General features: G+C 69.5%; 107 protein-coding genes and 1 tRNA gene (1 of these 108 only partly in view). 54 read left to right on the top strand and 54 right to left on the bottom strand.

The features are described 5' to 3' along the window. Positions 1-155: 155 nt before the first annotated feature. Complete coding sequence (locus QNO11_RS10140; protein WP_257508394.1) at positions 156-1,466, top strand: O-acetylhomoserine aminocarboxypropyltransferase/cysteine synthase family protein; 1,311 nt, start codon at positions 156-158, stop codon at positions 1,464-1,466. A 65-nt stretch (positions 1,467-1,531) separates the two neighbouring features. Here QNO11_RS10140 and mmsB read toward each other — a convergent pair whose 3' ends face one another. From mmsB to QNO11_RS10165, 5 genes are all read right to left on the bottom strand, one after another. Next, on the bottom strand, positions 1,532-2,779 hold the full coding sequence (mmsB, locus tag QNO11_RS10145) for a multiple monosaccharide ABC transporter permease (protein WP_257508393.1): 1,248 nt from the start codon (positions 2,777-2,779) through the stop codon (positions 1,532-1,534). Positions 2,780-2,801: 22 nt separating this feature from the next. Beyond that, a complete protein-coding gene (gene mmsA / locus QNO11_RS10150; RefSeq protein WP_257508392.1) occupies positions 2,802-4,328 on the bottom strand; it encodes a multiple monosaccharide ABC transporter ATP-binding protein in 1,527 nt (508 codons plus the stop codon). 100 nt (positions 4,329-4,428) lie between these two features. Beyond that, positions 4,429-5,559: a multiple monosaccharide ABC transporter substrate-binding protein gene (chvE, locus tag QNO11_RS10155; RefSeq protein ID WP_285169147.1), complete on the bottom strand. Its 1,131-nt coding sequence runs from the start codon at positions 5,557-5,559 to the stop codon at positions 4,429-4,431. A 65-nt stretch (positions 5,560-5,624) separates the two neighbouring features. Next, entirely contained in the window at positions 5,625-6,359 is a 735-nt protein-coding gene (locus QNO11_RS10160) for an L-ribulose-5-phosphate 4-epimerase (RefSeq protein WP_285169945.1), read from the bottom strand. A gap of 142 nt (positions 6,360-6,501) precedes the next feature. Continuing rightward, positions 6,502-7,521, bottom strand: coding sequence for a LacI family DNA-binding transcriptional regulator (locus QNO11_RS10165; protein WP_257508391.1), 1,020 nt, complete (start codon positions 7,519-7,521; stop codon positions 6,502-6,504). A gap of 116 nt (positions 7,522-7,637) precedes the next feature. On the opposite strand from QNO11_RS10165, the gene QNO11_RS10170 reads away from it, so the two are divergent. The 3 genes from QNO11_RS10170 to QNO11_RS10180 are packed head-to-tail and all read left to right on the top strand — an operon-like array spanning position 7,638 to position 10,086. Beyond that, positions 7,638-8,180 carry a hypothetical protein gene (locus tag QNO11_RS10170; protein WP_257508390.1) on the top strand — a complete coding sequence of 181 codons (543 nt, stop codon included), beginning with the start codon at positions 7,638-7,640 and terminating at the stop codon, positions 8,178-8,180. Positions 8,181-8,233: 53 nt separating this feature from the next. Beyond that, positions 8,234-9,217, top strand: coding sequence for a Gfo/Idh/MocA family protein (locus tag QNO11_RS10175; RefSeq protein WP_257508389.1), 984 nt, complete (start codon positions 8,234-8,236; stop codon positions 9,215-9,217). 2 nt (positions 9,218-9,219) lie between these two features. Further along, positions 9,220-10,086, top strand: a complete 867-nt coding sequence (locus QNO11_RS10180; protein ID WP_257508388.1) for an NYN domain-containing protein — start codon at positions 9,220-9,222, stop codon at positions 10,084-10,086. Here QNO11_RS10180 and QNO11_RS10185 read toward each other — a convergent pair. Continuing rightward, positions 10,056-10,481, bottom strand: a complete 426-nt coding sequence (locus QNO11_RS10185) for a DoxX family protein (protein WP_257508387.1) — start codon at positions 10,479-10,481, stop codon at positions 10,056-10,058. The genes QNO11_RS10180 and QNO11_RS10185 overlap by 31 nt on opposite strands. 105 nt (positions 10,482-10,586) lie before the next feature. Here QNO11_RS10185 and QNO11_RS10190 point away from each other — a divergent pair, with 105 nt between their 5' ends. Beyond that, positions 10,587-11,846, top strand: a complete 1,260-nt coding sequence (locus tag QNO11_RS10190) for a DUF4921 family protein (RefSeq protein ID WP_306817254.1) — start codon at positions 10,587-10,589, stop codon at positions 11,844-11,846. Further along, the gene (locus QNO11_RS10195; protein WP_257508385.1) at positions 11,843-12,949 is read left to right on the top strand and encodes a class I SAM-dependent methyltransferase; all 1,107 of its coding nucleotides are present in this window, start codon (positions 11,843-11,845) and stop codon (positions 12,947-12,949) included. The genes QNO11_RS10190 and QNO11_RS10195 overlap by 4 nt, the downstream gene beginning before the upstream one ends. Before the next feature lie 153 nt (positions 12,950-13,102). On the opposite strand, the gene QNO11_RS10200 is transcribed toward QNO11_RS10195, so the two are convergent. The 9 genes from QNO11_RS10200 to QNO11_RS10240 all read right to left on the bottom strand — a co-directional run bounded on the left by QNO11_RS10200 (position 13,103) and on the right by QNO11_RS10240 (position 20,701). Beyond that, positions 13,103-13,882 (bottom strand): ABC transporter ATP-binding protein, encoded by a 780-nt coding sequence (locus QNO11_RS10200; RefSeq protein ID WP_257508384.1) that lies wholly within the window; start codon positions 13,880-13,882, stop codon positions 13,103-13,105. Further along, entirely contained in the window at positions 13,879-14,709 is an 831-nt protein-coding gene (locus QNO11_RS10205; protein ID WP_257508383.1) for an ATP-binding cassette domain-containing protein, read from the bottom strand. The genes QNO11_RS10200 and QNO11_RS10205 overlap by 4 nt, the downstream gene beginning before the upstream one ends. After that, positions 14,706-15,584, bottom strand: a complete 879-nt coding sequence (locus QNO11_RS10210; RefSeq protein ID WP_257508382.1) for an ABC transporter permease — start codon at positions 15,582-15,584, stop codon at positions 14,706-14,708. Before QNO11_RS10210 ends, QNO11_RS10205 begins: the two co-directional genes overlap by 4 nt. Further along, complete coding sequence (locus QNO11_RS10215) at positions 15,581-16,525, bottom strand: ABC transporter permease (RefSeq protein WP_374113803.1); 945 nt, start codon at positions 16,523-16,525, stop codon at positions 15,581-15,583. Before QNO11_RS10215 ends, QNO11_RS10210 begins: the two co-directional genes overlap by 4 nt. A gap of 36 nt (positions 16,526-16,561) precedes the next feature. Beyond that, on the bottom strand, positions 16,562-18,076 hold the full coding sequence (locus QNO11_RS10220) for an ABC transporter substrate-binding protein (protein WP_257508381.1): 1,515 nt from the start codon (positions 18,074-18,076) through the stop codon (positions 16,562-16,564). An 80-nt stretch (positions 18,077-18,156) separates the two neighbouring features. Then, the gene (locus QNO11_RS10225; RefSeq protein WP_257508380.1) at positions 18,157-18,909 is read right to left on the bottom strand and encodes a DUF1684 domain-containing protein; all 753 of its coding nucleotides are present in this window, start codon (positions 18,907-18,909) and stop codon (positions 18,157-18,159) included. A gap of 71 nt (positions 18,910-18,980) precedes the next feature. Further along, entirely contained in the window at positions 18,981-19,748 is a 768-nt protein-coding gene (locus tag QNO11_RS10230; protein ID WP_257508379.1) for an LLM class flavin-dependent oxidoreductase, read from the bottom strand. A 42-nt stretch (positions 19,749-19,790) separates the two neighbouring features. Continuing rightward, on the bottom strand, positions 19,791-20,249 hold the full coding sequence (locus QNO11_RS10235; RefSeq protein WP_257508378.1) for a DUF3817 domain-containing protein: 459 nt from the start codon (positions 20,247-20,249) through the stop codon (positions 19,791-19,793). 20 nt (positions 20,250-20,269) lie between these two features. Beyond that, on the bottom strand, positions 20,270-20,701 hold the full coding sequence (locus tag QNO11_RS10240) for a MarR family winged helix-turn-helix transcriptional regulator (protein WP_257508377.1): 432 nt from the start codon (positions 20,699-20,701) through the stop codon (positions 20,270-20,272). An 84-nt stretch (positions 20,702-20,785) separates the two neighbouring features. Between QNO11_RS10240 and QNO11_RS10245 the strand changes: the two genes are divergently transcribed. Then, positions 20,786-21,289 (top strand): hypothetical protein, encoded by a 504-nt coding sequence (locus QNO11_RS10245; protein WP_257508376.1) that lies wholly within the window; start codon positions 20,786-20,788, stop codon positions 21,287-21,289. Positions 21,290-21,497: 208 nt separating this feature from the next. On the opposite strand, the gene QNO11_RS10250 is transcribed toward QNO11_RS10245, so the two are convergent. Beyond that, a complete protein-coding gene (locus QNO11_RS10250) occupies positions 21,498-21,788 on the bottom strand; it encodes a DUF4287 domain-containing protein (RefSeq protein WP_257508375.1) in 291 nt (96 codons plus the stop codon). A 10-nt stretch (positions 21,789-21,798) separates the two neighbouring features. Next, complete coding sequence (locus QNO11_RS10255) at positions 21,799-22,173, bottom strand: cupin domain-containing protein (RefSeq protein WP_257508374.1); 375 nt, start codon at positions 22,171-22,173, stop codon at positions 21,799-21,801. A 172-nt stretch (positions 22,174-22,345) separates the two neighbouring features. On the opposite strand from QNO11_RS10255, the gene QNO11_RS10260 reads away from it, so the two are divergent. After that, a complete protein-coding gene (locus QNO11_RS10260; protein WP_257508373.1) occupies positions 22,346-22,717 on the top strand; it encodes a VOC family protein in 372 nt (123 codons plus the stop codon). 28 nt (positions 22,718-22,745) lie between these two features. Here QNO11_RS10260 and QNO11_RS10265 read toward each other — a convergent pair whose 3' ends face one another. Then, complete coding sequence (locus QNO11_RS10265) at positions 22,746-24,266, bottom strand: ATP-dependent DNA ligase (RefSeq protein ID WP_257508372.1); 1,521 nt, start codon at positions 24,264-24,266, stop codon at positions 22,746-22,748. Positions 24,267-24,632: 366 nt separating this feature from the next. Beyond that, positions 24,633-25,994, bottom strand: a complete 1,362-nt coding sequence (locus QNO11_RS10270) for a 3-phosphoshikimate 1-carboxyvinyltransferase (protein ID WP_285169161.1) — start codon at positions 25,992-25,994, stop codon at positions 24,633-24,635. 111 nt (positions 25,995-26,105) lie between these two features. Between QNO11_RS10270 and QNO11_RS10275 the strand changes: the two genes are divergently transcribed. Both QNO11_RS10275 and QNO11_RS10280 read left to right on the top strand, forming a co-directional pair. Then, a complete protein-coding gene (locus QNO11_RS10275) occupies positions 26,106-26,414 on the top strand; it encodes a transposase (RefSeq protein WP_257508370.1) in 309 nt (102 codons plus the stop codon). Further along, a complete protein-coding gene (locus QNO11_RS10280) occupies positions 26,411-26,719 on the top strand; it encodes a hypothetical protein (protein WP_257508369.1) in 309 nt (102 codons plus the stop codon). The genes QNO11_RS10275 and QNO11_RS10280 overlap by 4 nt, the downstream gene beginning before the upstream one ends. 188 nt (positions 26,720-26,907) lie before the next feature. Here QNO11_RS10280 and nrdF read toward each other — a convergent pair whose 3' ends face one another. Genes nrdF through nrdH form a run of 4 tightly spaced genes read right to left on the bottom strand, consistent with a single transcriptional unit; the run spans position 26,908 to position 30,792 of the window. After that, positions 26,908-27,882, bottom strand: a complete 975-nt coding sequence (nrdF, locus tag QNO11_RS10285) for a class 1b ribonucleoside-diphosphate reductase subunit beta (RefSeq protein ID WP_257508368.1) — start codon at positions 27,880-27,882, stop codon at positions 26,908-26,910. A gap of 51 nt (positions 27,883-27,933) precedes the next feature. Continuing rightward, the gene (gene nrdE / locus QNO11_RS10290) at positions 27,934-30,090 is read right to left on the bottom strand and encodes a class 1b ribonucleoside-diphosphate reductase subunit alpha (protein WP_257508367.1); all 2,157 of its coding nucleotides are present in this window, start codon (positions 30,088-30,090) and stop codon (positions 27,934-27,936) included. Further along, on the bottom strand, positions 30,072-30,506 hold the full coding sequence (gene nrdI / locus QNO11_RS10295; RefSeq protein WP_257508366.1) for a class Ib ribonucleoside-diphosphate reductase assembly flavoprotein NrdI: 435 nt from the start codon (positions 30,504-30,506) through the stop codon (positions 30,072-30,074). The genes nrdE and nrdI overlap by 19 nt, the downstream gene beginning before the upstream one ends. A gap of 52 nt (positions 30,507-30,558) precedes the next feature. Continuing rightward, positions 30,559-30,792 (bottom strand): glutaredoxin-like protein NrdH, encoded by a 234-nt coding sequence (nrdH, locus tag QNO11_RS10300; RefSeq protein WP_257508365.1) that lies wholly within the window; start codon positions 30,790-30,792, stop codon positions 30,559-30,561. Between the two features lie 342 nt (positions 30,793-31,134). Here nrdH and QNO11_RS10305 point away from each other — a divergent pair, with 342 nt between their 5' ends. After that, positions 31,135-32,340 carry an MFS transporter gene (locus QNO11_RS10305; RefSeq protein ID WP_257508364.1) on the top strand — a complete coding sequence of 402 codons (1,206 nt, stop codon included), beginning with the start codon at positions 31,135-31,137 and terminating at the stop codon, positions 32,338-32,340. Positions 32,341-32,346: 6 nt separating this feature from the next. On the opposite strand, the gene QNO11_RS10310 is transcribed toward QNO11_RS10305, so the two are convergent. Continuing rightward, positions 32,347-32,751 (bottom strand): pilus assembly protein CpaE, encoded by a 405-nt coding sequence (locus QNO11_RS10310; RefSeq protein WP_257508363.1) that lies wholly within the window; start codon positions 32,749-32,751, stop codon positions 32,347-32,349. Positions 32,752-32,814: 63 nt separating this feature from the next. Between QNO11_RS10310 and QNO11_RS10315 the strand changes: the two genes are divergently transcribed. The 6 genes from QNO11_RS10315 to QNO11_RS10340 all read left to right on the top strand — a co-directional run bounded on the left by QNO11_RS10315 (position 32,815) and on the right by QNO11_RS10340 (position 38,006). After that, a complete protein-coding gene (locus QNO11_RS10315; RefSeq protein ID WP_257508362.1) occupies positions 32,815-33,570 on the top strand; it encodes an alpha/beta fold hydrolase in 756 nt (251 codons plus the stop codon). Continuing rightward, positions 33,567-34,739: an acyl-CoA dehydrogenase family protein gene (locus QNO11_RS10320; RefSeq protein WP_257508361.1), complete on the top strand. Its 1,173-nt coding sequence runs from the start codon at positions 33,567-33,569 to the stop codon at positions 34,737-34,739. The genes QNO11_RS10315 and QNO11_RS10320 overlap by 4 nt, the downstream gene beginning before the upstream one ends. A gap of 21 nt (positions 34,740-34,760) precedes the next feature. Further along, entirely contained in the window at positions 34,761-36,032 is a 1,272-nt protein-coding gene (locus tag QNO11_RS10325) for a DUF445 domain-containing protein (RefSeq protein ID WP_257508360.1), read from the top strand. Positions 36,033-36,045: 13 nt separating this feature from the next. Beyond that, positions 36,046-36,396, top strand: coding sequence for a gamma-glutamylcyclotransferase (locus QNO11_RS10330; RefSeq protein ID WP_257508359.1), 351 nt, complete (start codon positions 36,046-36,048; stop codon positions 36,394-36,396). Next, complete coding sequence (locus QNO11_RS10335; RefSeq protein ID WP_257508358.1) at positions 36,393-36,860, top strand: SixA phosphatase family protein; 468 nt, start codon at positions 36,393-36,395, stop codon at positions 36,858-36,860. Before QNO11_RS10330 ends, QNO11_RS10335 begins: the two co-directional genes overlap by 4 nt. Positions 36,861-36,950: 90 nt before the next feature. After that, positions 36,951-38,006, top strand: a complete 1,056-nt coding sequence (locus QNO11_RS10340) for a 2,3-butanediol dehydrogenase (protein ID WP_257508357.1) — start codon at positions 36,951-36,953, stop codon at positions 38,004-38,006. Between the two features lie 8 nt (positions 38,007-38,014). On the opposite strand, the gene QNO11_RS10345 is transcribed toward QNO11_RS10340, so the two are convergent. Both QNO11_RS10345 and QNO11_RS10350 read right to left on the bottom strand, forming a co-directional pair. Then, positions 38,015-38,836: an SDR family NAD(P)-dependent oxidoreductase gene (locus QNO11_RS10345; protein WP_257508356.1), complete on the bottom strand. Its 822-nt coding sequence runs from the start codon at positions 38,834-38,836 to the stop codon at positions 38,015-38,017. Positions 38,837-38,845: 9 nt separating this feature from the next. Then, complete coding sequence (locus tag QNO11_RS10350; protein ID WP_257508355.1) at positions 38,846-39,322, bottom strand: YbaK/EbsC family protein; 477 nt, start codon at positions 39,320-39,322, stop codon at positions 38,846-38,848. Positions 39,323-39,345: 23 nt separating this feature from the next. Here QNO11_RS10350 and QNO11_RS10355 point away from each other — a divergent pair, with 23 nt between their 5' ends. Together QNO11_RS10355 and QNO11_RS10360 are read left to right on the top strand one after the other, a co-directional pair. Beyond that, the gene (locus QNO11_RS10355) at positions 39,346-39,480 is read left to right on the top strand and encodes a PNPOx family protein (RefSeq protein ID WP_257508354.1); all 135 of its coding nucleotides are present in this window, start codon (positions 39,346-39,348) and stop codon (positions 39,478-39,480) included. A gap of 45 nt (positions 39,481-39,525) precedes the next feature. Continuing rightward, a complete protein-coding gene (locus QNO11_RS10360) occupies positions 39,526-39,789 on the top strand; it encodes a hypothetical protein (protein WP_257508353.1) in 264 nt (87 codons plus the stop codon). Here QNO11_RS10360 and QNO11_RS10365 read toward each other — a convergent pair. Next, complete coding sequence (locus QNO11_RS10365) at positions 39,770-40,630, bottom strand: type IV toxin-antitoxin system AbiEi family antitoxin domain-containing protein (protein ID WP_257508352.1); 861 nt, start codon at positions 40,628-40,630, stop codon at positions 39,770-39,772. The two genes, QNO11_RS10360 and QNO11_RS10365, sit on opposite strands and share 20 nt — an antisense overlap. A gap of 483 nt (positions 40,631-41,113) precedes the next feature. Here QNO11_RS10365 and QNO11_RS10370 point away from each other — a divergent pair, with 483 nt between their 5' ends. Both QNO11_RS10370 and QNO11_RS10375 read left to right on the top strand, forming a co-directional pair. Next, a complete protein-coding gene (locus tag QNO11_RS10370; RefSeq protein WP_257508351.1) occupies positions 41,114-42,187 on the top strand; it encodes a Glu/Leu/Phe/Val dehydrogenase family protein in 1,074 nt (357 codons plus the stop codon). A 54-nt stretch (positions 42,188-42,241) separates the two neighbouring features. Continuing rightward, positions 42,242-42,964, top strand: a complete 723-nt coding sequence (locus QNO11_RS10375; RefSeq protein WP_257508350.1) for a VIT1/CCC1 transporter family protein — start codon at positions 42,242-42,244, stop codon at positions 42,962-42,964. A 35-nt stretch (positions 42,965-42,999) separates the two neighbouring features. Here the strand turns inward: QNO11_RS10375 and QNO11_RS10380 are convergent, their stop codons facing one another. Together QNO11_RS10380 and QNO11_RS10385 are read right to left on the bottom strand one after the other, a co-directional pair. Further along, positions 43,000-45,120: a beta-galactosidase gene (locus QNO11_RS10380; protein WP_257508349.1), complete on the bottom strand. Its 2,121-nt coding sequence runs from the start codon at positions 45,118-45,120 to the stop codon at positions 43,000-43,002. A 30-nt stretch (positions 45,121-45,150) separates the two neighbouring features. Next, the gene (locus QNO11_RS10385; RefSeq protein WP_257508348.1) at positions 45,151-46,014 is read right to left on the bottom strand and encodes an AraC family transcriptional regulator; all 864 of its coding nucleotides are present in this window, start codon (positions 46,012-46,014) and stop codon (positions 45,151-45,153) included. Positions 46,015-46,108: 94 nt separating this feature from the next. Here QNO11_RS10385 and QNO11_RS10390 point away from each other — a divergent pair, with 94 nt between their 5' ends. Both QNO11_RS10390 and QNO11_RS10395 read left to right on the top strand, forming a co-directional pair. Continuing rightward, complete coding sequence (locus QNO11_RS10390) at positions 46,109-49,366, top strand: DUF5107 domain-containing protein (RefSeq protein WP_257508347.1); 3,258 nt, start codon at positions 46,109-46,111, stop codon at positions 49,364-49,366. Continuing rightward, entirely contained in the window at positions 49,363-50,661 is a 1,299-nt protein-coding gene (locus QNO11_RS10395; protein ID WP_257508346.1) for a cellulase-like family protein, read from the top strand. Before QNO11_RS10390 ends, QNO11_RS10395 begins: the two co-directional genes overlap by 4 nt. Positions 50,662-50,836: 175 nt before the next feature. On the opposite strand, the gene QNO11_RS10400 is transcribed toward QNO11_RS10395, so the two are convergent. The 4 genes from QNO11_RS10400 to galU all read right to left on the bottom strand — a co-directional run bounded on the left by QNO11_RS10400 (position 50,837) and on the right by galU (position 53,598). Beyond that, a tRNA-Ala gene (locus tag QNO11_RS10400) sits at positions 50,837-50,912 on the bottom strand. Positions 50,913-50,990: 78 nt separating this feature from the next. Beyond that, a complete protein-coding gene (locus QNO11_RS10405; RefSeq protein ID WP_257508345.1) occupies positions 50,991-51,983 on the bottom strand; it encodes a large exoprotein in 993 nt (330 codons plus the stop codon). 83 nt (positions 51,984-52,066) lie between these two features. Then, the gene (locus QNO11_RS10410; RefSeq protein ID WP_257508344.1) at positions 52,067-52,693 is read right to left on the bottom strand and encodes a GNAT family N-acetyltransferase; all 627 of its coding nucleotides are present in this window, start codon (positions 52,691-52,693) and stop codon (positions 52,067-52,069) included. A gap of 20 nt (positions 52,694-52,713) precedes the next feature. Further along, complete coding sequence (galU, locus tag QNO11_RS10415) at positions 52,714-53,598, bottom strand: UTP--glucose-1-phosphate uridylyltransferase GalU (protein WP_257508343.1); 885 nt, start codon at positions 53,596-53,598, stop codon at positions 52,714-52,716. A gap of 67 nt (positions 53,599-53,665) precedes the next feature. Here galU and QNO11_RS10420 point away from each other — a divergent pair, with 67 nt between their 5' ends. Genes QNO11_RS10420 through mscL form a run of 3 tightly spaced genes read left to right on the top strand, consistent with a single transcriptional unit; the run spans position 53,666 to position 55,046 of the window. Further along, entirely contained in the window at positions 53,666-54,262 is a 597-nt protein-coding gene (locus tag QNO11_RS10420) for a 5-formyltetrahydrofolate cyclo-ligase (RefSeq protein WP_257508342.1), read from the top strand. A 19-nt stretch (positions 54,263-54,281) separates the two neighbouring features. Beyond that, a complete protein-coding gene (locus tag QNO11_RS10425) occupies positions 54,282-54,605 on the top strand; it encodes an FmdB family zinc ribbon protein (RefSeq protein WP_257508341.1) in 324 nt (107 codons plus the stop codon). A gap of 33 nt (positions 54,606-54,638) precedes the next feature. Beyond that, a complete protein-coding gene (gene mscL / locus QNO11_RS10430) occupies positions 54,639-55,046 on the top strand; it encodes a large conductance mechanosensitive channel protein MscL (protein WP_257508749.1) in 408 nt (135 codons plus the stop codon). A 196-nt stretch (positions 55,047-55,242) separates the two neighbouring features. Here mscL and QNO11_RS10435 read toward each other — a convergent pair whose 3' ends face one another. Continuing rightward, positions 55,243-58,980 (bottom strand): DEAD/DEAH box helicase, encoded by a 3,738-nt coding sequence (locus QNO11_RS10435; RefSeq protein ID WP_374113814.1) that lies wholly within the window; start codon positions 58,978-58,980, stop codon positions 55,243-55,245. Positions 58,981-59,147: 167 nt separating this feature from the next. Here QNO11_RS10435 and QNO11_RS10440 point away from each other — a divergent pair, with 167 nt between their 5' ends. After that, complete coding sequence (locus QNO11_RS10440; protein WP_257508339.1) at positions 59,148-59,657, top strand: methylated-DNA--[protein]-cysteine S-methyltransferase; 510 nt, start codon at positions 59,148-59,150, stop codon at positions 59,655-59,657. 62 nt (positions 59,658-59,719) lie between these two features. On the opposite strand, the gene QNO11_RS10445 is transcribed toward QNO11_RS10440, so the two are convergent. Further along, positions 59,720-61,336, bottom strand: coding sequence for a monocarboxylic acid transporter (locus tag QNO11_RS10445; RefSeq protein ID WP_257508338.1), 1,617 nt, complete (start codon positions 61,334-61,336; stop codon positions 59,720-59,722). Then, positions 61,333-61,683: a DUF485 domain-containing protein gene (locus tag QNO11_RS10450; RefSeq protein ID WP_257508337.1), complete on the bottom strand. Its 351-nt coding sequence runs from the start codon at positions 61,681-61,683 to the stop codon at positions 61,333-61,335. The genes QNO11_RS10445 and QNO11_RS10450 overlap by 4 nt, the downstream gene beginning before the upstream one ends. A 170-nt stretch (positions 61,684-61,853) precedes the next feature. Between QNO11_RS10450 and QNO11_RS10455 the strand changes: the two genes are divergently transcribed. The 4 genes from QNO11_RS10455 (at position 61,854) to QNO11_RS10470 (ending at position 64,566) form a co-directional block, all read left to right on the top strand. Next, positions 61,854-62,711, top strand: a complete 858-nt coding sequence (locus QNO11_RS10455; RefSeq protein WP_257508336.1) for a LuxR C-terminal-related transcriptional regulator — start codon at positions 61,854-61,856, stop codon at positions 62,709-62,711. Positions 62,712-62,780: 69 nt separating this feature from the next. Then, positions 62,781-63,131, top strand: a complete 351-nt coding sequence (locus QNO11_RS10460; RefSeq protein WP_257508335.1) for a histone-like nucleoid-structuring protein Lsr2 — start codon at positions 62,781-62,783, stop codon at positions 63,129-63,131. Between the two features lie 50 nt (positions 63,132-63,181). Continuing rightward, entirely contained in the window at positions 63,182-63,889 is a 708-nt protein-coding gene (locus tag QNO11_RS10465; RefSeq protein ID WP_257508334.1) for an alpha/beta fold hydrolase, read from the top strand. Beyond that, positions 63,886-64,566, top strand: coding sequence for an esterase/lipase family protein (locus tag QNO11_RS10470; RefSeq protein WP_257508333.1), 681 nt, complete (start codon positions 63,886-63,888; stop codon positions 64,564-64,566). Before QNO11_RS10465 ends, QNO11_RS10470 begins: the two co-directional genes overlap by 4 nt. Positions 64,567-64,597: 31 nt before the next feature. Here QNO11_RS10470 and zapE read toward each other — a convergent pair whose 3' ends face one another. Next, positions 64,598-65,599, bottom strand: a complete 1,002-nt coding sequence (zapE, locus tag QNO11_RS10475; RefSeq protein ID WP_257508332.1) for a cell division protein ZapE — start codon at positions 65,597-65,599, stop codon at positions 64,598-64,600. Between the two features lie 40 nt (positions 65,600-65,639). Between zapE and QNO11_RS10480 the strand changes: the two genes are divergently transcribed. Further along, the gene (locus QNO11_RS10480) at positions 65,640-66,227 is read left to right on the top strand and encodes a TetR/AcrR family transcriptional regulator (protein WP_257508331.1); all 588 of its coding nucleotides are present in this window, start codon (positions 65,640-65,642) and stop codon (positions 66,225-66,227) included. 183 nt (positions 66,228-66,410) lie between these two features. Then, positions 66,411-67,766: an HNH endonuclease signature motif containing protein gene (locus QNO11_RS10485; protein ID WP_257508330.1), complete on the top strand. Its 1,356-nt coding sequence runs from the start codon at positions 66,411-66,413 to the stop codon at positions 67,764-67,766. Here QNO11_RS10485 and QNO11_RS10490 read toward each other — a convergent pair. From QNO11_RS10490 to QNO11_RS10505, 4 genes are read right to left on the bottom strand one after another with little or no spacing between them, the layout of a single operon-like run. Continuing rightward, positions 67,763-69,421 (bottom strand): glycoside hydrolase family 13 protein, encoded by a 1,659-nt coding sequence (locus tag QNO11_RS10490; RefSeq protein ID WP_257508329.1) that lies wholly within the window; start codon positions 69,419-69,421, stop codon positions 67,763-67,765. The genes QNO11_RS10485 and QNO11_RS10490 overlap by 4 nt on opposite strands. Continuing rightward, positions 69,418-70,338, bottom strand: coding sequence for a carbohydrate ABC transporter permease (locus tag QNO11_RS10495; protein WP_374113802.1), 921 nt, complete (start codon positions 70,336-70,338; stop codon positions 69,418-69,420). The genes QNO11_RS10490 and QNO11_RS10495 overlap by 4 nt, the downstream gene beginning before the upstream one ends. Further along, the gene (locus QNO11_RS10500) at positions 70,338-71,276 is read right to left on the bottom strand and encodes a carbohydrate ABC transporter permease (RefSeq protein WP_257508328.1); all 939 of its coding nucleotides are present in this window, start codon (positions 71,274-71,276) and stop codon (positions 70,338-70,340) included. Before QNO11_RS10500 ends, QNO11_RS10495 begins: the two co-directional genes overlap by 1 nt. Before the next feature lie 27 nt (positions 71,277-71,303). Next, positions 71,304-72,563 carry an ABC transporter substrate-binding protein gene (locus QNO11_RS10505; protein ID WP_257508327.1) on the bottom strand — a complete coding sequence of 420 codons (1,260 nt, stop codon included), beginning with the start codon at positions 72,561-72,563 and terminating at the stop codon, positions 71,304-71,306. A gap of 74 nt (positions 72,564-72,637) precedes the next feature. On the opposite strand from QNO11_RS10505, the gene QNO11_RS10510 reads away from it, so the two are divergent. The 5 genes from QNO11_RS10510 to QNO11_RS10530 all read left to right on the top strand — a co-directional run bounded on the left by QNO11_RS10510 (position 72,638) and on the right by QNO11_RS10530 (position 78,839). Continuing rightward, complete coding sequence (locus tag QNO11_RS10510; RefSeq protein WP_257508326.1) at positions 72,638-73,726, top strand: LacI family DNA-binding transcriptional regulator; 1,089 nt, start codon at positions 72,638-72,640, stop codon at positions 73,724-73,726. A 118-nt stretch (positions 73,727-73,844) separates the two neighbouring features. Continuing rightward, positions 73,845-74,867 carry a 3-oxoacyl-ACP synthase III gene (locus QNO11_RS10515; protein ID WP_257508325.1) on the top strand — a complete coding sequence of 341 codons (1,023 nt, stop codon included), beginning with the start codon at positions 73,845-73,847 and terminating at the stop codon, positions 74,865-74,867. Further along, the gene (locus QNO11_RS10520; RefSeq protein WP_306817245.1) at positions 74,861-77,509 is read left to right on the top strand and encodes an alpha/beta fold hydrolase; all 2,649 of its coding nucleotides are present in this window, start codon (positions 74,861-74,863) and stop codon (positions 77,507-77,509) included. Before QNO11_RS10515 ends, QNO11_RS10520 begins: the two co-directional genes overlap by 7 nt. Beyond that, complete coding sequence (locus tag QNO11_RS10525) at positions 77,506-78,474, top strand: NAD-dependent epimerase/dehydratase family protein (RefSeq protein WP_257508324.1); 969 nt, start codon at positions 77,506-77,508, stop codon at positions 78,472-78,474. Before QNO11_RS10520 ends, QNO11_RS10525 begins: the two co-directional genes overlap by 4 nt. An 80-nt stretch (positions 78,475-78,554) precedes the next feature. Then, positions 78,555-78,839: a DUF4242 domain-containing protein gene (locus QNO11_RS10530; RefSeq protein ID WP_257508323.1), complete on the top strand. Its 285-nt coding sequence runs from the start codon at positions 78,555-78,557 to the stop codon at positions 78,837-78,839. Here the strand turns inward: QNO11_RS10530 and QNO11_RS10535 are convergent. Beyond that, on the bottom strand, positions 78,836-81,730 hold the full coding sequence (locus QNO11_RS10535; RefSeq protein ID WP_257508322.1) for a helix-turn-helix transcriptional regulator: 2,895 nt from the start codon (positions 81,728-81,730) through the stop codon (positions 78,836-78,838). The two genes, QNO11_RS10530 and QNO11_RS10535, sit on opposite strands and share 4 nt — an antisense overlap. Before the next feature lie 157 nt (positions 81,731-81,887). Here QNO11_RS10535 and QNO11_RS10540 point away from each other — a divergent pair, with 157 nt between their 5' ends. Beyond that, a complete protein-coding gene (locus tag QNO11_RS10540) occupies positions 81,888-82,589 on the top strand; it encodes a hypothetical protein (protein ID WP_257508321.1) in 702 nt (233 codons plus the stop codon). A 20-nt stretch (positions 82,590-82,609) separates the two neighbouring features. Here the strand turns inward: QNO11_RS10540 and QNO11_RS10545 are convergent, their stop codons facing one another. Both QNO11_RS10545 and QNO11_RS10550 read right to left on the bottom strand, forming a co-directional pair. Further along, complete coding sequence (locus QNO11_RS10545; RefSeq protein WP_257508320.1) at positions 82,610-84,460, bottom strand: glycoside hydrolase family 15 protein; 1,851 nt, start codon at positions 84,458-84,460, stop codon at positions 82,610-82,612. Between the two features lie 50 nt (positions 84,461-84,510). Beyond that, positions 84,511-85,926 carry an MFS transporter gene (locus QNO11_RS10550; protein WP_257508319.1) on the bottom strand — a complete coding sequence of 472 codons (1,416 nt, stop codon included), beginning with the start codon at positions 85,924-85,926 and terminating at the stop codon, positions 84,511-84,513. A gap of 26 nt (positions 85,927-85,952) precedes the next feature. Here QNO11_RS10550 and QNO11_RS16305 point away from each other — a divergent pair, with 26 nt between their 5' ends. The 3 genes from QNO11_RS16305 (at position 85,953) to QNO11_RS10565 (ending at position 90,531) form a co-directional block, all read left to right on the top strand. After that, on the top strand, positions 85,953-86,225 hold the full coding sequence (locus QNO11_RS16305) for a CGNR zinc finger domain-containing protein (RefSeq protein ID WP_374113801.1): 273 nt from the start codon (positions 85,953-85,955) through the stop codon (positions 86,223-86,225). Positions 86,226-86,642: 417 nt separating this feature from the next. Beyond that, positions 86,643-89,480 (top strand): hypothetical protein, encoded by a 2,838-nt coding sequence (locus QNO11_RS10560; RefSeq protein WP_257508318.1) that lies wholly within the window; start codon positions 86,643-86,645, stop codon positions 89,478-89,480. A gap of 4 nt (positions 89,481-89,484) precedes the next feature. Next, positions 89,485-90,531 carry a hypothetical protein gene (locus QNO11_RS10565; RefSeq protein ID WP_257508317.1) on the top strand — a complete coding sequence of 349 codons (1,047 nt, stop codon included), beginning with the start codon at positions 89,485-89,487 and terminating at the stop codon, positions 90,529-90,531. Positions 90,532-90,806: 275 nt separating this feature from the next. Here QNO11_RS10565 and QNO11_RS10570 read toward each other — a convergent pair whose 3' ends face one another. Genes QNO11_RS10570 through QNO11_RS10585 form a run of 4 tightly spaced genes read right to left on the bottom strand, consistent with a single transcriptional unit; the run spans position 90,807 to position 93,114 of the window. Continuing rightward, positions 90,807-91,502, bottom strand: a complete 696-nt coding sequence (locus QNO11_RS10570; RefSeq protein ID WP_257508316.1) for a hypothetical protein — start codon at positions 91,500-91,502, stop codon at positions 90,807-90,809. Between the two features lie 7 nt (positions 91,503-91,509). Next, positions 91,510-92,094 carry a small multidrug efflux protein gene (locus QNO11_RS10575; protein ID WP_257508315.1) on the bottom strand — a complete coding sequence of 195 codons (585 nt, stop codon included), beginning with the start codon at positions 92,092-92,094 and terminating at the stop codon, positions 91,510-91,512. Positions 92,095-92,145: 51 nt separating this feature from the next. Further along, positions 92,146-92,907, bottom strand: a complete 762-nt coding sequence (locus QNO11_RS10580; protein WP_257508314.1) for a helix-turn-helix domain-containing protein — start codon at positions 92,905-92,907, stop codon at positions 92,146-92,148. Positions 92,908-92,916: 9 nt separating this feature from the next. After that, complete coding sequence (locus tag QNO11_RS10585) at positions 92,917-93,114, bottom strand: hypothetical protein (protein WP_257508313.1); 198 nt, start codon at positions 93,112-93,114, stop codon at positions 92,917-92,919. A 159-nt stretch (positions 93,115-93,273) separates the two neighbouring features. Between QNO11_RS10585 and QNO11_RS10590 the strand changes: the two genes are divergently transcribed. The 7 genes from QNO11_RS10590 (at position 93,274) to QNO11_RS10620 (ending at position 100,752) form a co-directional block, all read left to right on the top strand. Further along, positions 93,274-96,027 (top strand): helix-turn-helix transcriptional regulator, encoded by a 2,754-nt coding sequence (locus QNO11_RS10590; RefSeq protein ID WP_257508312.1) that lies wholly within the window; start codon positions 93,274-93,276, stop codon positions 96,025-96,027. A gap of 359 nt (positions 96,028-96,386) precedes the next feature. Next, positions 96,387-96,968: a hypothetical protein gene (locus tag QNO11_RS10595; RefSeq protein ID WP_285169190.1), complete on the top strand. Its 582-nt coding sequence runs from the start codon at positions 96,387-96,389 to the stop codon at positions 96,966-96,968. Positions 96,969-97,318: 350 nt separating this feature from the next. Beyond that, a complete protein-coding gene (locus QNO11_RS10600; protein ID WP_257508310.1) occupies positions 97,319-97,990 on the top strand; it encodes an NAD(P)H-binding protein in 672 nt (223 codons plus the stop codon). A 124-nt stretch (positions 97,991-98,114) separates the two neighbouring features. Then, positions 98,115-99,029 carry an ABC transporter ATP-binding protein gene (locus QNO11_RS10605; RefSeq protein ID WP_257508309.1) on the top strand — a complete coding sequence of 305 codons (915 nt, stop codon included), beginning with the start codon at positions 98,115-98,117 and terminating at the stop codon, positions 99,027-99,029. Beyond that, positions 99,026-99,898, top strand: coding sequence for an ABC transporter permease subunit (locus QNO11_RS10610; RefSeq protein ID WP_257508308.1), 873 nt, complete (start codon positions 99,026-99,028; stop codon positions 99,896-99,898). Before QNO11_RS10605 ends, QNO11_RS10610 begins: the two co-directional genes overlap by 4 nt. Before the next feature lie 49 nt (positions 99,899-99,947). Continuing rightward, positions 99,948-100,364 carry a GNAT family N-acetyltransferase gene (locus QNO11_RS10615; protein ID WP_257508307.1) on the top strand — a complete coding sequence of 139 codons (417 nt, stop codon included), beginning with the start codon at positions 99,948-99,950 and terminating at the stop codon, positions 100,362-100,364. A 112-nt stretch (positions 100,365-100,476) separates the two neighbouring features. Next, positions 100,477-100,752, top strand: a complete 276-nt coding sequence (locus tag QNO11_RS10620; RefSeq protein WP_257508306.1) for a hypothetical protein — start codon at positions 100,477-100,479, stop codon at positions 100,750-100,752. A 131-nt stretch (positions 100,753-100,883) separates the two neighbouring features. Here QNO11_RS10620 and QNO11_RS10625 read toward each other — a convergent pair whose 3' ends face one another. Further along, the gene (locus QNO11_RS10625; RefSeq protein ID WP_257508305.1) at positions 100,884-101,555 is read right to left on the bottom strand and encodes a VOC family protein; all 672 of its coding nucleotides are present in this window, start codon (positions 101,553-101,555) and stop codon (positions 100,884-100,886) included. Between the two features lie 193 nt (positions 101,556-101,748). Between QNO11_RS10625 and QNO11_RS10630 the strand changes: the two genes are divergently transcribed. Then, positions 101,749-101,910: a helix-hairpin-helix domain-containing protein gene (locus QNO11_RS10630; protein WP_257508304.1), complete on the top strand. Its 162-nt coding sequence runs from the start codon at positions 101,749-101,751 to the stop codon at positions 101,908-101,910. 82 nt (positions 101,911-101,992) lie between these two features. On the opposite strand, the gene QNO11_RS10635 is transcribed toward QNO11_RS10630, so the two are convergent. Further along, positions 101,993-103,174, bottom strand: coding sequence for an MFS transporter (locus QNO11_RS10635; protein ID WP_257508303.1), 1,182 nt, complete (start codon positions 103,172-103,174; stop codon positions 101,993-101,995). A gap of 67 nt (positions 103,175-103,241) precedes the next feature. On the opposite strand from QNO11_RS10635, the gene QNO11_RS10640 reads away from it, so the two are divergent. The 4 genes from QNO11_RS10640 to QNO11_RS10655 all read left to right on the top strand — a co-directional run bounded on the left by QNO11_RS10640 (position 103,242) and on the right by QNO11_RS10655 (position 107,254). Next, complete coding sequence (locus QNO11_RS10640; protein ID WP_257508302.1) at positions 103,242-103,592, top strand: MDR/zinc-dependent alcohol dehydrogenase-like family protein; 351 nt, start codon at positions 103,242-103,244, stop codon at positions 103,590-103,592. A gap of 792 nt (positions 103,593-104,384) precedes the next feature. Continuing rightward, positions 104,385-105,059, top strand: coding sequence for a hypothetical protein (locus QNO11_RS10645; RefSeq protein WP_257508301.1), 675 nt, complete (start codon positions 104,385-104,387; stop codon positions 105,057-105,059). A gap of 157 nt (positions 105,060-105,216) precedes the next feature. Further along, the gene (locus QNO11_RS10650) at positions 105,217-106,656 is read left to right on the top strand and encodes an ADP-ribosylglycohydrolase family protein (protein WP_257508746.1); all 1,440 of its coding nucleotides are present in this window, start codon (positions 105,217-105,219) and stop codon (positions 106,654-106,656) included. A 13-nt stretch (positions 106,657-106,669) separates the two neighbouring features. Continuing rightward, positions 106,670-107,254, top strand: a complete 585-nt coding sequence (locus QNO11_RS10655) for a hypothetical protein (RefSeq protein ID WP_257508300.1) — start codon at positions 106,670-106,672, stop codon at positions 107,252-107,254. Positions 107,255-107,318: 64 nt separating this feature from the next. Here the strand turns inward: QNO11_RS10655 and QNO11_RS10660 are convergent, their stop codons facing one another. From QNO11_RS10660 to QNO11_RS10675, 4 genes are all read right to left on the bottom strand, one after another. Then, complete coding sequence (locus QNO11_RS10660) at positions 107,319-107,939, bottom strand: hypothetical protein (RefSeq protein WP_257508299.1); 621 nt, start codon at positions 107,937-107,939, stop codon at positions 107,319-107,321. 805 nt (positions 107,940-108,744) lie between these two features. Beyond that, positions 108,745-110,541, bottom strand: coding sequence for an alpha/beta hydrolase family protein (locus tag QNO11_RS10665; RefSeq protein ID WP_257508298.1), 1,797 nt, complete (start codon positions 110,539-110,541; stop codon positions 108,745-108,747). A 2-nt stretch (positions 110,542-110,543) separates the two neighbouring features. Continuing rightward, positions 110,544-112,346, bottom strand: a complete 1,803-nt coding sequence (drmB, locus tag QNO11_RS10670) for an MrfA Zn-binding domain-containing protein (protein ID WP_257508297.1) — start codon at positions 112,344-112,346, stop codon at positions 110,544-110,546. Next, positions 112,339-113,870: the final stretch of a helicase gene (locus tag QNO11_RS10675; RefSeq protein WP_257508296.1), read on the bottom strand. The gene runs 1,699 nt beyond the window's last position; only the last 1,532 of its 3,231 coding nucleotides appear in the window; its start codon lies off the right edge, out of view; its stop codon occupies positions 112,339-112,341. The genes drmB and QNO11_RS10675 overlap by 8 nt, the downstream gene beginning before the upstream one ends.

Genomic DNA, 113,870 nt, shown 5'->3' on the forward strand with positions numbered 1-113,870 from the left:
TGTGACGGGGGTAGGAGATTCCCCGCGGCATCCGTCCTTCCTTCGCCCCATCTCCTACGCTCATCACGGCCGCGCGCCGCGGGTGCCCCGGCGGATGCCGCAACAATGCGACACACGAACCCGGCTGCTCCGGCACCGGGCGGGATGATGGTGCCATGCCCGACGCTCCGTGTCCCTCGTTCGCGACCGCCCAGGTGCAGGCCGGATACGACCCGGCTGCCGTGCACCACGCGTCGGTGCCGCCGATCTACCAGACCAACGCCTACCAGTTCGCCTCGCTCGCCGAGGCGCGCGACCTGTTCGCACTGCGCCGCGAGGGCAACGTCTACAGCCGCACCGGCAACCCCACCGCCGCGGTGCTCGAGCAGCGCGTGGCGACTCTCGAGGGCGGTGTCGGTGCGGTGTCGGTCTCGTCCGGTCAGGCCGCCGTCGCGCTGGCGCTGCTGACCCTCGCCCGGCAGGGTGAGCACATCGTCGCGGCGCATCAGCTCTACGGCGGCACGATCTACCTGCTGGCGGACACGTTCGCCGACTGGGGCATCGAGGTGACCTTCGTCGACCAGGACGACCCCCAGGCCTGGCGCGACGCGGTGCGCCCGAGCACCCGCGCGTTCTTCGCCGAGACCGTCGCCAATCCCCTCGCCCAGGTGCTGGACGTGCGCACCGTCGCCGACATCGCGCACGACGCGGGCGTGCCACTGATCATCGACAACACCGTCGCCACCCCCTACCTGCAGCGACCCAAGGAGCACGGCGCCGACATCGTCGTGCACTCCGCGACGAAGTTCATCGGCGGGCACGGTGCGGCCCTCGGCGGTCTCGTCGTCGACCTCGGCACGTTCGATTTCACCGCGGATGCCGCGCGCTGGCCGCAGCTGAACACGCCCCTGGCCCGGGTGCCGGGTGCCGCACTCGTCGAGCAGTTCGGCGCCAAGGCCTACCTCACGCTGCTGCGCACGAAGTACTCGCAGGACCTCGGCCCGTCGCTGTCGGCGTTCAACGCGTTCCAGCTGCTGCAGGGGCTGGAGAGCCTCGACCTGCGGATGGCCCGGCACAGCTCGTCGGCGCAGACCGTCGCCGAAGCCCTCGACGCCCACCCCGCCGTCGCCCGCGTGCACCACCCGGGGCTGCCGGCGAGCCCCTGGCACGATGCCGCGAAGCGGTACCTGCCGCGAGGCGCGGCATCCGTCTTCTCCTTCGAGCTGCACCCCGGAACCGACGCAGACGACGACTTCGACCGCGCCGCGGCGCTCATCGACCGACTGCAGGTCGCCCACCTCGTGGCCAACATCGGCGACGCCCGCACGCTCATCGCCCACCCTGCCTCGATGACCCACAGTCACCTGAGCCCCGAGCAGCTGGCTGCCGGCGGCATCTCGTCGGCGACGATCCGCCTGTCGATCGGTCTGGAGGACCCCGTCGACATCGTGCGGGACCTCACCTCGGCGCTGGACGCGCTGCGCTGACACCAGGCACGCCGGAACGACGAAACGCGGCTCCCCTGCAGGGAGCCGCGTTTCGTCGGGTCGGGTCAGTTGCCGGAGCGGCGCTTGTTGTAGACGTCGAATGCGACGGCGAGCAACAGAACGAGGCCCTTCACGACCTGCTGCCACTCGGTGCCGATGCCCATGATCGACATGCCGTTGTTGAGCACACCGATGATGAGGCCACCGATGATCGCGCCGCCGATGGTGCCGACGCCGCCCTGCACCGCGGCACCGCCGATGAACGCCGCCGAGATCGCTTCGAGTTCGAAGCCGTCACCGGCCTTGGGGCCGGCGAGGTTCAGCCGGGCGGTGAAGATCAGTCCGGCCAGGGCCGCGAGCACGCCCATGTTGACGAACAGCAAGAAGTCCACACGACGCGTCTTGATGCCCGACAGCTCGGCGGCGTGGCGGTTGCCGCCGATCGCGTAGATGTGGCGGCCGAAGACGGTGCGGTTCATCACGATGCCGTAGACCAGCACGAGCACGGCGAGCACGATCAGGGTGACCGGGATGCCCTTGTACGACGCCAGCGCCCAGGTGAAGAACCCGATCGCGATGGCGACGGCGACGAGCTTGACCGTCATCCAGACGACCGACTCGACCTCCTGGCCGTACTTCAGGCGCCCGGCGCGGGTGCGCAGCTGCTGCACGACGAGGGCGACGATGGCCACGGCCCCGACGACGAGGGTGAAGATGTCGGGATCGGTCTCACCGAAGATGCCGCTGAGGAACCCGTTGCCGATAGCGCGGTACTCCGTGGGGAACGAGCCGATGTTCTGGTTGCCCAGGACCACCAGCGCGAGCCCGCGGAAGATGAGCATGCCGGCGAGGGTGACGATGAACGCGGGGATGCCGACGTAGGCGATCCAGAATCCCTGCCATGCCCCCACCGCCGCGCCGATCAGCAGCGACAGGATGATCGCGAGCCACCACGGGAGCTGCCAGTGCACCGCGAAGACGCCGGAGACGGCTCCGATGAACGCCGCCACCGACCCGACCGACAGGTCGATGTGACCGGCGATGATGACCATCACCATGCCGATCGCAAGGACGAGGATGTACCCGTTCTGCACGATCAGGTTGGAGATGTTCTGCGGGCGCAGCAGGATGCCGTCGGTCAGGATCGTGAACAGCACCACCACCGCGATGAGCGCGATGAAGATGCCGTTCTTGCCCAGGTCGGAAAGCACCGTCGCCAGCCATCGGGTGAACTTGTTGTCGGCCGGATTCACCAGCGCGCCTGCTGCCTGCGATTCGTTCGAGGTCGGTGGCGTCTGCGTTTGGTTGGACATGATCGTTGTCTCCTGCAGCCCGTCAGCGGGGCTTCTCCATGGTCATCAGCTTGAGGACGGATTCGGGTGTGGCGTGCTCGGCCTGCACCTCGCCGGTGATGCGCCCCTCGGAGAGGGCATACACGCGGTCGGCGATGCCGAGCAGCTCGGGCAGTTCGGAGGAGATCACGATGATCCCCTTACCGGACGCGGCGAGCTTGTTGATGATCGTGTAGATCTCGTACTTCGCGCCGACGTCGATGCCGCGGGTCGGCTCGTCGAGGATGAGCACGTCGGGGTCGGAGTAGATCCACTTCGACAGCACCACCTTCTGCTGATTGCCGCCGGAGAGCTTCCCGGTCTTGACCAGCACGTTCGGCGCCTTGATGTTCATGCTCTTGCGGTACTGGTTGGCCACGGCGAACTCTTCGTTGTCGTTGACCAGGCCCGCTTTCTCCAGCTTGTGCAGCGACGCCATGGAGATGTTCCGCTTGATGTCCTCAATGAGGTTCAGCCCGTACGTCTTGCGATCCTCGGTGGCATACGCGATGCCGTTGTCGATCGCCTCGGCCACGGTGCGCGTCTTGATCTCCTTGCCGCGCATGAAGACGCGGCCGGTGATGCGCGAGCCGTAGCGGCGGCCGAACAGGCTCATCGCGAACTCGGTGCGTCCCGCGCCCATGAGCCCGGCGATGCCGACGATCTCCCCCGCGCGCACCGTGAGCGAGACGTTGTCGACCATGACGCGGGTCGGGTCCTGCGGGTGGTGCGCCGTCCAGTCCTCCACGCGCAGCAGCTCCTCGCCGATCTGCGGCTCGTGGTCGGGGTACCGGTGCTCGAGGTCGCGGCCGACCATGTCGCGGATGATGCGGTCCTCGGTGACCTCGGACTTGGCGATCGTCTCGATCGACTTGCCGTCGCGCAGCACCGTGACGGTGTCGGCGACCTTTTTGATCTCGTTCAGCTTGTGGCTGATGATGATCGACGTGATCCCCTCGTCCTTGAGGTTGAGGATCAAATCCAGCAGGTGGTCGGAGTCCTCGTCGTTGAGCGCTGCGGTCGGCTCGTCGAGGATGAGCAGTTTCACTTCCTTCGACAGCGCCTTGGCGATTTCGACGAGCTGCTGCTTGCCGACGCCGATCTGATTGATCTTGGTCGTCGGGTTGTCCTTCAGACCCACGCGCCCCAGCAGCGTCGCGGCTTCGAAATTCGTCTTGTTCCAGTCGATGAGGCCGCCGGTCTTGCGCTCATTGTTGAGGAAGATGTTCTCGGCGATCGACAGGTAGGGGCTCAGCGCCAGCTCCTGATGGATGATCACGATGCCTTTGGCCTCGCTGTCGCTCAGGCTCTTGAACTGCACTTCTTCGCCGGCGTAGATGATCTCACCTTCGTACGTGCCGTGCGGATAGACCCCCGACAGCACCTTCATCAGCGTCGACTTGCCCGCGCCGTTCTCACCGCAGATCGCGTGCACTTCGCCGTTTTGCACACTGAAATTGACGTTAGCGAGCGCTTTGACTCCAGGGAACGTCTTGGTGATGCCGCGCATCTCCAGGATGTTGTTCGTCACGTTCTCCGACTTCCTCGAGGGGTGTGTGATCGGTGGCGACGACGGTGGTGGGGCGGGTGCCCCACCACCGTCGTCAATCGGTCGGTGGTGAGTCGGACCCTTACAGGCCGAGCTGCTCCGCCTTCCAGTAGCCGGTGTCGACCAGGGCCGACTCGACGTTGTCTGCGACGACCGGCACCGGGCCGAGCAGGTACGACGGCACAACCTTGACACCGTTCTCGTATGTCGTGGTGTCGTTGACCTCGGGCTCCTCGCCGTTCAGCAGCGCGACGGCCATCGCCGAGGCGACCTTCGCCAGCTCGCGCGTGTCCTTGAAGATCGTCGCGTGCTGCTCGCCGGAGAGGATCGCCTTGACCGAGTCGACCTCGGCGTCCTGGCCGGAGATGGTCGGCCACTCTTCGCCGACCGTGTAGCCGGCGTCGGTGAGGGCGCCGATGATGCCGCGCGAGATGCCGTCGTAGGGCGAGAGCACCGCGTCGACCTGCGAGCCGTCGGAGTAGTTCGCCGTGATCAGGTTCTCCATGCGGCTCTGCGCTTCTTCGCCGTCCCAGCGCAGCGTCGCGGCCTGCTCGATGTCGGTCTGGCCCGACTTGACGACCAGCGTCCCGTCCTCGATCAGCGGCTCGAACACGCTCATGGCACCCTCGAAGAAGAAGAAGGCGTTGTTGTCGTCCAGGGAGCCTGCAAACAGCTCGACGTTGAACGGACCGGCCGGCGCGCCGTCGGTCGGGTTGCCTTCCAGGTCGGTCAGGCCCAGTCCGTTGAGCACGGACCATGCCTGCTGCTGTCCGACGAGGAAGTTGTCGAACGTCGCGTAGTAGTCGACGTTCTCGGTGTCGCGGATGAGGCGGTCGTAGGCGATGACGGGGATGTCGCTGTCTGCCGCGTTCTGCAGCACCTCCGACAGCGTCGTGCCGTCGATCGAGGCGATGATCAGCGCCTCGGCGCCCTTGGTGATCATGTTCTCGATCTGCGAGACCTGGGTGGGGATGTCGTCCTCTGCGTACTGGAGGTCGACCTCGAAACCCTGCTCCTCGAGCGAAGCCTTCACGGCATCGCCGTCCTGGATCCAGCGCTCTGAGCTGCGGGTGGGCATTGCGACGCCGATCAGGCCGCCGTCGCCTTCTCCGCCTGCGTCACCGCCGCCGCCGCCGCCGCCCGAACATCCAGAGAGAATGAGGGCGCTTGCGGCGAACGTCGCTGCGGCGAAGAAGATCTTCTTGCTCTTCACTGTCGTTCCTTTCCAGTGGACTGCACTGTCTTGGTGTTTCGTTGTTGACCGTTTGCCCGGTAGGGCTACCGACGGTCGTCGGTGGTCTGGCCGTACACGTTCTGGTACCGGTCGTAGAGCCGGTCGATCGCATCCTGCGGGATCGGGGAAAGTTGCCCGCCCTGCCGGGCCAGATGCACGGTGCGGGCGACGTCTTCCACCATCACCGCGGCCTTGACCGCATCCCGCGCCGTCGCCCCGATCGTGAACGGGCCGTGACCCTGCATCAGCACCGCCCGCGACCGGTGCCCGGTGAGGGTGTCCACGATGCCCCGGCCGATGGAATCATCCCCGATGATCGCGAACGGACCCACCGGCACCTCCCCACCGAACTCATCCGCCATCGCCGTGATGACACACGGAATCGCCTCACCGCGCGCGGCCCACGCCGTGGCATACGGCGAATGCGTGTGCACCACCCCACCCACCGCCGGCATGTTCCGGTACACGAACGCATGCGCCGCGGTATCCGATGACGGTGACCGGTCACTGCCCGGCGTCCCCGCAACCACGGCGCCGTCCAGGTCGCACAGGATCATGTTCTCCGGACCCAGCTCGTCATACGACACCCCCGACGGCTTGATCACGAACAGATCCGCCCCCGGCACCCGCCCCGACACATTCCCACCCGTCCACACCACCAGCCCGTACCGCACCAACTCGGCGTGCAACGCCGCGACCTCCGCCCGCACCCGCGCGACGGCGACCTCGGTCTTGACGCCGGTGACGTAGCGCTGCTTGCGCTCGGCGTCACTGCCAATTGCCACGGGGGCTCCCTCGCCGGTTCAACGGTGTCCGATGTTGATCGCGACGGCCAATGTGACCGTTCACATTGGGACGACTATAGCGATGCCGCGCCGGTGCCTGTCAAGCAGTCGCGGGTCTCGGCTTGGTAACACCGCGTCAGACGCGAGCGCGCGCCATAGCAGACGCACGCACGACGAGTTCGGGCACCAGCGCGGCGTCCGCGGTCTGCACCGACCCCGCGCTCGCGCCCAGCAGCAGATCCACGCAGCGGCGGCCGAGTTCGGCGAAGTCCTGTCGCACCGTGGTCAACGGCGGCCAGAAATGTGCCGATTCCGGAATATCGTCGAATCCCACGATGCTGATGTCGCGCGGGACGTCGAGACCCTCGTCGCGGATGGCGTGGATGAGCCCGAGCGCCATCTGATCGTTGGAGGAGAAGATCGCGGTGAAATCGCGCACCCGCAGCAGCTCTCGGCCGGCGTAGTAGCCGAATTCGGCGCTCCAGTCGCCCAGGATCGGCGCGGTCGTGGGGATGTCGGCGTCGCTCATCTCCTCGAGGAACCCGCGCATGCGCGCTTCGGCCTCGATCCAGTCCTGCGGACCGGCGAGGTGGTAGATGTCACGGTGCCCCAGCTCGATGAGATGCCGGGTGGCCAGTCGGGCACCGCCGATCTGGTCGACCGAGAGGGTGTGCCCCGGGTCGAGATCAGTCGACTGCAGCGTGACGTAGGGGATGTCAATGCGCTGTGCGGCCAGCGCCCGGATCACCCGCACCTGCGGGGCGATGACGACGAGCCCCTCGATGGACTGGGCCATCAGGTGCGACAGCCCCGCCGGGATCGACAGCGGGTCGGATGCCTCGACGTTGGCCGTGGACACCCAGTAGCCCCGCGCGCGGGCGGCCGACTCGATCGCGGCGATGGACGAGGCAGGACCGTACTGCGAACTGGTGGCGGCGAGGATGCCGATCGTCTGTGAACGGCTGGTCACCAGGGCCCGCGCGGCCCGGTTCGGGCTGAACTGCAGATCGGCCATGACCGACAGCACGCGATCGCGGGTCTCGGGCCGGATGCTGGGGTGGTGATTGAGCACGCGGGACACGGTCTGGTGCGAGACACCCGACAGCCGGGCGACGTCACGGATGCTGGGGCGTCTGCCGCTCGCCTCGTCGGTCATCCCCGCCCGCCTCGCATGTGCACGTTCACATCAATCCGTCCCATTATGGGGGCTCACCCCGCGCGACGCGAGCATTCGCACGTGGGCACGACACACCCCCGGCCTAAACTTCCGGCATGTCGGATCTCGGACGCTTCCTGCCGCTGAGCCAGCGCAAGCCCGGTGACGAGTCGGCCGTCACCAGCGACCGCCGCGCCCAGACCGCCGACGTCATCGTCGCGGCGGCGGGCGTGATCGCCGCCGCACCGCCGCAGCAGGCGTCCACCCTCGCCCGTGACTTCCTCACCGAGGCGAGGCTGCGCGAGGATGCCACACCCGACGAACCGGGCCTTCTCGCCCTCGCCGCGCGGGTACGCGACGGCCGCCGCCGCGGCATCCGCTCACTGGCGCACACCGTCCGCGCCTACCTGCTGCTCACCGGCCGCACCGGCAGCGCGCCACATGTGCCGCCGCAGGTCACCGGCGCTGTCGCGCTCTACGCCGCAACGACAGCGCCGCTCCCGCGCCGCGCGGTCGTCGCCGGTCACACCGTGCGAGCCACCGACGACGGGTGGGAGTTCGGCCGCGGCCCCGTGCTCGAAGGCACCGGCATCCAGATCGCCGCGTTCCTGCTGGCCGTCTCGGAGGTGCCGCCCCGCACGCCGGGACGCAACACGTGAGAGATGCCACGCGTCGAGCCTGGCTGCGGGGCCGCGCCGGGTACGCTCGAAGGATGACCGGACTTCGCTGGGGGATCCTCGCCACGGGCGGCATCGCCCACGCTTTCACAAGTGACCTGCGCACCGCGGGTTTGACCGTCGCCGCCGTCGGCTCGCGCACCGCTGCGTCGGCGCAGCGCTTCGCCGACGAGTTCGCGATCCCTCGCGCGCACGGGTCGTACGAGGAGCTCGCCGCCGACCCCGACGTGGACATCGTCTACATCGCGACCCCGCACCCGGCCCACGCCGACAACGCCATCGCGATGCTCGAAGCGGGCAAGCACGTGCTCGTCGAGAAGCCGTTCACCCTCACCGCCGCCGAGGCCGCTGCCGTGCGCGACGTCGCCCGCCGCACCGGCCTGCTGGCGATGGAGGCGATGTGGACGCGCTACCTGCCGCACATGGTGCGCATCCGCGAGCTCATCGCCGGCGGCGCACTGGGCGAGGTGCGCACCGTCTTCGCCGACCACACGCAGAAGATCTCCACCGACCCGACGCACCGGCTCAACGCCATCGAACTGGGCGGCGGCGCGCTGCTGGATCTGGGGATCTATCCGATCTCGTTCGCCTGGGACGTCCTGGGCGCCCCGACGTCGGTGCGCGCGGTCGCGCGCCTGATCGACACCGGGGCGGATGCCGAGGTCGCCACGGTCATGACCCACGGCACCGGCGCCGTCTCGACCACCGTGTCGTCCTCGCGCGGCGCGGGGCCCAACACCGCCCACGTGGTCGGCACCGAGGCGCGCATCGACATCGACCGCACCTGGTACGCCCCCACCACCTTCCGCCTGACCGCCCCCGACGGCACCGTGCTCGAGGAGTACACCTCCGAGGTCGACGGGCGCGGGATGCAGTACCAGGCGCTTGCAGCCGAACGCCTCATCGCCGCCGGCCGAGTCGACAGCGACGAACTGCCCCTCGACGAGAGCGTCGCGATCATGGGCACCCTCGACGACATCCGCGCGCAGATCGGCGTGCACTACCCCCAGGAGGCATGAGCATGGCCGACCCTCAGCCGGCACGCGTCGCGGTCTATCTCGACTTCGACAACATCGTCATGAGCTGGTACGACCGGGTGCACGGCCGCAACGCGTACTCCCGGGACCGCCAGAAGATCGCCGCCGACGCCTCCGAGCCCGAAGTGGCCGGGCGCCTCGCCGCGGCGACCATCGACGTCGGCGCGATCATCGACTATGCGGCATCCTTCGGCACGCTCGTTCTCACCCGCGCCTACGCCGACTGGTCGATGCCGGTCAACGCCGAGTACCGCGCCCAGCTGGTCGCCCGCGCCGTCGATCTCGTGCAGCTGTTCCCCGCCGCCGCGTATGCGAAGAACGGCGCCGACATCCGCCTCGCAGTGGACGTCGTGGAGGACATGTTCCGCCTGCCCGACCTGACCCACGTGGTCATCGTCGGCGGCGACAGCGACTACGTGCCGCTCGCGCAGCGCTGCAAGCGCCTCGGCCGGGTCGTGGTGGGTGTGGGCGTGGCCGGATCCACCGCGAAGTCCCTCGCTGCCGCATGCGACCAGTTCGACTCCTACGACTCGCTCCCGGGCGTCTCCCGCCCGGACCCGACGGAGAAGAAGGACTCCACGCCGGCACGGTCCCGCGCGCGCAAGCGCGTGGTGGACCCGGCGACCGAGCTGCTCGAACGTGCGCTGCGCCTGGAGGGCGTGCGCACCGACGACGAGTGGGTCAACGCGTCGGCGGTCAAGGACCTCATGCGGCGCATGGACCCGTCGTTCAGCGAGAAGGAGCTCGGCCACAAGTCGTTCACCGACTTCCTGCGCGAGTACCCGGCCGTGGTCGAACTGCGCGAAGAGGGCAACACCCGTCAGGTGCGCTTCCACCCCGACGCGCGCTGACGCGACCCCGGGCAAGCGGGGGACGTCGACCACAGCGCCCAGGCGACCAGCAACGGCTGGAAGAACAGCCGCACGAGGCGCTTCTGGTCGGTGTCGAGCCCGAAGCCGTCACGGTGCTGGGTGTACTGGGCGATGTTGCCGGGGAAGACGGCGACGAAGAACGCCGCGAGGGCGGCGCCGATGCGGCGCCGTTCCTCGGGCAGCGCGATGAGCGCCGCCCCGAACGCGGCTTCGACGACCCCGGATGCCACGACCACGCCGTCCTTGTCGATGGGGACCGTCTCGGTGATCCAGTCGGGCACCTGGGCCTGGAACTCCCGGCGGGCCCAGAACAGGTGGCTCAGGCCGGCGAAGAGCATGAAGGCGGCCAGCAGCCAGCGCGCGACGGTTTTCATGGGGGGCAGTCAACTCCACCCCGGCGGGGGCGTCGACGGGTTGACAGGGCACGAGGTTAGGCTGATGGCGTGAGCGATGCCAGGCAACGCCCTCCCCTGCAGCGGATGCCGGACGGCACGGTCAAACAGGTCGGTCCGCTGACCGGTACTCGCGTGTGGACCGTCCCCGGCCGCGCCGGGCGGCCCCTGTTCACCCCGCGTGAGGACGTCGTGGAACTGGCCCCCGGCCAGGAACGACGACTGTGCGCGTTCTGCGAGGACCGGTACCTGGAGACCACGCCCGAGAAGGTGCGCCTGGTCTGGCCCGACTTCCAGCAGCTGCGGCGCATCCCGGCCCGGGAGCTGTCCGACACCGTCGCGGAGTTCCGCCGCTTCGGCAACCTGTTCGAGATCGTCTCGGCCGAGTACTGGCGCGAGAACCACGGGTTCCGCCAGCCCACGCAGGTCGTGCAGTGGGCGCAGGACTACCTGGCCGACCCCGTCGGACGGCAGCATCTGGAGTACCTCGCGGCGATCCGCGCGCGGGCCTCTGGCACGCCGCAGAGCCTGGAAGAGGCGGCGCTGGATCTGGTCGGCGGGTCGCACGACGTCATCGTGGCGCGCCGTCACGTCACCGACGGCGCGCGGACCGACGACGAACTGGCATCCTCGGGGCTGCTCACACCCGACGAGCACGCCGTCTACATCGCCTTCACGGTGCAGTCGCTGCAGGAGATCCTCCGGGCCCAGCCGAACGCCGCGTACGTCGCCGTCTTCCAGAACTGGCTTCGCGCCGCCGGCGCCTCGTTCGAGCATCTGCACAAGCAGCTGGTCGCGATCGACGAACCCGGCCCGCAGCTGGACCACGAGCTGCGGATGCTGTCGGCCGATCACGGCCTGTACCAGCACGCGATCGCCGACATGTCGGTGCAGGAAGGGCTCGTCGTGGCCGCGACCGACGGTGCCGTGGCGTTCGCCGGCGTCGGGCACCGGTACCCGGCGTTCGAGGTGTACTCCACCTCCCCCGCGAACCTCCCCCACGAGCACACGGGCGCCGAGGTGCGGGCGATGTCCGACCTGGTGCACGCGCTGCACGCCGCGACCGGGCCGCACGTGCCGACCAATGAGGAGTGGCACTACCGGCCGCCGGGGGCGCCGTGGCCCATGCCGTGGCGGGTCGTGCTGAAATGGCGCACCTCCAACCCGGCCGGGTTCGAGGGCGGCACCAAGATCTACGTCAACACGATCGACCCGTGGGAGCTGCGCCGACGCACCGTCGCGCAGCTGCAGCAGTTGCGCGACGCGGGCCGCATCGCCGACGGCATCCGCATCGGTGACGAATGCACCCCCGCGGACAGCCGCCTGCACTACGCCGAGGACGCATGATCGACCTCGATTCGCTGCGGCGTTGGCCGGACGTCGAGGATGCCGGTTTGGGGGCCGTCGACGCCGCCGACCGGCTGCTGCTGGACGAATCCGCCGCTGCGCGGGCTGCGGCCGGCGACGGTGAGCTCGTCGTCATCGGTGACGCGTACGGCGCGCTGGCGCTGGGTGCAGCCGACGCGGGCGCGACCGGCATCCGCGTTCACCAGGATGCCGTGACCGGGGAGCAGGCCCTCGCGGCCAACGCCGCCACGTTCGGACTCGCCGACCGGGTGCGGTCGCTGCCGCTGGAGGCCGAGTTGGTGCAGGACGCGCGCGTGGTGCTGCTGCGGCTGCCGCGGTCGCTCGCGGCACTGCGCGATACCGCCGGACTGGTCGCGGCGCACGCGCACCCCGACGTCGTGGTGTTCGCCGGCGGCCGCATCAAGCACATGTCGCTGGCGATGAACGACGTGCTGCGGGAGTACTTCACCCGGGTGGATATCACCCACGCACGGCAGAAGGCGCGGGTGCTGGTGGCACGCGGACCGCATGACGGCGCGGACCCGGTGCCCGCCCGCGAGCGGCACGACGGACTCGTGGTCTGCGCCTACGGCGGCGCGTTCGCCGGCGCCCGCATCGACATCGGCACGCGGCTGCTGCTGGCACACCTGCCGCAGGTGCTTCCCTCCGGAGGGCTCGTGGTGGACCTGGCCTGCGGCACCGGGGTCATTGCGGTGACGCTGGCGATGCGGCATCCGTCCCTGCAGGTGTACGCGTCCGACGCGTCGGCGGCCGCCGTGGCCTCAGCGCAGGCGACGGCGGATGCCAACGGCGTGAGGGAGCGGGTGAGGGTGGTCCGCGACGACGCGCTGTCGGCGCTGCCCGACGGGTCGGCGGCGTTCGTCGCGCTCAACCCGCCGTTCCACAGCGGCGCGGCCGTCACCGATGCCCTGGCCCCGCGGCTGTTCGCCGATGCCGCACGGGCGCTGCGCCCCGGCGGTGAGCTGTGGTGCGTGTGGAACTCGCCGCTGCGGTACCGCCCCGCGCTCGAGCGTCTCGTCGGACCCACCCGGCAGGTCGCCCGCGACGCGAAGTTCACCGTGACGGTCTCCACCCGCCGCTGACCCGCGCGCGTCCCGGCATCCGCCCCGCCCGCCCGCGCGACGCCCGCTCGCCCGCGCCACAACTTCGGAGAACGCCACAACTTCGGAGCCACAACCCCGATCTGCTCCGAAAACCCGCCGATCTCCGAAGAACCGGCACGCGGCCACCCGGGCTCAGACCGGCAGGCGCGGGACGGATGCCAGCAGGCGGCGGGTGTACGGATGCTCGGGTGCGGTGAGCAGGCGCTGGGTCGGCCCCTCCTCGACGATCCGGCCGGATTCCAGCACCGCCATCCGCTGGCACAGCGCCGACACGATCGTCAGGTCGTGGGAGACCAGCAGCATCCCGATCCCCTGCTCGCGCGCCAGGCGCTGGAACAGTTCGATCACGTGCATGCGCACCGAGGTGTCCAGCGCGCTCACCGGCTCGTCGGCGAGGATCAGCCGGGGCCGCGGCGCCAAGGCGCGTGCGATCGCGATGCGCTGCCGCTGGCCTCCCGAGAAGGCCTCGGGGTAGCGCTCGGCGGCATCCACCGGCAGATCCACCGCGGCCAGCAGCTCCGCCACCCGCGCGTCACGCGACTCCCGGTCGCCGGCAAGACGCAGCGACCGCAACGGTTCGGCGATCGACTCTCCCACCGTCATGCGGGGATCCAGCGACGAGAACGGGTCCTGGTACACCGGCTGCACCGCGCGGCGGAAGTCCCGCATCGTCGCCGCGGACCGCAGCTGCAGCGGCCGCCCGTCGAACAGCACGCGCCCGCCCGTCGGCGCCGCGAGCCCCAGCAGCAGCCGCAGCAGCGACGTCTTGCCCGCACCGGATTCGCCCACGAGGCCGAGGCTCTCCCCCGGCGCGAGCGCCACCGACACCTCGCGCAGCACGGGGGCATCGCGCCCGTACGCGAAGGTCACGTTCTCCGCCGCGAGGAGCGGCGTCTGCGCGGCATCCGTCATGCGCCCAGTCCTTCGCTCGCGCGCGGCAGGAAGTCGTCGAGCCGGCGGGATGCCGCGACGAGCTTTGCCGTGTAGGGGTCGGCCGGCGCGCCGAGGATCTGCGTCGTCTCCCCCAGCTCCACCTGCCGGCCGCCGCGCATCACCAGCACGCGGTCGGCGATGCCCGAGACGACGGGCAGGTCGTGGCTGATGAAGATCAGCGCCATGCCCCGTTCGGTGACTTCGCGCTGCAGCAGGTCCAGGATGCCGGCCTGCACCGTGACATCCAGCGCGGTGGTCGGCTCGTCGGCGATGAGCAGCTGAGGGCCCGCCGCCAGGGCCAGCGCGATCGCGACGCGCTGCCGCTGCCCGCCGGAGATCTCATGGATGTACGACCGCGCGATGCGCTCGGGGTCGCTCAGCTGCACGTCGGCGAGGGCGTCGAGCACGCCGCGGCGCAGCGCCTCGCCGCGCAGCCCGCCATGGTGGGCCAGCGGCCACGCCACCTGCTTGCCTACCCGCATCAGCGGATCCAGCGACGACAGCGGCTCCTGGAACACCGCGCTCATCGTCGCCCCGCGCACCTTGTCCAGCCGGCGCGACGGGGTGCCGATCACCTCCACCTCGCCGCCGGCGGTAGCAACGCGCACCGAGCCGCGCGCGACCAGCGGGTGCCCGAGCAGCCCCAGCACCGCCAGGGCCGTGAGCGACTTGCCCGAGCCCGACTCGCCGATGATCCCGAGGCGCTCCCCCGGTTGCAGCGCGACGTCCACGGCGTGTACGAGATCGACCGGGTCCGGCCCGTCGATGCGCACGCCGAGGCCCGCGACGCTCAGCAGGGCGCTCATCGGATGCTCCGGGAGGTCGGGTCGGCGACGTCCCGCAGGCCGTCGGCGAGCAGGTTCACCCCGATGATGAGGGCGACCAGCAGGATGCCGGGGAGGATCGCGGCGGTCGGGGCGACCAGCACCGTGCTCTGCGCTTCCTGCAGCATCCGCCCCCACGACGCGTTGGGCGGCGGCGACCCGAGCCCGAGGTACGACAGTGACGCCTCGGCACCCACGGCGCCGCCGAACTGCAGCGCGAGCGGCACGATGAGCGTGGGCCAGACGTTGCGCAGCACGTGCAGGCGGATGATGCCGAACACCCCGGTGCCGGACGTGCGCGCCGCGGTGACGTAGTCCATCGCCAGCACCCGGGTGGCGGTGATGCGGGTCAGCCGGGCGATGATCGCCGCGCCCGCCAGCCCGATCGCGAGGATCGCCGACTCCAGCGACGCGCCCCGCCAGGCCACGATGAGCATCGCCAGCAGCAGCGTCGGGAAGGCGATCGCGATGTCGAGCAGGCTCGAGATGGCATCGTCCACCCAGCGCCGGGCGATCGCGGCGGCGAGTCCCAGCGTGATCCCCACGATCGCGGCGATCGCGACCGAACCGAACCCCACCGCGAGGGCCAGACGCGCCCCGATCATCAGCTGCGTGAACAGGTCCCGGCCGAGGCGGTCGGTGCCGGCCCAGTGCTCCAGCGACGGCGGCTGCAGCCGGTCGCCGGTGGTGTCGTCGTACGCGAACGGCGTCCAGAACACCGAGACGAGGCCGATCACGGCGATCAGGCCGAACAGCGCGGCGCCGACGGCGAGGTTGACCGACCGGCGCACGCGGCGACGGGCGGCCGGGACGACGGATGCCGGCGTCGCCGCTTCGGGCAGGGTCGTCGCGGTCATGCCACGGCCTTGGTTCGCCGGTTGCCGGAGATGGAGTCCCGGAGCCGCGGGTCGATGATGCGCTGGAGCACGTCGGCGATGAACCCCAGCACCAGCACGAGGGCGGTGGAGAACAGCAGCACGCCCTGCACGCTCGGGAAATCCTGCTCCTTGATCCCCACCAGCAGCATGTCCCCCAGCCCCGGCAACGCGAACACGCGCTCGATGATGACCGCCCCGACGAAGGTCGTGGACAGCTGGATCGCGAGAATGGAGATCAGCGGCACGACGCCGTTGCGCACCCCGTGGCGCAACAGCGCGGTGGCGAAGCTCTGGCCGGCGGCACGCGCGGCGCGCAGGTACTGCTGTCCGAGGATGTCCAGCGTGGCGCTGCGGACGTAGCGGGCCAGGTCACTGCCGGCGACCAGCGCGATGGTCAGCACCGGCAGGGTCAGCGAATACAGCGCCGCCCCGGGGTCCTCCCAGTCGGTGCGGGGGAAGCCGCCGGCGGGGAAGATGCGCCAGCCCAGCGACAGCACCGCCACGAGCAGGATGCCGACCCAGAACACCGGCACGGCCCCGCCCAGCTGCGACGCGGCGGAGAACGCGGTGCCGTACCAGGTGCGCGACTTCCACGCGGCGAAGAAGCCGACCGGCACCGCGATCAGCACCGACAGCGTGAACGCCAGCAGCGTCAGCGGCAGGGTCACGTTCAGCCGCCGCAGGATCTCGTCACCGACGGACAGGTGGTTGGTGAACGACTGGCCGAGGTCGAACGACAGCAGCTGCCCGATGTAGGCGAAGTACTGCTCGTGGATCGGCCGGTCCACCCCGAGGCGCGCGGCGGCCGCGGCGATCTCGGCATCCGTCGCCCCGACCGAGATCAGCGCGAACACCGGATTTCCGAGTACCCGCAGCACGACGAACAGGATTGTCACCGCCAGCGCGAACGCCAGCAGCAACAATCCTGTTCGTCGAAGCAGGTACCGGGTGATTTGCTATGCCTTCGTGATGTCGTACACGTAGAACAGTGAGTTCAGTCCATTCTCCGGCACGCCGGTCACCCCTTCCGCCGCGATGCGCAGCTGCGGGTTGAGGTACAGCCACACGCTCGCGGCGTCGTCGGAGATCTGCTGGTTCGCCTGGGCGATCAGTTCGGTCTGCTCTTCGACCGAGGATGCCGCCTCCGACTGGGCCAGCCAGTTCTGCACGTCGGCGTTGTCGTAGCCCCAGTAGAAGTCGGGGTTGCCGTAGAAGTTGATGTCGCGGTCGTTGACGTGGCCCTGCAGGGTCGCCTCGAAGTCCTTGTCGGTGTAGACCTTCTGGTACCACTCGTCATCGGTGAGGATGTTGATCTCCACCGTCACGCCGACCTTCGCCAGCTCCGACTTGAGGAACTCCGCCACCGTGGAGTGCACTCCGGAGTCGGGGGTGTCAATGGTGAACGTGAACCCGTCGGCGTAGCCGGCATCCGCCAGCAGCTGTTCTGCCAACTGCACGTCGTAGGGGTTGTTGTCGGCGAGGTCCAGGTACCACGGCTCCGACGGCGGCACCATCGAGCCGATGAGCTCACCGCGGCCGTCCCAGATCGCGTCGAGCAGCTTCTCGCGGTCGATCGCGGAGTAGATCGCCTTGCGCACGTTGGCGTCGTCGAACGGCGCGAGCCGGTCGTTGAACGCGAGCAGCTCCTTCGTGGTGGAGGTGCCCTCGATGATCTCGAACCCGGCGGCTTCGAACTCGCCCAGGCTGTCGGGGTTGGACTGGCTGGTGACCAGATCCACGGCGCCGGTCAGCAGCGCGTTGTTCAGTGCGGTCGGGTCGGCGTAGTACTGGTAGACCACACCGCCGTTGGCGGGAGCCTCGCCCCAGTAGTCCTCGTTGACGTCGAGGGTGATCGAGTCGCCCTTGCGGTAGTCGGCGAGGGCGTAGGGGCCGGTGCCGTCGGAGGAGGTGGTGAGATCCCCGGCATCCTCGTTGACGATCCACACATAGCCGAGGTTGTAGGTGAAGCTGATCGACGGCTGCTTCAGCGTCACGGCGACGGTCTCGTCGTCGACGACGTCGATGTGGTCGATGACGCTCAGCTGGCTCTTGCGGGCGGCGATCGACTCCTCGCCCACGAAGCGCTCCAAGCTGTACTTCACGTCGTCGGCGGTGAGCTCTTCGCCGGAGTGGAACGCGGCGTCGGCGAGCGTGAACGTGTAGACCAGGCCGTCGTCGGACACCTCGGTCTCACTCGCCAGCAGCGGCTCGACCTCGGCGTCGTCGGTGATGCGGAACAGGCCCTCGTACACGTTGCCGGTGAACACCTCGGTCACACCCGACGAGCCGCCGAAGATCTGGTCGAGGTTGGTGGGCTCGTTCTGCGAGCCGACCACGATCTCCGCGGCGGCGGTGGCGTCGTCGCCGGAGGAGTCGGCAGACCCGCCCGACGCGCAGCCGGCCAGGACGAGCAGACCGGCGGATGCCGCGGCGGACGCGGCGAGGATTCGATTGGGGCGGCGTGAGGTCACGTCGGGTCCTTTGCTGTGAAGTAAAGCGGGTCGGCGGCCCGGGACGGCGCCGTGTTCAAGATGTTGGGGTGTCGCGGAGGTCAGAGGGTGAAGCCGTCGGCGAAGCGCACGCGCTTCTCGCCCGCGCGCAGCGCGAACGGCAGCCGGTTCTGCAGGGGCGGCAGCGGACAGTTCATCTGGTTCGAGAACCCGCAGGGCGGCACGGTGGCGCGGTTGAAGTCGATCGTGATCGGGATGCTGTCGCCCGGGCGCAGGGTGCCGCCGGAGGCGGGGTGGTCCAGCACCAGGAAGCGACCAGCACCGTAGGTCTCGGCCCCGTTGGTGCGGTCTCCGAACACCAGCTGCAGGCTGGCGGTGCCGCCGTAGACGGTGTCGAACGCGCTCAGGCGGTACTCGGTGCCGTCGACGGTGAACACGAGGTCCCCCGAGACGGGCAGGCCCCGCGTGGCACCGGCATCCCGGATGTGCTCGAAGGGCACGACCCGCTGCTGGTCGACCAGCTCGAAGCGGCCCTCGAGCACCCAGGCGGGGTCGTAGGGGTAGCGCTCGATGTCTTCGAACGCCAGGTTCGCCGGGGAGTCCTGACGCCAGATGCGATACGCCTCCTGGGGCAGGCCGGTCTCGACGTCGGTGCGCTGCAGGCGGGTGAACAGGGCGGATGCCGGGTGGCCCTCACGGGCGACGGCCTCATCGACGGGCGGCTCCCCCGGAGCGGACCAGTGCGTGAGCACGAGCGAGAGCGCCCCGTGTGGCGCGGTCACCGTCTTACGACGGGCGCGCACCCATTCGGCGTGGGTTTCGGGCTCGGTTGTGATCGTTTCAGTGCTCACCATGACAGGTAACCAAACGTGGTGACGGTTGAGAAATTCCGTTTCCGACTGTTTCGGTGTCGCCGATTGTGCAATCACGGCGTCAGGGTGCGTGCGACCTGCTCCGTGAATTCCCGGTAGGCCGCCGGATCGGCGGCGGGGACAATGGCACGCAGCACCACTTCGTCGACACCGCCGCGGTAGGCCGCGACGACCTCGCGCAGGTCGGCGGAGCTGTCGATCACCGTCTGCTCGGCGGCGAATCCGAGTCGCGCGAAGTTCGCCGCGTAGGCGGGGAACCCGCCGTACCGGGCGGTCTCCGCCGCGAGTGGCCCGTCCGCGTCCGGATGAAGCGACGTACGCACGTACAGCGCGACGTGCGCGTCGGGAGCGGCGGCGTGCGCGGCGCGGGCCTGCTCCGCCGCGGCCGCGGGTGTCAGCCAGCTCAGCAGCAACCCGTCCGCCGTCGTCGCGCCCAGCCGGCGCATGCGCGGGCCGAGAGCGCCCACCACGACCCGCGCCTGCGTCCCGGCGCGCAGCATCCGGGCAGCACCCGCCACGGCATCCAATGCACCCGTCCTCAGCTGACCGGACCCGATGCCCAGCACCAGCCGGTGCTGCGGGAGGGCGAGGCGATCGACCTCCCGCAGGATCTCCGCGGCAGGCCGCCGGTCGATCGGCAGCACGCCGGTCGCGAGCACGAGATTCTCGGATGCCGCGGCGGCGGCCGCGAGCACCTCGAGGGCGTCGGCGCCGGGGGTGTCGTTGACCCACAGTCCGTGGAAGCCGGCGCGCTCCAGGAGGGGTGCGAGTTCGGCCGCGACCCCCGGGCCTGCGGCGGCGGCGATGCCGATCGACAGCATGTCAGCTCCTTCTCTGGGGGGCGCGGTGCCCGCGTGGTGGGTTCAGCGTCCGGGCGGGCCGACGATCAGCAGCACCGTGAAGACCACGGCCACGCCCAGGGCGAGCGCGACGGCGAACAGCAGCGGATGCCGCAGCAGCGTGCGGAACAGCCGGTCGTGCCAGGTGCCATCGCGGGGGTCGGCCGTCTCGTCGGGGCGCCAGGCGCCCGCCAGACGCCCGGTGCGCTGCAGCCAGATCTCGGCGGGGATGGTGGCGTACGGGATCACGGCGGCGGCGATGGCGACCGTGGCCGGCCACGGCGACCAGCGGTTGTTCTTCGCGACGACGACGGCGGTCACCGCGTACGACAGGAAGACGAACCCGTGCACCCCTCCCCCGATCGACACGGCGATGTCCAGGTCCGCGGTGGCCCGCAGCACCAGCCCGGCGATCAGCAGTGTCCACGACACGGCCTCTGCGATCGCGAGAGTGCGGAAGAGAGCGAGTGGCGTGCGGAACATACCTTCAGCCTACCTGAAGGTTAGGCGGCCGGCGGCGCTTCACCGAAGGGCCGCTCGTGCAGTCCCTGCAGCGCGGCGGCCAGACCCGGAAGGGTCGCGGTGAAGGTGACGTCCAGGTCCGCCACGAGCGCCTCGGCGCTGTCGAGGGCGCGCTGGCCCTTCTTCGTCACGCGCAGGTCGGATGCCGCGCCGGCGTGAGCCGTGGCATCCGTCACCATCCCCGCACTGGCGAGGGCGCGCACGGCCGTGTGCGCGGTCTGCACCGTGATCTGGCTGCGGCGGGCCAGTTCACTGAAGGAGATGCCGGGCTCTGCGCCGACGTGGGCGAGCAATCCGTACTTGCGCGTCGTGAGTCCGACCGACTTCAGCGCAGCACCCAGCCGCGCATCCCAGATGGCAGACACCGTCAGCAGCGAGATGACAGGACTGAAAGGGGGGCGTTCAGCGTTCATCGCGATTCCTCCCTCGAATAGACCAATACTCCCGATGCTATCGACCTGGAGCGAGTGGGCTTGACGAGCGGCCATGATTGAGGAATGACTCGCCCCCTGAGCCCCGCCATCGCGGTTCTGACCGCAACCGCCCTCATTGTGCTGCCGCCGATCGCGCTGGTGTTCAAGCTCGGTTCGGCGGGCTGGGTCATGCTCGCACTCGTCATCACTGCACCGCTGTGGCTCATCGGCTATGGCGTGCAGATCGCCGCCGCCGTGAACGGGTACCTCACGCCGCGCGCCGTGTTGCGGGAGCGACCTGCCGCCCTGCGCGGACTGATCGCCGCCTGGGCGACGAGCATCGCCGTGGTGCTCGTCGGTCTGTTCCTCGTCGACGGTGGCGACACCGGCCCCGGAGGATCGACCTTCATGCTGTGGACCGGACAGGCCGGTGACCGCGCAGCATCCGAGCTGTCCTCCGGTGTCTCCTCGCTGGCAGCGTTCGTCTGGATCGCCGGGTGGCTCTGGCTCGTCGTGGAGTGGATCGCCGCGCTCGTCGCGCGCCGCCGGGCAACGCGCGCCGCGCGCGAGACCGCCGCGGTCGCCTGAGCGCGGCCCTCGGCCGTCGGTCCGCGCCCCGCGGTCGTCGGAATTCAGGCTGAGCGGCCCGCTCGGGCGGATTTCGGCCCCGCCGGCGCTCGTGAGCCTGAATTCCGACGCAGCCGCCGCCCTCGCATCTCTCCCGAGGGGCCGCTGGGTCACCGGGCAGCTGCTGCCCACCCACGGTGGTTTCTCGGCCTGGTTCTGATCCGCCGTGTCAGGGATGCGGGTTGGTCGCCGCTCCGTCGAGCCACAGCGTGTCGGTCGGGTCTGCGTGCGTGGCGCCGCTACCGACGTGCTTCGCACTGATCTGCGGCCCCTTCGTGATGACGTGGACCATCGCCATGGCGTGCCCCCGCCCGAGTCCGTAGTCATCGGCGAGCCACTGCACGATCGGACCGGCAGGGCTCGACGAATTGAAACCCTTCTCCCCTGCGATCTCCACCAGCTGGCGCGGGGTGAGCCCGGTCTTCTTCTCGACGGCGTCGAGGTAGGCCTGGAAAGACATGTGCACTCCTTCAGTCGGTCAGCGAGGGGATGTCGAGCGTGCCGCGGGAGTCCCACCACTCCTGGATGATCACCGGCGACGCGTGCATGCAGACGATCCGCAGCCGTGACGTGCCGCAGTTGACGAAGCGATGCCAGGTCCACAGCGGCGCGGTCACGGTGTCCCCCGCCGTCGCGCGCATGACGCGATCGCCGATCGTCACGTCGGCCTCGCCCTCCAGCACGATCCAGGTCTCGGTGTACGGATGTCGGTGCAGCTCCGGGCCCTGACCGGGGTCGTTGTCGACGAAGAAGTACGACAGGCCCGCGCCGTGCTCGCGCCCGACGAACCGCCGGGTGCGGCCGCTGCCGATCCGCAGCACCTCGGCGGGGATCGGTTTCAGCATCTCGTCCATCGTCCCTCCCGGTGCGTCGTCGCTGCTCCGAGGGTGGCATACACGGTCCCACGACCCAAGACCCGATCTGGCCACGCCCTCTCCAGGACAGCATGTGTCCGGATCCGCGCGTAGCGTGACCGGCACAGCGATCCCGACGGGATCCCAGGCTGAGGGGCACGCCATGGACTGGAAGATCGAGCTCATCTTCGTGCCGGTGACGGACGTCGACCGCGCGAAGGACTTCTACGTGAAGATCGGCTTCCACGCCGACCACGACCAGGTTCCATACGAGGGTCTGCGGTTCGTGCAGCTGACCCCGCCGGGGTCGGCGTGCTCGATCGCGTTCGGCACCGGGCTTGGCTCGCGTATGGAACCGGGCAGCCAGGACTCCATCCAGGTCGTCGTGGCGGATGCCGACGCGGCGCTGGCCCAGCTTCGCGCTGCCGGGGTCGAGGCCCGGGGTGTCGATGAGCAGGCGTGGGGACGATTCGTGACGTTCGACGACCCGGACGGGAACACCTGGACGCTGCAGCAGCTGCCGCCCCGGGACTGACCCCGGCGGCGCGCGAGACGCCGCCCGGCTACCGCAGCAGGCCACGCAAAGTCTGGATCGTGTCGGCATCCTCGGGGCGCTTGTCGTCGCGGTAGGCCTTGACGCGCGCGAAACGCAGCGCGATGCCTCCGGGGTACCGGGGCGAGCGTTGCACGCCGTCGATCGCGATCTCGACTACCGTGACCGGTTCGACCCACACCGTGTTCGGGGTGCGGTGGGTCGCGATCGTCGGGAAGTGCTCGGTCTGCCAGCGCAGCGTGGCATCCGTGAGACCTTTGAAGGTCTTGCCGACCATCACGAATCCCCCCGGCTCGCCGAACTCGCCGACGGGATCGATCGCACCGAGGTGGAGGTTCGAGAGCAGACCGGACCGGCGCCCCGACCCCTCCTCGACCGCGAGCACGACGAGATCGAACGTGTGCACGGGCTTGACCTTGATCCAGCTCGCCCCGCGGCGTCCGGCTGCATAGGTTGAATCGATCGCCTTGACGACGACCCCCTCGTGCCCGGCGGCGAGAGCATCGCGGCTGACCCGCTCGGCGACCTCGGGGTCGGATGTGATCACGCCCGGGATGCGGTGCGCCGGAGCGACGCGGGCGAGCTCATCCAGCCGCGCGCGCAGCGGCTCGTCGATCAGATCCCGCCCGTCGAGGTGCAGGACGTCGAAGAACCACGGATGCAGCACGAGTTCGCGAGCGAGCTCGGCGCCGAACCGCGACATCGTCTCCTGGAAGGGACGCGGCGCGTCGTCCTCATCGAGGGCGAGGGTCTCGCCGTCGAGCACCACGTCGCGCAACGGCATCGCCCGCACGATGTCGACGATCTCGGGCAGGCGATGGGTGATGTCGGCGAGGTTGCGGGTGAAGATGCGCACGTCGTCGCCGCTGCGGTGCACCTGGATGCGCGCGCCGTCGAGCTTGTACTCCACGGATGCCTCACCCACTGTCGCCAGCGCCTCCGCGGCCGTGGCGGCGGTGCTCGCGAGCATCGGCAGCACCGCGCGCCCCACGACCAGGCCGGTCGCTTCCAGCTCGGCCTCGTTGCAGTGAAGGGCGATGCGCGCCGTCTCGCCGAGGTCGCCCGACAGCATCGCCGCGCGCCGCACCGTGGCGAGGGGGCGCTCCGCGGCGGCGGCGATCGCCTCGGTGACGACGCCCTCGAGTGCGCCGGTGCGCACGTCCCCCAGCAGCGCGCCGCGCAGGAAGTCCTGCTCCCGCGCCGTCGCACGGCCGAGCAACCCGGTGAGCACCGAGGCGCGGCGTGCGGCCGAGCCCTGACCGGATGCCACAGCCAGCGCGTCGAGCGTGGCGTCGACGTCGGCGATCGTGAGGGTCGGTTCCGTCGCCGGCTCGCCCGCTGCGGAGGCCAGGCCGCGCCACCCGACGCCGATGCGTCCCTGGCGCGGCTTGCCCAGCATCAGACCGAGGGCCGGGGCGAGTTCATCCGCCTCGAGGCGCCGCAACAGGCCCGCGAGCGACTCGACCTTCGCCCGCCGGGAGCGCGTGGCCGCCACGGCTTCGGCGGTGTCGACGAGGTCGGTGAGCAGCATGCAGCAAGTCTGTCAGCGGCATCCGACGCTCATCGAGGGGCTTGCTGCACCTGCGCATGCGAAAACCGACGCGCTCAGGTGGCCGTTCGTGCCGCTTCCCCGCACCCCAAGCGACAACAACTGCCACCTGAAGCGACGCGTGAGCGCGACACCGAAAAGCCCCGGTCGACACCTCGTGAGGAGGGTCGACCGGGGCTCGGCGCGAAGCGATGAAAGGTGTGCGGCGTCACGCTAGTTGGCACGGATTCGATTCAGTTGGCTCAATGAGCGACTGGAACGAGCGCGCGGTGGCATGGATCGCCGCCTCGCGAGGTCTTGGGCCAGGAGGGCTGACGGTCGGCAAGCATGGCTTGACCCTGATGCCGGTCAGCCGTTCTTCTCCGCCCATCGGCCACGGGAACCGCGCACCAAGTGCTCCCACATCTTCGTGTACTCCGGCAGGTCTCCAGTCGCCGAACCGATGTCGTCGACGGTGACGCCGGGTACAGCAAGTCCGATCAGGGCTCCGGCGGTGGCGACGTGGTAGTCATGGTCGGCTCGCCACACCCCGCCGGTCAGTGGGCGGGGGACCACGCGGATACCGTCAGGTAGTACCTCCACCTCACCGCCGATGGCACGAAGATTGTCCACTAGTGCGTCGATGTGCGTGCTCTCGTTCCCGGTGCGGGGCTTCAGTCCGGTGAAAGTCGACGGCCCGTCCGCGAAGGCGGCGAGGGCGGCCAGGATGGGGGTGAGTTCACTGATCTCCGACACATCGACGCACGCGCGCCGGATGATGCGCTCGGCACCAGCGGTGACAGTCAAAGCTCCGCCCCGTCGGCGTGCGCGGGCTCCCATCAGCACCAGAATCTCGGCGAGCTGGGCAGCTGGCTGCGCGGAATGAGCGGGCCACCCTGGGACGGATACGCGACCGCCGGCTATCATCGCGGCGGCGACGAACGGTGCCGCAAGTGACAGATCGGGCTCAATGGTCGCGGTTCTGGCCCGTACCGGCCCCGCAGCAACGATCCACTCGGAAGGTGTCGGCTGGTCGACGAACACGCCGCGGCGGCGGAGTGCTTCGATCGTCATGTCGATGTCGGGGAGGCTTCCCAGCGGTTGGCCGACGTGGCGGAGCGTCAGACCGACGTCGAACCGCGGAGCTGCCAGCAGCAGCGTTTGGACAAGCTGGGATGAACGGTTGACGTCGAGCTCCACGTGGCCACCCCGTATGTGTCCGCGCCCGCGCACGGTCAGCGGCACAGTCCATCTGCCCGCGTCGTTGATGTCGCAACCGATGCTGCGTAGAACCGTGATCACCTCGCCCATCGGACGGCGCGACCTGCTCTCGGGAATTGTCACGGTCACACTGCCCGAGGCTCGGCTGGCCAGGCCGACAGCGATGGGGGCAACGAGGTCGGGCTGGCTGATGCTCAACACCGCATCGATGGCGAGCGTAGCGGGGGACTCGACGACCAGATCCGGGCCGAAAGGCCCAGTACCGGCGACCTCCCGGATATCCACGCCCACCCCGCGCAAGGTCTCGATCACGCCCGCCAAGTAGTCAGAATGCAACGGCCACATCAGCAGGCTTGGGCCCTCTGCGCTGGCAGCAAGAGCGATCTCGAGATAGGTCAGCGCCTGTGAGCCCGGCACAGCGACCACGTCATCGAAGTGCCCCGCGGCAGTGGGGGCCCTCCACTCAGCAGGAGAGGCGATGAACCTAGGAGGTAGCTGTACGTTTCCCATGTGGTGCACTCTAAGAGACGCCACCTAGTTGGCAAAGACCACGGGACTGCTGCACGGATAGGTGACATCTGGTCTGGCTTGCCCGAGGGGTGTGTGTGGAAGGATGTTGCTGTGCCCAAGCCGTACCCGAGCGAGTTCCGTGACGATGTGGTCCGTGTCGCCCGCAATCGCGAGCCCGGAGCGACGATCGAGCAGATCGCGAAAGACTTCGGTGTCCACCCGATGACGCTGCAGAAATGGATGCGTCACGCCGATATCGACGAGGGCGCCAAGCCCGGCCGGTCACGGATCGAGTCCGCCGAGCTCCGCGAGGCTCGCAAGCGGATCCGGCTGCTGGAGCAGGAGAACGAGGTGCTGCGGCGGGCGGCGGCGTATCTCTCCCAGGCGAACCTGCCGGGAAAAGGCTCTACCCGCTCGTGACAGAGCTCGCCGCCGACGGGATCCCCGTCGCGGTGACGTGCCGGGTTTTTAAGCTCTCCCGCCAGCCGTATTACCGATGGCTCGCGAGCCCTGTCACCGATTCCGAGGTGGTGGAGGCATATCGCGCCAACGCGCTGTTTGATGCGCACCGTGACGACCCGGAGTTCGGGCACCGGCTGCTCGCCGACGAGGCCCGCGTTGCCGACCAGCCGATGGCGGACCGCACCGCGTGGCGGATCGCGTCGGCCAACGGTTGGTGGAGCGCGTTCGCAAAACGGAAGGGGCTGCCCCCAAAATCCGCCTAGCTGAGACGGCCTGACCCACAAGAGAGGTGCGCGCGTGCCCCCTGCATGCCCGATCGAACGGCAGTTCCTGTCCATCTGAGTCCTCCTCTGTCTGTCGAGAGAAGGCACGAGAGAGGCCCGGACCCGCAGAATCCTGCGGGTCCGGGCCTCTCAGCTGCCCGTTACGGGCGGGGCATGATCCGGAACTTCTAGAAGTCCCAGTCCTCGTCTGCGGTGGCCTCGGCCTTGCCGATGACATAGGACGAACCCGACCCGCTGAAGAAGTCGTGGTTCTCGTCCGCGTTCGGGGACAGCGCCGACAGGATCGCGGGGTTCACGTTCGTCGTCGTGGCCGGGAACATCGCCTCGTAACCGAGGTTCATCAGCGCCTTGTTGGCGTTGTAGTGCAGGAACTTCTTGACGTCCTCGGTCAGGCCGACCGAGTCGTAGAGGTCCTGCGTGTACTGCACCTCGTTCTCGTAGAGCTCGTACATCAGCGAGAAGGTGTAGTCCTTGATCTCGTCGCGCTTGGCCTGGTCGACCCGCTCGAGCCCCTTCTGGAACTTGTAGCCGATGTAGTAGCCGTGCACGGCCTCGTCGCGGATGATGAGGCGGATGAGGTCGGCGGTGTTGGTCAGCTTCGCCCGCGACGACCAGTGCATCGGCAGGTAGAAGCCCGAGTAGAACAGGAAGCTCTCCAGCAGAGTGGATGCCACCTTGCGCTTGAGCGGCTCGTCGCCCCGGTAGTACTCCATGACGATCTGAGCCTTCTTCTGAAGGTTCGGGTTCTCCACGGACCAACGGAAGGCCTCGTCGATCTCCTTCGTCGAGCACAGCGTCGAGAAGATCGACGAGTAGCTCTTCGCGTGCACCGACTCCATGAACGCGATGTTCGTGTAGACGGCTTCCTCGTGCGGGGTGATCGCGTCGGGGATGAGCGAGACCGCACCGACGGTTCCCTGGATGGTGTCCAGCAGCGTCAGGCCGGTGAACACCCGCATCGTGAGCGTCTGCTCCTCGGGGGTGAGCGTGTTCCACGATTGGATGTCGTTGGACAGCGGCACCTTCTCGGGCAGCCAGAAGTTGTTCACCAGGCGATTCCAGACCTCGAGGTCCTTGTCGTCTTCGATGCGGTTCCAGTTGATGGCCTGGACGTGGTCCAGCAGCGGCAGTTTCTCGGTCATGTCGATGTCCTTCGTCGTTTCGTCTCGCTGCGTTCGCTCAGTGACCGCGGGTCACAGCATGCAGGAGACGCACTCGGCCATGTCCGTGCCCTCGAGGGCCAGCTGACGCAGACGGATGTAGTAGATGGTCTTGATGCCCTTGCGCCATGCGTAGATCTGGGCCTTGTTGATGTCACGCGTGGTGGCGGTGTCCTTGAAGAACAGCGTCAGCGACAGGCCCTGGTCCACGTGCTGCGTGGCGGCGGCATACGTGTCGATGACCTTCTCGTAGCCGATCTCGTACGCGTCCTGGTAGTACTCCAGGTTGTCGTTCGTCATGAACGGCGCCGGGTAGTAGACGCGGCCGAGCTTGCCTTCCTTGCGGATCTCGATCTTCGACGCGATCGGGTGGATCGAGCTCGTCGAGTTGTTGATGTACGAGATCGAGCCCGTCGGCGGCACGGCCTGCAGGTTCTGGTTGTAGATGCCGTGCTGTTGGATCAGCGCCTTCAGCTCGCGCCAGTCGTCCTGCGTCGGGATCGGGACGCCGGCGAACATCTCCTTGACCTTCTCGGTCTGCGGGACCCACTCCTGCTCGAGGTACTTGTCGAAGAACTCCCCCGACGCGTACGTGGAGTCGGCGAAGCCGTCGAAGGCCGTGCCTCGTTCGATCGCGAGCAGGTTCGACGCCCGGAGGGCGTGGAACAGCACCGTGTAGAAGTAGATGTTCGTGAAGTCCAGGCCCTCTTCGGAGCCGTAGTGGACGTGCTCCCGGGCGAGGTAGCCGTGCAGGTTCATCTGCCCGAGGCCGATCGCGTGGGAGCGGTCGTTGCCATCCTCGATCGAGCGCACGGAGCGGATGTGGCTCTGCTCGCTCACCGCGGTGAGGGCCCGGATGCTGGCCTCCACCGTCTTGGCGAGGTTGCCGCCGTCCATCGCCAGGGCGATGTTCATCGACCCGAGGTTGCAGGAGATGTCCTTGCCGATCTCCTTGTACGAGAGGTCCTCGTTGTAGGTGGTCGGGGTGTTGACCTGCAGGATCTCCGAGCACAGGTTGGACATGTTGATCCGACCCTTGATCGGGTTGGCCTTGTTCACCGTGTCCTCGAACATGATGTACGGGTAGCCCGACTCGAACTGGATCTCGGCGAGGGTCTGGAAGAACTCGCGCGCGTTGATCTTCGTCTTCTTGATGCGCTCGTCGTCGACCATCTCGCGGTACTTCTCGGTCACCGAGATGTCACCGAAGGGCACGCCGTAGACCTTCTCGACGTCGTACGGCGAGAACAGGTACATGTCCTCACCGTTCTTGGCCAGCTCGAACGTGATGTCGGGGATGACGACACCCAGCGACAGGGTCTTGATGCGGATCTTCTCGTCGGCGTTCTCACGCTTGGTGTCGAGGAAGCGCAGGATGTCGGGGTGGTGCGCCGACAGGTACACCGCGCCGGCGCCCTGACGCGCACCCAGCTGGTTGGCGTAGCTGAAGCTGTCTTCGAGCAGCTTCATGACGGGGATGATGCCGCTGGACTGGTTCTCGATCTGCTTGATCGGCGCACCCGCTTCGCGGATGTTCGACAGCAGCAGCGCCACGCCGCCGCCGCGCTTGGACAGCTGCAGTGCGGAGTTGATGCCGCGGGCGATCGACTCCATGTTGTCTTCGATGCGCAGCAGGAAGCAGGAGACCAGCTCGCCGCGCTGCGCCTTGCCGGTGTTGAGGAACGTCGGGGTCGCCGGCTGGAAGCGGCCGGAGATGATCTCGTCGACGTACTCGGTGGCGAGACGCTCGTCACCGTCGGCCAGGCCCAGCGCCGTCATCACGACGCGGTCCTCGAACCGCTCCAGGTAGCGCTTGCCGTCGAAGGTCTTCAGTGTGTAGCTGGTGTAGTACTTGAACGCGCCCAGGAAGGTCTCGAAGCGGAACTTCTTGCCGTAGGCGAAGTCGTTGAGCTGCTTGATGAACTCCATCGAGTACTTCGCCAGCACTGCCGGCTCGTAGTACTCCTTCTCGACGAGGTAGTCGAGCTTCTCCTCGAGGGAGTGGAAGAACACGGTGTTCTGGTTGACGTGCTGCAGGAAGAACTCCCGCGCCGCACGCTTGTCGGCGTCGAACTGGATCTTGCCGTCCGGGCCGTAGAGGTTGAGCATCGCGTTGAGGGAGTGATAATCCATGCCCTCGAATCGCGTGTCCATCTTGAAACCCTTGTCGGTCAGTGCTGCTTCCACCATCGCTCCAGTCCTTCGCCTATGCGATCGACGTCTTCCGGCGTGCCGAACAGTTCCAGCCGATACAAGTGCGGCACGTTGCACTTGCGGCTGATGATGTCTCCGGCGACGCAGAACGCCTCGCCGAAATTGGTATTGCCCGCGGAGATGACTCCGCGGATCAGGCGCCGGTTGTTCTCGTCGTTGAGAAACCGGATCACCTGCTTGGGTACGGCACCCTTCTCCTCGCCCCTGCCCTGACCGCCGCCGTACGTGGGCGTGACCAGGACGAAGGGCTCGTCGACCGCAGGGGCGGCGTCGGACGCGTGCAGGGGAATGCGCACGGCCGGCAGCCCGAGCTTCTCGATGAATCTCGCCGTGTTACCGGACAGGCTGGAGAAGTAGACCAGCAGCGGCGCGTGCGTCGCGGTTGCCTGCATGTCCACCCCCTCCGGTGACCGAGTCCGCGCCGAGGCGCGGGACATCGAGGCCTCAGGCCAGGCGCGTGGCGAGCTCGGCGATCTTGTCGGGACGGAAGCCCGACCAGTGGTCCTCGTCGGTGACGACGACCGGCGCCTGCAGGTAGCCCAGCGACTTGACGTGCTCGAGCGCCGCGGCGTCTTCGGAGACGTCCAGGACCTCGTATTCGATGCCCTTCGAGTCCAGTGCCCGGTAGGTCGCGTTGCACTGCACGCAGGAAGGCTTGGTGTAGACCGTGATCGCCATGTCGACGTGTTCCCCTCAAAAATCTTCGTTGTCCCCGGCATCTGCTCGCCGGGAGTCCAATACTACATATGGGTGCCGACGTTCAGAAGCACCACAAGGGATAGTAGTTACATCCGTGTAGTTTTCCACCGCTCTCCCCATGTACAACACAGGTTGTCCACCATTTCATCCACAGGACGCGAGATCGTCCGATGCCTGAAAAGGCGCTGAATCACGCGGCTCGCGCAGCCCGCGGCCAGATCCATCCACAGGCAGCACGCTAGAGGCACCCTCCGACATCCACATTCGGTGCGCATCGACCCCTCCGGCGTGTCGCGAGGCGTCGCGGTAGCGTTGACCCACGTGGCGGGATACCGGGATCTTCTGCGCACCCCAGGCGTGGGGCGCATCATGGCGGCGCAGCTGACGGCGCGCTTCCCCAACGGCATGACCAGCCTGGCGATCCTGCTGCATATCGAGCACGTCACCGGTTCCTACGGCGCTGCCGGCCTGGTGCTGGCCGCCACCTCGGTCGGCCAGGCCGTCGCCGGCCCGGTGACCAGCCGCTGGATGGGCGCCTGGGGCATGCGCAAGGTGCTGATCCTCACCACCATCATCTGCGCAGCGGCGATCTCCACGCTCGCTCTGGTCCCCATGCAGGTGCCCGGCTACATGGCCGTGGCCCTGCTCGCCGGCCTGTCCACACCCCCCGTGCAGCCGGCGGTGCGCACCATCTATCCCAAGATGGTCAACTCCCGCCAGCTCACACCGCTGTTCTCCCTCGACGCGTCGCTGCAGGAGATCATCTGGATCATCGCGCCGGTGCTCATCACCTTCATCGCCACGCAGGCGGGAACGGTGCCCGCGCTGGTGTGCATCGTCGTCATCCTGCTCGCCGGCTGCTCCTGGTTCATCGCCTCCCCCGAGCTCGGCCGGGTGCGCATCCCCCGCAGTCGCCGCCGGATCGGCAAGGTGCTGACCAAGCCGGCTGTGCTGCTGGCCACCGCCACCGGATTCCTCCTCATCGGCGCCACGGCAGCCGTGGAGGCCGGGGTCGTTGCCACCTTCGACCACGGCGGCCTCGAAGCCGGGCTCGTCCTGGCGGTGTTCTCGGTGGGCAGCCTCGCCGGCGGGCTCGGGTTCGGGCACATCCCCATCGGGCGCTGGGCGATGGCGCGCCGCTTCGCGATCGTCGCCGCAGGACTGGCGCTGACCATGGTGTCCCTGGACATCTGGTGGCTCGGCGGGTCGCTCCTCATCGCCGGCGTCGGCATCGCCCCGGCTTTGGCGGTCATGTTCGCGATGACCTCGGCGAGTGTGAAGTTCAGCGACACGGCCGAATCGTTCGGCTGGGTCGGCACCGGCCAGCTCATCGGCTCAGCCGCCGGCTCCGCCGTCGCCGGATTCCTCATCGACGGCATCGGCCCGCAGGGCGCGTTCATCGCCGGCGCCGCGTTCGCCGTCGCCGGCGTGCTGGTGTCGGTGCTGTTCGTGCGGGGCTTCCCAGACCTCCGCGGCAAGGACGCCAGCCCCATCCCCGACACCGAACCGGTGTCGATCGTCGCCTGACCGGCGTCAGGCGATGCGGCCGAGCAGGAACAGCACGGCCCGCGCGTAGGCGTCGGCGGGGGCCGGATGCCGGAACGTGTGGCGCGCCCCGGCGACCTCTATCTCCACCTGGAACGTGTCCGGCAGGCGGGTGAGCGCGCGGAAGGTCCCCCGCAGCATCTCCCGCAGCTGCGCCTCGGACGGCAACCACAGCGCATCCTCGAGCGCGACCGAATCCAGCGCCCACTCGGTCGTGCCGTTGAAGGCCAGCAGCGTCCCGGTGGGAAACATCCGCGGCTCGATCGTCATGTCGCTCACGGTGAAAACATCCGCGTCGAACTCCGGCTCGTCCAGCTGAAAGCGGTCACCGGACCGCGGACGCCAGACCAGCCCCGCCGCGCGCAACTCCCGTGCCAGGTCCGTCGAGATCACGACCCCATCATGCCCCGAGTCCGCACCGCGCCAGGCCGTCGCACGCAGTTCTAGGCTGGAAGCATGCCTGCCCCCGTCACCCTCCCCCGGTACGCGTGGGGCGATCCCGCCGCCTCCCGCCGCGCCCTGCTGATCCACGGCCTGGGCTCCAACGGGCCGCTGATGTGGCTGTACGGCACGGCGCTGGCCGATGCCGGCTGGCACGCGACCGCCGTCGACCTGCGCGGCCACGGCACCGCGCCGCGCGCGCTGGACTACTCCATCCCCGCCTACGCGGCGGACGTGACGGCGACGACGCCGGACCACGGCGGGCCGTGGGATCTCGTCATCGGCCACTCCCTCGGGGGTGCCGCGGCCACCGTCGCCGCCGCCGCCGCCCCCGACTGGACCAGGCGGCTGGTCCTCGTCGATCCCGGCATCCAACTTGCCGGCCGCGACCGCTCCATCGTGCGCAACAGCCAGGCGCGGGCGTTCGCCGATCCCACCGCGGCGGCAGTGCGTGCCGAACACCCCGACTGGCATCCGAACGACATCGAACTCAAGGCCCTCGCCGCCCGGCAGGCCAGCATCTGGGCGGTCGAGCAGACCAGCGAGCAGAACGCCGTCTGGGACGTCCGGGACTCGGCGGCCCGGCTGCGGGTGCCCACCCACATCATCGCCAGCGACCCGAAGGTGTACTCGATCTTCAGCGGCGGCCTCGCCGACGAAGTGCTCACCAACCCGCAGATCACGATGTCGGTCGTGACCGGCGCGGGTCATTCGCCGCACCGCGACCAGCCCGCCGACACGGTGCGACACCTGATGGAGGCTCTCGCATGACCTCGTTCGACCCGACCACGGTGCTGCCCGACGACCTGATCGAGCGCATCCGCGCCCGCGCCGCGACGCACGACCGCGACAACACCTTCCCGGAAGACGACCTCGCCGACCTCACCGCCGCCGGCTACCTCGGCGTCCTGGCTCCCACCGAACTCGGCGGGGCGGGCCTGGGCCTGCGCGAAGTTTCGCTGCTGCAGCAGCGTCTGGCCGGCGCCGCACCGGCCACCGCACTGGCCGTCAACATGCACCTGGTGTGGACGGGAGTGGCCAAGGTGCTGCGCGACCGCGGCATCCACGACCTCGATCACGTGCTCGAAGGCGCCGTCGCCGGCGAGGTGTACGCCTTCGGCATCAGCGAAGCCGGCAATGACCTGGTGCTGTTCGGCAGCGACACGGATGCCGCGCCGCGCCCCGACGGCGGATACGCCTTCACCGGGACGAAGATCTTCACCTCGCTCGCCCCGGTGTGGACCCAGCTGGGGCTGCATGGCCTGGACACCACCTCCCCCGACGCGCCGAAGCTCGTCTACGCGTTCGTGCCGCGCACCGAGGAGCAGGGCGGGCGCGTGGTCACCCGCGACGACTGGGACACCGTCGGCATGCGGGGCACACAGTCGCGCACGACCGAACTGCACGGCGCCGTCGCGCCCGCCGATCGCATCGCCCGCCGCATCCCGCCGGGGCCCAACCCCGACCCGATCGTCTTCGGGATCTTCAGCGTGTTCGAGCTGCTGCTGGCCTCCGTCTACACCGGCATCGCCCGTCGTGCGCTGGATGTCGCGGTGGAGACCGCGGGCCGGCGCACCTCGAAGAAGACCGGGAAGACCTACAGCCTGGACCCCGACATCCGCTGGCGCGTGGCCGACATGGCACTGGCCTACGACGCGCTGCCGCCGCAGCTGGACGCGCTGTGCCGCGACGTCGACGAACTCACCGACCACGGTGCGCGCTGGTTCTCGCTGCTGGCAGGCGTCAAGCACCGCGCCGTGACGGCGGCCAAGACCATCGTCGATGACGCCGTGCTGGTCGCCGGCGGGTCGTCGTACTTCGCGACGGCGGAACTGGGCCGGCTGTACCGCGACGTGCTGGCGGGACTGTTCCACCCCTCCGACCCGGAGTCGGCCCATTCCACCGTCGCGACCGCGTGGCTGGGGCCTGTCGAGGGCTGAACCGCGTGCGAGGATGACGACATGTCCCCCACCCCCACCGCGTTGCTGAGCCCGGCCGACCAGGAGCGGCGCCGCGCGCTGCGCGTGATGAAGAACGTGGCGCTGGGGGCGCTGGTGTTCATGGCCGTCGTGTTCGCGGTGTCGTTCCCGCTGCAGCAGGAAGTGCCGTGGCTGGCGTACGTTCGCGCCGCCGCGGAAGGCGGCATGGTCGGCGCGCTGGCCGACTGGTTCGCGGTGACGGCACTGTTCCGGCATCCGCTGGGCATCCCCATCCCGCACACCGCCATCATCCCCAGCCGCAAGGACGAGATCGGGCGCACGCTGGGCGAGTTCGTCGAGACGAACTTCCTCTCCGCCGAGGTCGTGCGCACCAAGCTCGAGTCGATGGGCGTGTCCCGGCGCCTGGGCGAATGGCTCGCCCGCCCCGAGCACGCCGATCGCGTCGCCGACGAGGGCTCGGCGATGGTCGCGGGTGTCCTGCGCGCGCTCAGCGACAGCGACGTGCAGGATCTGATCACCGACATCGCCCGCGAGCACGTGATCGCCCCGGAGTGGGGTCCGCCGCTGGGCGGCTGGCTCGAGCGACTGGTGGATGCCGGTGCGCATCACGGTGCCGTCGACCTCGCCGCCGACACCATCGCGGCCTGGCTCGAGGTCAACCGCGCCTCGTTCGACGGTCTCGTGTCCCGCCGCCTGCCGTCGTGGGTGCCGTCGATGGCACACCGTCTCATCGACGACACGCTCTACAAGGAGGCCGTCACCTTCGTCCGCGCCGTGCAGGACGACCCAGGCCACCCCGCCCGTCGCGCTGTCGACCAGTACTTGGAACGCCTCGCCGACAACCTGCAGCACGACCCGGCGACCATCGGCCGCTTCGAAGACGCCAAGGGCGGCGTGTTCGACTCGCCGCGGGTACGGGAGCTGGCCGCCGAAGCGTGGAACACCACCAAGGCGGGCCTGCTCACGTCGCTGGCCGATCCCACCAGCGCCCTGCGGCAGCGGGCCACGCAGGCCCTCGTGGATGCCGGCGCGCGCCTGTCCACCGACCCGGCGCTGCAGCACCGCGTCGACACCTGGGTGACCGACGGCGCGGTGTTCCTCGTCGACCGCTACCGCCACGACATCGCCTCGATCATCACCGAGACCGTGGAGAAGTGGGACCCGGCCGAGACGACGGAGAAGATCGAGCTCATGGTCGGCCGCGACCTGCAGTACATCCGCCTCAACGGAACCATCGTCGGGGCACTGGCCGGACTGCTCATCTTCACCATCGCGCACGCCCTCGTCGGCTAGGTAGCCTGGGCGCATGGGAGAGACGGGCGAACTGCTGTTCAGCTACGGATCGCTCGGCGGCGGCGAGATTCAGCTCGACACATTCGGTCGCGTCGTGCACACCGAGCAGGACGTCCTGCCCGGCTACGTCGCCGAGCCCCGCGCGCGAGCGGACCCCCTGCTCGCCGAGCGCATCGGCCCCATCGCGCAGCGAGTGCTGCGGGAGACCCGCGACCCACGCGACAAGGTCATCGGCAGGCTGCTGGTGCTCACCGCAGCCGAACTGGACGCCGCGGACGAGCTGGTCACGCCGCTGCTGCGACGGATGCCCGTGACGCTGGCGAGCGGCCGCGTCGCCTGGGTGTACGTGGCGGCGGGATCATGATCCGTCTCGGGTTGGTACGGCACGCCAAGAGCGACTGGGGTCACCCGCAGCTGGACGACCACGACCGGCCCCTGAACGCCCGCGGCCTGCGGGATGCGCCGGTCATGGCCGCGCGCCTGGCCGACAGCGGATTCTCCCCCGATGTGATCGTGGCCTCGACGGCGCTGCGGGCGCGGACGACGGCGCAGTTCTTCGGAGAGCAGTTCGCGGTGCAGCCCCGCCTGCTCCCGGAGCTGTACGGCGCCTCGGCCGACGAGTTGCTGGAGGTTGCGGCGCGGCAGGGCGCGGCATCCGTCCTCGTCGTCGCGCACGATCCGGGGATGAGCGCGCTGGCGGGGCGGCTGAGCGACGAGATCGGGCACATGCCCACCTGCGCGGTGGCGACCTTTACGTGGGACCAGGACGACTGGGACGTCGCCACGGCGCTCGCGCCCGACGACTGGACATTCGACACTCCCCGCTGAACGGTGCCGATCGGGTGCTGCGCAAGTGGGTCGACAGCGCCCTGCAGCGGACGTAGGCTCCCCCGCGTTACCGAGGAAAGGACCGCACTCATGCGCGCTGCACGCTTCCACCAGAAAGAGGATCTTCGAGTCGAGCAGGTCGACGAACCGACTCCGGGGCCCGGGGAGGTCAAGCTGCGCAACGCCTATTCCGGCATCTGCGGCTCAGACCTGCACGTGTACTACACGCCGGAGGCGGCGGGGGTCGACCTGGAGCATGCCCACCCGCTCACCGGCGCCAAGCCGCCGCAGATCCTCGGGCACGAGTTCGCCGGCACCGTCGTGGAGCTCGGCGAGGGCGTCGAAGGGATCTCCGTCGGTGACCGCGCCGCGGTGTGGCCGGTGTACTACTGCGGGGAGTGTCCCGCGTGCCGCAAGGGCATGTACAACATCTGCCAGAAGATCGGCTTCCACGGCCTGACCTCGCACGGCGGCGGGATGGCGGAGTTCACCACCGTCCCCGCCTCCATGCTGCACGTGCTGCCCGACAGCGTCGATCTGCGCATGGGCGCTCTCGTCGAGCCGATGGCCGTCGCGTGGCACGCCGTCGCGCAGGTCGAGGTGCCCGCGGGCGGCACGGCCCTGATCGCCGGGGCAGGACCTATCGGCATCGGCGTCTGGTTCGCGCTGCGGGCGCGGGGCGTGGAACGCGTGCTCGTCTCGGAGCCCAGCGCCGAGCGTCGGGCGATCGTCGAGGCGCTGGGGGCGACGACCGTCGACCCCGTCGAAGGCGACCTCGCCGCCGCGGTGGCCGAACTCACCGGCGGCGATGGGGTGGACGTCGCCTTCGACGCCGCCGGAGTCGGTGCGGCGATCACCTCCGGGGTGACGAGCCTGACGCCCGGCGGCCGGCTCGTCGTGGTAGCGGTGCACGAACGGCCGATGGAATTCCTGCCGACGCAGCTCGTGATGTCCGAGACCGGAATCGTGGGGAGCCTGGCATACCTGCCGGCGGACTTCGACGCCGTCATCGCGGCGATGGCCGACGGTGCCTACGACACCACCGGCTGGGTGGAGGAGGTCGACCTGGCAGATGTGGTCGACGCGTTCCAGCGGCTGCGCTCCGGTGCCGGCGCGAAGATCCTGGTGCGCGCCTCGGCATCCTGACGTTCGGGTCAGAGACCGACCATCTCGGCGCTGCGCTCCCAGAGCGCACGGCCGAGCATCGGGTCGTCCGCGAGCGTGCTCGTGCGGGCGACCCGGTTGCGCTCGTAGTACTGGCCCGGCTGCCAGTCCACCCCGGGGGTGCCCAGGGCGAGCCAGGTCAGGCGCGAGCCGCCGGTTTCAGCCGAGGTCATCAGGCGCTTGGTGACCGGGTTGGTGTAGACGAAGCGCCACGCTCCGGAGGATGCCGCGGCGAAGCTCGTCGCGACGGCACCGGGGTGAAACGCCACGGCGTTGACACCCTCGTTCCCCCACCGGCGCTGCAGTTCCTTCGTGAACAGCACGTTGGCCAGCTTGGCGTTGCCGTACGCCGCGCTGGCGGAGTAGTGGCGCTGCGCCTGCAGGTCGTCGATGTCGAAACGGGCGAAGCGCCGCGCCGCGACACTGGAGGTCTGGATGACCGATGCTCCGCTCTCGACGAGCCGCGGGTGCAGCAGCGCGGTGAGCAGGAACGGGGCGAGGTGGTTCACCTGGAAGGTGATCTCGAACCCGTCGCCGGTGAGGGTGCGCTCCCCGAAGATGCCGCCGGCGTTGTTGGCGAGCACGTCGATCCGCGGGTAGGTCTCCAGCAGGTCGGCTGCCAGCTGGCGCACCTGCGCCAGGTCGCTGAAGTCGGCGATGTGCCAGGGTGCCCCGATCGGCTCGGCGACCGCGCGGGTCTTGCCGGGGTCGCGGCCGACGACGACGACCCGTTCCCCCGCGTCGTGCAGCTGACCGGCGGCGGCGGCGCCGATGCCGTCGCTGGCACCGGTGATCACGATCGTGCGTGGCATGGCAGTCCCTCAGTCGACTTTGGTGACTCGGCCGCCGGTGAGGGCGACGAGCTGGTGGAAGGTCAGCGGGAACACCGTATGCGGCGTGCCCCCGGCGGCCCAGATCTCCGCATACCCGGCGAGGTCTTCGTCGACGACGGTGTCCAGCGGTGCGGGGTGCCCGGTGGGCGCGACGCCCCCGATCGCCTGACCGGTGGCATCCCTCACCTGTTCGGGTGTCGCGCGCTGGATCTTCTCCCGCCCCAGCCGGGCGGCGAGCGCGGCGGTGTCCACCCGGTGGGCGCCGCTGGTCATCACGAGCAGCGGTGCGCCGTCCGACCAGAACACGAGGCTGTTGGCGATGGCGCCGACCTCGACGCCCAGGGCGGCTGCAGCCAGTGGGGCGGTGGCAGCGGCATCCGGCAGCACGACGATGTCGCCGGGGATGCCGGCGGCGCGCAGCGCATCGTGGACGAGTCGGCTGCGAATCGGCAGGTGCGAAGTCACAACCCCCACCCTAGAGTCAGCGCATGGACGACGTGTTCGACGCCGAAAACCCCGCTCATGCCACCTCGCTCGCCCGTCTGGAGACCGAGCTCATCGCGTGGCTGATCACGACGACGGCCGACGGCAGGCCGCACCCCGCCCCGGTGTGGTTCCTCTGACACGACGGGGCGATCTCGATCGTCAGTGAGCCCGACACCATCAAGATGAAGCACCTGCGGCGTGGCGCGCAGGCCGTCCTGCACCTGGATGCCGGCGGCCCGTTCGGCGACGACATCCTGGTGCTCCGCGGCGACGTGCGGATCACGCCGAACGGGACCGGCGAATGGCTCGAGCGGTTCCGGGAACCGTTCGTGAAGAAGTACGACGCGGCGATAGCGAACTTCGGCATGCCCCTGGACAAGTACGGCGAGACGTACTCGACGTTGCTCGAGTTCACGCCCACGCGCGTCATCGCCTGGGGCGCCTGACCCCTCGTTGCCCGCGGCGCAGCAGGCCGCGCAGTGCGGCGACCACCAGCTCGGGCCGAAAGAGGATGTCCTCGGCGATCGGCCGGTATACGCAGTACCCCACAGTGGCGAGCGCCTGGTCGCGGCGACGGTCGCGCCGTTGCGACTCCCAGTCGGAGTGGTGGGCCTTACTGTCGCACTCGACGACGAGCCACCCGTCGACCACGAGGTCCACCCGCCCCACTCCGGTGACGACCACCTGCAGCTCGACGTGGGCCCCGAGCGCGCGCAGCATGAGCCGCACGAGCGTCTCCGTTCCTGACTCGCTCCGCCCGTCCACCAGCCGCCGCAGCGACCGGCGCTTGGTGTCCACGAACCGGAAGAGCTCGTCGAGGTCGTCCTCGCGCAGATAGCCGAGGTGAAGTGCGGAGTCGACCGTCGCCACGGCGTCGCGCGGAGCCTGGCATCCGATCGCCTGGATGAGCGCATCGAAGACGTCGACCGTCGCGTCCGCCGGGTGCGGGGCGCGCCGCAGCGGGCGCCAGTGCCGTCGCACGTGGCGCGGCAGGTCCCGCAGCCGTGACGCACTGTGCCCCAGGTGCAGGTGCAGCGCAGTGCTCCCCCGGACGAAGACCCCTAAGCGCGCGAGTTCCGATACGCACGCAAGGCGTCCGCCCACCCGTACGGCATCGATGACGTCCGGCGCGGTGCCCGGGGCGAGGTATGCCCCGCCGCGCGGGCGAAGCACCTCTCCCCGCCGAACGGCGCGAGTCAGGCCGGTGGGCGAGTAGCCGCTCCCCAACAATTCGCCGCGCCCGAACACGCGCACCCTCTGGGCGGGCTCGTCGGATTTGCGGAGCATGCTCCCGTCATATCCGACCCCACCACCCGCACCGGGCTGACAGGGTCGGATTGTGGATGAACTCGACCCACGCCGGGGGTGTGGAGGAGGCGGTGACCCCCCGCCCAGCCCGGCGCGGCCCCGCGGCTGTCGGAATTCAGGCACAGGGGACGAAAGCGGGGGACGAAGGTCCGCCGACGCCCGCTCTGCCTGAATTCCGACGGTGCGGCGGGCAGCAACCGACGCGCCGGCAGGCAGCCGCCAGGCAGCCGCCAGAAGTCCCGGAGCAGCCCGGGGCATCCGGGCGGGCTGTCGGAATTCAGGCACAGGAGCCGCAACCGGGTGCCGAAGGCCCCCTGATGTCCGCTCTGCCTGAATTCCGACGGACCCGTCGGGCGGGCGGGGCCTCGAACCGTTCAGGGACGTGAGGCACAATGGAGGCAGGATGCCGCAAAGCCGCGGCTCCGAAGTGCAGCCCACAAGGCCCGCCGAAAGAGGAACGCGATGACGCCCGCCCTACCCCTGCCCGATTTCCATCACGAGCGGGTGGAGGTGTTGACCGGCCGGCGCAGCGAACTGTTCGTCGTGGTCGCGCTGCACTCCTCCGTGCTCGGTTCCGCCCTCGGCGGCGCGCGCCTGTGGACGTACCCGCACTGGAGCGACGCCCTCGGCGACGCCCTGCGGCTGTCCGCCGCGATGACGCTGAAGAACGCGGCAGCGGGCCTCGACGCCGGCGGCGGGAAGGCCGTCATCGGCCTGGAGCCCGGCACCGTGCTCAGCGCCGAGCGCCGCCGCGCCGCCTTCCTCGACCTGGGCGATGCCGTCGCCTCACTCGAAGGCCGCTACCGTACCGCCGAAGACGTCGGCTCGACGACCGACGACATGCTGGTCGTCTCGGAGCGCACCGAACACGTCGTCGGGCTCCCCGACGCGGTCGGCGGATCCGGCGAACCGGCCGGCCCCACGAGCCTCGGCGTATACGAATCGCTGCGCGCGACCCTGGAACGCGTCACCGGCTCCCCCGACGTCGCGGGCCGCCGCATCACCATCTCGGGGCTGGGCCAGGTGGGCAGCCGCCTCGCGGTGCGCCTGTCCACCGAGGGCGCCGTGCTCACCGTCACCGACGTCAACCCGGCCAAGCGGCACCTCGCGCGCGAACTCGGGGCGACCTGGGTGTCCCCCGGCACCGAGCACCTCCTCCCGGCGGATGTGTTCGTCCCCGCCGGCATCGGAGGCCTGCTCACCGACGAGGTCATCGACAGGTTGGATGCCGGCGCCGTCTGCGGCCCCGCCAACAACCCGCTCGCCTCCCGCGCCGGCGCCGATCGGCTGGCGGCACGCGGCATCCTGTATGCCCCCGACTTCGTGGTCAACGCCGGCGGTGTGATCTACCTCGACCTCGAGGCCAAGCGCATCGGCACCCGCGACGAGACGATGATGCGCGTCGCCCGCATCGGCGACACCCTGCGGCGCATCTACGACGAAGCCGACAGCCGGAGCGTGACCCCACTGGAGGCCGCAGAGGGGCTCGCCGCCGAGCGGCTGTCCGCGGGAGTCAGGCAAGCGGCGCTGGCCTGACTCCGGCACCCACGCCCCTTTCTCGCCCCGACCATCCTGCATAGGGTGTGCCCCATGAGCGGACCGGCGAAGGCCACCCACGACGAGCCGCATCAGGGCGGTCTCGCCGAGCGGCTCAACTGGCTGAGGGCGGGGGTGCTGGGCGCGAACGACGGCATCGTCTCGGTTGCCGCGGTGGTCGTCGGTGTCGCCGGCGCGACCTCCGATGTCTCGCCGGTGCTCACCGCGGGCGCGGCGGCCCTCATCGGCGGGGCGATCTCGATGGCCCTCGGCGAATACGTCTCGGTGAGCAGTCAGCGCGACACGCAACGCGCACTCATCGCGAAGGAACGCCGCGAACTGCGGGAGACCCCCGAAGAGGAACTGGAGGAGCTCGCGGGGCTCTACCGCGACAAGGGCCTTTCGGATGCCACCGCCCACCAGGTCGCGCAGGAGCTGACCGCCCACGACGCGCTTGCGGCGCACCTGGATGCCGAGCTGCAGATCACCGAGCGAGGTGTGGTCAGCCCCTGGAACGCGGCGTTCGCGTCGGGGCTGGCGTTCGTCATCGGCTCGATCCTGCCGATGGCGGCGATCCTGCTGCCGCCGGCGGCCTGGCGCGTGCCGACGACGTTCGTCGCGGTGCTGCTGGCCCTCGCCATCACCGGCGCGGTGGCGGCGCGCATCGGCGGATCGTCTCCGGCCCGCGCGATGATCCGCACCGTGATCGGCGGTGCGCTCGCGCTGGCGGCGACGTTCGCCGTCGGCACCCTGCTGGACACCTCCGGCGTCGTCTAGCTGGGCGCCCGCGCCCGCCCCCGCCTCAGCTCAGCTCAGCTCAGCGTCACCGTCGCGGGTGTCTCCAGCCACGCCGCGTCGACCGCGGCGCGCGTGGGCACCCGGCCGCCGCCGATGTGCACGTGCGCCTCCGGATGCGGCGGCAGGATCTCAATCGCGATGCGCCGCGCGCCGCGGCGCTCGTGCGGGCCGATGCGCCAGGGTTCGCCGCGGTAGACGGCATCCGACAACAGCCGCTCCCCCGCCCACGCCCGGGCGACGTCCCCCTCCCACGTCAGCACGAGGGTGCCGTCGGCGTCCGCCGGCAGGTCCAGCGCGAGCTGGGCGGCACCGCTCCAGTCGGTCGGGATCGACGCGCGCCCGTTGGGTGCGCTGTGACGCTCGGGCGGGTTGCCGGCCTGGCGCACCGGCGACACGGCGACCTCGGTGCGGCGCGGGGCAGCCGACCCCACCACGGACCAGCCGTCGTCGGTCAGGCGCACCACGTCGCCGGCGTCGAACAGTTCCGCCCGGTCGCCCGCCACCACGCCGTCGGCGAGCACGAGCTCGCCGCCGGCCACGCTCAGACGCAGCCCGTCGGACTCGCCCAGCACCAGCACGCGGGCGCGCACGGCGCCGTCCCGCACGAGTTCGAACAGCTCCTCCGGCCCGTCCAGGTGCGCCGGCCGCACGGTGTGGTCGCTATCGAAGCGCGCCGGGATGCCGGCGGTCTGGGTCACCACGAGCAGCGGCAGGCCGCGCCAGGTCACTTGGGTCAGCGGCTGCGCGGTCGCCCACCGGATAGTCGCGTCCCCCACGCGGAGCCCGAGCGGCCACACGAACGCGGCATTCGACGGAATGTCCACAGCGGGGAAGGCGACCTCGCCGGCATCCGTCGTCACCGTGAACGCCACCCCATTGTGCGCCGGCAGCGTGACACCCGGTTGGTGGTTGATGACGAAGAGGAACCCGGCGGTGCCGTCCGAGCGCACCGACCAGCGCAGCCGCTCGGTGTCGGGGGCGTCGGCGGCGTCCGGCGGGAACGACGCCGGCATGGCGGCGAGGGCCGATCCCCACCGGTGCAGCAACTGGTGCTGGCGGCGCAAGCGATACCAGCTCTCCCGGGGCTTGGCATCCACCGTCAGCGGCGCCCCGAAGTCGTAGGAGATGTCCGGGAAGTCGTTGGGCTCGCCCACCATGTGCGCCTCTTGCAGCCCGGGCCGCGGATTGCGGCCGTCGGAGTACATGTAGTACCCCTGCCAGACGCTGCCCGAGGCCAGCTTCGCCAGCGTGAGCGCGTCGACGTCGTCCGCAGTGACGACCGGCCGGCGGTGGTAGGCGGCGGTCATGCCGGCGCCGATCTCGCACGTCGCGAACGGCAGGTCGTACTCGCGCGCCTGGCCCGGGGTGCCGGTGCGGTGGTCCGCGCCGATGCCGTCGTCATCGCGACGGGGCGAGGGGTAGAAGTTGGTCTCGCTGCGCAGATCCCGGGTGTCGGATGCCTCGATCCAGAACGAGTCCGAGTAGCCGCCGAACACCGGCAGCACGTCGGCCGGCAGCTCCGCGCCGCCCCAGCCCGTCGCCACCCACAGCGGGGCGGTGAACCCGACCCGCTCGGCGATGCCCCGGAGGGTGCTGAGGTGATCCGGCTGGTCGTAGAGCTCGTTGTCGACCTGGATGGCCAGCAGCGGGATGCCGCGCACCTGCTCGGCCAGCATCGTGTACCAGCGCTCCGCTTCGGCCAGATACGCGGGGTCGTCGGTGCGCACCGCGACACCGGAGTCGACCAGCCAGTCGGGCAGTCCGCCGTGGCGGGTCTCGGCGTGTGCGTAGGGTCCGATGCGCAGCACGATCTGCAGCCCGTGGGAACGGGCGGCCCGCAGGAACGCCCCGAGATCGAGGTCGCCCGTGAACGAGGCCTGGCCCCGCACCGGCTCGTGGTGGTTCCACAGCACATACGTCGCGATGTGCGTCAGACCGCCGGCGCGCGCGGTGCGCAGCGTGGCATCCCACTGGGCGCGCGGCAACCGGGAGAAGTGCACTTCCCCGGTGAGGGGGAACACTGCGGTGCCGTCGATCGCGACGTATCGGCTGGTGACCTGGACGTCGCCGGTGGCGAGATCTGTGGGGCGGGGGGCTGCCGGCGGGGTGACCCGCAGGTGGTGGCTGGAGGGCACGGTGACCTTTCGTGGAATGCGCTTCCCAGTCTAAGGACGGTGCGTGGCCCGATATGCGCTGGGGCTCAACCCGTGGGTGCGGCGAAACTGCCGGGAGAAGTAGAACGGGTCGGCCATCCCGACCTCGCGCCCGACCTCGGCCACCGGCAGTTCGGTGGTGTCCAGCAGCCAGCGCGCACGCGCCATCTTCTGCGCCAGGTGATAGGCCAGCACTCCCCCGCCGGTGGCATCGCGGAACAGCGCGGTCAGGTGCGACGCGGACACGCCCACCATCGCGGCAAGCTCGGGCACCTGCACCCGGGCGTCCACCCGCTCCTCCAGAAATCGGATGGCGCGCTGCAGCGGCGTGCCTTCCTCCGGCAGCACCCGGTCCACCGCCAGTTGCGTCAACAGCCGCCACGCCATCCCGGACGTCGCGATCAGCCGCGCCGGGGTGGTGTCGCGCTCCAGCGACGTGGCGATCTCGTCCACCAGCGCGGTGGCCCGGTCGACCGCGCGAAGGGACAGCGTCACGCGATGGGGGCCCACCCCCGCCGCCTCGAGCAGGTCGGGCACGTCACTGCCACGCACGTGACACCACCAGATCGTCCAGGGATCCTCGGCATCCGCCCCATACGAGTGCGGCATGCCGACGGGGATCACGACCGCCGTGGAGCTTCCGATGCGCTGCCGTTCGCCGCCGGCATCCACCCATCCCGTGCCAGCAACGCAGACGATGACGATCGTCTCCTCGGCGCCGTGCGGGCGACGGCGCCCGTGTTGGAGGGCGCGGGGAAAGTAGCCGACATCGGTCACCAGCATCCGCCGCGTCACGGGGCGCGCCAGCGCGGCCGCCACCAGCGGGCGCGGCACGACGTTCATCCGCTGATGAAAGAACCCGTCGCGCCGCTCCATCCGTCCATCCTGACACGAGGCATCATCGGATCGTCCATATCCACCGACCGATCCGCCATTGTCGGCACCGGTGGCGCCGCCTAGATTCGGCAGGGTGACCCGTGACGACGCGCCGAGCCGCATCCACCTGCCCCTCGCCCCTGCCGACCAGCAGGCGCTTCTCGACGCCGGCGGCGTGGCGTGCTGGAGCGAGCCGGTCGAGATCGACACCTACGAGGCGGGTGAGCCCGACCGGTACCCGCTGTTCCTGGACCGCCGGGTGTACCAGGGCTCGAGCGGCCGGGTGTACCCGCTGCCGATGATCGACCACGTCTCCCACGTCAAGCGGGCCCGACTGTGGCAGGCGATCCACCTCGAGAACGCCACGGTGCGGTTGATGCTGCTGCCCGAGCTGGGCGGTCGCATTCACATCGGCTACGACAAGGTCGCCGGCTATGACTTCTTCTACCGCAACAACGTCATCAAGCCCGCCCTGGTGGGGCTCGCCGGTCCCTGGATCTCCGGCGGAGTCGAGTTCAACTGGCCGCAGCACCACCGCCCCGCGACCTTCCTGCCCGTCGACAGTCGCATCCAGCGCGAGGACGACGGTGCGGTCGTGGTCTGGCACAGCGATCTGGATCCGCTGCAGCGCATGCGGGGCGTCCACGGCATCCGCTTGCGGCCCGAGTCGTCGCTGATCGAGCTCGAGGCGCGCCTGCACAACCGCACCGACGTGCCGCAGACGTTCCTGTGGTGGGCCAACGTCGCGGCCCGCTCCCACGAGCGGTATCAGTCGTTCTTTCCCGACGACGTCGCCTGGGTCGCCGATCACGCGCGTCGCGCTGTCACCGCCTTCCCCCGCGCCGACCGCCCGTACTACGGCGTGGACTACCCGGCGCTGGCGGCCGAGCGAGCGGATGCCGACCGCATCGACGTGTACAGCAACATCCCGGTGCCGACGTCGTACATGATCACCGACACTGCGGATGAGTTCTTCGGCGGATACGACCACGCCGCCGACGCCGGGTTCGTGCACTGGGCCGATCGTGCCATCTCCCCCGGCAAGAAGCAGTGGACGTGGGGCGACGGCGCCATCGGTCGCGCCTGGGATGCCCAGCTGACCGACGACGACGGCCCCTACGTCGAGCTCATGGCCGGGGTCTACACCGACAACCAGCCCGACTTCGCGTGGCTGGCGCCGGGCGAGACCAAGACGTTCTCGCAGTTCTGGTTCCCGATCCACCGGGTCGGGCCGGTGCGTCAGGCGACGACGGATGCCGCGGTGTCGCTGACGTCGCACCCCGACGGCGCCCGCGTGGGGATCATCGCGACCCGCCCGGTGCCCGGCGCCGTCGTCACCGTCGAGACCGCCGCGGGGGTCGCGGCGCAATGGTCCGCGGACCTCGCGCCGGACGCGCCGCTGCTGCGGACGCTGCCCGTGCCCGAGGCCGAGGTCACGGCTATCCGCGTGCGCACCGGCGCCGGCGCGGATCTCGTCACCTGGACGCGCCGGGCCGGCACCGCCGCCGAGCCGTGGGTGGCCACCGCCCCGGACGCCGCGGCCGAGATCCACTCCAGCGACGAGCTGAATCTCACCGCCCAGCACCTGCTGCAGTACCGGCATCCGTCCCGCTCACCCGTGCCGTACCTGCAGGAGGCGCTGCGCCGAGACCCCGGCGACACCCGCGCGGCGACGGCGCTCGGCGCCTGGCACCTCTCCCGCGGCGGCTACGCCAGCGCGCGGGAACTGCTGCAGACCGCGGTCGCCCGCCTCACCCGGCGCAACCTCAACCCGCGGGACGGGGAGGCGCACTACCTGCTCGGGCTCGCACTCGAACGCACCGGCGACCACCCCGGCGCCGACACCGCGTTCGCCACGGCGGCGTGGGTGCACGCTTGGCGTGTCCCGGCGACGCTCGGCCGCGCGCGGCTCGCGCTACGGGCGGACCGTGCCGCCGACGCGCTGGCGCTGGCATCCGCCGTCGCCGACGTCCCCGAGGCGGCGCGGCTGCGCGTGCTGGCGCTGCGCCGACTGCACCGCGACGCCGAGGCGGCCACGGCGCTGGCGGCGCTCGTGGAGGCCGACCCGCTGGATGCCGCGACGCAGGCACTGGCCGGGGAGCGCATCGCCGTCGAGCCGCGTGCGCTGCTGGATGTCGCCGTCGAGTTCGCCCGCGCGGGGTGCTTCGCCGAAGCCCTCGCCGCGACGGCCGACCCTGCCGCCCCGGCACCCGCGGCGTTCGGCAACCCCGAGCCGATGCGCCGGCTGCTGCGAGCGGCCTGGTTCGACCAGGCCGGCGATGAGGCAGCGGCCGCCGGGGAACGCGCCGCCGCCGCGGCATCCGACCCGGCGCTGGCCTTCCCCGCCGGGCTCGACCAGTTCGACGCGCTCGCCGCGGCGATCACCGCCGAGCCCGGGCATCTGGTTGCGCGTGCCCTGCGCGGCATGTGGCTGCTCGACGCCGGCCGGCCCGCGCTCGCCCTGGCGGATCTGCGAGCGGCGACCGCCGCCGGCACCGACGACCCGGTCGCCTGGCGCAACCTGGCGCTGGCGGTCATGCAGACCGGCGGCTCGCCCGCCACCGCGGATGCCGCGTATGAACGTGCCCTGATGCTGTCCGACGACGCCCGCCTGGTCTTCGAGCGCGACCTGCTGGCCCAGGTGCGGAATCTGACGCCGGCCGAGCGTCTGGCGCTGCTGCGGGAGCGGCCCCCGCTGCTGGACGCGCGCGACGACCTGGCGCTCGTGCACGCCACCCTCCTCCTGGACGTCGATCGCGTCGACGAGGCGTGGGATCTGCTCACCGGGCGCGCGTTCCGCCCGTTCGAGGGCGGCGAGGGACGCGTGATCGCGGCATTCGACCGCGCGTCGTGCGCGATCGCACGGCGCCTGCTCGACGCCGGCGCCGCGGACGACGCGGCATCCCTCCTCGCCGACGGCCTCGTGCCACCCGCCTCGCTCGGCGAGGGCCGCCACCCCGCCGAACCGCAGGCCGAACGCCTGGTGCTGCTCGGCGATGCCCGCGCCGCCCGGGATGACCTCGACGGTGCCCGAGAGGCGTGGGAGACCGCGTGCGCCGCTACACCGCTGGCCGTCGCCCCGCGCCCCGCGGATGACGCGGACTTCTGGATCGGCACGGCGCACCTGCGTCTGGGCGAGGTCGATCGGGCGGCAGCGGCTTGGACACGCCTGGAGCAGCGCGCGGCGGAACTGGAGCAGTCCCCGGACGAGGCGGACTACTTCGCCACCTCGCTGCCGGAGCTGCTGGTGTTCGACGTCGACACGGCCGCGGCCCGCCGCCGCACTGCGACGCGGCTCCGGGAGCTCGCCGGGTTCGGCCGCGCCGCCGGATCGGGAAGGATCGAGGGATGACTGAGCGCTACCTCGGGTCCGCCTCGTTGCCGGTCGACGAATCAGCCCTCACCGGGCCGGTGCCCGCCCATCTGCCGCCGCGGCTCACCGTCACGCTGTGGGACTTCTCCTGGTACACCCAGGCCGGTCCGGGGCAGCCGTACGCGGATCTTGAGGCAGCGGTGGCGGATGCCGCATCGCTCGGGTACAACGCCATCCGCATCTGTGCGGCACCGTTGCTGCTGTTCGGCGGGCTGGGTCTGGACGACCTCGCCGCCGACCTGGAGATCGAGGGACTCGGCGCCGCCCCCGACGGCTACTACGGGCAGCGCACGCGCTGGTACGACACCCCCGGCGGCTTCCGGCTGGATCTGCGCGTCCACCTGCTGGCGCTGTTCGACGCTGCCGCTCGCCACGACATGGTCGTGATCCTCGCCAGCTGGGAGTACCAGCAGTCCCCGGCTTTCGCGGCATCCGCCCGCTGGTTCGACGCGATCGATGCGGTGCCCTTGGGCGAGCGCTACGACGTGCTGGGCCGGGCATGGCACCGCCTGGTGGCGTGGCTCACCGACCACGGCCACCGCGACCGGATCGCGCTGGTGGAGCTGCACAACGAGGTCGACTTCTCGATCCTCCCCGACATCATCGACGGCGTCGCCGCCGTCGCCCGGCTGCGCGCAGACCACCCCGACCTGCTCATCACCGCCAGCTACGGCAAGCCGCCGCACCTGGCGATGCACCGGGTGCCCGAGGTGCTGGGAGCGGCGCAGTGCCACGTGTACTCCTACGGTGTGCTCGACGCGCTGCAGCAGCGCATCGACATCCGCTCGGAGGGCAGCGCCGACTTCCCCAACGCCGCGCTGCGCGAGCTGCTGCGCGCCGATGCCCCGTCGGTGACGGCGTACGGTCGGCCGGCGCAGTGGAAGCTGCGGGCCACCGTCATCACCGACCAGATGATCTACGGCTACGACTGGGTCGATCCCGCGGCCTGGGATGACTGGCTCGATGACCACTACCCGCCCTACGCCGAGGTCATGCAGCGCGAGGTCGCCTCGCGCGTCATCGCCATCGCGGCCTGGGCGCGGTGGCGCGGGGTGCCCGCGATCGTCGGTGAGGGCTGGGTGGGCTACACCCCGCTGCACGGCACGTTCGAGGAGGGCGACATCGGACGCGCTCTGGCCGAACACGGCGTGCGCACCGCGCTGGATCACGGCATGTGGGGCGTGGTGCTGTGCTCCAACGCCGCGCCGCACCACCCGATGTGGCAACTGCGCGAGTGGCAGCAGCGGCTCAACGCCGAGATCCTCGCCCGCTGACCCCGTCCTGCCGCACGCTCGCTCGGTCGGCGCATCCGTCCCCACCCCGCCCCGCTCGCGGGGCGTTCGCGACGACCGAAGGCTGGAGAGGCACCCCCCACCGGGCTCAGTCGTCGCATCCGGCCGCGCCCGCCGCACCGGGAAACGAAAAATCCCCCGGTTAAGGGGGATTCTCTGGTGGACCTGAGGGGATTCGAACCCCTGACCTCTTCATTGCGAACGAAGCGCGCTACCAACTGCGCCACAGGCCCGTAAGACTCAGCAACACTATCACGGTCACGGGGCCCTCCCGAATCGTGGGACCCCCGGCGGATGCCGCGGGAGAGCGGTTACTGACCCGACGCGCGGCGCGCGAGCAGGTCGCGCACGTGCGCCTCGATCTCGGCATCGTCGCTCAGCGCGGCGCGAGCGGCACGGGCCGCTCCGATCGACGGCGGCGCGTCACGCTCGGCGCGTTCGCGCATCGCCTCTTCGCGGGCGGCGCGGCGCAGTTCGTCCCGCGCGGCGGCCGCGTCGAGTGCGGCAGCGGCACGCGAACCGGACGACGCGGTGAGCGGCCGCGGCAGTTCCCGCGGCGTCCACGCCCGCTCGTCGGCGAGAGTGACGTCCTGCACCTCGCCGGCAACGCTCTGACGAACCTCGGGGGCGAGCGCGACGGCGACGACACCGCGCGTGCGCACCCGGGCCATGCGGTCCAGCAACAGAACGCTCACGGCGGCGACCGCGCCACCACACCACAGCATCGCTTGTGCACCGAACAGCACGAGTTCGACCGCGCCCCATCCGGCGAGCCCCAGGCCGGCGACGCCGATCAGGGTGGTGGTCAGTCGGGCCCGGCGGCGGGCGCGCGCGCGGCGGGCAGCGGGCAGCGCCCGAGCGGCCGCTGCGGCTGCCTGTGCGCGTTCGCGTGCGGCTGCCGTCTCGGCACGGGCGGCCTCGGCCTGGGCGCGAGCCTGCTCACGGGCGAGGACGGCATCGTGACGTGCCTGCTCGCGGGCGAGCGCGGCATCGGTGCGTGCCTTCTCCTTGGCGACGGCGAGTTCGGTGCGGGCCACCTCGAGGGCTGCCTGTTCGCGCTCGGCCAGCGCCTGGCGGGCAAGGCGCTGCTGGGCCATCGCGGTGCGGGCGTTGAGTTCGAGGTGCACCTCTTGCGGCGTCTCGCTGGTCTCGGCGAGAACGCGCAGGGCACGGTTGAGGCGCACGGCGTTGCGCTCGGCGGCCTCGTACTGGTGGCGGCTGTGCCACGACGGCAGCAGGTACACCAGCCACAGCACGACCGCCACTGCGACGATCACACCGCCGCCCAATACCTGCCCACCCATGGCCCTACGGTATGGGACAGCGGGCTCGACATCCCGCACATGTGCGCGTGTCGCACTCTGAACTTCAACCAGAGGGTGAAAGTTCAGGCCGGAAGGCGGTCCGAGGGCGGAATCGCCGCGGCATCCTGGGGCGCAGCCCCGGCCACCCAGCGCCGCAGCACGCCGTCCGGGACGTCTTCACGCACCAGCGCGAACGCGTAATGGTCGCGCCAGTCGCCGTCGATGTGGATGAACCGCTTGCGCAGCCCCTCGTACCGGAACCCCAGCTTCTCCACCACCCGCAGGCTCGCGTGGTTCTCGGGGCGGATGCAGATCTCCATGCGGTGCAGACCCAGCTGCGTGAAGGCGACATCGGTGGCCAGCGCGACGGAGGTGGGGGTGATGTCCCGCCCGGCGAAGCGCTTGCTGACCCAGTAGCCGATCGTGGCCGATGACAGCGATCCGCGGGCGATGCCCCAGACGTTCAGCTGCCCGGCGACCTCGCCTTCGTACTCCATGACGAACGGCACGCCGAGCCCGTCACGATACTGCTGCAGCAGCCGGCGCACGCCCAGACGCATGTCGAACGACGCCGGCCCGTCGGGGCTGGTGGCCTCCCACTGACGCAGCCAGGACCGATTGGTCATCAGCTCGTGCTGCAGCACTCGTGCGTCACGCGGACGCACGATACGGATCGAGACGGGGCCGTGCTCGCGAGGTGACAGTTCCACGCATCCCCCTCGGCGCGGCGTCAGAGCGTCGCCGCGAAGTCCTTCAGCCAGGGACGCAGCTCCGGACCGAGGTCGTCCCGGTCGCTGGCCAGCTGCACGATGGCCTTGATGTAGTCCACTCTATCGCCGGTGTCGTAGCGACGCCCGCGGAAGACGACGCCGCGCACACCGGGGCCGTTGGGGTCGGCGGCCAGCTCCTGCAGCGCGTCGGTCAGCTGGATCTCCCCGCCCTTGCCCGGCTCGGTGCGCTCGAGGATGTCGAACACGTTCGGGGCCAGCACGTAGCGGCCGATGACGGCGTAGTTCGAGGGCGCGTCTTCGGCCTGGGGCTTTTCCACCAGACCGGTCACGCGCACGATGTCGTCCTGGTCGGTCGGCTCGACCGCGGCGACGCCGTACATGTGGATGTGGGAGGGCTCGACCTCCATGAGCGCCACGATGGCCGCTCCGGTGCGCTCGTGCTCTTCCATCATGATCGTCAGCAACGGGTCGCGCTCGTCGATCAGGTCATCGCCCAGCAGCACCGCGAACGGGTGATCGCCCACGTGACGGCGGGCCCGCAGCACGGCGTGCCCCAGTCCCTTCGGGTCGCCCTGGCGCACCATGTGGATGTCGGCGAGGTCGGTGGAGTGCACGACCTTCGACAGCTTGTCGGTGTCGCCCTTGGCGCGCAGGCGCTCTTCGAGCTCCGGCATCTGGTCGAAGTGGTTGGCGATGTTGTTCTTGTTGCGCCCGATGATGATCAGGACGTCCTGGATGCCGGCCTGTGTGGCCTCTTCCACGACGTACTGGATCGCCGGCTTGTCGACGACAGGCAGCATCTCCTTCGGCATCGCCTTGGTGGCGGGCAGGAACCGGGTACCGAGTCCGGCCGCGGGAATGACAGCTTTAAAGGGCAAAGACATGCCGTTCAGTGTATCCGGGACGCGGCGCGCGACGCGGTGCGCAACCACGCGACCTAGAATCAACAGCATGTCCGACGACATCGATGACGCCAAACGTGCGCTGCGTGCAGAGTTGCGCGAGCGTCGTCAGCAGCTGACCGACAAAGCACGTGCCACCGCAGAAGAAGGTGTGACGCAGCAGCTCGACGCGCTCGTGGCCCGCACCGGCGTGAGATCGCTGTCCTGCTTCCTCTCGACGCCTACCGAGCCTGGTACGCGTGCCTTCGTCAACGCGGCGGTCGAACGCGGCATCCGGGTGCTGCTGCCGGTCACCCGCGTGGACGGTCTGCTGGACTGGGCCGTGGCCACCCTCGACGGCGACATCACCGACGGCATGTTCGGCCTGCCCGAACCGGTCGGCGAACTGCTCGGTCCGATCGCCGTCAACGACGTCGATCTGCTCGTCATCCCCGCCGCCGCCGTCGACCGCAGCGGCATGCGGCTGGGCTGGGGGCGCGGCTACTTCGACAAGACCCTCGGTTCGATGGAACGCTGCCCGCCGGTGTACGCCGTCATCTACGACTCGGAACTCATCGACGAGGTCCCCCGCGATGTGCACGATCAGCCGGTCAGCGGCGTCGTCACCCCCACTCAGACCATCGTCCTGTCACACGACCGGCACTGACCCACCCGAGGGAATCACCATGCCCACCTACGCGTATGCCTGCAAGCAGTGCGGCCACCGCTTCGACGCCGTCCAGTCCTTCGCCGAACCCTCCCTCACCGAATGCCCCGAGTGCGGCGGCGCCCTGCGCAAGGAGTACGGCCAGATCGGCGTGACCTTCAACGGATCAGGCTTCTACCGCACCGATTCCCGCGCCGATTCCGCGAAGAGCGGCGGCGCGAAGAAGGACGGCGGCGCCAAGAAGGATGCCGGCTCGTCCAGCACCCCCGGTTCCACATCGACGTCTTCTCCCGCATCATCGTCTGCAGGGGCATCCGCCTCGCCCGCTCCGTCGGGATCCTGACCGGCCATGGCCGGCAAGACGAAGGGAGTCCTCTTGATCAAGGGCTTCAAAGATTTCATCATGCGCGGCAACGTCATCGACCTGGCCGTCGCGGTGGTCATCGGCAGTGCGTTCACCACGGTCGTCAACTCGATCGTCTCCAGCATCATCGATCCGATCGTCGCGCTGTTCTATCAGGAGAGCGCGACAGGCGAGATCGGACCGACTTTCTTCGGCATCTACGGCCAAGAGGTGACGTTCCCCCTGGGGGATCTCATCAGCGCGATCATCAGCTTCTTCGCCGTGGCCCTCGTGGTCTACTTCGTGTTCGTCGTCCCGATGAACCGGTGGAAGGAACGTCAGGCCCGCAAGGCCGGCGTCGTCGAGGAGGCGGAGAAGATGCCCACCGAGCAGGACCTGCTCATGCAGATCCGCGACCTGCTCGAGAAGCAGCGCACGTAGGCGCTGCACTCAATAGTGCGGCGGAACGTCTCGCCGCAATTGCTCGTCATTCGGCCCGGATGCCGCTTTCTCACCCGGTAAGGGCGAGGCGGTGTCCGGGTCGTTTTCGTCTGCCGTCACCGGTTCGACGTCCGTCCCCGGCGCCGGCGTGAGCTTGGCCCGGCGTGCGCCTGGCACCCGCTGGATGCGTTGCCGATCAGTCGATGACATCGATCGGCTGCGTCGTGGTGTCTGCGGTGGGCGTCTCGGGCTGCACGCCCAGGATGCCGGCCACGCGCGCGGCGACACCTGCCGGATCGCTGTACAGATCGAAGGCGTGCACGCGCACGTAGTGCCAGCCGAGGCGGCGCAGGATCAGCGGTCGCAGCCGCAGCGCCTCGCGCAGCGACTCGCCGGTGGCCTCGGGGTCGCTCTCGGCGACCACCGCCTTGCCGCGGTACTGCGCCACCAGCGGCAGCAGGCCCCGGTAGTCGACGTCGACCGCGACGCCCAGGCGGCGCAGCTCGCGGGCGAGGGCGAGGGTGAGCGGGTCGGCCAGATCCTCCAGCCGGGCCTCCCGCGATCGCGCGGCGATGCCGCCGAGGATCGACATGAGGGTGGACGCGCCGTACTCCAGGCGCCCGTCGTCGAAAGCAGAGGGGCGGATCGAGGAGACGATCACCATCGACCGGCGCGCGCGGGTCATGCCCACCGTCAGCAGCCGTTCGCCGTCGGGGGTGGACAGGTCGCCGAAGTCGCTGAGCACGCGGCCGTGCCGGGTCAGTCCGAAGCCGAGCGAGAAGATCACGCGGTCGCGGCTTTCGGCGACCGACTCTTCCAGCGTGAGTACGGCGAAGGGCTCCGCGGTGTCACGGGAGAGGAAGTCGGCCACGTCCGACCGCCCGGCGAATGCGCGTTCCACGGCGGCGCGCACGCGTTCGGCGTGCCGTGCGCTGGCGGTGACGACCATGAGCGATTCGGAGCCGCGGTTCACAGCGTGCTCGACCACGAGGGTCACCACGCGGGCGACCTCGGCGTCGGGGCTCTCGACCGCACCGGTGACGGGGTCGGGTGCACCGACGCCGCCCTCGACGTAGTCCACGCCCAGGCTGCCGCGGCCGAGGTAGGACCCCGCCCACGGCAGGGAGATGATCTCGCCGCCGTAGAAGGCGTCGTTGACGAGCTCGGCGAGGTCTTCGCCGCCGGCGCGGTAGCTGCGGGTGAGCGTCTCCACCGGCAGGATCTCGGCGAGGCGCTCGAACACGCTCGGCTCGTCGGTGTCCACGGCTGGTTCGTCGTCTTCCACGGTGCCCGGCAGCGCCGCCGACACGCGGAACGGCGTCGGCTTCTGCGTGACCGGGTCGCCCAGCAGCACGACCTGCTGGCCGCGGCGCAGGGCCGGTGCCGCCTCGGCAAGGCTGAGCGCGGCGGCATCCGCCACGATCACGACGTCGAATTCGGGGTGGTCGGGGATCTGCGGCACCTCGTACGGCGACGCCAGCCACACCGGGGCGAGCGTGCGCATGAGCGTGGGCGCATAGGCGGAGAGCTCCTCCGCACTGGCGGACCCCTCCCGCAGCGCCTGCTTGAGCGAGGCGGCTTCGACCGGCTCGTCGACGATCGCGATCTTCCAGCGGGTTGCCAGTTGTGCGGCAAGCAACGGGCCGGAAGCCGCGGCGTGGGCCTCGTCGACCAGGCGGAAGTCCCGCTCCAGACGGTCGACCACGGTGGTGTTCGCGCCGAGCAGCGCACGGTCGCTGCGCAGCAGATACTCGAGCGCCGACTGCCACCAGGCGAACTCGAGCTCGGCGCCGACCTGGTCTTCGGGGACGTGCCGCACCGACAGGTCGGCCAGCAGTGGTTCCAGCCCCAGCTCGGCCAGGCGGGTGCGCAGCGTGGCGCGCTCGACGAGGTTGTCGAACACGTCGGACTTGGCGGCGAGGCTCGCGAGCGTGCGCAGCAGTTGCGGGATCGGCAGCTGGGCCAGCGAGTCGGTCGCGCGGCGACCGAGCACGGCGTCGAGTTGAGCGAGGTCGGCGTCCACGCGCTGCCACGCGGTGTACACGTCGGCCAGGCCCAGCGGGACCTCCGGGAGCGTCCCCGGCTCGACGTAGCGCTGCCACTCGGCGCGCTGCTGCTGTACGCGCAGAAGGCCGGCGTGCATGTCGGTGACGTGCATGCCGGGGCGCACGTATTCGCGGGCGAGGTTCTTCAAGCGCCGGCGGTTCGCACCGGTCATGTTGGGCGCATCGCGCCGCGGCCCGTGGGCCTGGATGAGCTCGCCCAGGGGACGTTCGAACACCGTCAGGCTGAACCGGTCGAGCGAGTCGCGCATCCCCTGCAGCAGGCGCAGGTGCCCGCCCAGTTCCGCGATCGTCTGGAACGGCCGCATCCGCGTCTGCCCGATCAGCTCGTAGCCGCGCGAGAGCAGCCCGGGTACGTCGGTGCGCTGCAGGCGGGAGGCCAGGGCGTGCGTGGCGCGGGCGTCTTCGGTCGTGGCGAAGCTCACGCCGTACCAGGGCGAATCGTCGGGGCCGAAGCGGAACTCGCCCAGCCGTGCGGCCGACGAGAGCATGGTCGCCGCCTCGGCGCGCCGCGTCGACAGCCGCACCAGCGTGGTGAGGTCCAGCCGGGCGGTGGTCGAGGGCTGCGGCGTCCGTGCCGCGAGGGTGGTCAGGGTGCGCAGCGCCTCCAGCGGCGAGACGCCGATGGTGGGATGCCGCGTGGTCAGTGCGCCGCGATAGTCGCGCAGCACGCTGCGCAGCCGCACCAGCGCGTCGTCGATGTCGGCGACCTTGGGCTGCTCGGCCTTCTCGTTGCGGGCGATGGCGCGCACGAGGTCGCGGTGCAGCTGGCGGGGCGAGACGGCGAGGCCGGGCAGGCCGATGCCGGCCAGCCGATGCCGCACGCCCTCGAGGGTGGAGCGGCGGGCGCTGACGACAAGTACGCGCTTGCCCTCCTGCACGAGGGTGCCGATGGCGTTGATGACGGTCTGGGTGCCGCCGGTGCCGGGGAGCGTATGCACGGCGAGCGAGTGTCCGGCGGCGATGCGGGCCAGCACGCCCTCCTGCTCGGCATCGGCGTCCAGCAGCAACGTGTCGGCGGCGGGGGGCCGCTCGTCGGCATTGTGCGTCTTCGGCAGCGGGCGAGCCGCCGTCAGGCGCTCGCGGTCGGCAGGGTGACCGGCCAGGGCATTGAGCACCGGGTGGTCCAGATGCGCGGCATCCGACTCCATCGCCGAGCCGACGTCGGCGAAGGTCGACACGACGAGCCTCGGCTGCACGGTGAAGGTGGGGATGCGCGCGGTCAGCGCGCGCAGGTGGTCGATGACCGGCTGCGGCTTGAACACGCCGCCGTCGTAGGCGAGGGCGGCCAGCGCACGGCCGTCGACCTCGATGCCGAAGTGGGTCCGCGCGGCGCGCACCAGTTCGGGGTTGATGGTGAACGAACCGTGCAGCTTGAGTTCGAAGTCGGAGTGATGGCGGCGGATGGCCAGCGGCCGCAGCAGCACTGGTGCGTTGCAGACAAGTCCGCCCAGTCGCCAGGTCGCCAGTCCCACGGCGAGGTTGACGGTGTCCAGTCCCCGCGCGGTGCGCAGTTCCACGTCGCGGGCGGTGATCCGCTCGGCGGCCAGGCGCGCTCCCCGCAGGGCCACCTCGTCGCGGAACAGGTTGGACAGCAGCGTCGAGCGCCCGGTGATGAACTGCGGCAGGCTGCCGGGGTGCGCCTTGGTGATCTCGATGCCGGCGTCGCCGGCGTCGGCGTAGTGCAGCAGGCTCGAACGCCCGCCCAGACCCGCGGACTGCTGGCGCAGCCGCACGCGCTCGGACTCGGCGACGTGCGTCACGACGACTCCGGGCTCGGCAAGCCCGAGGTCGCTCGGCGACACGGTCGCCTGTTCCGCCTCAGCGGTGCCGACCGTCGTAATACCCTCTCCGCGCCACACACGAGCCAGACTAGGTGGCGCACGCCAGGTATGCCGGACGCGGGCCCGAGTTTCGCGGTATTGCCAAACACGCCGCGCCATCGGCGCTTCCTGCACAGGCCCGTGTCGCTGGTGCCTCTCCCCCGATCGGCCGGTCGTCCCCGACGGCGGTCGCAGCGACGGGCCAGGATGGGCAGATGACCTCGACAGTGTTCTCGGTGCACCCGACACCGATCGGCCAGGCCCTCGTCGTGGTGAGCGATGAGGGCCTGGTCGCCCTGCAAATCCTCGACGGTCCGCACGACGACGCGCTGGCCGAACTCACCGCCGCGCTGCACGGCGTGCCCGAGCACGATCCGGATGCCACGACGCCTGTCACCGGTCAGATCGACGAGTACTTCGCCGGCCGGCGCCGCGAGTTCGACATCGCGCTGGACTGGCAACTGGTGCGGGGCTTCGTCCGTGAGGCGCTGCAGGCGGTGTGCGAGATCCCCTACGGCCAGACGGCGTCGTACGGCGAGGTCGCGATCGCGACCGGTCATGTCCGTGCGCATCGGGCGGTGGGCAGCGCATGCGCCCGCACCCCGATATCGATCGTCGTCCCCGCCCACCGCGTCGTGCGCGCCGACGGGTCGATCGGCGAGTACGGCGGTCACCCGGAGCTCAAACGCTTCCTGCTCGATCTGGAAGCCGCGGCGGGCGAGTAGGCCGCCCGCGCCGACAACGGCCCCGGGCACTGTGCCCGGGGCCGTTGTCGGGACGTGACGCGTCAGTGGTGGGTTGCCTTCTCGGCACCGAAGCCGGTGAGCGAACGCACCTCCATCTCCGCGGCAAGCCGCGGGTCTTCCTTGCGGCGCGAGGTGACCGTGCCGAGCCAGCCCAGGAAGAACCCGAGCGGGATCGAGACGATGCCCGGGTTGTTCAGCGGCCAGATGGCCGGGCCGGTGCCCTTGAACACACTCGTCTCGGTGCCCCAGAACACCGGCGAGAGCACGATGAGGATGACGGCTGCCGCCAGTCCCCCGTACATGCTCCACACCGCGCCGCGGGTGTTGAACTTGCGCCAGAACAGCGAGTAGAGGATGGTCGGCAGGTTCGCCGAGGCGGCCACCGCGAACGCCAGCGCCACGAGGAACGCGACGTTCTGCCCCTGCACGCCGATGCCGCCCAGGATGGACAGCACGCCGATGACGACCACTGTGCGCCGCGCGACCTTGACCTCGCCGTCCGGCGGCACCTCGCCCTTCTTGACGACGTTCGCGTAGATGTCGTGTGCGAAGGATGCCGCCGCCGTGATCGTCAGGCCCGCCACGACCGCGAGGATCGTCGCGAACGCCACTGCCGAGATGAACCCCAGCAGCACAGGGCCGCCGAGGGCGAACGCCAGCAGCGGGGCGGCCGAGTTGACTCCACCCGGCGCCGCCGCGATCGTCTCCGGTCCCACCAGCGCCCCGGCACCGTAGCCGAGAACCAGCGTGAGCAGGTAGAACAGGCCGATCAGCCAGATCGCCCACACCACGGAGCGACGCGCCTCCTTGGCGGTCGGCACCGTGTAGAAGCGCATCAGCACGTGCGGCAGGCCCGCCGTACCCAGCACCAGCGCGATCGCGAGAGAGATGAAGTCCCACGGGTTGGCGCCGTACTGCAGCCCCGGCCCGAGGATGTCCTCGCCCGCCGGCGACGCCGCCACGGCCGATTCCAGGAGCGTGTTGAGGCTGAAGCCGTGAATGGCAAGCACCCAGATCGTCATGACCAGCGCCCCGCCGATCAGGAGGAACGCCTTCACGATCTGCACCCAGGTGGTGCCCTTCATGCCGCCGACCAGCACGTAGACGATCATCAGCACGCCGACGACCGCCACGACGATGGACTGCCCGATGGGCTCGTCGATGCCCAGCAGCAGCGAGACGAGCCCGCCGGCACCGGCCATCTGCGCCAGCAGATAGAAGAAGCACACCGCGAGCGTCGTGAGCGCGGCGGCCATGCGCACCGGGGCCTGCTTCAGCCGGAACGACAGCACGTCGGCCATCGTGAACTTTCCGGTGTTGCGCATGAGCTCCGCCACCAGCAGCAGAGCCACCAGCCACGCCACGAGGAACCCGATGGAGTAGAGGAATCCGTCGTACCCGTTGATCGCGATGGCGCCGCAGATGCCGAGGAACGACGCTGCCGACAGGTAGTCGCCGGAGATCGCGAAGCCGTTCTGCGGGCCGGTGAACGAGCGCCCGGCGGCGTAGTAATCCGCCGCGGTCTTGTTGTTGCGGCTGGCCCTGATGACGATGAACAGGGTCACCGCGACGAAGGCCCCGAAGATCGAGATGTTCAGGATGGGGTTGCTCTCCACCGTCTCGACGGCGGCGTCGATGGCACCGAAAATCTCGTTCATGCCGATGCCTCCCGGCTCTCGAGCTCGTCACGGATCGCCTCGGACTGCGGGTCGAGCTTGCGGTTGGCGTACCAGACGTAGGTCATCGTGATTGCGAAAGTGGTGACGAACTGGCCGAGGCCGAACAGCAGGCCGACGGTGATGTCACCCCAGACCCGCTGGCTCATGAATTCCGTCGCGAACGACGACAGCAACACGTACACGAAATACCAGACGAGAAAGGCGACGGCCAGCGGAAACACGAAGCTGCGATGGCTGCGCTTGAGTGCGCGGAATTGCGGCGAGTCTTCCACCGCGATGTAGTCGATCACGCCCGGCGGGGCTGATTCGTGGGGTCGTGCGGTCATCTGTGCGGCCTCCTTGCCACTCGTGCTGTCCGCTCGGGCACCGCCACTTTGCGGCGCCCATTGCGAGGGTGAGCACGCTGCCGAAACCCCGAAACCACCGCCCGGCTGCGTGATATCGTCGACGCTACGAAGGCGGCGACGAGGCCGTCACCCCCGGAAGTAGGTAGTGCGTGACGGCACCGACCGAAATCGAAAGCGACGATCAGCTCCTTGCGCGCGCCGTCGCAGACCTGTCCCGGCGCACGCGGTTCCCCGTGGTGTTCGCCGGTCTCGAGCATTCCGGCGCTGTCCATGTCAGTGCCATCGCGGGTGCTCGCACCCGCAGCATCGAAGGCCTCGTGGTGCAGGCCAACCGCGGTTTGGGGGGTGCCTCGTTCGTCGAGGGCCGTCCGCGGCTGGCGCTGGATTACCGCACGAGTCGCAGCATCACGCACGATTACGACCGCGCGATCCTCGGGGAAGGCATCTCGACGCTCCTCGCCGTCCCGGTGATGGTGGCGGGGCGGGCACGCGGGGTGTTCTACTGCGGGTCCTGGCACCGCTCCCCCGTGGGCGATGTGGTGTCGCGTCCGGCGTTCGCGGCCGCGGAGTCGCTCGCGACCGAACTGCGCGTGCGCGACGAGGTCCGCCGCCGCCTGGCACTGGCGCCGCCGACCCAGCCGATCGCCACGCTTCCCACCGCAGCTCGGGAGGAGTTGCGAGAGAGCTACGCCGAACTGCGCAGCATCGCCGCCGCCGTGCAGGACAGCAGCATCCGCGACCGCCTGGCACAGCTGGAGAAACGGCTCGCCGCCCTCTCGGCATCCGGGGGCGCGGCCACCCAAAAGGCCGACACCAGCCTGTCCCGCCGCGAGGTCGATGTGCTCGCGTGCTGTGCGCTCGGCTCCACCAATGCCGAAATCGCCCACGCGCTCGGGTTGAAAGAGGGGACCGTAAAGTCCTATCTCGCTTCGGCGATGTCGAAATTGGATGCCTCGACCCGCCACGCAGCCGTTTTACGGGCCCGTCGTGTCGGTATTTTACCTTGATATCCCGCTGATCCCCGCTTGCAACGAGCCCACTGTCGCGACCGCGTCTTGGCAAGTAATGTGTCCCGCATGGCACGCAGAATTGTTCACCAGCTCGTCGACGACCTCGACGGGACCGAACTCGAAGCCGGATCCGGGGAGACAGTGTTGTTTTCCCTAGACGGCATCGCTTACGAAATCGATCTCACGGACGACAACGCGCAGGCGCTGCGCGATGCGTTCGCTCCCTATGTGTCCGCTGCCCGCCGCGTTTCGGGCCGCTCCACTTCCTCGTCGGGTTCCACCGCACGCCGCCGTCGTCGCACGGGTCAGCACGATTATGGCCCGGTGCGCGAATGGGCCAAGGCCAACGGCTACACCGTTTCCGAGCGCGGGCGGGTACCCGCTGCAGTGCTCGAGGCGTACGAAGCCGCGAACTGAGCCGCCCTGCGCGGGCGCGGCCGACCGGCCGCGGTCCGCTTCACTTCCGCGTGCTCGGCGACGACCAGCACGCCACGAATCGCCTTCCCGTGGTCCTCGTCCACGGCGTCGGGATGTCGCACCGGTCGCTGTCGCGGCTGCATGACGAATTGGCCGCAGATTCACGCGTATTCTCCGTGGATCTCCCCGGCTTCGCGGGGCTACCCAAACCCGGCGACGTGGACATCGAAGCGATGGCCGCGGCGCTGGGCGATGTGATCGCCGCGCTGGACATCGGTCCGGCGATCCTCGTGGGCCATTCGATGGGCGCGCAGTGGGTGGTCGAGGTCGCGCGGCAGCGTCCCGAACTCGCGGCGCACGTCGTGGTCATCGGCCCCGTCGCCGACGACCGTCACCGCACCCTGCCGGCGCAGATGCGCGCCCTCGCGCTGGACACGCTCGGGGAGACCCCGAACACCAACGCGATCGTGTTCACCGATTACATCCGCTGCGGCATCCCGTGGTACCTCACCCAGGTGCGCCACATGCTGGCCTATCCCATCGACAAGCGCGTCGCCGATCTGACCGCGCCGCTGCTGGTCATCCGCGGCGAGCACGACCCGGTGGCGGGGATGCGTTGGTGTCGCCGGCTGCGTGACAGCGCGGCGGCGGGCGCGCTCGCCATCATCCCCGGCCGGCATCACGTGGCCCCGCACACCGCACCGAAGGCCGTGGCGGCGGCGATCCGCGCGCACACCGATCCGAGGCCCACGGCGTGATCGACGCGCTGAAGGCCGCCGTGTGGTGGATGCGTGACTACGCGTATGCGGGGCTGTGGCAGGCCCGCGCCACGTTCAACCGCACCGACCCCGACACGTTCCTCTCCGGCGACCGCGTTCCCGTGGTGGTGCTGCCCGGCATCTATGAGACGTGGAAGTTCATGCAGCCGCTCGTGGCGGCGATTCACCGACGCGGCCACCCGGTGCACGTACTCGACGCGCTGCGCCGCAACGAGCGCCCCGTCGTGGAGATGGCCGAGCAGGTCACCGCGTATCTCGAGGAGCACGACCTCTCCGACGTCCTGATCGTCGCCCACAGCAAGGGCGGACTGGTGGGCAAGCAGGTGATGATCGGACCCGCGGGCGCGCGAGTGCGCGGCATGCTCGCCGTCGCGACGCCCTTCGGCGGCTCCCGCTACGCGCGGCTCCTGCCGTCGTCGACGCTGCGCATCTTCTCCCCCGCCGATGCCACGATCGTGGCGCTGGCAGGTCAAGCCGCGGTGAACTCGCGGATCGTGTCGGTCTACGGCCGGTTCGACCCGCACATCCCCGAGGGCAGCGAGCTGCCCGGCGCCAGGAACGTGCGACTCGAGACCGGCGGCCACTTCCGCATCCTCGCCCACCGCCGCGTGCTCGCTGAGTTCACGCTGCTGGCGGCTCGGACGCGCCAGGTGTAGTTCCTCAGCCCGTTGCGAACAGGCAAGTGGGTCATGAAACCGTGAGGGTTGAGAGCCTGCTGACGGTGCGGTGCGCGTCGCGGGGTGGTTCCGCTGCCAGGAGTAGGCGTTGTGGTTCGCCCGCGGCGTGGACGTGGAGGGGGATGTCGCGGTCGTAGAGAACATCAATGAGGTTCGCGAACCGGGCGAGCGTATCGCGGGTGATGGAGGCGAGGTCGGGCACCGATGTGAGGGCGATGGAACGGAAACGCTCGGCGAGCCAGAGGTATTGCGCGACTCCGAGGGGCTGCGCGCAGAGGTCATCGAACGTGAACTCGGCGCGATTGCCGTCGATGCGTTGGGCTCTGATGGAATGACCTGCTGCGTTGAGCAGTGTGGGGGCCGCGCGGGTCTGGGCGTCTGGTCTCAGGCGCCACGCCCCTGCTCCGAAACCGTGGCTCGTGTGGGCTCGGGCCTGTCGGTAGTCCTCTCCGTCGCCGAGGTGTACGACGTCGAATTCGGCGCGGATGAGGTCTATCGCAGGCAGGAATCGGTCGTGGAACAACGGGTTCGGCATGAGCGCGGAGGGCTCATAGTTCGATGTGGCAAGGAGGAGGATGCCGTCATCTAGCAGGCTCTTGAGTGTGGCGGTGAGATAGACGCCGTCGGCGACATCGTGGACGTGGAACTCGTCGAAGAAGACCGCTCGAGCGTTCCCGATGAGTCCGCGGAGAGATCGGTCGAGCGGCTCGCGCTGCCGGATGATCTGCTCTTGGAGCGCGCGGAAGAAGTCGTGGAAGTGGAACCGCCGCTTTCGGTCTGTCGGGATGGCGGCGAAGTAGGCCTCGCTGATGAGGCTCTTGCCCCTCCCGACGTCGCCCCAGATGTAGAAGCCGTGACGAGGCGGGGCACTGAGCGCGTCGATCGCTGCGGTCTGCTGACGATCGAAGACGAGCCCGCTGGCCTCGAGCGCTGAATGGAAGGGACCCACTGCGGCGCCAGCGAGACGATGCGGAGTGGCCGCGGTCACGCGACCAGCGGGAAGTCTGAGCACGCGCGTTACTCTACATCCATAGAGTAACTGAGGAGTCACCATGGCCAGACCCGGCGATCGCCGCCCATTGATCACCGCCCACGCGATCTCCGTCCTCGCAGCCGGAGGCGCCCGCGCATTGACACATCAGGCCGTCGACCGGTCCGCGGGTCTACCGGCCGGATCGACGTCGTACTACTTCCGCTCTCGCCGCGAACTGATCGCCGCGGCGATCGAGGGCATCCGGGCGCGCTCGAACGCTGCCTTCACTGAGGCTTCGCTGCCCGCGACGATCACTCCGCAGGACGCGGCGGACTTCATGGAAGGGCAGCTCTTGTCGCTGGCGGGTCGTCGCCGTGACGATGCGCTGGCGGTGTTCGCCCTGCTGCCCGAGGTGCAAGGTGACTGGGAGCTTCGCGCGCATCTGTCGAGTTCGTTGTTCTCGCGCGAGCTCGCAACCGATCTGATCGCCGCTTTGGGCGGGGGTAACGCCCACGACGCGTCTCTGGACCTGATCGACTTCCTCACCGGGCTGCTCTTCGGGTTGCTGTTCGGGCAACGACGAGAATCGGGCGACGCACCCTCAATTGCAGACACGCTCTGTCGATTCCTGATGAGCACGACCGACATGCCGTCGAGATCCTCATGACTCACGCGAACGCGCCGCTCACGCCCGAGGGCCGCATTCTTCCTGAGTTATGGTCCGACCGGCGGGCCGATGATCGGGTGCCGTTTCCTCCCCAGGCGGGGATGTGGTGAGTTATCCACAACCCCAGGTCAGGCATTGTTTCGGCGCCCTTCAATGTCGGAGGGGGTCGGCAGAATCGGGGGTATGAACACCTCCCCGACCACCACCGCCCGGACGGCAGTGCTGTCGCATGAGCAGGTGATCTCCGGGCTGGAGGAGGTGCGGCGGCGTCGGGCGCAGGCGGATGCCGACGAGGTGTGGTTCCTGTCGCAGGCGGAGGCGGTCGCCGAGGCGGAGACCGCCCGCATCCCGACCAGTGACGGTCGGGAGCGGGAGATGCCATTGCGGGGAATGGCGGCGGAAGTCGGCGCGGTGCTGCGCCGCTCGGACCACGGCATGCGCGACCGGATGCACGACGCCACCGTGCTCGTGGACGAGTTCGCTGCCACGTTCACTGCGCTTCGGGAGGATCGCATCGACCGAGTCCACGTCCGGATCATCCAGGACGCCGGCGCCCGCATCACCGACCCCGACGCGCGGGCCCGGTTCGAGCAAGCGGCGCTGGTGGTGTGCGAGAAGGACACCCCGGGACGGGCGAAGCCACTCGTGCTGATGCTGGCGCAGCGACTGAACCCGGTGCCGCTGGAGGAGCGGCACAAGGAGGCCGCGGCGGGCCGGCGGGTGTGGGTGCGGGACCTGGACGATGGGATGGCCGAGCTGGCCGCGCTGCTGCCGGCGGAGCTGGTCTACGCGATGCGGGACCGGCTGAACCAGCACGCCCGCCAGATCGCGGACGCCCACCGCGCCGCAGTCAAAGCCGCTGCCGCAGCGGAGACCGAAGCCAAAGCCGAAGCGATCGCCGCGGATGTGATCGCGACCGATACGCGCACGATGGATCAGATCCGCGCCGACGTCCTCACCGACCTGCTGCTCACCGGGCACGCCACCGCACCCGAGGCGACCGGGGCGATCCCGGAGGGCACGGCGATCGTCGCCCAAGTCCAGGTCGTCATTCCCGCCAACACGCTCATCGGGATCGGCGACGAGCCCGCCGAGCTGGTCGGATACGGGCCCATCAGCCCCGACACCGCCCGACGCCTCGCCGCGACCGCGGACGTGTGGGAACGACTGTTCACCTCCCCGACCAGCGGGGCCGTGGAGCAGGTGCTCACCTACCGGCCGACCCGGGAGATGCGCAGACACCTCGACGCCCGCGACGAGCACTGCCGGTTCCTGGGGTGTCGAAGACCCGCCCGCCAGTGCGACCTCGACCACACCCACGACGCCGCGCTGGGTGGGCCGACCTGCCTCACCAATCTCGCAAACCTGTGCCCGGGTCGACATCACCCGGTCAAGCACGGCACCGCGTGGAGCGTGGTGCAGAAAGCCCACGGCATCCTGGAATGGACCAGCCCCACCGGCCGGGTCTACACCGACATCCCCCGACGGGTGCTGGAGTTCATGGCCCTCGCCGCCATCGAAGAACCCGCACCGTTCTAATCGCCCGACGCCGGAGCGAGCCACACGGTGGTGTCCGGCGGCACGACGCCCAAGATGTTCAGTCCGCTCGTGACCGCCATCTCGATGCGGTCCAGGTCGTACGGGTCGGTTCCGAAGTTGGTGACGACCTCCCACCCGCCGCCGCGGCGGTACCGCAGCACGTCGGGGTCGCCGGTGTCGACCCACTCGAACACCGCCGTCTCGGCGAACCGTCGACGCAAGGCCAGCGCGCGGCGGAACAGCCGCAGGGTCGAGCCGACCGACTCCTCCTGCGCGGCAACGGAGTACTCGGCGAACCACGCCGGCTGCGGCAGGTGCGCGCGGCCGGCCCCGAAGCCGAACGAGGGCCCCTCCGGCGACCACGGCAGCGGCACGCGGCATCCGTCCCGCCCCGGATCCTGCCCGCCACTGCGGGAGAACGTCGGGTCCTGCCGGTCCGCCGCGGCCAGGTCGCCGACCTCCGGCAGGCCCAGCTCCTCGCCCTGGTACAGATACGCCGAACCCGGCAGACCGAGCATGAACAGCGCCGCCGCCCGCGCCCGCTGCAGTCCCGCCACCCGGTCCACTGCGCCGGCCGATCCGCCATCGCGCAGCCACTGCACCCCGTGCTTGATCGCGGGGTGGCCGTCGGCCTTGCGGGGTGGATGCGGCAACCCGTACCGCGTCGCCGGGCGGACGACGTCGTGATTGGACAGCACCCACGTGCTCGAGGATCCGGATGCCGCGGCCAGCGCGAGGTTCTCGGTCACGACGCGGCGGAACTGCGCAGCGTCGAAGTCCGCCTCCAGCAGGTCGAAGTTGAACGCCTGCCCGAGACTCTCCGGCCGGGCGTACAGCGGCACGCGGGAGCTGTCGACCCACGCTTCGGCGACCGCGGTACGAGGCGGGTCGTACTCGTCGAAGACGTGACGCCACTCGGCGTAGATGTCGTGCACATCATCGCGATCGAACAGCGGATGCTGGCCGTCCACCGGGATGAGTGCGAGCTCATCGCGACTGGGCAGGGGCTCGGTCAGGTCCTTGGTCAGCATGTGCGCGACGTCGATGCGGAACCCGTCGACACCGCGGTCGGCCCAGAACCGCAGAGTGCGCACGAAGTCCGCCCGCACGTCGGCCCGATCCCAGTTGAGATCGGGCTGCTCGACGGCGAACGTGTGCAGGTACCACTGGCCGTCGCCGGCCGGTGCCCAAGCTGGCCCACCGAACATCGACACCCAGTCCGTCGGCGGCTCGGCGCCCTGCGGCCCGGCGCCGTCGCGGAAGATGTACCGCTCCCGCGCGTCCGAGCCTCGTCCGGCGGCGAGCGCCTCCTGGAACCAGGGATGACGGTCGGAGGTGTGGTTGGGCACGATGTCGACGACCACGCGGATGCCGCGCTCGTGCAGCGCCGCGATGAGCTCGTCCATGTCCTCGAGCGTCCCCAGCCGCGGGTCGACGTTGCGGTAGTCGGCCACGTCATACCCGCCGTCCGCGAGGGGCGACGGGTAGAACGGGCTCAGCCAGACCGCGTCGATCCCCAGGCCCGCGAGGTAGTCGACGCGGGAGAGGATGCCGCGCAGATCGCCGATGCCGTCCCCGTCGGAGTCGGCGAAGCTGCGCGGATAGACCTGGTAGACGACGGCGTGCCGCCACCAGTCTCGTTCGGAGGCCGTCACCCCTTCACAGCACCCTGCGTCACACCCTCCACGACCCACCGCTGCGTGAACAGGTACACGATGATCGCGGGGGCCATCGCCATCAGATACGACGCGAACGACACGTTGTAGTTGTTGCTGAACTGCGTCTGGAAGATGTTCTGCACCACCGGCAGGGTCTGCGCGCCCGGGTCGGAGATGATCAGCGACGGCATCATGAAGTCATTCCACGACGCGAGGAACGCGAAGATGCCGACCGTCGCGCTCATCGGCGCCAGCAGCGGGAAGATCAGCTGCCAGAACGTCTGCCACGTGGAGGCGCCGTCGATGCGGGCGCTCTCTTCGAGCTCGGCGGGGATCGACCGCAGGAACGCCGTGAACAGCAGGATGCTGAAACTCAGCTGGAACATGATGTGCAGGATCGTCACCCCCGCGGGGTTGTCCAGCCCGGTCAGTCCGGTCAGCTGGATCTGCGGCAGCGCGACGACGGGGAACGGCAGGAACATCGCCGCGAGCAGGTAGTAGAAGGAGTAGCGGAAGAACTTGCGGTCCCAGTTGCGCGAGATGGCGAACGAGGCCCATGCCGCCAGCAGCACCGTCCCCGCCACGCTGAACGCCGTCACCAGCACCGAGATCATGAACGCCCGGGGGAAGTCCGTCAGCTCCCACGCGGTGACGAAGCCGTCGATGCTGAACGGCGCCGGTAGCGAGAACGCATTGCCGTCGACGGCTTGCGACTGCGTCTTGAACGCCATCGACACCGTGACGTACAGCGGGATGAGCACCGTGACGGCGCAGAGCATGAGGATGATGGTGCCCGGCCAGTTGACCCGCTCCATCCGGAAGCGGGCCGCGGGGCGCTTGCGCGGCGCATCGCCGTCGAGCACCCGCTCGGCATTGACGTCTTCGACGGTGAGGGCGATTTGCGTGGAGGACATCAGAACACGTTCCTTCCGCGAGTGAGGCGCAACTGCAGCAGCGAGAGCACGAGGGCGATGATGAAGAACAGCGTCGCGTTGGCCATCTGGTAGGCGTAGTCGCCGCCGGTGAACCCGGTGAAGATCGTCATCGCGATGCTGCGGGTGGCCGTTCCAGGTCCGCCGTTGGTGAGACCGACGATGATGTCGTAGACGTTCAGGAAGTTCTTGAAGCCGAGGATCACGTTGATGACGACGTACCCCGCGACCAGCGGCAGCGTGATGCGCCACAGTTGCTGGCGCTTCCCGGCGCCGTCGATGTCGGCCGCTTCGTACACCTCCGCCGGAATCGACAGCAGCCCGGCGATGTAGATGAGCAGCGTGCCGGGGATCGCCTGCCATGAGGCCACGATGACGATCGCGACCCAGGCGAGATCCGGGTTCGCGAGGATGCTCTGACTGAGCCAGCCGATCCCCCACGCCTCCCCGAGCGCGGTGACGGAGTTGGAGAAGAGGAAGTTGAAGACGTAGGCGATGATGATGCCGGAGATCACCATCGGGATGACGAAGATCGCCCGCAGTCCGGTCTTGAACCGGATGCGGGACGTCAACCCCACCGCGAGGAGGAACGCCACGACGTTCACGACGATCACCGTCACGATCGCGAAGAAGAACGTGAACAGGTAGCTCTGCAGGATCGCCGGGTCGCTGAACACCGCGATGTAGTTGATCAGTCCGATGAACTCCCAGTCACCGAAGCCGATCGAGTTGGTGAAGCTGAAGAAGATGCCGATGACCGCGGGCAGCGTGATCGCCAGCGTGAACAGGATGAGCGTGGGCAGCAGGAAGAGGTAGTAGACGCCCTCGACCTTTCGCCTCGTCCGTGGCGCGGCGACCGCACCCCGTTGCGTCTGCTTCGCCGCCACGGGCACCGGGGCAGCTGCCGGAATCGTTGCCATGATCGTGTCGTCCCTTCTGGGATCGGGCTACTGGCGCAGCGCCAGTCGTGCCCAGTCCGCGTCCATGACTCGCAGCGTCCGTTCGACGTCCGAGCCGGTCACGATGCCCTGCATGTAGTTGTCGGTGGGGATGGTCAGCGGAATCGCCTTGGAGGGACCCTGATAGAAGCGGGCGGAGTCGTAGTACTCCTTCATGCCGATGATCCGTTCGTCCTCCACCGGCGCCGCGTCCGTCGTGGTGCCGTAGCCCAGGAACGCGGCGTTGTACTCGTCCATCACGTCCTTCTGGAAGAGGTAGCTCAGGAAGTCCCGCGCCTCCTCCTTGTGCTCGGATGCCTCCGGGATCCATGCCGCGAGGTCGATGTTGACCCGCACCCGCAGGTCGTCCGGGTCGTCCGTCATCGGCAGCGGGAACGTGCCCAGCTGCATGTCGTCGTTGGTCTTGGCGATCTCGCCGAACGCCCACGGCCCCTGCAGGTACATCGCCGCCTCACCCTGCGCGAAGGCCAGGTTGCCGTCGCCGTATGCGCGACTGGCGGCATCCGGGTTGACGTAGTTCTCGGTGAGCTCGGTCATCCGCTCCACCGGGTCCACCAGGGTCGTCTGGAACGCCACGTCGGAGTCGGGGCCCACTTCGGTGCCGATCTCGTTCATCTGATCGAAGAAGTCGGCCACATCGACCGATCCGCCCACCGTGTAGTCGAACCAGCCCTGCCCGACGGTCCACGGGTCCTTGAACGTGGCGTAGAACGGCGTGATGCCGGCGGCGAGCAGTTCGTCGCACACCGCCTGCAGCTCGTCCCACGTCTGCGGCACCTCGAGCCCCTGCTGCTCGAAGATCTCCTGGTTGTAGATGACGGATGCCGCCATCACCGAATACGGCAGCACGCTGGTGCGCCCGGGGTATGTGGCGTACTGGTCGACGAGGTCCTGCACCTCGGGGAGGATGCGCTCGGCCTCCGGCATGTCGCTGAGGTCACTCAAGGCGCCCCGCTCCATGAAGCGCGCCATCTCCATGTTGTAGTTGAGCAGGCCGAGGTCGGGCGGGTTGCCGCGCAGGAATCCCGCCTGCAGGTTGGACGAGGTGTCGAAGACCACCCGCACGTCGTCCTGCGAGGCGTTGTACTCCGAGATCAACTCCCGGAAGTACGGGATCGCCTCGGGCTTGCTGAGGTGGAATCGCACCTCCGCCGGTCCGCTGCCCCCCGCGCAGGCGGCGAGAGTGGCGGCCACGGCGACGGTGGCAGTCGCGGCGACCGCACGCAGGCGGCCCCTTCGTGAACGCATCGAATCAGACATTCATCGTCCTCCCGCCGGCATCGTTGCTTGGCGTTTCTTCGCGCTTAGGAAGCGTTTTCGACATGGAAGCACAGAGGTCCGCCGAGGTCAACGGACCCGCACGCAACCGCTTCCGTCCCACTATCCTGTGGCGCATGGATGTGCCGCAGCCGGTCGTGAACATGGCCGACGTCGCGCAGCGCGCGGGCGTCGGGATGGCCACGGTGTCCCGTGCGCTCAGCGGCGCCTACGGCGTATCGGATACGACCAGGCGGCGCATCCGCGACATCGCCGAGGAGATGGGGTACGTCGTGCACCCCGAGGCATCCCGCCTCGCGCGCGGCGGGACCGGGCGGGTGGCGGTGCTCCTCCCCCACGCCTCGCGGTGGTTCTTCGGTGCCGTCATCGAGGGAATCGAGCGGGAGCTGCGACGCGCCGACGTGGACGTGCTGCTCTACCAGGTGCCGGATGCCGACGGGCGACACGGTTTCTTCCGCGACCTGCCGACCCGACGAAAAGTGGATGCCGTCATCGTCGTCGGCATGCCGGTGGACGACGACGAGCGGCGAGCGCTCGAGGCACTGCAAGTACAGGTCGTCTCGGTCAGCGGGCAGCTGACCACTTTCCCATTCGTCCGCATCGACGACATCGAGGCATCGCGTCAGGCGGCCGCCCACCTGCTGTCCCTCGGGCACCGGCGGATCGCGATGATCGAGGCGGTGCCGCCGTCGATCCCGGAGTGGTTCATCGACATCGGCCGCTCCGACGGCTTCCGCGCGACGCTGGCCGCCGCCGGCGCACCGCTGGACCCCGCACTGACCGTGCGCATCCCCTGGGACATCGAGGCTGCGGCCCTCGCGATGGGCGGCCTGCTGAGCCTGCCCGAGCCGCCCACCGCGGTGTTCGCCCACTCCGACGAGCTCGCGTTGGCCGCCATTCGCACAATCCGCCGCGCCGGGTTGCGTGTCCCCGAGGACATCTCCGTCATCGGCATCGACGACCATCCGCTCGCCGCCCTCACCGACCTGACCACGATCGCCCAACCGGCTGCCCACCAGGGTGCCACCGCAGCCCGCATGACCCTCGCCCTCCTCGCCGGCGAGCCGGTGGATCGGGCGGTGACGGTGCCGACCATGCTTGTTCCCCGCCGCAGCACCGCTGCGCCGAAGTGACGATGTCCGGGGCCGCAAGCAGGCGGGTGCGCGAAGTGCAACCCCTGCGAACACCCAGACAGAGTGAGGTAAAACCCTTAGAAGGAGATACGTACCGAACTCTCCCGTAGGAGGACCTGTGCCCGGCAATGCCACCGCTCGTTTCGACAACGTCGCGCTGCTCTCCGTTGCGAGCGTCCTTCCCGGTCGCGTAACGACCTCGGATGAGATCGAGGCCCGACTCGCGCCCTCGCTCAAGCGCCTGAAGCTCCGCAGCGGTCTGCTCAAGCGCGTCGCCGGTGTGCGAGAGCGCCGCAACTGGGCCGCGGGGGAAACCGTCGACCTCGCCACGATCACCGCGGGCCGCCGGGCCCTCGCCGAGGCAGGTGTCAGCCCCTCAGACGTCGGGCTCCTGATCAACACCTCGGTCACGCGCACGAACCTCGAGCCCTCCGTCGCGGTGGCGCTTCACCATGGCCTGGACCTGCCGAGTTCCGCCATCAACTTCGACATCGCCAACGCCTGCCTGGGCTTCATCAACGGCATGTCGCTCGCGGCGACGATGATCGACTCCGGCCAGATCCGCTACGCGATCGTGGTCGCCGGTGAGGACGCCGATGAGATCCAGGTCAACACGATCGAGCGCCTCCTGCAGACCGAGAGCGGTCGTGACGACTTCATGAGCGAGTTCGCGTCCCTCACGCTCGGCTCCGGTTCCGCCGCGGCCGTGCTGGGGCGCGCCGACGAGCACCCCGGTGGCCACCGCATCCTCGGCGGCGTGACGCGTGCCGCGACCCAGTTCCACCGGCTCTGCGTCGGCAGCGTCGACGGCATGTTCACCGACGCCAAGGCCCTCCTCAAGGGCGGCCTCGCGCTCGTCGTCGATGCGTGGAAGGAAGCGGCGAACGAGTGGGACTGGAAGTCGATGAACCGCTACGTCACGCACCAGGTCTCCTCGATCCACACCAACGCCATCGTGAAAGCGGTGGACCTCGATCACTCCCGCGTGCCGACCACGTTCCCCCGCTTCGGCAACATCGGCCCGGCATCCGTTCCCATCACCCTCGCCGAGGAGCAGTCGAGCCTGCGCAAGGGCGACCGGGTGCTGCTCATGGGCGTCGGCTCCGGGCTCAACACCGCCATGATGGAACTCGCCTGGTGAGCGACGCCGTCGGGCAGGCGCTCGCGGGGCTGCCTGGCCTCGACACCCACTGCAGCCGTACCCGGCTCGTGCTCGACCGGCGAACGGATGCCACGCACGAGTGGCACTACCTCGACAGCGGCGCCGAACTCGAGCGTCTCGGCGTCGACGTCGCCGGCACGATCCTCGCGGTGCACGGCAACCCGACCTGGTCGTATCTCTGGCGCGGCCTCGTCTCGGCTTCGCTGCGTGCGGCCGAGGAGGGGCAACCGGCCTGGCGTGTGATCGCCGTAGACCAGCTCGACATGGGCTTCTCGGCGCGCACCGGTGCACCCCGCCCCCTCGCGCAGCGCGTGCGCGACCTCGCCGACTTCACGGACTCGCTCGGCCTTCAGGGGCCGGTCGTCACCCTCGGCCACGACTGGGGCGGCGTGGTCTCGCTCGGCTGGGCGGTCGACCACCCCGCGCTCCTGGCCGGAGTCATCGCGCTCAACACCGCCGTGCACCACCCGGCCGACGAGCCGATCCCCGCCCCACTGCGCGTTGCCGGCACACGCGGTGTGCTCGCGGCATCCACCGTCGCCACCCCCGCGTTCCTCGAGACGACGCTGTCGCTGGCCCACCCCGCGCTCGACCCCGACGTGAAGGACGCCTACCGCGCGCCGTACCGCACCGCCGGCCGCCGGCAGGGCATCGGCGCCTTCGTCGCGGACATTCCGGTGGATGCCGCACACGAGAGCTTCGACGAACTGCAGCGCATCGCGTCGGGCGTCGCCGACCTCGACGTGCCGGCACTGCTGCTGTGGGGCCCGGCGGACCCGATCTTCAGCGACCGCTACCTCGACGACCTCGTCGACAGGATGCCGCACGCCGACGTGCACCGCTTCGAAGGCGCCGGCCACCTGATCGCCGAGGACCGACCGTACGCCGATGCGATCCTCACGTGGCTGGGCGACAACGCCGCGCGCCTGACCGGCGATGACGGCGAAGCGCCGGAGCCCGCCGACGACGACAGCCCCGCGGGCTTCAGCCCCTTGTGGGCCGCCCTCGACGGCCGCCGCGACGATGACGACGTCGCCATCATCGACATGGCCACCCGCGGCGGCGGCGAGCGCCGCGTCACCTGGCGGCAGCTCGATGACCGGGTGCGGTGCCTGGCCGCCGGCTTGGCGCGCATCGGGGTGCGCAAGGGCCAGCGCGTCTCGGTGCTCGTCCCGCCGGGGCCCACGCTCACCGCGGTGGTCTACGCGTGCCTGCGGATCGGCGCCGTCGTGGTCGTGGCCGACGCCGGGCTCGGGGTGCGCGGGCTTTCCCGCGCCGTGCGCGGCGCCTGGCCCGACGTCGTCATCGGCGAGCTGCCGGGCCTGGCCGCCGCTCGCGCGCTGGGGTGGCCCGGCATCCACATCTCCGTACCTCGGCTGCCGACGGCATCCGCCAAGCTCCTCGGCGTCTCCCACGACCTGTCCTCGGTCGCCGCTCTCGGGGCGGGGGCCCCGCTGCCGGACGCGCCGGCGCCCGACGACCCCGCCGCGATCCTCTTCACGTCCGGGTCGACCGGACCGGCGAAGGGCGTCGCCTACACACATCGCCAGCTCTCCGCGCTCCGCGACGTGCTCGCCGCCCACTTCGAGGTGACCGGCGACACCGGGCTGGTCACCGGTTTCGCGCCGTTCGCCCTGCTCGGCCCGGCGCTCGGCACCCGCTCGGCGACCCCCGACATGGACGTCTCCGCGCCCCGCACCCTCACAGCGCGAGCGGTGGCCGCCGCTGTGCGCGCCTCCGACGCCCGGATCGTGTTCCTTTCGCCCGCGGCAATCCTCAACGTCGTCGCGACGGCCGATGCGCTGTCGGACGACGATCGGCGCGCGCTCGCGCGGGTGCGCACGTTCCTCTCCACCGGTGCCCCGGTGGGCGAGTCGCTGCTGGCGGCCGCGGCCGAGCTCATGCCGAACGCCGAGCCGCATACCCCCTACGGCATGACCGAGTGCCTGCTCGTCACCGATGTGACCCTGGACGGCATCCGCGCGGTGGCGGATGCCGCCGACCGCGGCGTCTGCGTCGGGTCGCCGATCGGCACGAATCAGGTGCTGATCAGTGCACTGGATGCCGACGGACGCGCCACCGGCCCCCTGAGCGCGGAGCCCGGTGTGCTCGGGGAGGTCGTGGTGTCCGCGCCGCACCTGAAGACGTCGTACGACCGGCTCTGGCTGACCGACCGCCAGGCCGTCCTCGACACTCCCGCCGCCGGGCGGTGGCACCGCACCGGCGATGTCGGGCACCTCGACGCAGAGGGGCGGCTGTGGATCGAAGGCCGACTCCCCCACGTGCTGGCCACAGCGGACGGCCCGGTCGCTCCGGTCGGGCCCGAGCAGGACCTCGAGGGGTCCGACCAGGTGCGGCGTGCCGCGATCGTCGGCATCGGCCCACACCGGCTGCGGCAGGCGGTCGCCGTCGTCGAAACGGTTCCGGCCGTTGCCCGCCCCGGTCTTGCGTCGCCTGAGTTGACGGCGGACCTCCGGCAGCGCACAGACCTGCCTCTCGTTGCGGTGCTGACCGTGCCGCAACTGCCCACCGACATCCGTCACAACTCCAAGATCGACCGCACACGGCTGTCGGAGTGGGCCGAACGCACGCTCGCCGGCGGACGGATGGGCCGGCCGTGATCGTCGCGGTCACGGGAGCGTCCGGATACCTCGGGCGCGCGGTCGCCGCGGAGCTCGTCGCCGCGGGGCACGAGGTGCGGGCGTTGCAGCGACGTCCCAGTCGCGTCGACGGGGTCACCGACGTGCTCGGGTCCGTCACCGATCCGCAGGCCGTCGCCCGGGTGGTGGACGGTGCCGAGGGTGTCGTCCACCTGGCCGCCAAGGTCTCGCTGGCGGGTGACCCGGCCGAGTTCCACAAGGTCAACGTCGAGGGCACGCTCGCGTTGCTCGATGCGGCCGCGCACGCCGGGGCTTCCCGCTTCGTGCAGGTGTCCTCCCCCTCCGTGGCGCACACCGGCACTGCACTGGCCGGGGTCGGGGCCGAACCGGCATCCCCCGTCCACGCCCGCGGGGAATACGCGCGGACGAAGGCCGAGGCCGAGCTGATCGCCCTCGATCGCGATTCCCCCGGGATGCGGGTGGTGGCCGTTCGCCCCCACCTGGTCTGGGGGCCGGGCGACACCCAGCTGGTCGGCCGCATCGTCGACCGCGCGCGGCGGGGGCGCCTGCCGCTCCTCGACGGTGGGCGGGCGCTCATCGACTCCACCTACATCGACAACGCTGCCACCGGCATCGTGGCGGCCCTGCACCGCGCCGACGAGGCGCACGGCCGCGCGTTCGTCATCACGAACGGCGAACCGCGACCGGTCGGCGAACTGCTGGCGGGCATCTGCCTCGCGTCCGGCGTCACCCCGCCGCGGTGGAGCGTGCCGTCGGGCCTCGCCCGCGCCGCCGGGTCGCTCATCGAGCGGGCGTGGGCGCTGCGCCCCGGAGCGGACGAGCCCCCGATGACGCGGTTCCTGGCCGAGCAGCTGTCGACGGCGCACTGGTTCGACCAACGCGAGACGCGCCGTGCGCTCGCGTGGGCACCGTCGGTGAGCATCGACGAGGGCCTCCGTCGCCTTGCGGCGCACTCCGCGTCCTGACCGGCCTTGTTCCCCGCGACAGCGCCGCTAGGCTGGCGCCACCGAGCAGTTCCTGATCCCACATCCAAGGTGGTGATGGTGTGCCGTACTTCGTCATCGAGCGAACCTTCGACGATCCGATCCTGGTGCCTGTGGAGGCCGCAGGCGAGATCAACCTCATCAATGACGAGGAAGACGTGCGGTGGGTGTTCTCGTATCTCTCCCTCGACCGCACCAAGACGTACTGCCTCTATGAGGCGTCGTCGGCAGATGCGATCCGCGCGGCTGCGGAGCGGGCAGGACTTCCGGCCGACAGCGTGATCGAAGTCGCCGGGCGGGTCATGCCGACCGGACGGCTCGTCGCAGCGGAGGAACCGCGCCGCTAGAGCAGGCCCACGTCCCTCGCGTAGCGGACCGCATGGGCTCGGTTGGAGCTCGCGGTCTTCGTGAGGATGCTCCTCATGTGGTTGGCGACGGTGTGCTCGCTGAGGAACAGCCGCTCTGCGATCTCGCGATTGGTCAGCCCCTCGTCGATCAGGACGAGGATCTCGATCTCGCGGGGGGTCAGCCTGTCGGCACGTCCGCGCAACCTCGCATCGTGATCGACGACGCGCAGCACGCGTGCCCAGCCGGCGGCGGTGGCTTCGGCGCGGACGCGTTCCGCGAGCAGGCGTGCCTCTTTCGAGCGAGCGTCGCGCGAGACCAGCCATCGCGCCCTGGCCGTGCGGGTGTGCGACGCATGAAGCGCTGCGCCGACCCCGCCCTCCAGGGCAAGGGCGGCGTCGAAGGATGCACCCGGGTCGCCGACATCCAACAGCGCATCGACCTGTCCCAGGTACCGGTCGGCCGATCCGAAGCAGGAGACGAAGTACCCCGACATGAGGTTCAAGCCGCTGTACTCGGTGATCAGTGGTCGCAGCCGTGCCGCCGCGTCTCGATCCCCCAAGTGCACGACTGCTTCCGAAAGGAGCGCCAGAACGGCGGGCCACTCGGCCGATTCATGTGCCACCGGGGTGTCCCGGTCAAGAATCCAGGCCAGCATCCGCGCTGCGGGTCTCGTCATCTCGAACTCGGTGTATAGGCCGAGGAGCCCCGGACCCCAATGCTGTTGGGGTGATTCAGTCCCGGTGATGATTTCCCGCACGTGCCCGAGCTGGCCGAGTTCGCGCTTGATCATGTACAGCTGCTGCGCGGCGACGCTGGAGGAGGCATCCGAGCGGAACCCCGCCTCCGTCTTCGCCGCCCGCCGGTACGCACTCCTCGCCTCGTCTAGGCGACCGGCTACGAAGTGCCGGCCGTAGGCCACGCAGTCACGCCAGTAGTGCCAGTAGCTTCCCTCGTGAGCGGCGGCCGTCGTCAAGGCCGACTCCGCATCATCCAGCCCGGCAGGATCCCCCAGGAGATAGGCCGCAGCGGCTCCGTAGAAGGGAGCTGCGTACAGCCACTCGGCGAGGCCTCCGGACGTGCTCGCTCGCTCACCCCCGGTGGTCCAGATCTCGCCGGCGCGTTCGTAGGCCTCCTGCAGGATCTGGGGCCGGAAGCTGTGGAGATATCCTCGCCGCATCACCCGCAGCAACAACTCTTCGTCTCCCGTCGCCCGCGCCTGTTCGGTCGCCTCGGCCGCCAGCGCCAGCGCGTCGCCGGGGCGCCCCGACAGCGACATCGCCCGCGCGAGCGCGGCCCGCGCTTCGATCCGCTCCGCGCGAGAACCGGCCTCGGGGGCGAAATCCAAGGCGCGCGTCAGAAGTTCAGCCGCCCGCGCTCCGGGCAGCCCCGGCCGCCAGGCCGCCTCTTCGTATTCGATCGCGCCTCGCAGTCGATCGTTCGGGGCGCCGGATTCGCAGACCCGCTCCGCGAGTGAGCGTGCCCTGGCGAAGTCGGCTGCAAGCCGCCAGTGCTGTGCCGCCGACAGGAGCAGCTCGTCGCGGCGGGTCGGCAGCTCGCACAGGTCCGCCGCTCGCTCGAACAGGCGCGCGGCCTCCTCGTAGGCGATTCTCGATGCGGCGAGCTCTGCCGCCGCGGCGGTGTTCGCTATGGCCTGCTCCCGGAATCCCAGCGTGATGGCATGGGCGTAGTGATAGGCAAGGCGCTGCGTGACGCGGGCGGGCGTCGGCATGCGCTGCTCGAGCATCGCAGCCGCGCGAGCGTGCAGCGCCGGCCGTTCTCGCGCCGGGACGCCGTCGAGAATGGCCTGCCGCGCGATCGCGTGGGGGAAGCGCAGGTCCTCGCCGGGGCCATGGGGCACCTCCAGCAGCCCGGCCGCCAGGGCACGGTCAAGAGCGTCGAGCACGATGTCAGGCGGTTCACCGGAGACTGCGGACAGCTCATCCGGGACCACGTCCATACCCAGGATCGCGGCGCTCTCCAGCAGTCGCCGCTGTTCCGCATCGATGGAATGCAGCCTTGCGTACAAGAGATCGTTGATCGACTCCGGCAGCGTGATGGCCGTGACGCCGGGGTCGGTGATCTCACCGGCGTATCGCCATGCCTCGCGCAGCAGGAAGGGGTTCCCGCCCGTCAGAAAGCTCAGCCGCATCGCAACCTCGTGCATCTCGCCTTCGGGTGCCACCAGACGGGTACGCACATAGGCGAGCACGTCGTCCGCCGACATCGCGCGCAGCGAGATCTTGCGCACTCCTTCGAACGAGCTGAGGTTCGCAAGGACGCGATCCACGGTCACCGAGCGATCCGGGTGGGTCGATCGCACCCCGCCGAGCACCAGCACGGGACTGTCCTCCACTCCCACGATCAGCCTCGGCAACAGTCGCAACGCCGTCTCATCAGCCCAGTGCAGATCGTCCAGCACGAGCACAATCGAATGGCTCTGTGCAGCCTGACGGAGCAGATCCACGATCGCTGCCGCCAGCCGCAGCTGATCCGCCAGGTCTGCTTCCTGGGCAGCCGGGCTCGGTTTGTCCGGCGCGATGGCTCGCCGGATCAGCCGGCTGGAGGAATCCGCCGCGGTCGCGCCGCGAACCAGTTCGAGGAGTCTGCGCAGCGGGACATCGAGCGGTTCGAAGGGCGCACCGAACTCAGCGACGCAGGAACCGGCGAAGACGGCGGCCCCGCGCTCACTGAGCCGGGTCGCGGCTTCAGCGATGAGCCTGGTCTTGCCGATGCCCGGCTCCCCCGTGACGAACACCGAGTGAACGGATCCTCGGACCACGTCGGGCCAGACGGCGAGGATGGCATCCAACTCCGCTTCGCGCGCCACGAAGGGCGGGTGCTCGGAGCTGTGCCACGAACTCGGAAGTAGCGGCGGTTCCCACGCGCGCATGCGGCCAACCTATGCCCGTCACAGCATCGCGTCGACCCCCGCGCTGACTGCCCTGACCGTGCCACGAAATGGGCATTTCATGTCATGTGGGGGTCTTTCTCTCCGACGTAGCGTCGCTGGCACAACGTCGTGAACCCGCGCCGAGAGGAAGCTGATCGTGTCCGCCAGCTCTGAAGATCACACGGCATGGCAGCGGGCAAAGGCACCGGTGATCGGCACCGGAGCCGTAGCCGCGATCGTGATCGTCGCTGTCGGTGCAGCGGGGTGGTGGAGTCCTCGCGACGTGCAGGATGCCGCGAGCGTTGAGCTTGCCCTCGTGAGCCGATCGACCCTGCATGGGTTCTCGTTCCCGATCCAGCACTCGCCCAAACGTCTTACGGCTGTCCCGGCGAGCGCTGTCGTCGTCGACTCGCTGCTGGAGCCGTACCGGTTGACGAGAGAAGAGGTGCTCGCACTGTCACCCATCGACGCGACACGGGTGGATGCCGTCAGTCCCGATGCCACCCAGATCGCCCGCGCACTGAGCGAGGTCGCCAGCCGCGAGGTGAACGATGCGGTGGACTCGTTCGGTTACACGGTCGCCGTCGACTTCACCGTCGATGGGCTCACCGGGGAGCCCCTCCTGCTCACCTGGTCGCTCACCGGACCGGACGTCGGCGCGACCTGGCAAACGCCCCGCCTCGGAGTGCGGCTGGAGCCCACCACCGACGACGACAGCGGAAGTGCGGACATCTGGATACCGGACCTCACGTCACCCGGTGACTACACCGTGAAAGTGGCGATCGTCCGCGCGTCCGACGGGTCTGCGGTCACCAGCGGCGACCTCCATCTCCCGGCCGCGGATACCCCGCAGGAGTAGGCCATCGCCGGCAGCGGCGATCAGTGAGCTCGGCGTGAGGGACGGTGCGCGTTCATCCGCTCGTCGAGGGTGATGGCGGCATCGATGAGGGCCAGGTGCGTGAATGCCTGGGGGAAGTTGCCGATCTGTTCGCCGGTGGGGGCGATCTCCTCCGAGAACAGACCGAGGTGGTTGGCGTAGGTGAGCATCTTCTCGAACGTCAGCCGGGCATCGTCGAGCCGGTCCGCTCGCGCGAGGGCGTCGACGTAGAGGAAGGTGCACAGCGAGAAGGTGCCTTCGGAGCCCCGCAACCCGTCCGGTGAGGCGCTCGGGTCGTACCGGTAGACGAGGCTGTCGGAGACGAGCTCGGTCTCCATCGCGGCCAGCGTGTCCGTCCACATCGGGTCGTGCGGGGAGATGAATCCCACCTGCGTCATCTTGAGCAGCGAGGCGTCGAGCACCGTCTCGCCGTACTGCTGCACGAACGCTCGGCGCTCGGCGTTCCAGCCCTTGGCCATGATCTGGTTGTAGATGGCATCCCGCTGCTCGATCCACCGTGACAGCGGCGCCGGCCTGCCGTACTCCCCGGCGAGACGGATGGCGCGGTCGAAGGCGACCCAGCACATCAGACGCCCGTACGTGAAGTCCTTGCGACCACCCCGCGTCTCCCAGATCCCCTCTTCGGGCTGGTCCCAGTTGTCGGCGAGCCAGTCGAGCAGCTCGCCGACGGCGAGCCAGCCGGGTTGGCCCATCGGCACGCCGCTCTTATGGGCGTGCCACAGAGCGTCCATCGCCTCGCCGTAGATGTCCAGCTGCAGCTGCCCGGCCGCGTCGTTGCCGATGCGCACCGGGTACGACTTGCGGTACCCCTCCCAGTCTTCGAGCGTCTCCTCCGACAGGTGCGGGTCGCCGTCGATCCGGTACATGATGTTCAGCGGACCGGTGTCGCTGCCGGCATGCTCGGCCACCCGGTCGCGCAGCCAGCGGCCGAACGCGGCTGCCTCGTCGCGAAAGCCCATCCGCACCAGCGTGGTGACCGAGAACGACGCGTCCCGCACCCAGGTGAAGCGGTAGTCCCAATTGCGCTCCCCGCCGATCTGTTCCGGGAGCCCGGCCGTTGGCGCCGCCACGAGCCCGCCGGTCGGAGCGTAGGTGAGGAGTTTGAGGGTGATCGCCGAGCGCTCCAGCTCTTCGCGCCATCGACCCGTGTAGGCGGACTGGCCGATCCAGTCCTGCCAGTAGTGGGCGGTGTCATCGAACAGCCGCTCGGCCTCGGCGACCGGAACCGCGCGGGGCGGGGCGCCGCTGTTCATCTCGAGCACGAGGCCCCGCATCTGCCCCTCCGTGAGGCTCACCGAGACGCGCAGATCACCCGCCTCGGACGACTCAGCCTTCCCGAGTCGTTCCAGGTCGGGGTCGCGGATGAGGCTCACAGTCAGGGTCGTCTCCCCGGCGGTGTAGGTCGCGCCGTCCGCGCTGACGGCGACTTCGTGCGCCTGGCGGCCATAGTCGAAGCGTGGGGCGATTTCGATATCGAACACGATCTCCCCGCGCACGCAGCGCACTTCTCGAACGAGGCGGTGTCGTGCACTGGCCGTGTCCGAGGCCACCGGCATGAAGTCGATGACCTCACCCACGCCGTTCTCGGTGAGGAAGCGGGTGATGAGGATCGCAGTGTCCGGAAAGTAGAGCTGTTTCGTCTGGAAGGCCTCCGCGCGCGGACGCACGCTGAGGTGCCCACCGCGGGCGTGATCCAGCAACGCCCCGAAGATGCTCGGCGAGTCGAACCGCGGGCTGCAGAACCAGTCGATGGTGCCGTCCGTCGCGACGAGCGCGGAGGTCTGCAGGTCACCGATCAAGCCGTGATCGGCGATCAGCGGGTATTCGTTCATGGTCAGGCCTCCATCCGTTTCCGCACACCGGCTCTCGGCATGCGCGGCGGTCAACGTTGACTCGCCGAAGCCTCGGTTGCTGCCGGCACTGCGCCTCGCCCGGGCAGGAACGCGGCCACGACGACGCCCGCGACGGCCACCACCAGCAGAGGCACCATGGCCAGCCCGTACCCCTCGCCCGGACCACTCGCGTTCAGGGCCAGCACCGTGGCCACGATCGCCGTCCCGAAGCTGGATCCCAGGTTGGAGACGCTGCGTGAAAGCCCGGAGATCTCTCCCTGCTGCTCCTCGGGGAACGCGGATTGCACCACGTTGACGCTGGGCGTGAGCGTCAGACCGAGGCCGAGCCCGATCGCCAGCAGCCCGGGTGCGTATGCCCAGGCGCCGGGAACCGCGGCGACCAGCAGCAGGAGCAACAAGCCGACACCGGTGATGACGAACCCGACGACGACCATCGAACGCTGCGTGAACCGTTGCACCAGCGCGCTCGCCGACAGCGATGACACCAGGATGCCGACCGTCGCGGCGCTGAAGATGACGCCGGTCTCGATCGCGTCGTATTGGCGGACGACCTGCAGCTGGCTGGCCACGAGCATGGACGTTCCCATCAGCAGCAGCCACTGGAAGTTCTGGGTCACCAGCCCCAGGTTGGAGACGCGATTGCGGAACAGCGCCGTCGACAGAAGCGGTTCTCGGCCGGCGCGCTCCAGGCGCCGCACCCACACGAAGAAGAGCGCGATCACACCCGCACCGGCCAGCATCAAGCCAAGCGAGAGAAGCAGATGGGTGTCGGCGGCCAGGATGCCGAGCACGAACACGATCAGGCCGAGCCCCGAGAGAATGGCGCCCACGAGGTCGTACGGCCGACCCCGGTCGGCGGCGCGCGGGTCCTTGAGCCGGATGGACAGGATCAGGATGATCACGATGATCAGCGCCTGGAAGATGAACGCTGCCCGCCAGCTGATGGCTGCCGTGATCCACCCGCCGATCAGCGGTCCCGTCGCAGCACCGACACCGCCGGCGGCGCTGACGACGCCGAATGCCCGTACCCGCGCGGCCGTCCCGGTCCAGTACATGGTCACCAGGATGTAGACCGGCGGGATGAGCAGCGCCGTCCCCGCGCCCTCCAGGATCGAGTTGCCCAGGATCAGCACACCGAGACCGGGTGACAACGCGCTGACGATGGCGCCGACGCCGTATACCGCGAGCCCCAGGATGAAGCAGAACTTTCGTCCGAACAGGTCGGTCAGCTTGCCGAAGGGGATCATCAGCGCCGCCATCACCAGCAGGAACAGCGTGATCGAGACCTGGATGCCCTGCACCGTGGTGTCGAGGTCGCGGCTCATGTCGTTGAGCATCACGTTCATGTTCGACCCGGCGAACGAGCAGATGAACTGTGCAAGAGCCAGGGGCAGCAACGCCCCGCCCGCGGCTGGCGCTGCCTGCGTTCCGGCGGGCGAAGACACCGCCCTACCCCGCTCCGACTTCGTGCATGGTGCTCCACCCGTCTGGCGACGCTCGATGGTACCGCCGCGTCTGCCGCGTGAACAGACGGCCGCTGGATCGTGCGGGGTCACGCCGGTCAGGGCTCTGCGTGGCCGAGATCCTTGCTCGTCGCAACCGGCGACTGACTGCCGGCGATGAGTGCGACAACGTCGTCGTCGACGTCACGAGAAACGGGCGGCAGCGATACTGCTCCGTCCGTTGCGCCAATCGCGACGGTGTGCGCCGGCACCGAGCCCGCAACGCTCTCCTCCCTGCCTAGCCGGAAGGCTCAGCTGCTGGGCTTCTTCTTGTTCTGCACCTGCAGGCCGCCGCTCGGTCGAGGCTCGATGATGAAGAGGCCGGTCGCCCGCATCAAGTCGGAAAGTCTCGCGTAGCCCAGTTCCGGGAGTCGAAGTCCGGCTGCTGCTTCCGCATGAGCGAACCAACGGTCGAGAGGTGCGCCAGCCTTCCTCTCCGGATGCCGTGGTGACGCTTGCACGCAGGCCGGCCACGAGCTTGGTGTTGCTGCGCAGCACCGCGCCGCCGGTCCGTGCGAGTGGCGCCGCTGCAGGCTCGGCCGCCGCAGTACTGGTTGCGACGACGCCCGGCGAGTAGCATCCAGCCAGATCCGATCTCGTCGACGTAGCGAGTGGGGCGATGAAGACGGCAGAAGCTGAGTCCGGCTGAGAGGTCGTCGATGCCCAGAAGCTCCGCCCCTGCGATCATCCGGTGGTCACCCGTCGGCAGAATGCTCAGCGACCTCATCGCCGGCCCCGACGCTGAGGTCGACGACGTCGACCCGAATGAGCTGGCCCGATTCGCGCGATTCACCGGGGGCGTTGCGAGCCCGCTCATCCTGCTGGAGGAGTTGGCAACGGCGACGGCGGATGCCGAAGCGGGCGATGCCCACGCCGCCCGCCGGGTCTCAGAGATCCTGCTGCACGTCACCCGCACGGGGATGCCGCCCGAGCAGCCGGAGCCCATCGACGGCGGATGCTGCGCGCCATGTCGCGAGCAGCGGTCGTCCGACTCGCGGTCGGGCGGAGCGTCAGCGGAGGACCGACAGCCCCACCTCGTCGATCCGGATGCCACCGACGTGGACCGCGAACCGGATCCGGGTGATGCGATCGACGCGGTCGCGATGTCGGAATTGCTCGTCGGAGTGGCGACCCTCGCGGCGGACGGCGCGCTGGGCCCGCGACTGGATGCCGGGCGGGCAATGGATGCCGTGATGTCGCTCGCCACGAACGCCGCGCTCGCGGCGGCTCTCGTCGATGCCCACCGCACGGAGGGCGGCGCGGGAGCGGCGCGCCTCTTGCAGCGACTCACCGATGCGGGCACGTTGCCCTGGATCGGTGACATGCCGGCCCCGCAGATGCTCATGGGCGGCCAGATGCCCGGCATGCCGGGTCTGCCAGGGATGCCCGGCATGCCTGGCGTGCCGGGGATACCCGGCGTACCAGGGACCCCCGGACTGCCCGGCCTGCCCAAGGGCCCGGGGACGATCGTCGACGCCTGGCTCGCGGCGCTCCTCGGCCGATTCAAGAACCCGAAGAAGTGGGATCCCAACGACTGGGGACCATGGTGGCCGTGGTGGTGGGAGCGCCCCAACTACATCGATCCGAAGGTGACGGCGTTCATCGCCTGCCTCGTCGCGGCGCGGCGGCTGCTGCGCGCTCTCGAGGAGCCGCCGCCCGCGGCGCCCGCCACCGGTGCGGTGTGGAACACCGGCATCTCGGGCGTCACCCTCACAGGTCCCTGCGCGGGTGAGACGCTCACTATCCGCGGGTCGGGGTTCGGAACCTCGCAACCGCCGAACACGGTGCTGCTCCTCCCGACCCTCGACGGATGCCGGGCCGTCGCCGCCGCCTCCTGGAGCGACACCCGCATCACCGCGGTGCTGCCCGCACGAGTGGCATCCGGACCGGTCGGCTTCGGCGACAAGGCGTACATCGACGCCTACAACGCGTGGGTCGACCGCATGAATCAGATCATCGGCCAGCTGAACGCCCTGAAGTGCCGCCCGGTCAAGCGCCAGCGGCTCGCCCCGTTTGGCGTCTGCCCGCCCGCCTCCGTGATCACCGCCATCGCGGCGGGCGAGGCCGAGATCGTGACGTTCACCGCGAACGGCGTCGGGGCGGAGCTGCTTGAGGACGGCGAGACCCTCACGCTGCGCTGGAGCGTTCGCAACGCATCGTCGGTCACCATCACGCGCGACACGTCGGGTGCCCCGGCGTTCGCCGCGGGCGCCGCGAGCATGACGAGCACGAACCTGACCGGCATCCATGCCTTCGGCCCCATCGACCACAGCGGCCCGTCCGAGTGGCGCTACACGATCCGTGTGGCCGGGGCCTGCGGCGGGACGATGACGCGCACCGTTCGGGTGTTCACCGTGAAGGCCCCGCTGCTGCGTATCGAAGCGCTGCAGATCACCCAATCGCTGCAGAATGCCGGGCACACCATCGAGATGGTGGAGAGCAAACCCACGGTCGTGCGCGCGCTCATCCGGCACGGCTTGGCGGGGTGGGGCGGCGATGTCGTGCCGCGAGTGACGGGGCGGGTGCGCATGTACCGCGACGGGCGGTGGTCGGGGTGGATCGACCCCGCACCGGCGGGCATACGCCCCATGCAGGCCACCCCCGGCACGTTCATCACGGTCCCCGCCGCGCCCTCGTTCAACACGACGACCGACACGCTCAACTTCATGCTCCCGACCGGCTGGGCCGCCGGCACGGCGCGCTACCAGGTCGAAGTCCGTGTCGCCGGTTTCGGCGCCGTGGGGGCTTACGGCGGCGAGGCGGAAACCGTGACCAGGAACTCCGCGACCGTGACGTACCAGCGGCGGCGCACCCTGCAGTTCCGCTACGTGCGGGTCAACTGGAATGGCGCCGGTGCCCCCACCCCCGCCGTATGCGAGGACACGATCCGGGGCGCGATCGGCCTGCTGCCGACGCCCACCGCGGGCATCGCACCCGTTCCGGGGCTGGGCACCGAGGTGCGCTCGTCGGGGCCCGATGAGAAGACGCAGGTCGCGCCCGAGCGTCGCGACATGCTCGACGACTACGACGATCTCCACAACTGCTCCTTCTGGGAGGAGATCACGGAGTGGGCGGGATCCGACTGTCCCGACGACGACGGTGCGATCTGGGTGCTCATCCCCGGCGATGACCGCCGCGGTGCGGCCTACGGCACCCCGAGCAACGTCTGTTACACGCCACCGAGGAACGGCCCCTATGCCGCCCACGAGATCGCACACTGCCTGGACCAGCAGCACGTCCGGCTTCCGGCGTCTGGCACCGGCGCGCCGGAAGGCGGTGATGCGGCATCCGCGTGGCCCAACAATGCGATGCAGCTCGATGTGCCGTTCGACACCGCCGGCACGGCGGGCAGCGCGGCGGGAGGAGACACCCCGCGTGCGCTCGCCATCACACCGGGCATCGGGGTGGCCGATCTCATGAGCTACTGGGGCACCCCCAATAACACCTGGCCGGTCCCCGCGCGCTGGACGCGGCTGTGGAATGAGATCGGAGGCTGACGTCATGAGGGTGCCCGAAGACACACGCCGCCGTGAGCACCTGCTCATCCGGGGGCGGCTCACGCGCAGCGACGAGTTCTTCCCCCGGCGGTGCGGATCGACCACGTTCATCCATCGGTGGCCCGAGGCCCTGCAGCCCGCCCACCGCAACGGCGAGGTCGTCGCCGAGACCGTGGATGCCGACGGCCGAGTGCTACGGACCGAGATGCCCAACATCGTGAGCGAACAGGTCTGCGCACCGATCGACTCGTGGCGCGTGCGTGTGTACGTCGACCTGGATGCCGAAGCGGTAGAGGTGCGGCTGCGCCGCGGTGATCGGGTGCTGTGGTCCACGGCGATCGGAGAGGCACCCGACGTCTCGGTCGAGCTCGCCTCACCGCCGGTCCGCGGGGAGGCGAAGGAGGGGCAGGGCTTTCCCGGCGGCGAGCCGGCCGTACTGACGATCGACCCCACCCGCGCCGCACTCGAGGAGGCGTCGTACGTCAAAGTGCTCTACCGCTGGGGCGAGCGCGGATTCCACGTGGCCTGGGCCGGCCCGGCACGCGAGAAGATCTCCATTCCCGCCGACCGGCTCCCCGGCGGCGAGCGCTGCGAGTTCTTCGTCATCTACTCCGACGGGGTGCGCTCCGCCGTGGCCCACACCGAGCCGATCGAGGTACGCCCGATCGGACCCGTCATCACGATGGTGTCCCCCGCCGAGCGGGAGAAGCTGACGGTGGGGACACCGGTCGAGCTGGACTGCCTCGTGCAGCATCCCGAGCAGCCGGCGGAGCCGGGGCGCGAGCCGGAGCGGACGCAGTGGTTCGTCGACGGCGAGCGAGTCGGCTTCGGAACCGCGGCCTCGGCCGGGCTTCTGACGGAAGGCGAGCATCGCGTGGAGGTGCGGTACACGCCGGTGAATGGCGAGGAGGTCAGGGCGGCGCGCGACGTCGTCGTCGCACCGACGGCAGAACCGCCCGCTGGCGAGTGGCCCGATCACGACCCCTTCGCCGACGACCGCGGTGGGCGGTTTATCGAGGACGACCCGCAGGGCGGCTCATCTGGAACGTAGTCAGCCGCTCGGCACTGGTTGCCGGCATCCCCCTGACCGCACCGCCTCCGCGACCAGCGCAGCGTTGACCGGGCGACCCGGATCAGCCCGCGTGCCCGTCAGCCGCCGCGGCGCCGAGCGCAGCGGTGACGAGATGGGTCAGATCGACCGAGAAGGTCGGCCGCGCGGTGATGTCGCTCGGCTGGGGCGGGGGCATGTCATCCCGCCGGTGGCCCGTCGCACGGCGACCGGGGGCCACCGCGCGAGATGCCGGAGCCAGCGAGCCGGCGGTCGACCTACTCATCGCCATCGAACAGCCCGCCGTCGAGGATGCGGTTGTAGCGCAGGCGCAGGGCACGTTCCGTGCTGGCTGCCAGGCCCGCCACGACCAGCGCGATGTTCAGCCACGCCGGCAGGCGGACGGGGCTGACGAACGTGCCCATGCGCTCCGCGATCAGCGGGAACTGCGTGATGGTCTCGACGAGTTGGGGCACGGCGAGCAAAAGGGCTACGACGAGCACGATCATCGAGGTGGCGCTGATCGCGTGACTGAGCGCCGGAGCCGTCCGTTCCAGACGCGCCCGCCTGCCCTCGGCGGAGGCCGGGTCGGGCGTCAGCTGCCGTTCGGAGCCGTCGGCCGCGACGTAGTGCGCGCGCCGCAGCCCGAAGCCGCTGGTCTCCACCTCGATGCGTCCACCCGGCACCGGGAACGCCCCGGGGAGCCGTGACCGACCGGCGTGACGACCGTCGCGGTAGAGGTCGGCCCACACGATGCCGTCGTCGTCTCCCCCGTGCCGCACGTCGACCGACCACGTCCCGAGCCGACCGCTGGGGTCGACGAGGCGGAGATGAAAGAGCGAGCGGCTGAACGACTGCCACCAGCGAAAGCGCGGCAGCGGGTGCCCGTCGCCGGCGGCGGAAGGGCCCGAGGGGCGCTGCGTGCCGCCCAAGGCCATTCCGCCCGCCGGCGGCTCGTCGAATTGCGAAGCCATCGCCGGGTCACACCCCGACGACGTAGGTGAGCGCGAGCCAGAAACCGACCGTGGTCACCGTCGTCCAGAGGACGATCGCGACGGCCTGCCAGAGCAGCACCCACGCCTTTGAGCTCCCCGCGGCGACGAGTATCGCCGAGGTGAACTGGGTGGGGATCGCGAAGGGACCGAGGATGCTCGCACCCGGCACGCCGAAGCGGACGAGCCACGTCTTGACGCGCTGGCGCCCCTTCGATTCCGGCTTGGCGGATGCCGGCGGCTCGATGACCGCGGCGTCCCCCACGTCCTCGAGACCGGCGAGCGACGAAGCGCCCACGCTCGCGCCGACCCGCGCTCTGCTGCGGTTGACGACGGCGGTGCGTGCCTGCGACGTGAGCAGCACGATGATCAGCACGGTCAGGAAGTTTCCCGCAATCGCGGCCGCTGCCGCGGCGACCGGGTGCATCCCGCCGATCATGCCGATCACCGCCCCCACCTCCCCCTCGACCAGCGGGATCGCGGCGGCGAGCGTGACGACGAGAGGTTTGACGAGCTCGGGCACCTGGGCGGCGAGCTCTTGCAGGTTCAGGATGAGTTCTTGCACGAAGTTCATGACATTTCCATTTCTGTTGTGGTGGGCGGAGAGTAAGGAGATCCCCTGTTCTCAGAACAGGGTCAAATCGTCGGATCGTGCGGCTGTCAGCACTCGCTCCTGCGCGAGCATGCCGGCGCGGGAGAGCACGTCGATCTGCGCGGGGTTGTACAGCTCCCCCACCGCCTCGACGAAGGTCTGCCGTGTCACGCGCGCGCTGTGGGACGCATGCCCTGCGGGGTCGTAGAGCCACGGATAGTCGATGAGGTTCTGCGCCAGGGTCGGCGCGAGCCGCTCGGCGAGCCGCTGGCGGGTCGCCTCGTCGGCGTCGGCCGGCAGGGCGGTGATCTCATCGCCGACCGCGCCGGTCGCGGCATCCACTTCGACCATGCGGCGCAGATCCGCCATCGCCTCCTGGTCGTAGAGCCGGCTATAGATGTGGAGGATCGAGCTGTCGGCCTCGGAGAGGTGCGCCGCAACCGACGCGAACCCGGCGGGGGCATCGGCGGGGGCGTCATCACGCAGGATCTCGGCGATGTCCGCGCGTGCCTGCTGCAGGCGCTCGATGTGGGCCGCGAGCTCCGCATCCAGCGCCCGCAACGCGACGGGCATCCTCTCGTCGCCCGAACCCACGGGACCCACTTGAGAGAGGGGGATGCCGAGCTGCACCAACCGACGGATGCGCAGCAGCCGCACGAGGTGCCGCACCCCGTACTGCTTGTAGCCGTTGTAGCGGCGTTCGGGCTCGTCGAGCAGGCCGAGCCGGTGGTAGTGCCGGATCGTGTTGACGGTCGTGCCCGCCAGGTCGGCGAGCTCGCGGGTGCTCCACGCCATGGCTCGCTCCTACTGTGCGATGCCGGCGCCGCGTGCGCCCGACGCGCCCAGCAGGATGCCTGCGAGGGCCGCGGCCAGGCTGACCGCACCCGCGTACCGGGTGTCCGGTTGGTCGGAGACGGCCGGCTGCCGGGTCAATCCGCGCGGCGGCGCGACGGGGGGTGCGGCGGTCGCGGCGGTCCGTGGTGCGGACAATTGCGTGGTCATCAGGGGTCCTTTCTCGGATGGTCCCGTCAGGCTCGCAGTTGCGACCTCCCCATCGCGTCGGTAGCCGTCCCTACGTACGCCCGTCGGCATGCGCTGACGGGGTTATTCGCGTCGGTGACAATCACCTAGTACGGTGGCGAACACCCGAAGGGAGCCCCAGTGACGCATCTTCTCGGCCGGCACGCCGAGCGCGAAGCGGTCGAAAAGCTCCTCACGCGGGCACGAAGCGGGCACAGCGGAGCGCTCGTGCTGCACGGTGAGGCCGGCATCGGAAAGACCGCGCTGCTTGACCACGCCCGTGCGGCTGCGGCGGCGTCCGGGTTCCGCGTGGAGATCTCGGTCGGTGTGGAGTCGGAGTCGCAGTTCGCGTTCGCCGGCCTGCACCAGTTGTGCGCGTCGCTGCTGCATCACGCGAGTGCCCTGCCCGAACCGCAGCAGACGGCGCTGGGGGTGGCGTTGGGGCAGCAGGCGGGCGACCCTCCCGACCGCTTTCTCGTCGGGCTCGCGACCCTCAACCTGCTGGCCGAGGTGGCCGAGCGGGCACCGCTGCTGTGTCTCGTCGACGACGCGCAGTGGCTCGACGACGCATCCGCGCAGGTGCTCGCGTTCGTGGCGCGACGGGTGTCAGCCGAGCGGATCGCGCTCCTGTTCGCGGTGCGCGACGCCGCGCGGGAGGATGCCGCAGCCGAGCCGGCGGCGCTGGCCGACTTGCCGCAGCTGCGCCTCGACGCTCTCTCCGAGGCGCATGCGCGGGAACTGCTGACGTCGGGGCTGCCCGCTCCGCTCGACGAGAGGGTATTCGAGCGGATCATCGCCGAGTCATACGGCAATCCGCTTGCGCTGGTCGAATTGCCACTCAGTGCGGCGGCCGCACAGCTGGCCGGCGGATACGAGGTGCCGAGCGCTCTGGATGTGCCGCGCCGCGTCGAAGAGAGCTTCCGCCGCCGATCCCGCAGCCTGCCCGCCGACACCCAGCTGCTGCTGCTCGCCGCGGCAGCGGACCCCACCGGAGACGCGGCGCTGCTGTGCCGCGTGTCGGCGCAGCTCGGCGTCGCTGAAGACGCCCTCGCACCTGCCGAGGCCGCCGGGCTGCTGGTTGTCGACAATCGGGTCACCTTCCGGCATCCGCTCGTACGCTCGGCCGTCTATCGTGATGCGCCGCCGTCCGACGTGCGTCGCGCGCACGACGCCCTGGCGGCCGCCACCGACCCCGACACCGACCCCGACCGCCGCGCCTGGCACCGCGCCCAGGCGGTGCAGGGCACCGATGAGGATGCCGCCGCCGAGCTGGAGCGGTCGGCGGGTCGCGCACGTGCCCGCGGCGGGCTGGCCGCATCGGCGGCGTTCATGCAGCAGGCGGCGACGCTTACTCCGGAGCCGGGCGCGCGGGCGCGCCGCGCGCTGGAAGCTGCGCACACCAAGCACGAGGCCGGCGCGTCCGAAGCGGCATCCGAACTGCTGGCGATGGCCGCCGCAGGGCCGCTCGACGCGCTGCAGCAGGCCCGCCTGGAGTTGCTGCGCGCTCGGATCGCGTACCATGTCGCACGCGACGGTGAGGGGCCGGTGATGCTGTTGAAGGCGGCCGAAAGCCTCGCCCGGCTGCACCCGGCACTGGCCCGCGAAACCTACCTGGACGCCATCGACGCCGCGATCAGCACCGGCGTGCCCGGGACTGGCTCCGCGGTGCGGGCAGTGGCTGAGGCCGCCCGCAGCGCACCCGCCCCGCCCGGGTCACCACGACCGGCGGATCTGCTGCTCGACGGGCTGGTGACCACGTTCACCCGGGGGCACGCGGCGGGCGTGCCGGAGTTGCGGCAGGCGCTGGCCGCATTCTGCGACGGCGTAAGCGGTGACCCGGCGACCGACGCAGACATCCGCCGCTGGGGATGGCTCGCGGCACGGACGGCGATGACGGTCTTCGACGAGGACCTCTTCTTCACGCTCGGCGCGCACCATATGCGGTCGGCCCGTGAAGCCGGCGCGCTGGCCACACTCCCCGCGGCTCTCCTCGTCCAGTCCGTCATGCTCGTGCTCTCCGGTGAGTTCACCCGGGCGGCCGAGCAGACCGAGGCCGCAGCGGCCACCAAGGCCGGACTCCACCTCCACACGCGCCTCATCCTGGCTGCGTGGCGCGGCCAAGCCGAAGAGGCCGCGGAGATCACCTCAATGATCGGCCAGGCGGGCCCCGCCCGCGGGCGCAGCGCCGAGATGACCATTGCCGGGTACGCCTTGGCGGTGTTGCACAACGGTTCGGGCGACTACGCGGCGGCACAGAGCGCCGCGGCACGCGGCATCGAATCCGAAGGCCTGAAGTTCAACAACCTCATCTACTCCGAGCTCATCGAGGCGGCCAGCCGTTCCGGCCAGCCCGAGAGCGCGACCGAAGCACTCGCAGAGCTCACCGCACGAGCGAACGCCGCCGGCACCCCCTGGGCCCTCGGACTGGCCGCCCGCTCGCAAGCGTTGACCACCCCTGGGCCGGTTGCCGAGGACCACTACCGCGAGGCGATCGACCACCTCGCGCGCAGCCGCATGGCGGCCCACCTGGCCCGCACGCACCTCGTCTACGGCGAGTGGCTGCGTCGCGAGGGCCGGCGCCAGGACGCCCGCGAACAGCTGCGCACCGCCCACGACATGCTGACGACCATGGGGGCCGAGGCGTTCGCCCAACGCGCGGCCCGCGAGATGCGCGCCACCGGCGAGCATCCCCAGAAGCGCACCGCTCAGCCGACCGACGCCCTCACCGCCCAGGAGCTGCACATCGCCCGGCTGGTGGCGGCGGGCGCGACGTCGCGCGAGGTCGGCACGCAGCTGTTCCTCAGCCCGCGCACGATCGAGGCGCACCTGCGCAACATCTTCCGCAAGCTCGGCGTCACGTCCCGCCGGCAACTGCGCGACATGCCGCTTTCTTAACCCCGGATCCACACCCTCTTGACCCGGTGCCGAACAGGATGGGGTTCCCCGAAACACTTTGCTCTGACGGTGCATTGTGCGACCGATTCTGGACCATTCCTCGGTCCAGAACTCATCGCGGAAGCACGAGTCCGCAGCGTCGCGCTGCCCAATCGCTTCGTCATCCCGCCCGGGTGGGGACGTCGCTACGGGAAGGACGCCAAGCCTGTCCTGCCTGCACAAGCTTTCAATCCGTAGTCATCGCCGCGGCATTGATCCGTCCTTTATCGAACCGGTGCTTCGTGGCGACATCGCGGGCAGGACCGCATGGCGATGTCGCATTCGCGTGGCTTCGGCGTCCCCTGCCGCATTTGGACAATATGCTGACGATCGTGACAGACGACCAAATCGCCGTGGCCGTGATCGCAGGCCTGTCGGCCCTGGCCGTGGCCGTCGTCGGCCTAGTGGGAGCGCTCGCGTCACGCAACGAGCCCCGCGCTGCCAAGGAGCTCGCCGCTCTGAACACCATCCTCGAAAGGCTCCCCCCAGGCGAGGCCCGCGACGCGCTCGAAGACAGGCGGACACGCATAGCGGTTGCATACGGCGCGCGTCGCGAGCCCCTCGGCGTGTTCACGGTGGCGTACCTGTTCTTCTTCGGCGGCTATCTGCTCTCGTTGGTTTCTCTCCTCGTGGTAGGCGGAGATGCAGGAGCTTGGCAGTCTCTGGTCACCAGTTTGTTCGTCGGGCTCGTATTCACCGGCCTCGTCTTCGTGCTCATCGGCTTCGCGCTCTTCGTCGCCGGAATCGTGTTCAAGGTTCGCGACTGGCGACACGGACACAACCTGCAAATCTCGGCCGATGGCGCCTTGGCGCCGACCGCTGTAGACCTGCCAGACGCGGCCCATGGGCTTCCCCGTCAAGGGATCCCCGAGCGCCCGACGCGAGCAGCACAGGCGAGTTAGCGATCCATCTCCGCGCGATGCCCCGCGGCGAGCCATCGGGGACGACCTGCTGCGTCGTTTCAGTGCCTTAGTGGCTGTCGGCTGAGCAAGCCCTCGCGGCCCCTCCAACCCCAACGGCAGTACGCGGAAGCTGCGGGACCCGCAGTCGTGCCGAGGTCCCGTGGCGCATAACCATGACCCGATTTCCTGCGCCCCTGCGCAACATCTTCCGCAAGCTGGGCATCACGTCCCGCCGGCAGTTGCGCGACGTGCCGCTGTCCTGACCCGCTTTCGCGCCCCTCTTGACCCGGTGCCGGGAACAGGGGGTGGAGTGTCCTCTGCGTCGTCTTCGGCGGAAAGGGAGCATGCGGATGAGGGTCTTCATCATCGGAGCCACCGGGGCGGTCGGCGGTCTGCTGGCGCAAGAGCTTCGGGAGCGCGGCGACCACGTCTCGGGCCTCGTGCGCCGCGAGCAGCAGCGCGCCGAGCTCGCGGTCCGTGGCGTCGACGCGAGCGTCGGGGAGCTGGGCTCTCTGAGCGCTGACGACCTGGCATCCCTGCTGACGGGAATGGATGCCGTCGTCTACACCGCCGGCTCGAACGGCGGCGCCCGCGACGTCACGGTCGCGATCGACGGCGAAGGCGTGGTCACGGCACTGGACGCCGCGTCACTGGCCGGGGTGCCGCGCTTCGCGCTGGTATCGGTGCTGCCCGAGGCAGGCCGCGGGCAGAAGCTCAGCGCCGACGAGGAGTTCTACTTCGCGGTGAAGAAGCTCGTCGACGTCACCGTCAGCATGAGCGACCTCGACTGGCTGATCCTGCGGCCGTCGCTGCTCACCGACGACGCGGGCATCGGAACGGTCTCGCTCGGCCCGGCCCAGCCGCACGACGAGATCCCCCGCGCGGACGTCGCCGCCACCCTCGCGGAGCTCCTCCACGAGCCCCGGATCTCCCGGCAGATCCTCGAAGTCACCCAGGGTGCGACGCCGATCGCGCAGGCGGTTCGAGCTGCCCGCCCACGAGCCTTCTGCGGCGGCTTCTGATGGGCGACCCCCGCGCGCTTGACCCTGTGCCGACAACACGGTGTCCACTGGATGGGCCCCGCGGGCGCCGCCTCGGCCCCGCCCTCACGGCGTCATCGGACGCAGAAACACCTGGAGCATCTCAATGATCGAAGCTCACTCCCTGACCAAGCGCTACGGCGCGAAGACCGCCGTCGACAGCATCGACTTCACCGTCCGCCCGGGGGTGGTGACCGGGTTCCTCGGCCCGAATGGCGCGGGCAAGTCCACCACGATGCGCATGATCATGGGACTCGACCGCCCGTCGTCCGGTTCGGTCACGGTCAACGGCATGCCGTACGCCCGGCACCAGGCCCCGCTTCGGCAGGTGGGGGCGCTGCTGGATGCCAAGGCGGTGCATCCCGGGCGCAGCGCCCGCAGCCACCTGCTCGCGTTGGCCGCTACACATCGCATCGGCGCCCGACGTGTGGACGAGGTGATCGCCCTCACCGGGCTCGGCTCCGTCGCGCGTCAGCGGGTGGGCGGCTTCTCGCTGGGCATGGGCCAACGGCTCGGGCTCGCCGTGGCGCTGCTGGGAGATCCGGCGACCCTCATCCTCGACGAGCCGGTGAACGGGCTCGACCCCGAGGGCGTGGTGTGGGTGCGGCGGTTCGCGCGCAGTCTCGCTGCGGAGGGGCGCACCGTCTTCCTCTCTTCGCACTTGATGAGCGAGATGGCGCAGACGGCCGACCACCTCATCATCCTCGGCCGTGGACGCATCGTCGCCGACGCTCCGGTGAGCCACGTCCTCGCGCGCGCCGGGGGTGATGCGGTGCAGGTGCGCACACCCCAGGTCTCCGCCCTCCTGCCCCTACTGGACGCCGAGGGTGCGACCGTGGCACCGATCGAGCCCGACCTGCTGTCGGTCACCGGACTCACCGCGCCGCGCATCGCCGAGATCGCCGCCGCCGCAGGCATCGTGGTGCACGGACTCACCCCGGTGACGCGGACACTCGAAGAGGCCTACATGGAACTGACCCGAGACGACGTCGAATACCGCAGCACGGAGGCAGCCCGATGAGCACCACCACCGCACACCCCGCCCTCTCCCCCGTCGGCCACGATCTCCGATTCACCGGAGTGGTGCGTGCGGAGTGGATCAAACTCCGCAGCATCCGCTCCACCTGGTGGGCCTACGCGATCCTGGTCGTGCTCACGGTCGGGCTCGGAGCGCAGATGTCCGCGTCGCTCAGCTTCCAGGGCGTCGACGCCGTTCCCACCCAGGACGCGGTGCAAGACATGGCGGTGTACGCCGTGATGGTCAGCACCGATGTCAGCACACTCATCGTGAGCGTGCTGGGCGTGCTCGTGATCGCCGGTGAGTACGGCACCGGCATGATCCGGTCGACCCTCATCTCCGCGCCCAAGCGCGTGCCGGCGCTGCTCGCCAAGGCGCTCGTCTTCGCCGTCGTGACCTTCGTCGTGAGCGCCGTCGCGTTTGCGATCACGGTTCCCACCTCGGTGGGGCTGTTCGCGGGCAACGGTTTCGATGTGGCCCTCGACGACCCGCAGTACTGGCTCGCGCTGCTCGGGGGTGTGGGGTACCTCGTTCTGGTGGGACTCATCGCGTTCGGCATCGGGGCCCTCCTGCGCAACACCGCCGGGGGCATCGCGGTTGCGGTCGGCCTGGTGCTGGCGGCGCCGCTCGCGCTGAGCCTCGTACTCGGCTTCGCGTCGTCGGGCTGGGTGGAAAACGTCGCGACGCTGCTGCCGTCGATCGCCGGCAGCCTCCTCTTCAGCTACCCCACCGAGCAGAGCTGGGTGGACCTTCTCCCACCGGAATCCGCCGGCTGGCTCACCGAACCGTGGCAGGGCGCGCTCGTCCTCGTCGCCTGGGCGGTCGTGCTGTTCACCGCCGCGGCCGTGCTCCTCAAGCGCCGGGATGCCTGAGCCTCGCGGCCCCGGGGTTCGAACCATGGCTACAGATCAGGAGAAGGACATGACTCAGGAGACAACGACAGGCACGGGCGACACCGCGACGGTGCAGCTCGACAGCGGGGATCGGATCAGCAGCTACGTCGCGAGGTTCGCCGACGGGCGCGTCGCGGGGCGGGCGGACTTCATTGAGGCGCCGGAGGGGCGCCCGGAGCGGATCTTCTTCCACACCGAGGTCGATCCGGCATACGGCGGACGCGGCATTGGGGCGCTGCTCCTTCGCGAGGCGCTTGCCGACAGCATCCGCCAAGGCGTGACTGTCGTCCCGATGTGCCAACTGTTCGCTCGCCACCTCAGGAAGCGCGGCGGTGAGTACATCGCCGCGGGCGGGGCGTACCGTACGCCGCGACTGGCGGACGTCGATTTGGTGGGGCGCACGCTCGGAGGTCCCGCACGCGGGGCGGGAGCCGGTCGTCCTTGACTCTGTGGGGGGAACACGGTGTCTGGTGTATCCCACACGCCCATGCCGACGAAAGAAGCAACGGCTTCCGGTTCGACGTCTTCGGGCGGGCGCTGCTCGTCATCGTTCCGGTGTGGACCGTCGTCCCGGTCGTGCTGTACTGGTGCTGCACGCGGGGTTCAATACGTTGGGCTTCATCTTCGATGCGGCGCTGCGGGTCGACGTCAACGCCGCGTATGACCGCTCGGCGGGCGTGGGCGACCTGACGACGCTCCTCCCCGGACTGATCGCCGTCCTCGCCGCCGTGGTGGTGTGGCAGCGCACCCGGCGCACCGGGCCGGCGCGCACGACGGCGGATGCCGAGGCTCGCGTCGAGGCGGAGCCGGTCAGTCACCCCTCAGCAGGGTGAACAACTCGTTGTCGAAGTTCCGCACCACGGTGGCTGACGACCCTACCGCCGCGGCATTGCTGGACAAGGTGGCGGGCGCCGGGTACTGGACGCCTAGACGCCGCGAGCACGCCTGGGCAGAAGAGTTGCCGTCAGCCGTCGGTATCGGTCCACGACGCGATGTCCACGCCGTGGTTGTCGGGAGATGCGAGCGACCACCAAGCTGGCGCGGATGACGCGTCGACGAGCCTGCCGCCGGCGGCGAGCGCGGCATCCACTCGCGCTTGGGCCTGGTCGGCCGGCACGAAGACGTCGAAGTGCGTGCGGCCCCTCCCCGGGGCGTCGCCGGTGATCGGGTTGAAGGCCAACTGCGGTCCGCAGCGCAGCGGGTCGACGGCATCCGTGTCACCGAACGGCTCGTAGCCCAGCGCGGCCAGGAAGAACGGGCGCACATCGGCGTCGGAGTGCTCGGCGACGTAGATGCCGATCGCCTGCGCCCGCGAGGGATCGGCGGTCAGCCCGAGCTCTGCGGCGGCGTCGGACACGGCCGCCGCGAACTGCGGGGCCGCTGCCGGAATGCCGCCGTCGCTGGGGCGCGGGATGCGCACCACGACGCCCTCGGGACGCACGTCGATGTCGGGCAGGATGCCGAATCGCTCGGCCGCACCGACGACCGGCGCGACGAGACCCGCGGCGTGCGCGAGCGAGGTCGCGGTGAAGACGGTGTGCGGACCGCTCTCCGTGACCCGCCAATCGGTGACGCCCGGCGCCCGGTGGAACTCGGCCGCCGAGATCCCGGGCGATGCGGTCGTTGGCTCGCTCATGGCAACTCCTCATAGCTGTCTGACTCCCGGCCGCCGACGAGCGAGGAGCACACGCGCACCTCACAGTACTCGGCGGTCACGACACGCCGAATGCCGGGCGTGGGTGCCGGCCGGACGCCCGAACACCGCGCAGCCATCAGCACCAGCTCGAGACACGCGGTGCCCGGACCTGACGCCGAGTAGGGTGCACCGCATGGACCTACCGAAGATCGGTGCGCCCGCCACCCGCGCCCTGGAGAACGCACAGATCCGAACCATGGACGATGTGCGCCGCATAGGCCTGGAACACATCGCGACGCTTCACGGGGTGGGCCCGAAGGCCATCCAGCTTCTGCGGGATGCATTGGCGGACTGACCAGCACCGCAGGCACCGGCCGCCGACCCAACCACCTGGTGTCGGTGCGCTGCTTCTTCGCTGCCAGCCACAAGCGCGGCACCTACCGCAGCTCGGCATCCACCTCGCGAATCGCGACCACGCTGTGATCGTCGGGCGCGAGCTCGCCACGCAGCGTGACCGCCGCGAGCAGGCAGCATCCTGCGAACACCGCCGCGCCCGCGGCAACCGGGATCGTCAAGTCGATCGCGCCGAGCATGCCGCCCAGCGCGGAGCCGACGGCCAGCCTCAGCAGGCTGAGCACGCGCGCTGCGCCGCCGACCCGTCCGAGCAGGGCGTCGGGCACGAGCCGCTGCCGCAGCGAGAGTGCACAGATGCTCCAGACGACCGCGTGCAGGATGTACAGCGCCAGCAGCACGCCGGCGAGGACCGGATCGGTCGTGGCGGCAAGACCGCCGAGAGTCAACGCTCCCAGCAGCAGGCTCGTCACGATCGTCCAGCGGTATCCCAGCCACGTGCGCAGCCGGGGCGCGAGGAATGAACCGAGCAGCCCACCAAGGGCAGAGAAGGCGAGCAGCAGTCCGTACCCGGTGCCGTTCAGCCCCAGCCGCTCCTCGGCGAAGAGGACCAGGATCGAGAAGGGCAGCATGTATCCGACGCTCGCGAGTGCTCCGATGAGCGCGAGGATGCCGACGACGCGGTGGCGCGCGAGCCAGGCGATCCCTTCTCGCGCCTCGGCGGATACCGGGCGCCGGGCGGGCGGGGCGTCAGCGCGCGGCTGCGGCGAGCGCCGGATGGGCAACGCCAGGGCGACGAGCCCCGCGGAGGCCCAGAGCCCGCCCATCGCGAAGACGGGGGCGGCGGCCGCCAACGCGAACAGGATGCCACCGAGCGGAGGACCGGCGAACTCGTCGCAGACCAGTTGCGCGGCCGCGACCCGTCCGTTCGCGGAGTCGAGATGTTTCCGGTCGACCAGGGAAGGCAGCATGGCCACGGCAGCGCTGTCGGCCATGCTCTCCAGCGCCCCGACCACGGCCATCGCCGCGTACAGGACCACCAGCGATGAGACGCCGAACTGAACGGTCACCGCTAGCACGAGCAGCGCGGCGCCTCGCAGCAGGTTCGCCGCGACGATGAGGGTGCGGCGGTCCCACCGGTCGACCCAGACCCCGATCGGCAGCGCGACCGCCAGCCTATGGGCGGCGGGAGCCCACGCACGCCCAGGGCCGGGTTCGACCGGGTGCGCGATCGCCAGCGCGTCGGCGAGGTCACGAGATGCCGTCATCGACTCCTCTAAGGAGGACGTCGGCACACGCCTGGTCGAACTGCACGGCGACGGCGCGACCCCGTGGGTGCGCGGCGTCCGGCCCGCCACCGACATCTACCTGGATGCCGCGGGTGTCGCCGTCGTACCGCAGACCGTCACGAGCCTCGCCAAGCACGGCGCCACGCTCGGCATCGTCGCGGCGCACAAGAAGCCGGTCGAGCTGGACTTCGGCGGCATCCTGCAGACCGAGCTGAACATCGTGTGGGCGATGGGCTACCCCACCGAGATCTTCGAGGTGACCGACGACATCGTCGAGAACTGGGAGAAGTACGCCAAGATCATCAGCCACCGGTTCCCGTTCGCGCAGACCCTCGAGGCGCTCGAGCTCGCGGCGACGCCGGGCGCGGCGGACAAGGTGACCGTCGTGTTCGACTGACGCGGGTTGTGCTCGGCGGCCCGTCTTCCAGTTCGGAGGGCGGCCCGCCGTTCGGGTAGTTTGAGCCCCGGCCAGGCGGACCCTCCCGGTTGTTGGCTTCTGCGCATTCTTTTCACCGCGAATGCGCGATGGCCGAGGCGTTTATCGGCCTGGGCGCTATCTCGGTGAATGACCTTTTCGAGCGGGTCGAGCTTCATCGCCCGTATGTGGCCGTTTTCGGTCAATTTGACGCGGCCCGCGTTCGCGGCCATCATGAGCACCACAGCCACCCCGTGGCGTGGCCAAACTGCCATTCCCGAGCAGCGGAGCTGAGACGCGGCTGGCCTACTCCTCCTCAATGGTGCGGGTTTCTGGGACCACCGGACCATGGCGGGCGAGGCCTTTATCTGGGGAATCGAATGACTGGGGAGATCGTGACGGGGACATCGGTTTGGCGCACTTGGAAGCCCTACGCTTTGCTAGGTGTAATTGTGATCGGTGGGGCGTGGTGGTGGACCAGTCAGTCGCCCTTCGCGACGCTGAAGGACGGTCCGTATAGCTGCACCGCGGTATACGTCAATGAAGATGGCAAATTCGAGCTTCTCACCGACGGCGCCGGAAGTCGCATGTACGCCGACGCAGTAGTCGACGGCGGAGAGATCGTCTCTCTATCCGCTGATAATGCCCTCTCGTCGGCGAATTTGGCGTCACTCACCGTCCGCACAAAAGGGGACGCGCAGTTCCACGTGACGGATGAGGTAGGCGCTCACTCGTACCACGCAATAGCCTGCGAGTTCGCTAGGTAGGCATTCAGTGCTTCGAGTACATCGTCTAGCCGTTATTTCCGCCACCGCACTGATCGCTATTGCCCTCACCGCATGCGGGGAGGTCGACCGTCACAACGGCGTGTCCGAACGCCCCGAGGCCACCTGCGATGACCTCGCCGCGTCAGTCCTCGACCGCGCCCGGACTGACGACACATCGGGGGCCATCAACAGCGAGATCGATCGTCTGGGTGGAAGCTGCCCAGACGAGTACGACATCGTCATCGACTACCTCTCGTCCCGCAGCATGCCGTCCGAATTCCGATTCGACGCCTGCGAAGAATGGGCGCAACGCATTCACCCTGAGGCTGTCGATCTGCTCCGCGCAGACGGGATCTGCACCGATGATGCGACAGCTGGCCAAGCGTCCTCTAGCGGGCCTGAGGGCGGTCTCTCATGGGATCAGGCACTCGAGCACGTGGGTTCCTACCAGCGTGTTTGCGGACCGCTGGCGAGTAGCGGTCGCGATTACGATGACGTATTCCTCAATCTCGGCCGGGCCTATCCTGACCCCGCGCGGTTCACGATCGTGCTTTGGGACGTCGGGGGCATAGAAGCCCTGGCCACCGGCACGACACTGTGCGCGTCCGGCTCGATCACATTGTATGACGGAGTCGCCCAGCTCGAACTGGATGATGTCGGGGCGGTTGAGGTCTGGGGCTGAGACGACGCAGCCGGTGAGTAGCGCGCGTTTATGCACCCCGCCGGAGGTGCGCACGCCACACTCAGGGCCGAGGTCCACTCGCGGGTGTCGTAACCCTGCGGCATGCTGAACCCCGCAACGTGATCGACCTATCCGCACCCCACAAACGAGGTCTTCCATTCACCTTTCCACGCAGCAACTCGACCGCGCCGTAGGCGTCGTCCTCGCGTCCGCCGCTGGGGACGCACTCGGTTCGCAGTACGAGTTCGGCCCTCCCCTGGACGACGCCGTCACTCCGGAATTCGGCGTCGGCGTATTCGGTCACGAGATGGGCGAATGGACGGACGACACCAGCATGGCGATGCCGATCCTCCAGGCACTCGCGGACGGGCGTGAACTCGACGACGACGCCACGCTCGACGTAATCGTGACTCGATGGCAGGAGTGGGCCCTCAACGCGAAGGACGTCGGAAGCCAGACGCGCGGCGTGCTGTCAGATCTGTCGGAGACGACGGCACAGGCCGCCACCTCACGCGCCGAGTCCTTCCACCGCACCACCGGGCGAAGCGCCGGCAACGGCTCGCTCATGCGCACCGGTCCGGTCGCTCTGGGTTACCTCGACCGCGCCGAGGAGGACCTGGCGAACGCCGCGGGGCGCATCGCTCAGCTCACCCACTGGGAGGACGACAACGTCGACGCGTGCGTGATCTGGTGCCTCACCATCCGGCACGCGGTACTCACCGGCACGCTGGACGTTCGCGCGCAGATCGGGTGGGTCCCGATCGACCGGCGCGCACGGTGGCAGGACGTGATCACCGAGGCACTCGCGCCCGGCATGCACCCCCGTGACTTCCGCCAGGGCAACGGATGGGTCGTGCGCGCACTGCAGGCTGCGCTCAGCGCGGTCGCAGGAGCGACCTCGCTGCGCGACGCGCTCGAGCGAGCGGTGCGCGGCGGCCAAGACACCGACACCGTCGCCTCGATCGCCGGATCCCTGGCCGGCGCAATGTACGGCGGGTCCGCCGTCCCCTTGGACTGGAAGCGGAAGCTGCACGGCTGGCCCGGCGTCGACGCCAACGACCTCACCCGCCTCGCGTGCCTTGCGGCGCGCCATGGCCAGCCCGACAGCGAGGGGTGGCCGAGCGCCGGTCTCATGCCGGTCTACACCCGAAGCGATTACCTCTTCCGTCATCCCCACGACGCCGGTGTGTGGGTGGGCTCTCTCGCCGCGCTCGCTCGTCTTCCTCGCGAAGTGGATGCCGTCGTGTCGCTGTGTCGCGTCGGGACCGAGCAGGTGCCCCACGGTGTGGAGAGCGTGCAAGTCTGGCTGGTCGACCAGCCGCACCGCAACGACAACCTCGACGCCGTGCTGACCGACGCAGCAGACGTCATCGCCGACCTGCGCGCCGCCGGCCACACGGTCTTCGTCCACTGCGCGGAAGGACGCAGCCGCACGTCCGCGGTGGCCGCCCTCTACGGCGCGCGGCACCACGACGTTCCCCTGACGCAGGCTTGGCAGGACGTGCAAGCGACACTCCCCCGTTTCGCGCCGCAAACGTTCTTGCGCGAGGCAGTAGAAAGAATGGTGACGGCAGACAATGACGACCGAGCCGAATGAAGGACGCGCTGACATGACATCGACGGCAACAAACGACGAGCTCCGCGATGCGTGCGCCGCGTGGCAGGACGGGCGCGACGGGGGATCGTCCCCTATCCGCGCCGCCGCTCGCGTTCTCACGGGCACGAAGCACTATTTCGAGGCAGACTTCATCGACCGGTATGAACGAGACGCGTCGGCGAACGCGCTGACGATGGCGCGCGCCCAGACCCTTCTCGCTGCACTGGCGACGAGCCCCACCCGCGACGGCGAGGGCTGGGCAGAGCGGACGGGCTTCGGGTCCGGGTGGGTGGGTCGTGGCATCAAGAGCGGTGCCCAGGACTCCCAGATCAACGCCGCACTCAACACCGGCTTCATCACCATGCCGCTGTGGGGGTTGAGCCTGGACCGCGACGTGGCGCGGTCCTACGGGTCAGCGTTCCTGTTCCAAATCGAAGGACCGTTCCCTGCGCTCCCCGCGTGGGAGGCTACGGGCCTGAAGAGCGACGAGCGCGAGCTCATCACCGGCGGACGCTATGCGGTCACAAACGTCGCACGAGGCCCCGAGGGCGTCGTCGTCATGCTGCATTTCCTCGATCTCGTTATGCCCGTTGCATAAAGGCTTCGCCAGCGCGATATCTGTGAGTCTCCGGTCATGACGGAAAGCGAGCCGCGGTGCGCGCTCAATGGAAGTCGAAGGTGAGCTCGGCGCTCGGGTCCACCCCGTGGACGATGCCGGAGTAGAAGGTCCTCGCTTGCTCCTGCAGAAGCGCCCGATTCTGATGGATGTAGTCCAACCGCACAGGATCACTCAGAACCCTGTTGATCATCTCGGTGTCATCGATCTCGGGCGTCACCCAGCTGAGCGCGCCGTTGCTCTGCACGACCACCTTGAAGGGCGAGCCGTCGTCGCTGATGAACTCGTGCCCGATGAAAATGAACTCGGGTATCGAGATGAGAAAGTCGTTCTCTGCGGTCTGCTCAATGTCGACGTCAGCACCCTCGAGGCCTAGCTTCGCTGTGAACTCATACCGCAAGAACGATGCCCGATCGCTGCCGGGTATTTCCATGCCGAAGAAACTGCTGTTCGCGCTCTCCTCTTCAATGCCTTGGATGCCGAGGCTCACGAGCACAACCTGCTCCTCCGTCGTGATGGCCTGGCGCATCTGCGTGCTGCGAGACTCCGAATCCGCGGCCAGCGCCGAGTTCATGAACGGCCCCAACACGCCGGTTCCCATCAGCGCCACCAGCGCAATGAGACCCGCGACCGAGAGCGCGGCGAGAGCCACAAAAGTGCGGCGCACCCCCCTCATCGGCCCGATTCCGTTCGCTCAGCCCGCGATTGGGCACATCGTCGAATTACGGTGCGCATAATCAGATTCCCCCATCGCCACGTCGCCCCAGTGCGCGTGACGTCGCAACACTATCGGAGGGGAGCGACACTCGCATTCGCAGGCCCCGAGAACCGAATCGGCGCGAGCGGGCGTGATGCCGAATCCACAGCTCGCCGGACGGAGTCGAGCATCGCGGCGGGTGAGAGCGCGAGGTCGGGCGGCCACTCTCGAATCGTCACGCACGAGTTCACCACCTGGCGGTCGACGGGCTCGCCGCCCTGCGCGTACACCAGCAGCGATCGAGGCTGGCCGTCGTGCAGTAGGCGAGCACCTGATCGAAATCTGCGTGCGGTTGCCGGCCGGCACACGAGGCAGCCGTGTACTTCGCGTCGTACACCATCACCGGGTGGCGGCCACCGTACTCCAGCAGGTCGATTGCCGTGGGCACCCGCGTGACCCAGTCCATTCCTCGGTTTTCCCGGCTTCCTATTTCGGAATGCTGAGCTAGAAGCCCGGCGCCGGATCCGAGCGATGTAAACGGACTCGGTGGTGTTCCGCCGGCCCGCTCTCGTGCAGGCAGAGCGAACCGGCAGCCGCTACCCGTGGATCCTCATGCTTTCTTAAGTCTTGTCCAGGTAGTCCAGGATCATCGCGAGGTCCTCAGCATCCTCCGCACCGTACATCTGCATCGCCTGAAGCTCTTCGTCTCGGTCCACGCTGCTGAGGCTACCCGTCCGTCCGTCGGTTCTCCGCACGACCTCGACTCCACGCTTGGTCACGTTTCCAGCGCAGCCTCCACTTCCGGTTCGAGCGCGTTCTCGCGAAGGTAATCCAGCGCACGCTCTACGGCGACGATCTTCGCCTTGAGCTGCTTGATTCCAGGCGCCGAGGGGTCCGAGAACTCGTCGAGACGCTCGTGCTCGCGACGCACGTTGATTTCGGTCTCCACCAGCGTCTGCCACACGGAGGGATCGGATTCCAGATGCTGGCGCCGACGCAGGATCTCCGTCGCGAGCAACCGTTGCACCACCTCCTCGAGCGCCTCGGCCGTCGTGTTCGGACTCGCGAGTCCGAGGGCGATTCCTCCGCCGCCCGCTGTCACGAGCGTGCCGGCCGTCAGCAGCCCACCGATCATGCCCCCGGGCCCGAAGGTCGCGAGCGCACTGGTCACCACCGCAGCGCCCGCGAGACCCGCACCCGCTGCGAGCGCCAGTCCGCCGGTCGCCACGATGATCGCCGCCGCACCGGCCCCCAGCGCGCCCCACTTCAGCCAATTCACGGTCCTACCGGCGAGGATCTCGCGCGCCGTCTTGGAGGCATCGAACACATCCGTGCCGTACTTGCTTCCCAGACCCATCTCCGCGGTCAGATCTTGCATCGCGCCTCGGAGCTTCTCGGTCGGGATCGATATCTCGAAGGGCCGGATGAGGTTTTCGGAGGCGAGGAGCGTCAGCACGACGACCGCTTCGTCCTTGACGATATGCACTGCGGGCGCGGGCTCCGGCGCGTCGACCGCGGGGTCGGATAGGTCGAATGCCAGCGAGGCCAGTGCAGCCGGAGTCTGCCTGCCGGTGACGGCGTTGCGCGCAACCAACTCATCGACGACGGTCGCCTGCACAGAGCGGAGCGCGCCGGCGAACCGTTCCCGCACATCTCCCTCCAGCCCCAGCTTGATGAGATGTGCGTAGCGCAACGCCAGGAGAGCAAGCAGTTCGGTGGCATCCGGCGGAATGTCCGCGACTCGCCCGATCCTCGCGACTTCCTTCGAACGGGAGCCGAACAACGCGAAGCCGATCGCCTCGGCGACGACATCAGCCCCGAGGTACTCGATCGCAGAATGAGCCCGTTTGGAGGGCGGTGCCTTCGTGTCGATGCGGAAGTCGATCATCCAGGGGAACACTGATGAAAGGCCGCGGTGTGCTGCCACCAAGTCAGAGGTGTTCCAGAAGTTCACCCACCAGGCGAGGTTCGCCGGCGGCTCCTTGAGCGATTCCCTCAGCTTGTCGACGTCGAAGCCGGCGTGCGCCAAAGGGCTCCCGATGGTGATCATCCCCACGACTTCGAGAGCGACCGGCAGTCGACGCACGAGGTCCGCCGCGATGACCGATCCGAGGCTGTGCCCAACGATGACGATCCGCCCCGAGGAGGGGAGCTTTGCAAGGATGCGGTCCAAGACCTGCGCGCGAATCCTGCCATCAGTGAGGTAGCTGCGCGCCTGCTTGAACGGCGGAAGGGCCACGGCTGCACCCACGGCGACGTCACCACCCGGCAGACCGGATCCAGGACTGTGGCGGCCGAGCCTGAACTCGATCGCCCCCATGCGACGCTCGAACACCCGGCGGTTCTGCCTTGCAGCGTCGCGTCCCGGCTGCTTCACGGTGATCGGAGGGAGATCCACCTTTTCGTCCCACCCTCTGAGCGCGTGCGCGTACTTGGGTGCGATGACTTCCGCAGTGTCGAGACGCGGATAGCCGAGCGCGGTGAGGGTTTCCGTGAGCCTCGCTTTCCACAGATCTTCGCGGTCTCCGGTGCCCACCCCATGCAGGAAGAGCAGGATCGGTCGGTCCGACATGCTCAGCCGATTTCCGAGGCGCGGCCGGTGCGCTGCCCGAGGATCGCATCCAGCACGCCGTCGAAGTAGCCGCGCACATCGTCGCTGCCGACGACGAGCGCCCGATCGAGAAGGAGGTTCTGCGACTCACACGACGTCTCGGATGCAAGACAGCAGGCGTGGCAGGCGGCGAGGTTGAGGCCGTCGATGCTCTGCGGTTCCGATTCGATGCACACCGGGTCATTGGGGCACCAGGCTGCCTGCTCGAGGGCGCGGACGATCGCGGGAGCGAGGAGGTCTGGTTCACCCTGTCGGACGAGCCCCCCGAGGGTTCCCTCGACGTCGGACGACGTCGTGTAGATGAAGACCCCGTAGTCGCCGTCCGACTCGCAGTAGATCCGCTCGCGGATGGATGCCGCGGTGTAGCCGCTGCCGAATGCGAGCTCGCGCATCATGAGATGGGCGAACGTGTGCAAAAGCACATACTCCGGCGATACGACGTGCAGCCGCCCGCCCAGACCCGACGGATTCTGATTGGCGAGCAATTGGTCGCCGCGACTCTGGACCTCCTCCTGCCCCGCCCAGGCACGCACGGCTTTCTCCGGGAAGCGGATGAAGATTCCCTCCCCATGTCCCTCGATCGCCGGCAGCCACTTGCGCTCATGCGGCAGAACGGGTGCCGCCGCGACGAGCGCGGCCTCGGGCGTGTAGCGGCGGAAACCGAGTACTGCGCGCACATCGCGCAGCCGGTCAACCAGCACGACATCGGAGAGGAGGCCGCCCAGCCGTCCGCCCGCCGCGTCAGTCGACAGAGACGTCACCCGAGTGGAGAACCCCTCGGTCGGCGCCGAGTCTGTCAACGCCGCGATGAACGCCTCGTACTCGGCAGCCAGCAGGCCGCTTCTGGTGGCGCGGACGTCGAGGGTTCCCCCGGCCGGGGCAGGCACCGCCAGTTCGAGGATGACGGCCTCAGGAATCCCTGTTTCTGCCGCGATCTGCGCTACCAGGATCTGACGGGCCGTCTCGTCGCCCACGACCGCAAGGGCTGCGAAGGCTTTGTGAGCGCGAAGCTTCTCAAGGTGCTGTTCAGTGCGACTTTCCACGGTGGGGATGTCGATCGCACTCATCGTGTCGGAGAAGTGCAGACTCGTCGCTCCGCGTTGTTGCGGATCGATCGGCTTGCCGCACTGTCCCCAGCTGCTTTCCCACGGCTGCTTCCCGCGGCAAGTGAACCCCTCGACAGCGAGGACGTCGCGGCGCAGGTCGCCGAGGCTGCGGCGGTGTCCGCAACGATCGCATCGCACCTGGAGGCTGCTCAGGCCCTCTGCTCGCCCCTCCGCAGATTCGAACTTCAGTTTGTCGGATGCCGCGCAGTCGCCGTCATGGTCGCGATGCATCCACTCGACCCAGGGGATGTCGGCGAGGTGACTGTTCGACATGCACACCGCGACGAAGCGCATCGGTACGAGTCGCCCGTCGCACGCGGCCTCCGGACACTGCGGGATTCGACCGGTCTCCATGGACCGCGTCCACTTCACCATCCGACGACAGACCTGGCAGAAGAGCCAACCCGGGAACCGTTCGAACTCGAGTCCGGGCGTCTTCTGGTTCTCGGGGCTGTGCGTCGTCGGCGCCGCCCAGAGGTCGTCGACGCCGAGGGCGTCGACGAGTCGGTCTGAGCTGACTCTGCTCCGCACCTTGGTCGACGGCCAGCGGTCGCCCGTCGGGACCATGAACGATTGACCGAGGATGTCGACGATCGCCCCCGGGCCGTAAGGCGACACCGTTTCCGACGCGCGGATCGTCTTCACGTTCAGCTCAGCCACGACGCTCTCCGTTCGCCCGCACCCGCACGACCTCGTCGACGTTGCGCATGGAGTTCATCACCGGCCACCCCCGGCCCGGCTCGGTGAACTGTCTCATCAGCCGCTCATCCTGGTCGCGTGATTGATACACCAGCTTCTTACCCTCCTGCTGGGCCCGGTTGCGGGCGTCCACCCACTCCAGTACCGCTTCGTCGATCTGCTCGGCCACTTTCTCGGCTTCCCTCGGATCGGCTCGCGCGACGTGTTCGTTGAGAAGCTGTACCGCCTTACGGACGCCCGCGGACTCCGGGTCGAAGAGCGCGGCATCCGGGTTGTCCGAGAGCCCCACACCGTGACGGACCAGAATCACGAGCGCCGCCCGAAGAGCCCGGCTCCGAGCCTGCGGCGACCACGGCGTCACGCTGGAGGGTTCGACGAAGCGGTAGAACGCCTGATGGTACGGACCGAACGACTCGAAGATCGACCGGTCACGTGCCTTGCCTGATCGGAACATGGTGACGACCAGACCCGGGGTCTTCCCTCGGCCGACCCGCGACGTCGCTTGGATGTACTCCGATGTCGTCTTGGTATGGCCGTTGACGAGCATGACGCCGAGCCGGCTCACATCGATGCCCACCGACATGATGTTCGTCGTGGCGAGCGCATCGATCACCTGCGCGTCGTCAGGCCCTTTCTCCAGCCGCGCGAGCAGGGCGATCAGTTCGGCGGAGTCGACGTTGCCGTTCAGTTCGTGGACACCGTCTCGTCCGATCGCGCGCGACAGTCCCTCGGACTTCTGCCGCCGGATGAGGTTCGACGGCACATCATCTCGGAGGATGGTGACCGTGCGGCCGAGCTCACGGAGGCTGTTGTGGTAAACCACGAGAGTCCAATAAGCGTCCGCCGCTCCGCCCGCGAGGCCGACCGCCACGGGGGCGTTCAACAGCTCCGCCGAGAGCTGGCCGACGGCCCACGACGGGGTGTGCGCCTGCGGCATGATGCCCAGATAGAGGCGGCCGGCCGCGTCCGGGTCGGGCTCAGAGAAGTAGTTGTCATCGGCGTCGAGCCCCGTAGGAGGGAAGGACTCGACATCCTTCGCCATCAGGCCCTCCACCTGACGTCGAGATGCCCGGGTGGTCGCTGTCGAGGCGACAACCTTCGGCGCTGTGCCGCGCCACCCCAGCAACGCTCCGATCGCCGCTTCGTATATGCCGACGATCGTCCCGAGCGGTCCGGACAGCAGGTGAAGCTCGTCCTGGATGATGAGCGAGGGCGGGAGCGAAACGCTGTGCGCACCGAAGAGCCGCCCGCCTTGCGGGATCCAGGCGAGACGCGCGAGCTTGTCGACCGTCGCCACCAGCATGGTCGGCGGGTTCTCGTAGAGACCCTCATCGACGACCTGGACGGGTAGCCCGTGGTGGAACGGGCACGCCTCGTCGGGGCAGAACAGTTCGAATCCATAGTCAGACGAGCGCACGCCGTATGCCTCATCCCGCGAGGTGTGCCGCGGCGGCATGATGGGGTGCGAGCACCAAGGGCACACGA

Origin of the sequence: Microbacterium sp. zg-B96, from assembly GCF_030246865.1 — a bacterium.
GTDB lineage: Bacteria > Actinomycetota > Actinomycetes > Actinomycetales > Microbacteriaceae > Microbacterium.

Excerpts from the sequence above, each read along its gene's own strand:
- QNO11_RS10165 (WP_257508391.1), bottom strand. The coding sequence starts at position 7,521 with ATGACCGACGAGGCGAGCGGCAGACGCCCCAGCATCCGTGACGTCGCC.
- QNO11_RS10225 (WP_257508380.1), bottom strand. The coding sequence starts at position 18,909 with ATGGTGAGCACTGAAACGATCACAACCGAGCCCGAAACCCACGCCGAA.
- QNO11_RS10440 (WP_257508339.1), top strand. The coding sequence starts at position 59,148 with ATGACCTCGACAGTGTTCTCGGTGCACCCGACACCGATCGGCCAGGCC.
- QNO11_RS10185 (WP_257508387.1), bottom strand. The coding sequence starts at position 10,481 with ATGAAAACCGTCGCGCGCTGGCTGCTGGCCGCCTTCATGCTCTTCGCC.
- QNO11_RS10635 (WP_257508303.1), bottom strand. The coding sequence starts at position 103,174 with ATGACGGCATCTCGTGACCTCGCCGACGCGCTGGCGATCGCGCACCCG.
- QNO11_RS10575 (WP_257508315.1), bottom strand. The coding sequence starts at position 92,094 with ATGAACTTCGTGCAAGAACTCATCCTGAACCTGCAAGAGCTCGCCGCC.
- QNO11_RS10585 (WP_257508313.1), bottom strand. The coding sequence starts at position 93,114 with ATGACCACGCAATTGTCCGCACCACGGACCGCCGCGACCGCCGCACCC.
- QNO11_RS10175 (WP_257508389.1), top strand. The coding sequence starts at position 8,234 with ATGACCGGACTTCGCTGGGGGATCCTCGCCACGGGCGGCATCGCCCAC.
- QNO11_RS10630 (WP_257508304.1), top strand. The coding sequence starts at position 101,749 with ATGGACCTACCGAAGATCGGTGCGCCCGCCACCCGCGCCCTGGAGAAC.
- QNO11_RS10340 (WP_257508357.1), top strand. The coding sequence starts at position 36,951 with ATGCGCGCTGCACGCTTCCACCAGAAAGAGGATCTTCGAGTCGAGCAG.
- QNO11_RS10510 (WP_257508326.1), top strand. The coding sequence starts at position 72,638 with ATGGAAGCACAGAGGTCCGCCGAGGTCAACGGACCCGCACGCAACCGC.
- QNO11_RS10210 (WP_257508382.1), bottom strand. The coding sequence starts at position 15,584 with ATGACCGCGACGACCCTGCCCGAAGCGGCGACGCCGGCATCCGTCGTC.
- QNO11_RS10580 (WP_257508314.1), bottom strand. The coding sequence starts at position 92,907 with ATGGCGTGGAGCACCCGCGAGCTCGCCGACCTGGCGGGCACGACCGTC.
- QNO11_RS10425 (WP_257508341.1), top strand. The coding sequence starts at position 54,282 with ATGCCCACCTACGCGTATGCCTGCAAGCAGTGCGGCCACCGCTTCGAC.
- QNO11_RS10445 (WP_257508338.1), bottom strand. The coding sequence starts at position 61,336 with ATGAACGAGATTTTCGGTGCCATCGACGCCGCCGTCGAGACGGTGGAG.
- QNO11_RS10370 (WP_257508351.1), top strand. The coding sequence starts at position 41,114 with ATGACGCCCGCCCTACCCCTGCCCGATTTCCATCACGAGCGGGTGGAG.
- galU (WP_257508343.1), bottom strand. The coding sequence starts at position 53,598 with ATGTCTTTGCCCTTTAAAGCTGTCATTCCCGCGGCCGGACTCGGTACC.
- QNO11_RS10315 (WP_257508362.1), top strand. The coding sequence starts at position 32,815 with ATGCCTGCCCCCGTCACCCTCCCCCGGTACGCGTGGGGCGATCCCGCC.
- QNO11_RS10460 (WP_257508335.1), top strand. The coding sequence starts at position 62,781 with ATGGCACGCAGAATTGTTCACCAGCTCGTCGACGACCTCGACGGGACC.
- QNO11_RS10195 (WP_257508385.1), top strand. The coding sequence starts at position 11,843 with ATGATCGACCTCGATTCGCTGCGGCGTTGGCCGGACGTCGAGGATGCC.
- QNO11_RS10545 (WP_257508320.1), bottom strand. The coding sequence starts at position 84,460 with ATGAACGAATACCCGCTGATCGCCGATCACGGCTTGATCGGTGACCTG.
- QNO11_RS10495 (WP_374113802.1), bottom strand. The coding sequence starts at position 70,338 with ATGTCCTCCACGCAAATCGCCCTCACCGTCGAAGACGTCAATGCCGAG.
- QNO11_RS10570 (WP_257508316.1), bottom strand. The coding sequence starts at position 91,502 with ATGGCTTCGCAATTCGACGAGCCGCCGGCGGGCGGAATGGCCTTGGGC.
- QNO11_RS10535 (WP_257508322.1), bottom strand. The coding sequence starts at position 81,730 with ATGCGCGCGTGGGAACCGCCGCTACTTCCGAGTTCGTGGCACAGCTCC.
- QNO11_RS10345 (WP_257508356.1), bottom strand. The coding sequence starts at position 38,836 with ATGCCACGCACGATCGTGATCACCGGTGCCAGCGACGGCATCGGCGCC.
- QNO11_RS10235 (WP_257508378.1), bottom strand. The coding sequence starts at position 20,249 with ATGTTCCGCACGCCACTCGCTCTCTTCCGCACTCTCGCGATCGCAGAG.
- QNO11_RS10365 (WP_257508352.1), bottom strand. The coding sequence starts at position 40,630 with ATGCTCCGCAAATCCGACGAGCCCGCCCAGAGGGTGCGCGTGTTCGGG.
- QNO11_RS10420 (WP_257508342.1), top strand. The coding sequence starts at position 53,666 with ATGTCCGACGACATCGATGACGCCAAACGTGCGCTGCGTGCAGAGTTG.
- QNO11_RS10270 (WP_285169161.1), bottom strand. The coding sequence starts at position 25,994 with ATGGGAAACGTACAGCTACCTCCTAGGTTCATCGCCTCTCCTGCTGAG.
- QNO11_RS10385 (WP_257508348.1), bottom strand. The coding sequence starts at position 46,014 with ATGGAGCGGCGCGACGGGTTCTTTCATCAGCGGATGAACGTCGTGCCG.
- QNO11_RS10170 (WP_257508390.1), top strand. The coding sequence starts at position 7,638 with ATGTCGGATCTCGGACGCTTCCTGCCGCTGAGCCAGCGCAAGCCCGGT.
- QNO11_RS10625 (WP_257508305.1), bottom strand. The coding sequence starts at position 101,555 with ATGAGCGAGCCAACGACCGCATCGCCCGGGATCTCGGCGGCCGAGTTC.
- nrdI (WP_257508366.1), bottom strand. The coding sequence starts at position 30,506 with ATGCAGGCAACCGCGACGCACGCGCCGCTGCTGGTCTACTTCTCCAGC.
- QNO11_RS10610 (WP_257508308.1), top strand. The coding sequence starts at position 99,026 with ATGAGCACCACCACCGCACACCCCGCCCTCTCCCCCGTCGGCCACGAT.
- nrdE (WP_257508367.1), bottom strand. The coding sequence starts at position 30,090 with ATGGTGGAAGCAGCACTGACCGACAAGGGTTTCAAGATGGACACGCGA.
- QNO11_RS10180 (WP_257508388.1), top strand. The coding sequence starts at position 9,220 with ATGGCCGACCCTCAGCCGGCACGCGTCGCGGTCTATCTCGACTTCGAC.
- QNO11_RS10605 (WP_257508309.1), top strand. The coding sequence starts at position 98,115 with ATGATCGAAGCTCACTCCCTGACCAAGCGCTACGGCGCGAAGACCGCC.
- QNO11_RS10320 (WP_257508361.1), top strand. The coding sequence starts at position 33,567 with ATGACCTCGTTCGACCCGACCACGGTGCTGCCCGACGACCTGATCGAG.
- QNO11_RS10325 (WP_257508360.1), top strand. The coding sequence starts at position 34,761 with ATGTCCCCCACCCCCACCGCGTTGCTGAGCCCGGCCGACCAGGAGCGG.
- QNO11_RS10355 (WP_257508354.1), top strand. The coding sequence starts at position 39,346 with ATGGACGACGTGTTCGACGCCGAAAACCCCGCTCATGCCACCTCGCTC.
- QNO11_RS10245 (WP_257508376.1), top strand. The coding sequence starts at position 20,786 with ATGACTCGCCCCCTGAGCCCCGCCATCGCGGTTCTGACCGCAACCGCC.
- QNO11_RS10615 (WP_257508307.1), top strand. The coding sequence starts at position 99,948 with ATGACTCAGGAGACAACGACAGGCACGGGCGACACCGCGACGGTGCAG.
- QNO11_RS10600 (WP_257508310.1), top strand. The coding sequence starts at position 97,319 with ATGAGGGTCTTCATCATCGGAGCCACCGGGGCGGTCGGCGGTCTGCTG.
- nrdF (WP_257508368.1), bottom strand. The coding sequence starts at position 27,882 with ATGACCGAGAAACTGCCGCTGCTGGACCACGTCCAGGCCATCAACTGG.
- QNO11_RS10395 (WP_257508346.1), top strand. The coding sequence starts at position 49,363 with ATGACTGAGCGCTACCTCGGGTCCGCCTCGTTGCCGGTCGACGAATCA.
- QNO11_RS10140 (WP_257508394.1), top strand. The coding sequence starts at position 156 with ATGCCCGACGCTCCGTGTCCCTCGTTCGCGACCGCCCAGGTGCAGGCC.
- QNO11_RS10375 (WP_257508350.1), top strand. The coding sequence starts at position 42,242 with ATGAGCGGACCGGCGAAGGCCACCCACGACGAGCCGCATCAGGGCGGT.
- QNO11_RS10240 (WP_257508377.1), bottom strand. The coding sequence starts at position 20,701 with ATGAACGCTGAACGCCCCCCTTTCAGTCCTGTCATCTCGCTGCTGACG.
- QNO11_RS10330 (WP_257508359.1), top strand. The coding sequence starts at position 36,046 with ATGGGAGAGACGGGCGAACTGCTGTTCAGCTACGGATCGCTCGGCGGC.
- QNO11_RS10500 (WP_257508328.1), bottom strand. The coding sequence starts at position 71,276 with ATGGCAACGATTCCGGCAGCTGCCCCGGTGCCCGTGGCGGCGAAGCAG.
- QNO11_RS10335 (WP_257508358.1), top strand. The coding sequence starts at position 36,393 with ATGATCCGTCTCGGGTTGGTACGGCACGCCAAGAGCGACTGGGGTCAC.
- QNO11_RS10405 (WP_257508345.1), bottom strand. The coding sequence starts at position 51,983 with ATGGGTGGGCAGGTATTGGGCGGCGGTGTGATCGTCGCAGTGGCGGTC.
- QNO11_RS10250 (WP_257508375.1), bottom strand. The coding sequence starts at position 21,788 with ATGTCTTTCCAGGCCTACCTCGACGCCGTCGAGAAGAAGACCGGGCTC.
- nrdH (WP_257508365.1), bottom strand. The coding sequence starts at position 30,792 with ATGGCGATCACGGTCTACACCAAGCCTTCCTGCGTGCAGTGCAACGCG.
- QNO11_RS10200 (WP_257508384.1), bottom strand. The coding sequence starts at position 13,882 with ATGACGGATGCCGCGCAGACGCCGCTCCTCGCGGCGGAGAACGTGACC.
- QNO11_RS10665 (WP_257508298.1), bottom strand. The coding sequence starts at position 110,541 with ATGTCGGACCGACCGATCCTGCTCTTCCTGCATGGGGTGGGCACCGGA.
- QNO11_RS10505 (WP_257508327.1), bottom strand. The coding sequence starts at position 72,563 with ATGCGTTCACGAAGGGGCCGCCTGCGTGCGGTCGCCGCGACTGCCACC.
- QNO11_RS10450 (WP_257508337.1), bottom strand. The coding sequence starts at position 61,683 with ATGACCGCACGACCCCACGAATCAGCCCCGCCGGGCGTGATCGACTAC.
- QNO11_RS10230 (WP_257508379.1), bottom strand. The coding sequence starts at position 19,748 with ATGCTGTCGATCGGCATCGCCGCCGCCGCAGGCCCGGGGGTCGCGGCC.
- QNO11_RS10655 (WP_257508300.1), top strand. The coding sequence starts at position 106,670 with ATGACATCGACGGCAACAAACGACGAGCTCCGCGATGCGTGCGCCGCG.
- QNO11_RS10595 (WP_285169190.1), top strand. The coding sequence starts at position 96,387 with ATGCTGACGATCGTGACAGACGACCAAATCGCCGTGGCCGTGATCGCA.
- QNO11_RS10360 (WP_257508353.1), top strand. The coding sequence starts at position 39,526 with ATGAAGCACCTGCGGCGTGGCGCGCAGGCCGTCCTGCACCTGGATGCC.
- QNO11_RS10565 (WP_257508317.1), top strand. The coding sequence starts at position 89,485 with ATGAGGGTGCCCGAAGACACACGCCGCCGTGAGCACCTGCTCATCCGG.
- mmsB (WP_257508393.1), bottom strand. The coding sequence starts at position 2,779 with ATGTCCAACCAAACGCAGACGCCACCGACCTCGAACGAATCGCAGGCA.
- QNO11_RS10560 (WP_257508318.1), top strand. The coding sequence starts at position 86,643 with ATGCCCAGAAGCTCCGCCCCTGCGATCATCCGGTGGTCACCCGTCGGC.
- QNO11_RS10255 (WP_257508374.1), bottom strand. The coding sequence starts at position 22,173 with ATGCTGAAACCGATCCCCGCCGAGGTGCTGCGGATCGGCAGCGGCCGC.
- QNO11_RS10485 (WP_257508330.1), top strand. The coding sequence starts at position 66,411 with ATGAACACCTCCCCGACCACCACCGCCCGGACGGCAGTGCTGTCGCAT.
- QNO11_RS10480 (WP_257508331.1), top strand. The coding sequence starts at position 65,640 with ATGGCCAGACCCGGCGATCGCCGCCCATTGATCACCGCCCACGCGATC.
- QNO11_RS10190 (WP_306817254.1), top strand. The coding sequence starts at position 10,587 with ATGCCGGACGGCACGGTCAAACAGGTCGGTCCGCTGACCGGTACTCGC.
- QNO11_RS10260 (WP_257508373.1), top strand. The coding sequence starts at position 22,346 with ATGGACTGGAAGATCGAGCTCATCTTCGTGCCGGTGACGGACGTCGAC.
- QNO11_RS10265 (WP_257508372.1), bottom strand. The coding sequence starts at position 24,266 with ATGCTGCTCACCGACCTCGTCGACACCGCCGAAGCCGTGGCGGCCACG.
- QNO11_RS10205 (WP_257508383.1), bottom strand. The coding sequence starts at position 14,709 with ATGAGCGCCCTGCTGAGCGTCGCGGGCCTCGGCGTGCGCATCGACGGG.
- QNO11_RS16305 (WP_374113801.1), top strand. The coding sequence starts at position 85,953 with ATGGTGCTCCACCCGTCTGGCGACGCTCGATGGTACCGCCGCGTCTGC.